This is a genomic window from Paenibacillus sp. DMB20 (assembly GCF_000987955.1).
Lineage (GTDB): Bacteria > Bacillota > Bacilli > Paenibacillales > Paenibacillaceae > Paenibacillus_AQ.
The window spans coordinates 1-115343 of sequence record NZ_LAZU01000053.1; the positions used below are offsets into that span (position 1 = coordinate 1).

The 115343-nt window shown below is 51.1% G+C and carries 106 protein-coding genes, 16 tRNA genes, 1 rRNA gene, 5 pseudogenes and 3 riboswitches (1 of these 131 running past the window's edge); of the genes and pseudogenes, 98 read left to right on the plus strand and 30 right to left on the minus strand.

Features of this window, described 5'->3' with window-relative positions:
• The 27 genes from XI25_RS27850 to XI25_RS27980 form a co-directional block, all read left to right on the plus strand.
• Positions 1-396, plus strand: a 23S ribosomal RNA gene (locus XI25_RS27850); the annotation flags it as partial.
• A 130-nt stretch (positions 397-526) separates the two neighbouring features.
• A tRNA-Asn gene (locus XI25_RS27855) sits at positions 527-602 on the plus strand.
• Between the two features lie 5 nt (positions 603-607).
• Positions 608-699: transfer RNA gene (locus tag XI25_RS27860), tRNA-Ser, on the plus strand.
• Positions 700-715: 16 nt separating this feature from the next.
• Positions 716-790: transfer RNA gene (locus XI25_RS27865), tRNA-Glu, on the plus strand.
• 61 nt (positions 791-851) lie between these two features.
• Positions 852-927: transfer RNA gene (locus XI25_RS27870), tRNA-Val, on the plus strand.
• 18 nt (positions 928-945) lie between these two features.
• Positions 946-1022: transfer RNA gene (locus XI25_RS27875), tRNA-Met, on the plus strand.
• A gap of 34 nt (positions 1023-1056) precedes the next feature.
• Positions 1057-1133 (plus strand) — tRNA-Asp (locus XI25_RS27880).
• A 43-nt stretch (positions 1134-1176) separates the two neighbouring features.
• Positions 1177-1252, plus strand: a tRNA-Phe gene (locus XI25_RS27885).
• 20 nt (positions 1253-1272) lie between these two features.
• A tRNA-Thr gene (locus XI25_RS27890) sits at positions 1273-1348 on the plus strand.
• A 3-nt stretch (positions 1349-1351) separates the two neighbouring features.
• Positions 1352-1437, plus strand: a tRNA-Tyr gene (locus XI25_RS27895).
• 7 nt (positions 1438-1444) lie between these two features.
• A tRNA-Trp gene (locus XI25_RS27900) sits at positions 1445-1518 on the plus strand.
• A 22-nt stretch (positions 1519-1540) separates the two neighbouring features.
• Positions 1541-1616 (plus strand) — tRNA-His (locus XI25_RS27905).
• Between the two features lie 17 nt (positions 1617-1633).
• A tRNA-Gln gene (locus tag XI25_RS27910) sits at positions 1634-1708 on the plus strand.
• A gap of 14 nt (positions 1709-1722) precedes the next feature.
• Positions 1723-1797: transfer RNA gene (locus XI25_RS27915), tRNA-Gly, on the plus strand.
• Between the two features lie 9 nt (positions 1798-1806).
• Positions 1807-1880, plus strand: a tRNA-Cys gene (locus XI25_RS27920).
• A gap of 11 nt (positions 1881-1891) precedes the next feature.
• Positions 1892-1968: transfer RNA gene (locus XI25_RS27925), tRNA-Arg, on the plus strand.
• A 7-nt stretch (positions 1969-1975) separates the two neighbouring features.
• Positions 1976-2055 (plus strand) — tRNA-Leu (locus tag XI25_RS27930).
• 277 nt (positions 2056-2332) lie between these two features.
• Positions 2333-2635 carry a LiaF transmembrane domain-containing protein gene (locus tag XI25_RS27935; RefSeq protein WP_046681132.1) on the plus strand — a complete coding sequence of 101 codons (303 nt, stop codon included), beginning with the start codon at positions 2333-2335 and terminating at the stop codon, positions 2633-2635.
• Positions 2636-2685: 50 nt separating this feature from the next.
• Positions 2686-3360 carry a PspA/IM30 family protein gene (locus tag XI25_RS27940; protein WP_046681133.1) on the plus strand — a complete coding sequence of 225 codons (675 nt, stop codon included), beginning with the start codon at positions 2686-2688 and terminating at the stop codon, positions 3358-3360.
• A gap of 2 nt (positions 3361-3362) precedes the next feature.
• Positions 3363-3851, plus strand: a complete 489-nt coding sequence (locus XI25_RS27945) for a PspC domain-containing protein (protein WP_046681134.1) — start codon at positions 3363-3365, stop codon at positions 3849-3851.
• A 1-nt stretch (position 3852) separates the two neighbouring features.
• Complete coding sequence (locus tag XI25_RS27950) at positions 3853-4536, plus strand: PspA/IM30 family protein (protein WP_046681135.1); 684 nt, start codon at positions 3853-3855, stop codon at positions 4534-4536.
• A 312-nt stretch (positions 4537-4848) separates the two neighbouring features.
• Positions 4849-5493, plus strand: a complete 645-nt coding sequence (gene liaF, locus XI25_RS27955; RefSeq protein WP_046681136.1) for a cell wall-active antibiotics response protein LiaF — start codon at positions 4849-4851, stop codon at positions 5491-5493.
• Positions 5494-5541: 48 nt separating this feature from the next.
• Positions 5542-6636 carry a sensor histidine kinase gene (locus XI25_RS27960; protein WP_046681137.1) on the plus strand — a complete coding sequence of 365 codons (1095 nt, stop codon included), beginning with the start codon at positions 5542-5544 and terminating at the stop codon, positions 6634-6636.
• The gene (locus tag XI25_RS27965; protein ID WP_046681138.1) at positions 6602-7246 is read left to right on the plus strand and encodes a response regulator; all 645 of its coding nucleotides are present in this window, start codon (positions 6602-6604) and stop codon (positions 7244-7246) included. Before XI25_RS27960 ends, XI25_RS27965 begins: the two co-directional genes overlap by 35 nt.
• A 198-nt stretch (positions 7247-7444) precedes the next feature.
• A complete protein-coding gene (locus tag XI25_RS27970; RefSeq protein ID WP_046681139.1) occupies positions 7445-8215 on the plus strand; it encodes a YwmB family TATA-box binding protein in 771 nt (256 codons plus the stop codon).
• A gap of 137 nt (positions 8216-8352) precedes the next feature.
• Entirely contained in the window at positions 8353-9906 is a 1554-nt protein-coding gene (zwf, locus tag XI25_RS27975; RefSeq protein WP_046681140.1) for a glucose-6-phosphate dehydrogenase, read from the plus strand.
• Between the two features lie 103 nt (positions 9907-10009).
• Complete coding sequence (locus XI25_RS27980) at positions 10010-11590, plus strand: peptide chain release factor 3 (RefSeq protein WP_046681141.1); 1581 nt, start codon at positions 10010-10012, stop codon at positions 11588-11590.
• Positions 11591-11705: 115 nt separating this feature from the next.
• Here XI25_RS27980 and sspI read toward each other — a convergent pair whose 3' ends face one another.
• Positions 11706-11939, minus strand: a complete 234-nt coding sequence (gene sspI / locus XI25_RS27985) for a small acid-soluble spore protein SspI (RefSeq protein ID WP_046681142.1) — start codon at positions 11937-11939, stop codon at positions 11706-11708.
• A 128-nt stretch (positions 11940-12067) separates the two neighbouring features.
• On the opposite strand from sspI, the gene XI25_RS27990 reads away from it, so the two are divergent.
• The 3 genes from XI25_RS27990 (at position 12068) to yunB (ending at position 14753) form a co-directional block, all read left to right on the plus strand.
• Positions 12068-12730 (plus strand): potassium channel family protein, encoded by a 663-nt coding sequence (locus XI25_RS27990; RefSeq protein WP_046681143.1) that lies wholly within the window; start codon positions 12068-12070, stop codon positions 12728-12730.
• 59 nt (positions 12731-12789) lie between these two features.
• A complete protein-coding gene (locus XI25_RS27995) occupies positions 12790-13581 on the plus strand; it encodes a TrmH family RNA methyltransferase (RefSeq protein WP_046681144.1) in 792 nt (263 codons plus the stop codon).
• A 188-nt stretch (positions 13582-13769) separates the two neighbouring features.
• Positions 13770-14753, plus strand: a complete 984-nt coding sequence (yunB, locus tag XI25_RS28000) for a sporulation protein YunB (protein ID WP_235440479.1) — start codon at positions 13770-13772, stop codon at positions 14751-14753.
• Positions 14754-14814: 61 nt separating this feature from the next.
• Here yunB and XI25_RS28005 read toward each other — a convergent pair whose 3' ends face one another.
• Complete coding sequence (locus XI25_RS28005) at positions 14815-15912, minus strand: M23 family metallopeptidase (protein ID WP_046681145.1); 1098 nt, start codon at positions 15910-15912, stop codon at positions 14815-14817.
• A 210-nt stretch (positions 15913-16122) separates the two neighbouring features.
• Here XI25_RS28005 and lipA point away from each other — a divergent pair, with 210 nt between their 5' ends.
• A complete protein-coding gene (gene lipA, locus XI25_RS28010) occupies positions 16123-17022 on the plus strand; it encodes a lipoyl synthase (protein ID WP_046681146.1) in 900 nt (299 codons plus the stop codon).
• Positions 17023-17045: 23 nt separating this feature from the next.
• Positions 17046-17645, plus strand: coding sequence for a YutD family protein (locus XI25_RS28015; protein WP_046681147.1), 600 nt, complete (start codon positions 17046-17048; stop codon positions 17643-17645).
• Positions 17646-17772: 127 nt separating this feature from the next.
• Here XI25_RS28015 and XI25_RS28020 read toward each other — a convergent pair whose 3' ends face one another.
• Together XI25_RS28020 and ylbJ are read right to left on the minus strand one after the other, a co-directional pair.
• A complete protein-coding gene (locus tag XI25_RS28020; RefSeq protein WP_046681148.1) occupies positions 17773-18576 on the minus strand; it encodes an NAD kinase in 804 nt (267 codons plus the stop codon).
• 65 nt (positions 18577-18641) lie between these two features.
• Complete coding sequence (ylbJ, locus tag XI25_RS28025; protein ID WP_046681149.1) at positions 18642-19865, minus strand: sporulation integral membrane protein YlbJ; 1224 nt, start codon at positions 19863-19865, stop codon at positions 18642-18644.
• Positions 19866-20331: 466 nt separating this feature from the next.
• Between ylbJ and XI25_RS28030 the strand changes: the two genes are divergently transcribed.
• Both XI25_RS28030 and XI25_RS28035 read left to right on the plus strand, forming a co-directional pair.
• Positions 20332-20709: a globin domain-containing protein gene (locus XI25_RS28030; RefSeq protein WP_046681150.1), complete on the plus strand. Its 378-nt coding sequence runs from the start codon at positions 20332-20334 to the stop codon at positions 20707-20709.
• 49 nt (positions 20710-20758) lie between these two features.
• A complete protein-coding gene (locus tag XI25_RS28035) occupies positions 20759-21460 on the plus strand; it encodes a DUF2225 domain-containing protein (RefSeq protein ID WP_046681441.1) in 702 nt (233 codons plus the stop codon).
• 89 nt (positions 21461-21549) lie between these two features.
• Here XI25_RS28035 and XI25_RS28040 read toward each other — a convergent pair whose 3' ends face one another.
• Both XI25_RS28040 and XI25_RS28045 read right to left on the minus strand, forming a co-directional pair.
• The gene (locus XI25_RS28040) at positions 21550-21780 is read right to left on the minus strand and encodes a hypothetical protein (protein ID WP_046681151.1); all 231 of its coding nucleotides are present in this window, start codon (positions 21778-21780) and stop codon (positions 21550-21552) included.
• Positions 21777-21962 (minus strand): YycC family protein, encoded by a 186-nt coding sequence (locus XI25_RS28045; RefSeq protein WP_046681152.1) that lies wholly within the window; start codon positions 21960-21962, stop codon positions 21777-21779. The genes XI25_RS28040 and XI25_RS28045 overlap by 4 nt, the downstream gene beginning before the upstream one ends.
• A 117-nt stretch (positions 21963-22079) precedes the next feature.
• Between XI25_RS28045 and XI25_RS28050 the strand changes: the two genes are divergently transcribed.
• The gene (locus XI25_RS28050) at positions 22080-23879 is read left to right on the plus strand and encodes a M3 family oligoendopeptidase (RefSeq protein ID WP_046681153.1); all 1800 of its coding nucleotides are present in this window, start codon (positions 22080-22082) and stop codon (positions 23877-23879) included.
• Between the two features lie 236 nt (positions 23880-24115).
• Positions 24116-24520 (plus strand): hypothetical protein, encoded by a 405-nt coding sequence (locus XI25_RS28055; protein ID WP_046681154.1) that lies wholly within the window; start codon positions 24116-24118, stop codon positions 24518-24520.
• A 105-nt stretch (positions 24521-24625) separates the two neighbouring features.
• Here the strand turns inward: XI25_RS28055 and XI25_RS28060 are convergent, their stop codons facing one another.
• From XI25_RS28060 to XI25_RS33825, 3 genes are all read right to left on the minus strand, one after another.
• A complete protein-coding gene (locus XI25_RS28060) occupies positions 24626-24868 on the minus strand; it encodes an alpha/beta-type small acid-soluble spore protein (protein WP_046681442.1) in 243 nt (80 codons plus the stop codon).
• 232 nt (positions 24869-25100) lie between these two features.
• A complete protein-coding gene (locus tag XI25_RS28065; RefSeq protein WP_046681155.1) occupies positions 25101-26078 on the minus strand; it encodes an aldose 1-epimerase in 978 nt (325 codons plus the stop codon).
• Positions 26079-26184: 106 nt separating this feature from the next.
• The gene (locus XI25_RS33825) at positions 26185-26352 is read right to left on the minus strand and encodes a hypothetical protein (RefSeq protein ID WP_200901491.1); all 168 of its coding nucleotides are present in this window, start codon (positions 26350-26352) and stop codon (positions 26185-26187) included.
• 124 nt (positions 26353-26476) lie between these two features.
• Here XI25_RS33825 and XI25_RS28070 point away from each other — a divergent pair, with 124 nt between their 5' ends.
• The 3 genes from XI25_RS28070 to XI25_RS28080 all read left to right on the plus strand — a co-directional run bounded on the left by XI25_RS28070 (position 26477) and on the right by XI25_RS28080 (position 28587).
• On the plus strand, positions 26477-26701 hold the full coding sequence (locus tag XI25_RS28070) for an alpha/beta-type small acid-soluble spore protein (RefSeq protein WP_046681443.1): 225 nt from the start codon (positions 26477-26479) through the stop codon (positions 26699-26701).
• A gap of 269 nt (positions 26702-26970) precedes the next feature.
• Entirely contained in the window at positions 26971-27909 is a 939-nt protein-coding gene (cyoE, locus tag XI25_RS28075) for a heme o synthase (protein WP_046681156.1), read from the plus strand.
• A 60-nt stretch (positions 27910-27969) separates the two neighbouring features.
• A complete protein-coding gene (locus tag XI25_RS28080) occupies positions 27970-28587 on the plus strand; it encodes an SCO family protein (protein ID WP_046681157.1) in 618 nt (205 codons plus the stop codon).
• Positions 28588-28666: 79 nt separating this feature from the next.
• On the opposite strand, the gene XI25_RS28085 is transcribed toward XI25_RS28080, so the two are convergent.
• The gene (locus tag XI25_RS28085; protein WP_046681444.1) at positions 28667-29014 is read right to left on the minus strand and encodes a toprim domain-containing protein; all 348 of its coding nucleotides are present in this window, start codon (positions 29012-29014) and stop codon (positions 28667-28669) included.
• Positions 29015-29411: 397 nt separating this feature from the next.
• A complete protein-coding gene (locus XI25_RS28090; protein WP_046681158.1) occupies positions 29412-30563 on the minus strand; it encodes an MFS transporter in 1152 nt (383 codons plus the stop codon).
• Between the two features lie 196 nt (positions 30564-30759).
• On the opposite strand from XI25_RS28090, the gene XI25_RS28095 reads away from it, so the two are divergent.
• The 6 genes from XI25_RS28095 (at position 30760) to XI25_RS28120 (ending at position 38002) form a co-directional block, all read left to right on the plus strand.
• A complete protein-coding gene (locus XI25_RS28095) occupies positions 30760-31203 on the plus strand; it encodes a hypothetical protein (protein ID WP_046681445.1) in 444 nt (147 codons plus the stop codon).
• A 28-nt stretch (positions 31204-31231) separates the two neighbouring features.
• On the plus strand, positions 31232-32383 hold the full coding sequence (locus tag XI25_RS28100; RefSeq protein ID WP_046681159.1) for a transglutaminase domain-containing protein: 1152 nt from the start codon (positions 31232-31234) through the stop codon (positions 32381-32383).
• A gap of 235 nt (positions 32384-32618) precedes the next feature.
• Entirely contained in the window at positions 32619-34688 is a 2070-nt protein-coding gene (locus XI25_RS28105; RefSeq protein ID WP_046681160.1) for a peptidoglycan D,D-transpeptidase FtsI family protein, read from the plus strand.
• 300 nt (positions 34689-34988) lie between these two features.
• Positions 34989-35741 (plus strand): Cof-type HAD-IIB family hydrolase, encoded by a 753-nt coding sequence (locus tag XI25_RS28110; RefSeq protein WP_046681161.1) that lies wholly within the window; start codon positions 34989-34991, stop codon positions 35739-35741.
• A 7-nt stretch (positions 35742-35748) separates the two neighbouring features.
• Positions 35749-36228 (plus strand): DUF456 domain-containing protein, encoded by a 480-nt coding sequence (locus XI25_RS28115; RefSeq protein ID WP_046681162.1) that lies wholly within the window; start codon positions 35749-35751, stop codon positions 36226-36228.
• Positions 36229-36376: 148 nt separating this feature from the next.
• Positions 36377-38002: a putative polysaccharide biosynthesis protein gene (locus XI25_RS28120; RefSeq protein ID WP_046681163.1), complete on the plus strand. Its 1626-nt coding sequence runs from the start codon at positions 36377-36379 to the stop codon at positions 38000-38002.
• A 217-nt stretch (positions 38003-38219) separates the two neighbouring features.
• Here XI25_RS28120 and XI25_RS28125 read toward each other — a convergent pair whose 3' ends face one another.
• Complete coding sequence (locus tag XI25_RS28125) at positions 38220-39464, minus strand: DUF2515 family protein (protein ID WP_235440480.1); 1245 nt, start codon at positions 39462-39464, stop codon at positions 38220-38222.
• Positions 39465-39584: 120 nt separating this feature from the next.
• On the opposite strand from XI25_RS28125, the gene XI25_RS28130 reads away from it, so the two are divergent.
• From XI25_RS28130 to XI25_RS28180, 11 genes are all read left to right on the plus strand, one after another.
• On the plus strand, positions 39585-39929 hold the full coding sequence (locus XI25_RS28130) for a thioredoxin family protein (RefSeq protein ID WP_046681164.1): 345 nt from the start codon (positions 39585-39587) through the stop codon (positions 39927-39929).
• A 185-nt stretch (positions 39930-40114) separates the two neighbouring features.
• Positions 40115-41089 carry a COX15/CtaA family protein gene (locus XI25_RS28135; protein ID WP_046681446.1) on the plus strand — a complete coding sequence of 325 codons (975 nt, stop codon included), beginning with the start codon at positions 40115-40117 and terminating at the stop codon, positions 41087-41089.
• 82 nt (positions 41090-41171) lie between these two features.
• The gene (locus tag XI25_RS28140; RefSeq protein ID WP_046681165.1) at positions 41172-42953 is read left to right on the plus strand and encodes a UbiD family decarboxylase; all 1782 of its coding nucleotides are present in this window, start codon (positions 41172-41174) and stop codon (positions 42951-42953) included.
• A gap of 23 nt (positions 42954-42976) precedes the next feature.
• Positions 42977-43696, plus strand: a complete 720-nt coding sequence (locus XI25_RS28145) for a Cthe_2314 family HEPN domain-containing protein (protein ID WP_046681166.1) — start codon at positions 42977-42979, stop codon at positions 43694-43696.
• 114 nt (positions 43697-43810) lie between these two features.
• A riboswitch (SAM riboswitch) is annotated at positions 43811-43956 on the plus strand.
• 138 nt (positions 43957-44094) lie between these two features.
• Positions 44095-45111: a methionine ABC transporter ATP-binding protein gene (locus XI25_RS28150; protein ID WP_046681167.1), complete on the plus strand. Its 1017-nt coding sequence runs from the start codon at positions 44095-44097 to the stop codon at positions 45109-45111.
• On the plus strand, positions 45111-45779 hold the full coding sequence (locus XI25_RS28155) for a methionine ABC transporter permease (RefSeq protein ID WP_046681168.1): 669 nt from the start codon (positions 45111-45113) through the stop codon (positions 45777-45779). Before XI25_RS28150 ends, XI25_RS28155 begins: the two co-directional genes overlap by 1 nt.
• Before the next feature lie 97 nt (positions 45780-45876).
• The gene (locus XI25_RS28160; protein ID WP_046681169.1) at positions 45877-46701 is read left to right on the plus strand and encodes a MetQ/NlpA family ABC transporter substrate-binding protein; all 825 of its coding nucleotides are present in this window, start codon (positions 45877-45879) and stop codon (positions 46699-46701) included.
• Between the two features lie 137 nt (positions 46702-46838).
• Positions 46839-47996, plus strand: coding sequence for a type III polyketide synthase (locus XI25_RS28165; protein ID WP_046681170.1), 1158 nt, complete (start codon positions 46839-46841; stop codon positions 47994-47996).
• Positions 47983-48702, plus strand: coding sequence for a methyltransferase domain-containing protein (locus XI25_RS28170; RefSeq protein WP_046681171.1), 720 nt, complete (start codon positions 47983-47985; stop codon positions 48700-48702). The genes XI25_RS28165 and XI25_RS28170 overlap by 14 nt, the downstream gene beginning before the upstream one ends.
• Positions 48703-48816: 114 nt before the next feature.
• Positions 48817-49989: an FAD-dependent oxidoreductase gene (locus XI25_RS28175; protein ID WP_046681172.1), complete on the plus strand. Its 1173-nt coding sequence runs from the start codon at positions 48817-48819 to the stop codon at positions 49987-49989.
• Positions 49990-50082: 93 nt separating this feature from the next.
• Positions 50083-50859, plus strand: coding sequence for an SDR family oxidoreductase (locus tag XI25_RS28180; RefSeq protein WP_046681173.1), 777 nt, complete (start codon positions 50083-50085; stop codon positions 50857-50859).
• 102 nt (positions 50860-50961) lie between these two features.
• Here the strand turns inward: XI25_RS28180 and XI25_RS28185 are convergent, their stop codons facing one another.
• Positions 50962-51207 (minus strand): NifU family protein, encoded by a 246-nt coding sequence (locus tag XI25_RS28185; protein WP_046681174.1) that lies wholly within the window; start codon positions 51205-51207, stop codon positions 50962-50964.
• Positions 51208-51288: 81 nt separating this feature from the next.
• On the opposite strand from XI25_RS28185, the gene XI25_RS28190 reads away from it, so the two are divergent.
• Positions 51289-51525, plus strand: coding sequence for a YuzB family protein (locus XI25_RS28190; RefSeq protein WP_046681175.1), 237 nt, complete (start codon positions 51289-51291; stop codon positions 51523-51525).
• A 7-nt stretch (positions 51526-51532) separates the two neighbouring features.
• On the opposite strand, the gene XI25_RS28195 is transcribed toward XI25_RS28190, so the two are convergent.
• Positions 51533-52591 carry an NAD(P)/FAD-dependent oxidoreductase gene (locus XI25_RS28195; RefSeq protein ID WP_046681176.1) on the minus strand — a complete coding sequence of 353 codons (1059 nt, stop codon included), beginning with the start codon at positions 52589-52591 and terminating at the stop codon, positions 51533-51535.
• 121 nt (positions 52592-52712) lie between these two features.
• Positions 52713-53819 (minus strand): aminofutalosine synthase MqnE, encoded by a 1107-nt coding sequence (mqnE, locus tag XI25_RS28200; RefSeq protein WP_046681447.1) that lies wholly within the window; start codon positions 53817-53819, stop codon positions 52713-52715.
• Positions 53820-54192: 373 nt separating this feature from the next.
• Between mqnE and XI25_RS28205 the strand changes: the two genes are divergently transcribed.
• The 3 genes from XI25_RS28205 to XI25_RS28215 all read left to right on the plus strand — a co-directional run bounded on the left by XI25_RS28205 (position 54193) and on the right by XI25_RS28215 (position 55992).
• Positions 54193-54552, plus strand: coding sequence for a HesB/IscA family protein (locus XI25_RS28205; protein WP_046681177.1), 360 nt, complete (start codon positions 54193-54195; stop codon positions 54550-54552).
• A 256-nt stretch (positions 54553-54808) separates the two neighbouring features.
• A complete protein-coding gene (locus XI25_RS28210; protein WP_046681178.1) occupies positions 54809-55546 on the plus strand; it encodes a tRNA(His) guanylyltransferase Thg1 family protein in 738 nt (245 codons plus the stop codon).
• 2 nt (positions 55547-55548) lie between these two features.
• Positions 55549-55992 carry an AAA family ATPase gene (locus tag XI25_RS28215; protein WP_046681179.1) on the plus strand — a complete coding sequence of 148 codons (444 nt, stop codon included), beginning with the start codon at positions 55549-55551 and terminating at the stop codon, positions 55990-55992.
• Between the two features lie 191 nt (positions 55993-56183).
• Here the strand turns inward: XI25_RS28215 and XI25_RS28220 are convergent, their stop codons facing one another.
• Entirely contained in the window at positions 56184-56393 is a 210-nt protein-coding gene (locus XI25_RS28220; RefSeq protein WP_046681180.1) for a hypothetical protein, read from the minus strand.
• Positions 56394-56623: 230 nt separating this feature from the next.
• Here XI25_RS28220 and XI25_RS28225 point away from each other — a divergent pair, with 230 nt between their 5' ends.
• Both XI25_RS28225 and XI25_RS28230 read left to right on the plus strand, forming a co-directional pair.
• On the plus strand, positions 56624-57286 hold the full coding sequence (locus tag XI25_RS28225; protein ID WP_046681181.1) for a YheC/YheD family protein: 663 nt from the start codon (positions 56624-56626) through the stop codon (positions 57284-57286).
• A gap of 315 nt (positions 57287-57601) precedes the next feature.
• Positions 57602-57745, plus strand: a complete 144-nt coding sequence (locus tag XI25_RS28230; protein WP_152669237.1) for a sporulation histidine kinase inhibitor Sda — start codon at positions 57602-57604, stop codon at positions 57743-57745.
• Between the two features lie 165 nt (positions 57746-57910).
• Here XI25_RS28230 and XI25_RS28235 read toward each other — a convergent pair whose 3' ends face one another.
• Positions 57911-58909, minus strand: coding sequence for an NAD(P)/FAD-dependent oxidoreductase (locus XI25_RS28235; RefSeq protein ID WP_046681182.1), 999 nt, complete (start codon positions 58907-58909; stop codon positions 57911-57913).
• Positions 58910-59378: 469 nt separating this feature from the next.
• On the opposite strand from XI25_RS28235, the gene XI25_RS28240 reads away from it, so the two are divergent.
• The 5 genes from XI25_RS28240 (at position 59379) to XI25_RS28260 (ending at position 63881) form a co-directional block, all read left to right on the plus strand.
• Positions 59379-60569 (plus strand): NAD(P)/FAD-dependent oxidoreductase, encoded by a 1191-nt coding sequence (locus tag XI25_RS28240; RefSeq protein ID WP_046681183.1) that lies wholly within the window; start codon positions 59379-59381, stop codon positions 60567-60569.
• Positions 60570-60824 carry a hypothetical protein gene (locus XI25_RS28245; RefSeq protein WP_046681184.1) on the plus strand — a complete coding sequence of 85 codons (255 nt, stop codon included), beginning with the start codon at positions 60570-60572 and terminating at the stop codon, positions 60822-60824.
• 187 nt (positions 60825-61011) lie between these two features.
• Positions 61012-61848, plus strand: a complete 837-nt coding sequence (locus tag XI25_RS28250) for a TraX family protein (RefSeq protein WP_046681185.1) — start codon at positions 61012-61014, stop codon at positions 61846-61848.
• Positions 61849-61863: 15 nt separating this feature from the next.
• On the plus strand, positions 61864-62535 hold the full coding sequence (locus XI25_RS28255) for a response regulator transcription factor (RefSeq protein WP_046681186.1): 672 nt from the start codon (positions 61864-61866) through the stop codon (positions 62533-62535).
• On the plus strand, positions 62514-63881 hold the full coding sequence (locus tag XI25_RS28260) for a sensor histidine kinase (protein ID WP_046681187.1): 1368 nt from the start codon (positions 62514-62516) through the stop codon (positions 63879-63881). The genes XI25_RS28255 and XI25_RS28260 overlap by 22 nt, the downstream gene beginning before the upstream one ends.
• A gap of 225 nt (positions 63882-64106) precedes the next feature.
• On the opposite strand, the gene hemQ is transcribed toward XI25_RS28260, so the two are convergent.
• Positions 64107-64856, minus strand: coding sequence for a hydrogen peroxide-dependent heme synthase (gene hemQ / locus XI25_RS28265; RefSeq protein ID WP_046681188.1), 750 nt, complete (start codon positions 64854-64856; stop codon positions 64107-64109).
• Between the two features lie 252 nt (positions 64857-65108).
• On the opposite strand from hemQ, the gene XI25_RS28270 reads away from it, so the two are divergent.
• The 3 genes and pseudogenes from XI25_RS28270 to dnaI all read left to right on the plus strand — a co-directional run bounded on the left by XI25_RS28270 (position 65109) and on the right by dnaI (position 68389).
• Positions 65109-65408 (plus strand): YuiB family protein, encoded by a 300-nt coding sequence (locus XI25_RS28270; RefSeq protein ID WP_082112521.1) that lies wholly within the window; start codon positions 65109-65111, stop codon positions 65406-65408.
• Between the two features lie 486 nt (positions 65409-65894).
• A pseudogene (locus XI25_RS28275) lies at positions 65895-67399 on the plus strand (helicase DnaB).
• 36 nt (positions 67400-67435) lie between these two features.
• A complete protein-coding gene (gene dnaI, locus XI25_RS28280) occupies positions 67436-68389 on the plus strand; it encodes a primosomal protein DnaI (RefSeq protein WP_046681190.1) in 954 nt (317 codons plus the stop codon).
• A 124-nt stretch (positions 68390-68513) separates the two neighbouring features.
• Here the strand turns inward: dnaI and XI25_RS33175 are convergent, their stop codons facing one another.
• Complete coding sequence (locus tag XI25_RS33175; RefSeq protein WP_152669238.1) at positions 68514-68669, minus strand: YqzM family protein; 156 nt, start codon at positions 68667-68669, stop codon at positions 68514-68516.
• Positions 68670-68901: 232 nt separating this feature from the next.
• Between XI25_RS33175 and trxA the strand changes: the two genes are divergently transcribed.
• Together trxA and uvrC are read left to right on the plus strand one after the other, a co-directional pair.
• Positions 68902-69219 carry a thioredoxin gene (gene trxA, locus XI25_RS28285; RefSeq protein ID WP_046681191.1) on the plus strand — a complete coding sequence of 106 codons (318 nt, stop codon included), beginning with the start codon at positions 68902-68904 and terminating at the stop codon, positions 69217-69219.
• Between the two features lie 110 nt (positions 69220-69329).
• On the plus strand, positions 69330-71369 hold the full coding sequence (gene uvrC, locus XI25_RS28290) for an excinuclease ABC subunit UvrC (RefSeq protein WP_046681192.1): 2040 nt from the start codon (positions 69330-69332) through the stop codon (positions 71367-71369).
• 31 nt (positions 71370-71400) lie between these two features.
• Here uvrC and XI25_RS28295 read toward each other — a convergent pair whose 3' ends face one another.
• Positions 71401-73083: a CPBP family intramembrane glutamic endopeptidase gene (locus tag XI25_RS28295; RefSeq protein ID WP_046681193.1), complete on the minus strand. Its 1683-nt coding sequence runs from the start codon at positions 73081-73083 to the stop codon at positions 71401-71403.
• Between the two features lie 312 nt (positions 73084-73395).
• Positions 73396-73537: riboswitch (cyclic di-AMP (ydaO/yuaA leader) on the plus strand.
• A 59-nt stretch (positions 73538-73596) separates the two neighbouring features.
• Between XI25_RS28295 and XI25_RS28300 the strand changes: the two are divergent.
• Together XI25_RS28300 and XI25_RS28305 are read left to right on the plus strand one after the other, a co-directional pair.
• A pseudogene (locus tag XI25_RS28300) lies at positions 73597-74938 on the plus strand (TrkH family potassium uptake protein).
• Positions 74939-74955: 17 nt separating this feature from the next.
• Positions 74956-75621: a potassium channel family protein gene (locus tag XI25_RS28305; RefSeq protein WP_046681194.1), complete on the plus strand. Its 666-nt coding sequence runs from the start codon at positions 74956-74958 to the stop codon at positions 75619-75621.
• Positions 75622-75716: 95 nt separating this feature from the next.
• Here XI25_RS28305 and XI25_RS28310 read toward each other — a convergent pair.
• Positions 75717-76633, minus strand: a pseudogene (locus XI25_RS28310) (LysR family transcriptional regulator).
• Between the two features lie 243 nt (positions 76634-76876).
• Between XI25_RS28310 and XI25_RS28315 the strand changes: the two are divergent.
• From XI25_RS28315 to XI25_RS28335, 5 genes are all read left to right on the plus strand, one after another.
• Positions 76877-77545: a succinate dehydrogenase cytochrome b558 subunit gene (locus XI25_RS28315; protein ID WP_046681195.1), complete on the plus strand. Its 669-nt coding sequence runs from the start codon at positions 76877-76879 to the stop codon at positions 77543-77545.
• A gap of 15 nt (positions 77546-77560) precedes the next feature.
• Positions 77561-79303: a succinate dehydrogenase flavoprotein subunit gene (gene sdhA, locus XI25_RS28320; RefSeq protein WP_046681196.1), complete on the plus strand. Its 1743-nt coding sequence runs from the start codon at positions 77561-77563 to the stop codon at positions 79301-79303.
• A 16-nt stretch (positions 79304-79319) separates the two neighbouring features.
• Positions 79320-80084 (plus strand): succinate dehydrogenase iron-sulfur subunit, encoded by a 765-nt coding sequence (gene sdhB, locus XI25_RS28325; protein ID WP_046681197.1) that lies wholly within the window; start codon positions 79320-79322, stop codon positions 80082-80084.
• 115 nt (positions 80085-80199) lie between these two features.
• A complete protein-coding gene (locus tag XI25_RS28330) occupies positions 80200-81006 on the plus strand; it encodes an aminoglycoside N(3)-acetyltransferase (RefSeq protein ID WP_046681198.1) in 807 nt (268 codons plus the stop codon).
• A gap of 92 nt (positions 81007-81098) precedes the next feature.
• A complete protein-coding gene (locus XI25_RS28335; RefSeq protein ID WP_235440481.1) occupies positions 81099-81806 on the plus strand; it encodes a potassium channel family protein in 708 nt (235 codons plus the stop codon).
• A gap of 104 nt (positions 81807-81910) precedes the next feature.
• Here XI25_RS28335 and XI25_RS28340 read toward each other — a convergent pair whose 3' ends face one another.
• Positions 81911-83290 (minus strand): aldehyde dehydrogenase, encoded by a 1380-nt coding sequence (locus tag XI25_RS28340; protein ID WP_046681199.1) that lies wholly within the window; start codon positions 83288-83290, stop codon positions 81911-81913.
• 87 nt (positions 83291-83377) lie between these two features.
• Here XI25_RS28340 and XI25_RS28345 point away from each other — a divergent pair, with 87 nt between their 5' ends.
• The gene (locus XI25_RS28345; RefSeq protein WP_046681200.1) at positions 83378-84304 is read left to right on the plus strand and encodes a metallophosphoesterase; all 927 of its coding nucleotides are present in this window, start codon (positions 83378-83380) and stop codon (positions 84302-84304) included.
• 187 nt (positions 84305-84491) lie between these two features.
• On the opposite strand, the gene XI25_RS28350 is transcribed toward XI25_RS28345, so the two are convergent.
• Entirely contained in the window at positions 84492-85301 is an 810-nt protein-coding gene (locus XI25_RS28350) for a histidinol-phosphatase (RefSeq protein WP_046681201.1), read from the minus strand.
• Positions 85302-85336: 35 nt separating this feature from the next.
• Entirely contained in the window at positions 85337-86239 is a 903-nt protein-coding gene (locus XI25_RS28355) for a LysR family transcriptional regulator (protein ID WP_046681202.1), read from the minus strand.
• Positions 86240-86629: 390 nt separating this feature from the next.
• On the opposite strand from XI25_RS28355, the gene XI25_RS28360 reads away from it, so the two are divergent.
• The 5 genes from XI25_RS28360 (at position 86630) to XI25_RS28380 (ending at position 91656) form a co-directional block, all read left to right on the plus strand.
• A complete protein-coding gene (locus XI25_RS28360; protein ID WP_046681203.1) occupies positions 86630-87088 on the plus strand; it encodes a chemotaxis protein CheX in 459 nt (152 codons plus the stop codon).
• A gap of 75 nt (positions 87089-87163) precedes the next feature.
• Complete coding sequence (locus XI25_RS28365; protein ID WP_152669239.1) at positions 87164-87940, plus strand: SDR family NAD(P)-dependent oxidoreductase; 777 nt, start codon at positions 87164-87166, stop codon at positions 87938-87940.
• Between the two features lie 259 nt (positions 87941-88199).
• The gene (locus XI25_RS28370) at positions 88200-89561 is read left to right on the plus strand and encodes a DEAD/DEAH box helicase (RefSeq protein ID WP_046681205.1); all 1362 of its coding nucleotides are present in this window, start codon (positions 88200-88202) and stop codon (positions 89559-89561) included.
• A gap of 125 nt (positions 89562-89686) precedes the next feature.
• Positions 89687-90439: an ABC transporter ATP-binding protein gene (locus tag XI25_RS28375; RefSeq protein WP_046681206.1), complete on the plus strand. Its 753-nt coding sequence runs from the start codon at positions 89687-89689 to the stop codon at positions 90437-90439.
• A complete protein-coding gene (locus tag XI25_RS28380) occupies positions 90436-91656 on the plus strand; it encodes an ABC transporter permease (RefSeq protein ID WP_046681207.1) in 1221 nt (406 codons plus the stop codon). Before XI25_RS28375 ends, XI25_RS28380 begins: the two co-directional genes overlap by 4 nt.
• An 82-nt stretch (positions 91657-91738) precedes the next feature.
• On the opposite strand, the gene XI25_RS37120 is transcribed toward XI25_RS28380, so the two are convergent.
• From XI25_RS37120 to XI25_RS28395, 3 genes are all read right to left on the minus strand, one after another.
• A complete protein-coding gene (locus XI25_RS37120) occupies positions 91739-91924 on the minus strand; it encodes a hypothetical protein (RefSeq protein ID WP_082112522.1) in 186 nt (61 codons plus the stop codon).
• A gap of 163 nt (positions 91925-92087) precedes the next feature.
• On the minus strand, positions 92088-93386 hold the full coding sequence (locus XI25_RS28390) for an aminotransferase class I/II-fold pyridoxal phosphate-dependent enzyme (protein WP_046681209.1): 1299 nt from the start codon (positions 93384-93386) through the stop codon (positions 92088-92090).
• A 123-nt stretch (positions 93387-93509) separates the two neighbouring features.
• Positions 93510-94124, minus strand: coding sequence for a pyridoxamine 5'-phosphate oxidase family protein (locus tag XI25_RS28395; protein WP_046681210.1), 615 nt, complete (start codon positions 94122-94124; stop codon positions 93510-93512).
• Positions 94125-94242: 118 nt separating this feature from the next.
• Between XI25_RS28395 and pdxR the strand changes: the two genes are divergently transcribed.
• From pdxR to XI25_RS28410, 3 genes are all read left to right on the plus strand, one after another.
• Positions 94243-95715, plus strand: coding sequence for a MocR-like pyridoxine biosynthesis transcription factor PdxR (pdxR, locus tag XI25_RS28400; protein ID WP_327204870.1), 1473 nt, complete (start codon positions 94243-94245; stop codon positions 95713-95715).
• Between the two features lie 63 nt (positions 95716-95778).
• On the plus strand, positions 95779-96564 hold the full coding sequence (locus tag XI25_RS28405; RefSeq protein WP_046681212.1) for a helix-turn-helix domain-containing protein: 786 nt from the start codon (positions 95779-95781) through the stop codon (positions 96562-96564).
• A gap of 113 nt (positions 96565-96677) precedes the next feature.
• Positions 96678-97541, plus strand: a complete 864-nt coding sequence (locus tag XI25_RS28410; RefSeq protein ID WP_046681213.1) for an SDR family oxidoreductase — start codon at positions 96678-96680, stop codon at positions 97539-97541.
• A gap of 5 nt (positions 97542-97546) precedes the next feature.
• On the opposite strand, the gene asd is transcribed toward XI25_RS28410, so the two are convergent.
• Positions 97547-98350, minus strand: coding sequence for an archaetidylserine decarboxylase (gene asd / locus XI25_RS28415; protein ID WP_046681214.1), 804 nt, complete (start codon positions 98348-98350; stop codon positions 97547-97549).
• 212 nt (positions 98351-98562) lie between these two features.
• A riboswitch (TPP riboswitch) is annotated at positions 98563-98677 on the plus strand.
• Positions 98678-98770: 93 nt separating this feature from the next.
• Between asd and XI25_RS28420 the strand changes: the two genes are divergently transcribed.
• From XI25_RS28420 to XI25_RS28440, 5 genes are all read left to right on the plus strand, one after another.
• Positions 98771-99400 (plus strand): ECF transporter S component, encoded by a 630-nt coding sequence (locus tag XI25_RS28420; RefSeq protein WP_046681215.1) that lies wholly within the window; start codon positions 98771-98773, stop codon positions 99398-99400.
• Positions 99393-101141 carry an ABC transporter ATP-binding protein gene (locus XI25_RS28425; RefSeq protein ID WP_082112523.1) on the plus strand — a complete coding sequence of 583 codons (1749 nt, stop codon included), beginning with the start codon at positions 99393-99395 and terminating at the stop codon, positions 101139-101141. Before XI25_RS28420 ends, XI25_RS28425 begins: the two co-directional genes overlap by 8 nt.
• A complete protein-coding gene (locus tag XI25_RS28430) occupies positions 101138-101944 on the plus strand; it encodes an energy-coupling factor transporter transmembrane component T family protein (RefSeq protein WP_046681216.1) in 807 nt (268 codons plus the stop codon). The genes XI25_RS28425 and XI25_RS28430 overlap by 4 nt, the downstream gene beginning before the upstream one ends.
• Positions 101945-102229: 285 nt before the next feature.
• Positions 102230-103486 (plus strand): S-layer homology domain-containing protein, encoded by a 1257-nt coding sequence (locus XI25_RS28435; RefSeq protein WP_235440482.1) that lies wholly within the window; start codon positions 102230-102232, stop codon positions 103484-103486.
• 587 nt (positions 103487-104073) lie between these two features.
• The gene (locus tag XI25_RS28440) at positions 104074-106944 is read left to right on the plus strand and encodes a DUF5704 domain-containing protein (RefSeq protein ID WP_235440483.1); all 2871 of its coding nucleotides are present in this window, start codon (positions 104074-104076) and stop codon (positions 106942-106944) included.
• Between the two features lie 216 nt (positions 106945-107160).
• Here XI25_RS28440 and XI25_RS28445 read toward each other — a convergent pair whose 3' ends face one another.
• Together XI25_RS28445 and XI25_RS28450 are read right to left on the minus strand one after the other, a co-directional pair.
• Positions 107161-108822, minus strand: a complete 1662-nt coding sequence (locus tag XI25_RS28445) for an AraC family transcriptional regulator (RefSeq protein WP_046681217.1) — start codon at positions 108820-108822, stop codon at positions 107161-107163.
• A gap of 109 nt (positions 108823-108931) precedes the next feature.
• Positions 108932-109915, minus strand: a complete 984-nt coding sequence (locus tag XI25_RS28450; RefSeq protein ID WP_052759785.1) for an ABC transporter substrate-binding protein — start codon at positions 109913-109915, stop codon at positions 108932-108934.
• Positions 109916-110177: 262 nt separating this feature from the next.
• Between XI25_RS28450 and XI25_RS28455 the strand changes: the two genes are divergently transcribed.
• From XI25_RS28455 to XI25_RS28475, 5 genes and pseudogenes are all read left to right on the plus strand, one after another.
• Positions 110178-111233: a FecCD family ABC transporter permease gene (locus XI25_RS28455; RefSeq protein WP_046681218.1), complete on the plus strand. Its 1056-nt coding sequence runs from the start codon at positions 110178-110180 to the stop codon at positions 111231-111233.
• Positions 111234-111295: 62 nt separating this feature from the next.
• Positions 111296-112269: pseudogene (locus tag XI25_RS28460) on the plus strand (FecCD family ABC transporter permease).
• Positions 112270-112391: 122 nt separating this feature from the next.
• Positions 112392-114122: an ABC transporter ATP-binding protein gene (locus XI25_RS28465; RefSeq protein WP_046681219.1), complete on the plus strand. Its 1731-nt coding sequence runs from the start codon at positions 112392-112394 to the stop codon at positions 114120-114122.
• Positions 114123-114203: 81 nt separating this feature from the next.
• Positions 114204-115003, plus strand: a pseudogene (locus XI25_RS28470) (ABC transporter ATP-binding protein).
• A gap of 240 nt (positions 115004-115243) precedes the next feature.
• Positions 115244-115343, plus strand: the start of a protein-coding gene (locus XI25_RS28475) for an APC family permease (protein ID WP_046681220.1). Its footprint extends 1220 nt past the window's final position; only the first 100 of its 1320 coding nucleotides appear in the window; its start codon is at positions 115244-115246; the stop codon falls past the right edge of the window.

Consider the following 115343-nt stretch of genomic DNA (forward strand, 5'->3'; position numbering starts at 1 on the left):
CACCTCGATGTCGGCTCATCGCATCCTGGGGCTGAAGTAGGTCCCAAGGGTTGGGCTGTTCGCCCATTAAAGCGGTACGCGAGCTGGGTTCAGAACGTCGTGAGACAGTTCGGTCCCTATCTGTCGTGGGCGTAGGAAATTTGAGAGGAGCTGTCCTTAGTACGAGAGGACCGGGATGGACGTACCGCTGGTGCACCAGTTGTTCCGCCAGGAGCACGGCTGGGTAGCTAAGTACGGAAGGGATAAGCGCTGAAAGCATCTAAGCGTGAAGCCCCCCTCAAGATGAGATTTCCCAATTAGTAAGACCCCTTGAAGACGACGAGGTAGATAGGTTGGAGGTGGAAGTGCAGCAATGCATGGAGCTGACCAATACTAATCGGTCGAGGGCTTATCCTAAAAGTTTTACGGAGTAAAACTCGCTTCGGAAGCGTTACGCTTTGCATCGGAGCAGAACTTCGTAAGACATAAACGCAAAACGTTTCGTATCTAGTTTTCAGGTGATTAAAACACTTGAATCGAATATTGTTCCCTGATAGCTCAGTTGGTAGAGCACTCGACTGTTAATCGAGTTGTCACAGGTTCGAGTCCTGTTCGGGGAGCCATTTATGGAGAGGTGTCCGAGTTGGCCGAAGGAGCACGATTGGAAATCGTGTAGGCGCCAAAAGCGTCTCGAGGGTTCGAATCCCTCTCTCTCCGCCATTATATTTTTAGGCGTGGCCCGTTGGTCAAGGGGTTAAGACACCTCCCTTTCACGGAGGTAACAGGGGTTCGAATCCCCTACGGGTCACCACTGTTTTTATCGCTTGCTAAGTGATCGGGATTCTGGTATGATAAAGGTCGGTTTTATTTATGGAGGCTTAGCTCAGCTGGGAGAGCATCTGCCTTACAAGCAGAGGGTCGGGGGTTCGATCCCCTCAGCCTCCACCATAAATATTTTCTTAACGACGCGGGGTGGAGCAGCCCGGTAGCTCGTCGGGCTCATAACCCGAAGGCCGCAGGTTCAAATCCTGCCCCCGCAACCAATTATATCGCTTATGTCATGCGATAGTGCCTCGTGGAACCGTGGTGTAGAGGCCTAACATGCCTGCCTGTCACGCAGGAGATCGCGGGTTCGAATCCCGTCGGTTCCGCCATTATTTTTAAGCTTCGGCAAATGAATAACCGAAAGAGCTTTATGGCTCGGTAGCTCAGTCGGTAGAGCAGAGGACTGAAAATCCTCGTGTCGGCGGTTCGATTCCGTCCCGAGCCACCATTTAGTTCTAAATTGCATAAGCCGGTGTAGCTCAACTGGTAGAGCAACTGACTTGTAATCAGTAGGTTGGGGGTTCAAGTCCTCTCGCCGGCACCACCTGGAGGATTAGCGAAGTGGCCAAACGCAGCAGACTGTAAATCTGTTCTCGTACGAGTTCGGTGGTTCGAATCCATCATCCTCCACCAGTTTTATAGGGGCATAGTTTAAAGGTAGAACAGCGGTCTCCAAAACCGTTAGTGTGGGTTCAATTCCTGCTGCCCCTGCCAACAGAAACTTTTCATTATTATGGCGGTCGTGGCGAAGGGGTTAACGCACCGGATTGTGGCTCCGGCATTCGTGGGTTCAAGTCCCATCGATCGCCCCATAATTTAAAAATCATATTGGGGATTAGCCAAGCGGTAAGGCAACGGACTTTGACTCCGTCATGCATAGGTTCGAATCCTATATCCCCAGCCATTTGATTTTTTCTTGCGGACGTGGCTCAGCGGTAGAGCATCGCCTTGCCAAGGCGAGGGTCGCGGGTTCGATTCCCGTCGTCCGCTCCATTTTTATTTGGCGCCATAGCCAAGTGGTAAGGCACAGCTCTGCAAAAGCTTTATCCCCAGTTCGAATCTGGGTGGCGCCTCCATTCAAACATTTGTGCCCTTAGCTCAGCTGGATAGAGCGTTTGACTACGAATCAAAAGGTCAGGAGTTCGAATCTCTTAGGGCACGCCATTTGTTAGCCGGTGTGGCGGAATTGGCAGACGCGCGCGACTCAAAATCGTGAGGGAAACCGTGGGGGTTCGAGTCCCTTCACCGGCATCATCTAAAAGGAACGTGGTTATCCACGTTCCTTTTTTGTATAAAATGATAGCAAACAATCAACAGCAAGTGGATGATGGCCTGGCGGCTCATCCGCTTTTTTTGCGTGGAAGGGCTTGTATAGACTGAGGTCTGACGATGTCCCCGACTTAGGTCGAGGATAAAAAACCGTCCGGGGTCCGTTTTAGCTTAACGAGAAATTACCTAGAATAGAGTCATAAGGTTGAACAAAAGATTTTGATACTTTAAAAAGCCGGAACGGAAAGGCGGTGTATACATGAGAAACTCAAAAGGAAACGGGATGGGCATCCTGCTCATCGGTCTTGGCGCTTTGATTCTGTTAGGGGTCTTCGGTCCTCTCCTCGGTTGGCTGTTCAGCTTGCTGATCCCCGTGCTTATGGTCGCACTTGGCTACTACGGCATCCGCCAAGGCAACACGCTCTTCGGTTGGATCGTACTCGGGATTGGGGTCATGGTTTTGATGGGCAAACTTTCCTGGCTGATCGGACCGATACTGGGTATCCTCCTGATCGCTTATGGAGTATCCCGATTAAAAGGCGGGAGAAGCCGTTACTACTAAGACGCCATGCATCAATGTAATATTTGAAAGAATAGGAGGACGAAGCGACAATGAGCGTATTTCGACGCATTCGGGACATAACGGCCGCTACCTTGAACGAAAAGCTTGAACAAAGCCAAGATCCGGTACGGCTAATCGATCAATTTCTACATTCAACCCGCCAGGATATCCTGGAGGCCGAAAAGCTTCAACAGCAATGCGAGTCCCATACACGCCAATTGAAGAGACAGGTGGATCAGGCGGAAACGATGAGGATGAAGCGTGAAGAGCAGGCCCTGCTGGCTTTGAAAGCAGGAGAGGATCATCTCGCCAAGCTGGCTCTTCAAGAGAAACTGATCTACGAGGAGAAAATTGAACAGTATGAGGGTTTGCTGGCTACAAGCCGCGAATCCTTGCGGGAAGTGGAAGAACAGCTTGGAGAGCTGAGGATGGAATACCAGTCGGTTTACAGCAAACGCCAATATTACGTGGCCCGGATGGAAACCCTGCGGCTTCAGCAGAAAATGAATGAACGCACAGGCGCTTACGGCGGCCAGGATGTGCCAAAGATGTTTAATCGCCTTGAGGATCGTATTAGCGACTGGGAGCTTGAAGCCAAAAGTCTGCGCGACCTTCGCAAGATGGGACAGGAATATCTGGGGCAAGCAGGCGATAGCGTCTCCACGATCCTTGATCGGGAATTGGCTCGCTTGAAGCAGAAGCTGGATAACAGCGGAAAGGAGTAAACATGACGAGATTGTACCGTTCCACCCGAGATAAAATGTTCACCGGGCTGATCGGCGGATTGTCGGATACGTTCGGCGTCGAATCAACCCTGCTCCGTATTATTTTTGTCATCAGTATCTTCTTTACTGGCGGTACGACATTGTTGATCTATTTAATCGCTTCGCTCGTGATTCCGAAGGAACCTTATTATCGTGATCCGTATGGGCCGGGAGGTCCGGGTCAAGGTTGCTCCGGTTACGATTACGGCCCAAGAGGATCTTACCAGGGACATAACGGTCGCCGGTATGACGGTTGCCATGACCGCGATCGTTTTGGACCGCGCAATCCGGGACCAGGCTATTATGACGGAGGCTACAATGCCAGAAATGCCGAACCGGCTCCCGATGAAGACTTAGATGCCATGATGAAAGATATCGAGAAGAAGGCCTTGAAAAAGGAAATAGAAGAGCTTAAGCAAAAACTTTCGAAATATGAGAAGGGAGATTTATAAAATGGGAGTATTTAAAAGAATTAAAGACATGACAAAAGCATCGGTGAACGAGCTGCTAGACAAGGTTGAGGATCCGATTGTAATGCTGAATCAATATTTGCGCGACATGGAAGCCGAAATTCATGAGGCTGAAGTGACGGTGGCCAAGCAAATGGCGAATGAACGCCGCATGAAGCAGCGTGTGGATGAAGCCGTTAAAATGGCAGCCCAACGCGAAGCCCAAGCCGAGCTGGCTTTGAAAAACGGCCAGGAAGAAGTTGCCCGTAAACTGCTCGAAGAGAAAATCTATTTTGACCAAAAAGAAACGGAATACCAGGAGCTTCACCTGCAGTCCGAAGCCCAAGCGAAAGAACTGGTCGCTCAGCTTCATCAGATGAAAGATGAGTTCTACAAAATGCGCAATAAGCGCAACGAGTTGGTAGCCCGTGCCCAAATGGCGAAAGCGAAAAAACAAATGTCCCAGGTTAGCAGCCTGCACACGATCGAAAGCGGAAATGCTTCGATGGGATTCCACCGCATGGAGGAAAAAATCATGCAGCTTGAAGCGGAAGCGGACGTTATGCGTGCTCCATATCGCGCAACCCATGCTTACACCAGCCCGGTGGATGCCGAAAAGCAGTTGAAGGTGGAAGAACAGCTTAACGCGCTTAAGAACAAAATGAACGGTGCTTCCAAGGACAAATAAGCCGGGGAGACATTAACAAATTTTATAGCTTCTTACGTATACGAAAAAAACGATAAATGTGATATGCTACTGGAGTGAACTTGAGCATACAAGGATATTGGGGTTCGGTCATCGAGTTGTGATCCCAACGGCTGTCACTATATTGAGCAAGCCAAACGGTGCGGATCTTTCGCACTGTTTTGGCTTTTCCGGAGACATAAGAAAGCAATGACTTCACCAATAGCTTGTCTATTCCCGTAGAAACGCTATCTGTCGGGAAGGATAATGAAGTCTTTTCAACCCGGCATGATTATCATCGGAAGGAGGTGCGTCATGGATAGAAACCGCTGGATTGCTTTTGGATTGATCGGCATCGGCGTGTTTATGCTTTTCGGCAGATGGTTCGGTTTCTTTACCATTGTCGCCCTTTTGCTGATGGTGGCAGGCATTCAGCAGATTCGAGGCGGCCATGTCCGTAAGGGATATATCATCCTTGGCGTGGGAGCTGTCCTGCTTCTGTTGGATCATCTGATGCTTATTATTGGAATCGGCCTGATTTCGCTCGGTATTTTCTATGGAAAAGCCCGGCGTGCCCATGGGACGGATTCCTATGTGCAAAGGCAAAACTTCATGTCCAATTTTGACTGGGACAGCGCTCCATGGGTGATGCGGAGCCAAAGCGTATGGCATGTATTCGGCGAAGCCGACGTCGATTTGTCGCTCGCCCTGCCGGAGGAACGAATTACGGTGCTTATGTTTCACGGGATACTGGGAGACATTGATATCGCCATTCCGGATTATTACGGAGTGGAGATTGAGGCTTTCGTGTTGTTCGGTTCGATCGATGTCGGAAGGCAGAAGGAGACGGGAGTCATGAACCGTCTGAACTGGAAATCGCCAAACTATGATTCCAGCGAATATAAAGTAAAGTTTATTGTGTCTTACCTTGGCGGGGATTTAAGCGTACGGCTTGTTTAAGTCAAGGCTTCCCACAAAGCGCCAGTTAAAAAGCAGGAGGGCTGCCCGATGGATTCGGAAAAGAAAGCGAATATGATTACCCGGAGCATGCGTGAGGGCACCCTTCTGGGCTTTGTGATCATGCTGGTAGTGTTATATGTTTTATATACATACGATTACCTTCAACCCTTTGACTCCTGGAGAAATGCCATTCAGGCGGGGATCACGCTTGCGTTGCTGCCGATCGCACTCGGGGGAGCTTATGGTTTTTTTCAGGGTTACAGGGTTAAACGAAGGCTTGACCATGTAAGGGAAACGCTGATTACCTGGGAAAAGGGGGGCGTTACCTCGGCGGTCATGCCGGATATGGGCGAGGATGAAGTTGGCCGACTCGGCGAGCAGCTGGGGCGTATCAGCAAGCGCTGGGAGGAGCAGGTCACTTCGCTTCAGCGTCTGTCCACAAACAATGCGCAGCTGGCCGAACAGGCTCGCATGACGGCGATCGTGGAGGAAAGACAGCGCCTGGCCCGCGAACTGCATGATGCGGTATCCCAGCAGCTGTTTGCCATCTCCATGACGGCCACGGCGGTAGGCCGTACGCTGGAGAAGGATTTTGGCAAGGCTCAGCGGCAAGTGGCTCTGATTGAGGAAATGGCCGCGGTGGCCCAATCGGAAATGAGGGCGCTGCTGCTTCATCTAAGGCCGGTGTATCTGGAGGGCAAAGCGCTGGAGCAGGGACTTCGTGAGCTTATCCGTGAGCTTCAAATCAAAGTGCCGATGGAGATTACTTTGGAGATGGAGGAAGGGATTCCTCTGGTGAAAGGGGTCGAGAACCACCTGTTCCGAATTATCCAGGAGGCCATGTCCAACACGCTGCGTCATGCCAAAGCGGATCGAATGGACATTCGGATCCAGCGCAAACAGAACACTGTGCGCGTGACCCTCCGTGATGACGGCATCGGCTTTGAGTTGGATGAGAAAAAGCAGACCTCTTACGGCCTGTCTACCATGGAGGAGAGGGTAACCGAGCTGGGAGGTTCCATTCAGATCATCACAGCGTCGGGAAAAGGCACGCGTATTGAAATTTCAGTCCCTCTGATGGACGAAGAACGAAACCGGGGTGAGGTAGATGGAAACACCAATCAAAGTACTGCTGGTCGATGACCATGAAATGGTCCGGATCGGACTTGCCGCCGTTTTGGGGACAGAGGACGGGATTGAAGTGGTCGGCGAGGCTGGCAGCGGAGAAGAAGGAATAAGATTAGCGAAGGAATACCATCCGGACGTCGTGCTGATGGATCTTGTCATGGAAGGGATGGACGGCATCGAAACGACGCGGGAGATGCTCAAGCTGTACCCGGACTGCAAGGTTATCGTCCTTACGAGTTACCTTGACGACGAAAAAATGTATCCGGTCATCGAGGCGGGAGCCTTCAGCTACTTGCTGAAAACATCCAGAGCTTCGGAGATCGCGGATGCCATCCGCGCTGCTGCGCGGGGACAATCGGTTCTGGAATCGCAGGTGGCCTCCAAAATGATGAACCGTTTCCGTCACCCTCAGACCGAAGCACCGGCTCACAGCGAGTTGACGGATCGTGAGATGGAGGTGCTGCGCCTGCTCGCACAGGGGAAGTCGAATCAGGATATTGCGGATGATCTGATTATCGGCATCAAAACGGTAAAGTTCCACGTCACCAATATTTTGGCAAAGCTGGGCGTGGAGGACCGGACTCAAGCTGCGATTTACGCTTATAAAAACGGACTTGCCGAGTAAGAAAAAATATTCGGAAAGCCACTCCGCGGCACTCATTTGAGCCCTCTGCTGCCTTCATTGGCAGTCGGGGGCTTTTTCCAATGAGGCGGAAGCCGCATGCCAAAGAAAACGAATTTAAATCTTTCCCAAGAATAAAATGACAAGAATCGGACATCCTTTTACTAGATTGATAGATTTCATCTAAAGGAGCGGTTATCGATGCGGCGTTTTGGAATCCAGTGGTTGGCACTGATCTTACTGATTAGCGGCATAACGGGCGTGCTAGCGGTTTTTTCCCAAAAAACCCCATTAAAAGAGAAGAACGGGACATCCGCAAAATCGGCGGCCGAGGAGCTGAAACTGCTGTATCATCTGGGGCAAAAGGAGATTTCATCGCCGACGAAGGTAACGGTTAAATTGCAGGGGGAACGGGACCTTTTTTCCGAACAAGAGCTGGATGAGTCCGCACGGCAGCTTGCCCAGGAGATGGGGCTGACAACCGTACGCATGGAAGAAGACCAGGAAGGGAAAACATATCGTGCCCGGGCGACGGTCAAGGGCGTAAGCATCCGGATGGATTGGGTTCTGGCAGGAAACCGGAGTTACGCCAAAATACAGCTCGATGCCAGCGGCGAGGATAGACTGTCGCACATGCTGGAGCTTCAGGAGAAGGGATGGAATTCCATGCTGAACGCCGGGGTGACTCCCGAATGGAATGCAGCCGTACAGGGCAATGTAAGTTATGAAGCTCCCGCGGTGAAAACCGCAGACTTCCTTGAACAGAGCCTTGATGAAACATTGCCGCTTGAGATGGCGGATTCTTATGAAGATACGACGACGGTGAGCCGTTCATATCATGTCCCTTCACTCGCGTTTGACGCTCGAAGCGGTTCCGAGTCTATTCATATGCAGGTTGCCGTGCATGAAGATTCCATGAAGAAAAATAATAGAATCACGATTGGATTTCCCGTCATTACCGTCGAATATTAAGAACACTTTCTGAAATAACGATGAAAAAGTATGAAATGAGATAGCATACTTTTTATGAATATGCTAAAATGTCATCACATCGTGGTAAGTCTCGATGCATAAAAATACACCATATTACATAGAAAGAATGAGGAGCCATGGCTGAAAATCAAAATCTAGACACATTAAAGACGCCGGGAGCGGTATTTTTCATCTTTGGAGCGACCGGTGATTTGGCAAGACGCAAATTGTTCCCGGCGATCTACAGTCTTTATCGCGAAGGAAAGTTGGCAGAGGATTTTGCGGTAATCGGCGTGGCGCGGCGTCCGCGGACCCAAGAGGAGTTCCGGGAGGACGTATACCGTTCGATTCAGGAATTTGGACGGTACCGTTCCGAGCAAAACGAGGATTGGAATACTTTTGCTCAGCATTTTGAATATAAATCGTTGGATATTAACAATAATGACGGGTTCCGAGAGCTTCGCGAGCAAACCGAAGTGCTCGAGGCCAAATTCGGCATTCCGGGCAACCGGCTGTTCTATTTGGCGCTTGCGCCGGAACTGTTCGGCAGCGTATCCTTTAACCTGAAAAAGGGCGGAATGCTGGATGGAGAAGGCTGGAACCGTCTCGTCATTGAAAAACCGTTCGGCTATGATCTGGAATCGGCGGCGAAGCTGAATGAAGAAATCCGCCAGGTGTTCAAGGAAGAGGAAATTTACCGGATCGACCATTATCTCGGCAAGGAAATGGTGCAGAACATTGAGGTTATCCGTTTTGCGAATGCTTTCTTTGAGCCGCTTTGGAACAACAAGCATATCGCTAACGTTCAAATCACATTGGGCGAGACCGTCGGCGTTGAAGAGCGCGGCGGTTATTACGATCACGCAGGTGCCCTGCGCGACATGGGGCAAAACCATATGCTGCAAATGCTCACCATGATTGCCATGGAGCCGCCTAGCCGCCTTTTGCCGGAGGATATCCGGGACGAGAAGGTAAAAGTGCTTCGGTCTCTTCGTCCATATGCCACAAGTCAGGACGTGAAGGAAAACGTCGTTCGCGGCCAGTATGCGAAGGGCGCTGCCGGAGGCAAAGAGCTTCCCGCTTACCGGGAAGAGGACAAGGTGAATCCGGAGTCGAATACGGAAACTTATTTTGCAGCCCGGGTATTTGTGGATAACTTCCGGTGGGCCGGCGTTCCGTTCTATATCCGTACAGGCAAACGGCTTCCCGTCAAAACCACGGAGGTCGTGGTGGAATTCAAACGGATGCCGGGCAATGTTTACCTCGGCCAGAAGCATTCGCTTGAGCCTAACCTGCTCGTCATTCGCGTGAATCCGATGGAAGGCCTGTACGTGAAGATCAATGCGAAGAAACCAGGTTCGGAAAACGAGATCGAACCGGTTGCCATGGATTTCTGTCAGAGCTGCCTGGTAGGTATCAATTCCCCCGAAGCTTATGAGCGCCTCTTGCATGATGCGGCACGCGGCGATTCCACCTACTTTACCCGCTGGGATGAAGTGGCGTCGGCCTGGTCCTTCGTGGACAGCATTGCCCAGGCATGGAGAGAGGATCAAAGCGATCTGGAAACGTACGCTGCCGGCTCCTGGGGACCGCAGAAAGCGGACAAGCTGCTGGAGAAAGACGGTTTCCACTGGTGGCCGGTAAACGGTCAGGATGAAGATAATGTGGTTTGGCTTAAAGGATCCAATTAAATCTTAAAAAAATCATCCTCATGCGCCTGGCGTATGGGGATGATTTGCGTATGGATTGTGGTACAATGATATACATGACTTTAGTAACGAAGGGAACAGTGAAATGGGCAAAACGATAAATGAGCTGCAAAGCGAAGTGGATAAGCGCAGAACTTTTGCGATTATTTCCCACCCGGACGCCGGTAAAACAACGCTTACCGAGAAGCTGCTGCTGTTCGGCGGCGCCATTCGCCTGGCGGGTTCGGTTAAGGCAAGAAAAGCAAGCAAGCATGCGACAAGCGACTGGATGGAAATCGAGAAGCAGCGGGGGATCTCCGTCACGTCCTCGGTTATGCAGTTCGATTACAAAGGCCACCGCATTAACATACTGGATACGCCGGGTCACCAGGATTTCAGTGAAGATACGTACCGGACATTGACGGCTGCGGACAGCGCGCTCATGTTGATCGACGTGGCCAAGGGCGTCGAGGCCCAGACGATTAAATTGTTCCAGGTATGCGCCAAACGGGGCATTCCCATCTTTACGTTTATCAATAAACTCGACCGCGAGGGTCGCAGTCCGTTTGATCTGATGGAAGAGATTGAGCAGGTGCTCGGAATCCGCTCGGTTCCGATGAACTGGCCTATCGGCTCCGGGCGGGAGCTGTGCGGGGTTTATGACCGGATGAAAAATCAGGTCGAGCTTTTCCAGGGGGATGACCATTCCTCCATCGAGGTGCAAAAAGTCAAGGATTATAACGATCCTGTCATCCGCGACATGGCCGGTGAGTTTTTGCATGATCAGCTGTGCCAGGATTTGGAGCTGCTCGACGTGGCCGGCGACCCGTTCGATCTGGAGAAGGTGCTGAAGGGCGAACTGACGCCGGTATTTTTCGGCAGTGCCGTGAACAACTTTGGCGTGCAGACTTTCCTGGATAATTTCCTTCAGCTGGCGCCGAAGCCGGAACCGCGCCGCAGCACGGAAGGTCTTATCGAACCGACCAACGAGAAGTTTACGGGATATGTATTCAAAATCCAGGCGAACATGAATCCCGCTCACCGGGACCGCATTGCGTTCCTTCGCATCGTTTCCGGCAAATTCGAGCGCGGCATGAGCGTAAAGCATGTTCGTGCAGGCAAGGAGATCAAGCTCTCCCAGCCGCAGCAGTTTCTTGCCCAGGATCGGGATATCGTACAGGAAGCATACCCGGGGGATATTATCGGTTTGTTTGACCCGGGCATCTTCCGCATCGGCGATTCGCTCTGTCAGGGCGGGGAGGTCGTGTTCAACGAGCTGCCGACGTTCTCTCCCGAGCTGTTTGCCAAGGTTACGATCAAGAACGCGTTCAAGCATAAACAGTACCAGAAGGGCATTGACCAGCTGACCGAGGAAGGAACGATTCAGGTATTCCGTACGATCAGCTTCGACGACATGATTCTCGGCGTGGTCGGTCAGCTTCAGTTTGAGGTATTCGAATACCGGATGAAGGCGGAATACGGCGTGGAAGTACAGCTTCAGCGCATGCCGTATCAGTTTGCGCGCTGGATCATGGACGAGAAGGTCGATCCTTCGAAATTCCGCATTAACTCCACGCTGGTTCTGGATAAAAAGGACAACCATGTCGTTCTCTTTGAAAATGAGTACGCGATGAGAACGGCCATGGAAAAAAATCCGACAGCCAAGTTTTTGGAAACCGCGCCTTAAAGATACTTGTTCCAAACTTGCTTACGGCCTCAGCATTGGCTGCCATATATGGAAAATCCCCCTGCCGTATCCGGCTGGGGGATTGCTGTTTCTGCTTGACCTACTCCCAGGATCATCAGACGATTTTTCCTGGAGTTACGGTTTTCAGGTGATCATGAAGGGACGAGACAAGGTCAGCCTGAGCCGAGGAATCCATGTCTTTCCACATCATCTCGAACATGACGCCGAGACCGGGAAGCGCGGCTTCGGGCCCGTCGACGGAACCCTCGATCATGGAGCGAAGCTGCTCTTCGTCCTGATTATGGACTTTGTGAATGACGGCCTGCCTTAGATCTAACAATATGGACATCGAAATGTTCCTCCTTGTTATTTAAGGGTCATTGACTAATGTGCCCCCGGAAGGCTCGTTAAATTCAAGATTGCATTTCAATATGGTATACTAACACAGACAGATCTAAGGCTCGGGGAGGATAAAACATGGCAAAAAAGCAGTACGCCGTTATCGGCATGGGACGTTTCGGTACGAGTGTTGCCAAAGAGCTAAGCGGCATGGGCTTTGACGTGCTGGCCGTGGATGCGAGCGAACAGCGCATCCAGGAAATCGCAGGGATGGTGACGCATGCGGTATCATCGGATTCGACGGACGAAGAAGCGCTTCGTGCTCTCGGGATCCGCAATTTTGACGTCGTGGTTGTGGCGATCGGCGAGGATATCCAATCAAGTATTTTGACAACGCTGATCTTAAAAGATCTGGGTGTGCAGGTCATCGTCGTCAAGGCAAAGAATGAGCTCCATGGCAAGGTTTTGCAAAAGATCGGCGCCGACAAAGTAATATTCCCTGAACGTGACATGGGGCTTAGGGTAGCCCATCATCTCGTGTCTCCGAATATTTTGGATTACATTGAATTGTCGGATGACTACAGCATTATGGAGATGAAAGCATCTTCCGACATGATCGGCCGGAATCTGAAAGAGCTGGATATCCGGGCGCGATTCGGCTGCAACGTGATGGGGATACGTACCGGCGGGGAAATGAATATTTCGCCGAATCCGGAAGACCGGCTTGTCGAGGGAGACATTCTGGTCATTGTCGGACAAAAAAACGATTTGACCAAGCTGGAGCTTGCGTATCCGAGATAAGCGGTTGTTCATAACGACGTACGTCTGTAAACGCCAGGAATGAGACGGGTGGAAATGACATGGAAATTTTATCGCTGCAGAATCCAAGGGTGAAGGCTTGGGCTCAGCTGCAGGAGAAAAAACACAGGGATAAGCAAAACAAGTTTGTGGTTGAGGGAATCCATCTTGTTCAGGAGGCCCTCCTGTCCGGAGCCGATGTGGAATGCGTCGCTTTTGACATGGCTAAAGGGATTCCGCGGGAGTTAAGGGAAATACCGGACAACGGCCGCCGGGTGGAATGGATCGGCGTTACGGAAGCGATTATTTCAAAGGTCAGTCACGCTTCTACCCCTCAACCGGTTTTTGCCGTCGTTCGAAAAGAACGCGAAACCTGGGACAAGCTGTTTGCCGATATAGGCAGACCGGTAATCGTATTGGACGGATTGCAGGATCCGGGCAATGTTGGAACGATTATCCGCAGCGCAGACGCCTCAGGAGCGGCTGGAGTGATTTTGGGCAAGGGCTGTGCGGATCTTTACAACCCGAAAACGCTGCGCTCCACCATGGGCTCGGTATTTCATCTGCCGATCATCGAAGGGGAGTTAACCGAGCTGCTGCCTAGAGCCAGGGAGAAGGGGGCCAGGCTTGTTACAACTTCCCTGGAGGGAAAAACTTCAGCTTTTCACTACGACTTCACTGGCTTCTGCTGGATTGTGATCGGCAGCGAAGGGAGCGGCGTTTCACCCGAGGCTGCTGCGCTCGTGGACGATGCCATCATCATTCCGATGCCGGGCAGGGCGGAGTCGCTCAATGCGGCCATGGCCGCTTCGGTGCTTCTGTTCGAGGCATTGCGGCAGCGGGAATATCGGTAAATAACTTGAATTGATGAATACGAAAAAAGACTGAAAACGGGCGAATGAGGTCATCGACCCGGGCTTCAGTCTTTTTTTACGTGGGAGAAGCCCTTCTTTTTCACGCTTTGTCCGCATATTCTCTTCTGAAGGGAACAGCTTGCCAAGAAGAGGCCGCACCTCGGGCGACAAAAGAGGGGAGGGCAAATGTGTTCAGAAGAAAAAAATGGGGGAGCCGAAGGATTTCGCTCCCGTCGTTGCCGTCATGGCCGAGACCGAAAATGCGGCGGGTACACCGAAAGCCCGTCAGGAACGGTTATACACCCGTCAAAGCCTCCTGGAGCCGGACGCGTTCTCAGAATTCCAGGCCGCGCAACCGGAAGAAGTGGTGGCTGATTGCGTCGCTTGTATTTTTGTTTGGCATTCTGCAGCTGTTTTTATATGTCGAGAGGAATCTGAAACCGCCGATCATGCATCTGGCCCAGATACGGGTAAAGCAAATCGCAACGGATGCGATAAACAAAGCCATTACGAGCCAGGTATCGCAGGGAAAGCAGTTTGATAATCTGGTGAACTGGAAAACCGACAGCTCAGGCAAGGTTACCGGATTTATGCTTAACTATGCGGAGCATCTTAAAATTACGTCCTTCACTACGCAGCTCGTGCAGGAGACGCTTGAGACGATCCATAAACGAAAGGAACATATCCCGCTCGGTCAGGTTCTAAAAAGCCCGATTGTCGCTTCATTCGGCCCGCAGATCCCGGTGAAAATCGAGCCGCAGGGCGCGGTCAAGGTCCAGCTGGATACCCGGCAGCAGGAGGCGGGGATCAACATGATCCTGGTTGAGGTATTCGTGCATATCGTCACGGAAGTGGCGGTCGTCGTCCCGTTTGATATGGAACCCCAAGTTGTGGAAACCGATATTCCGATATCCTATTTGCTGGTCGTCGGCGACGTTCCTATGTACTATTACGATAACCAGGGGAATCCGGTTGGCGAGAATAGTGCCCAAGCGCCAAGCATAGCGATTCCTCCTCCGGCCAAGACGGGCGAAAAACCGGTATCTCCCGGAGATAAGCCTGGGCCGGGAGTGTCCGTTCCCGTGCCTCAGGAGGGAGGACATCAAGGCGAAGGGGATGCTGTTACCCCGGAGATGGAAGAACCGCTTCATGACAGCGTGGGGCAGCCGTAATTATGCGATATATGAGTAGCGATGCCCTGCCTTATAAAGCAAAAGCGCGTACTGCTGAAAGTCAGCGACGCGCTTTTTTGCCTTTTCGGAGGGCTTTCCGCTCCTGAAGTTCCCACTGCTTGAGGAGGGGGTAGGGATCAAAAGACCATTCGGACAAACCGGTATCACGATAGATCCCGTAATGAAGATGGGGCGGGAACTTGCCGGATGTGCCCGGTTTACCGTAGCCCGAGCTTCCCACCCAGCCGATCGTTTGGCCCGGAGTGACGACATCGCCGGCTCTAACCCCTTTTTCGAAACCTTGAAGATGGGCGTAATAATGATAATGGTTGTTTAAATCGCGGATTCCAATCCTCCAACCGCCGTACCTATTCCAGCCTTTAAGCTCCACGACCCCGTAGCAGGTGCTGCGGACCGGTACGCCGTATCTTGCGAACAGGTCGGTTCCTTCATGGATCCGGTAGCCGCCCCAGCTGCGCCCCATGCCGTAGGTGCTTCGGTAGGAATAATCGCTCCTGACCGGAAGGGGGAAGGCATGATCGAACAAATCCAGCTTGCCGAAGGTTTCATACAGCTTGGCATATTGCAGCACGCGCTGAACGGCCCTGCTGTTCTGGTAGTATGACCATAATCCGATTCCGAAGTCATCCCGTGAATGACCGAAAGGTTTTAACTTGGAGGCCATGCTATACAACAGGTCGACATTATTGTTCGGATCGGCCAGTCCGTCTCCATCCCCGTCCCGTCCCATCCCCGAGTACAATTCAATCGTCGGCGGATAAGTATCCTCCGGATTGGGATTGAGTGGTCCGGCCCAGGCTGTAGGAGGCACAAATATGCCGATTTCGCGCTGAGGATGCTTCCGGTCCTTTGGATGCACACGGGTCAACGTACGTTCGTACTGATCGATGGCAGCCAGCCGATACCAGGGCACTTGCGTTACGGCTTGAATCCGATCGTAAAGCGCCTTTCTCGTTGAAAAGACATCCTCCTCCTTCGGCTTAGGAGCGGATACCGCCTTTTCCGATCGGAGAGTATGGCCCGCTTCGGCATACCCTCCATTCCATAGACAAGCGGCGGTTGCGGGGACCAAAATGGCGACGGCGGTCCTGCGAATCCAGTCCCGGCTCTGCCTGCATTGTCGCGATGTGTTTTTCATGGTTTTTTCCTCCTGATCCTAATCAAATCATGCTGAGAAAAAACGGACGTGGATGCCTTCCTGTAGGGTGATTCGAAACGACTGTTTTTATCCATGCCGTAGAAAGATGATTTCCATATCGATGAGGATAGGTAAACGTAAGGTTTTCATGATATAATATGGAGCAGTTAATGGACTATCTCCAACTCCAATCGAAAGAGGGTTTTCTTCTTGTCCAAAACTTCCAATAGCCAACCCAAACCGGACTGGATCAAGATCAAGCTCACTACGGGCGATAACTATAAGGAAATCAAAAGCATGATGCGTTCCAAAACGCTCCATACGGTATGCGAGGAAGCGCGCTGCCCAAACATTTATGAATGCTGGGCGAATCGTACCGCAACCTTTATGATTTTGGGGGATATTTGTACCCGGGCATGCCGTTTTTGTGCCGTAAATACGGGACTTCCAACCGAGCTTGACTTGCAGGAGCCGGAACGTGTTGCCGAAGCCGCAGAGCAGATGAACCTGCGCCACTGCGTCGTTACCAGCGTGGCAAGGGATGATTTGAAGGATGGCGGAGCGTACATATTTGCCGAAACCGTCAAATCCATTCGCAAGCGGCTCCCACTCTGCAGCGTTGAGGTTCTGATCCCTGATTTTATGGGCAGCACCGAATCCCTTAAAATCGTGATGGACGCCAAACCGGATATTTTAAATCATAATATCGAGACGGTGGAGCGTTTATCCGACCGCGTTCGCGCGAAAGCAAAATATTCCCGTTCGCTGGAGCTGCTAAGAAACGCAAAACTTATGCAGCCCGATATTCCAACCAAATCCAGCATTATGCTTGGTGTCGGCGAAGAATGGGATGAGATTTTGCAAGCGATGGACGACCTTCGTTCGGTGAACTGCGATATCATGACGATCGGTCAGTATCTGCAGCCTTCGCCCAAACATTTGAAAGTCGAAAGATATTACACCCCCGAGGAGTTTGCTTTATTGAAGGAAGAGGGGCTTAAACGGGGATTCAGCCATGTGGAGTCCGGACCTCTCGTACGCAGTTCTTATCATGCGCATGAACAGGTGAAATCCGCTGAACGCCGCAAGGAACAAATCGTTCAATCTTAGCCGGGAAAGGCAGGGGAACTTGCTTGATCGTTATAGGCAACAAAAGCTACGAGGTCCTCGTGGATCATCGCAGCGGCTGGAATCCCGAAGCTTTCCGCGAGAGGTACAGTGAAGTGCTTGAGCGGTACGATTATATCGTTGGTGATTGGGGATACAATCAGCTGCGTTTAAAAGGCTTTTACCGGGACAACCACCCTAAGGCCACGAAAGACTCAACCTATTCGACGTTGTCCGATTATATCAATGAGTACTGCAATTTCGGATGCGCCTATTTTGTCTTGCATAAGACGAAAGAGATCAAAGATCCGAAAGAGCTTAAGGAACTGAAGGAAGCCCAGGAAGCTTTTGAAGGCCTGGATGAAAGCCGTGCTTTGGATCCTGAAACGAGCGCGGACAAGGGCGACAGCAAGGATAAGGAACCCAAAATCGCCGGCAGGCAGAGCGAACGCGCTCAGGATAAAGAGCTTCCGGATGCCCGAGGGAAACGAGAATCAAGGGAACCACGGGAATCCAAAGACTCCCGCTCAGGAAAACATCCGAAATCATGGAAAGAAGGCAAAGCCCGCGAAAACCGGGATCACCGTGAGCGGCCTCAGCCCAAACCGCGTCATCAGGCGGATTAAGCCTGATCCACAAAAACAGCAGCCCGATTAAGGGCTGCTGTTTTTGTGCAAATATAAGCTTCATGCTGTGGGAAAAAGGGCAAAGCCGCTTCTTGCGTTCATCATAAAGTTTAGATGGATGACTGACCTAACCCAGGAAAGCGTCCCGCACCCGGTTCCAGAACGGAAATGGACGGTAGCGGGCAAAGCTGACCTTTTGTTCGGCAACCTGACAGCGGACGGATATCAGATCGTCGATCGGTATATTATTATGATCTACAGTCAGCAGCAGTCGCTGCTCTTTGCATGAAAAGATGTCGCAATGATGATGTTTCGGAAGCAGCAAAGGAGAGCCGAGGGTCCGGAAGATACGGTTATTGATCGAAGCGATTTCCGCAATTTGCAGGGCGTCAATGGACGGATGGACCATGGCGCCGCCTACGCTCTTATTGTATGCCGTGCTGCCGGATGGCGTAGAGATACAGATGCCGTCCCCCCGGAACATTTCAAAGGTTACGTCATTGATGTCGATTTGAGCGACGACGGTTCCGTCTACGCCTTTTAGCGTGAATTCATTCAGGGCGATATAAGATGCCGTTCCCGATTTCTTGTGGATTTCGAGCTGAACCAGCGGATACTTAACGATTCTCGGTTTCAGAATTTTGGGATCTCCGATGCCGCACATCAAATCGATCAGCTTGGGAATTTCATCCGCTTTCCAATCGGCATAAAATCCAAGATGGCCCGTATGGATTCCGACAAAAGCAAGGTCGGGGATCCGATCGATGAATGTATGGAAAGCGTGCAGCATGGTACCGTCCCCGCCTATGGAAACTACGATTTCCGGGGACTCGGCATCCAGTTCGAAACCCCGCTGTTCCGCCAGCTTGTGAAATTGTTGACTCAATTCGACAGACAATGGGTCCCCGCGGTCCAGAACATAGTATCTCAAGTTGATAAACTCCTTTTATAAGGTTATATATCGATGATAATCAATCTTAGGACAGAAAACAATGTTCACCTCGGGAAATTGCGGGATTTGCGTCTCAGGAGATAAATAGCTTCCGCCAACAGCATCATTCCGATGATCGATCCGAGCAAAATACAGAAGAAAGCCATAACTTGGGTATACCCGGTCGAGGATAAGTAAGAAACAGCCGGAACGGCAAAAGAGGCGGCCGTACCTCCCATAACCGGCTCCCATAGCAGCAGTACGGCTGCTGCGGCTATGAAGCCGTGTACCAGCCGGGCAACCATAAACGGAAGATAGCGAAGATTGGTTGAATTCAAAATGCTGGCGATTTGGGCATGGACCGACAAGCCCCCCCAGGATAATGCAAAAGCGGCGGCTGCGGCTTTATAAGGAAGGGGAATGCCGTCTCCGGCCGTCCCGGCGTAACGGGTACCGAGGGTCACTTCAAAAATACCGCCGACCAGTGCCGTCGTAAGCTGTTCCGGTACGCCCGCAAAAGAAAGCAATGCATTCACGACATGATTTAAAGCAGGAATGGCTCCCGCTTGCGTCCAAAGCTCAAGAAAAACGGAAAAGAATACAACCAGCCCGCCTACGACAATAATAAGATGGAGGGAGGATTCGACCGCCTGCTTCAGCAAAATGCCGAAAGCCCGTCCGTCCGCCTTTCTGGCAGCATGCATCGCATAAATAGCCGCTTTGAAACGGCTGTGCTGTCGGGGGCCCTCATGTTTGATGTTAGCCGTAAATTCCTTCCGGCCATGAAATCGCATCAAAAGACCTACCAGCAGCCCGCCGCCATAATGGGCTAAAGCAAGAATCAACCCGATACGGGGGTTGTGAAAAAAGCCGACGGAAACCGCGCCGATCAAAAAAATAGGATCCGACGAGGTCGTAAAGGCAACCAGACGTTCACCCTCGTCGCGGGTCACCATCTTTTGCTCCCAGAGCTTGGCCGTCAGTTTGGCCCCAACAGGGTAGCCGGAAACATAACCCATCGCCGCCACAAAACCGCCGCTGCCGGGGATACGGAAGAGCGGCTTCATCATGGGATCCAGCAGGGTCCCCACCAGATGCACGACACCAAAACCGAGCAATACCTCGGATATCACAAAAAAGGGAAATAGCGACGGGAACAGCACGTCCCACCAGATGGCCAGCCCTCGAAGGGCCGACTGCAGCGCTGCTTCCGGATACAGTGCCATCAGGAAGATGATGCTGAGCAGTCCCGTCATAAGGAGAATCAACCCGATCTTTTTCATGGTCATGGATATGATTGCGCCCCCTGAACCGAACAAATGATGTCCTCGTAAATTAGACTTAATGCTCAATCTGTATGCAAAAGGTAGGACAAACAGTACAAAAAATGAAGGAAAGCGGTTACAATAATGCTTTATTTTTAAGGACATTGTGCTATAATGAAAGCATCAAAGCACATCTTTCGAATTATGTTTGGATGGAGTGATGATCATGAGCATAGTCGCGGGTATTCTGGTATGCGCCTTCGTTTATGTAATACGTGCCTCTCTCGTCCATCAGGGTGAAGAGGATTGGAGAAGTTACTAATTAAGTACAGGGTGCTAAACTTGGTTTAGCGCCTTTTTTGTTATAGCCCGCCGCTCCCATGAAATCCTTCCGTAAACGCTGACCTTATTGAAGAAGGACGACGGAATCGTTTCTAATTGGTATAATAAACTGACGCGACTAACTAATTAAAGATGGGAGATACGGGAGATGAATCCAAGTCTTAGCATCTATGATAATCTTGGCGGAGCTGAAGGAATCCGCGCTTTAGTGGAGGCTTTTTACCCGAGAGTTCAGCAAAACGCCATGCTTGCCCCCCTTTTTCCGGAGGACATCATGCCGGTGATGGAGAAGCAGTATATGTTCTTAAGCCAATTTTTTGGGGGCCCCGCCCTTTTTTCGGAAGCATACGGGCATCCGATGATGAGAGCCAGGCATCTGAATTTTCCGATCACGGATCGCCATGCGGACGAATGGCTTGGCTGCATGGCAGGGGCCCTTGAAGAGATTGGAGTGGAGGAGACGCTTCGGGAAATCGTGCTTCAGCGATTATCGGGCCCGGCCCGCCACTTTGTGAACACGCCTTAAGCATCGAAAAGACACCAGCATGGGGGAAAGGGATGTCCGTGTCATGGATATGACATTAGAACCACTGTACAAAATTAAAGTGACATGCGCCAACTGCGAAAATGAATTTGAGACCTCAAGGGTTCGGCCGAGTTTAAAAAAGGCATATCGAACGGATACGGATTTTTGCGGTTATTACAAAAATGAAAATCCGGATTTTTATGTAGTACGGGTATGCCCGGAATGCGGTTTTGCTTCAACCGAGAATTCGGTTGAAAGCCTGAACGAGCGGCAGAAGTCTGATTTTCGGACCAAAATCTCAAGCCGCTGGGTTCAGCGGGATTTCGGCGAACATCGTTCGCTTGGGGATGCCCTGGAGACGTACAAATTGGCGCTGCTGTGCGCTCAGACCATCCGGGAGAAGGAACGGATTATCGCAAGTCTTCTGCACCATATTGCCTGGCTGTACAGGTATCAAGGAAATGAGAAGCAAGAGAAGCGCTTCCTCGCTCACTGTCTTGATTCCTACATCCGCGTCTACGAAGTGGAGGGAGTGGGGGCTAATGATGCCCGGCTGTTATACCTGATCGGAGAAATAAACCGCCGGTTGGGACGCTATAACGAAGCGGTTCAATGGTTCTCCCGGGTCATACAGGATAAGAAAATAGTGGATTCCGCCATGATCCGTGCGTCACGCGAGCAGTGGACAGCCGTTCGCGAGCAGATGAAAGCCGAAAAAATGGCTCTTCCCGAAGAGACGGGATCAATGTAGACCGAAGAATTCCGTACGCTAAACAGGCCCCTCGCAAGAGAAGCCTTAAGCGTCTATGGCCAAAAATCCGTATCATGGAAAGATGGCTCTCATCGAAGCCGTTGGTCGGTTAAAAGATAATCAGCGTCGCTGTCCAGCACCATTACCTTATTATGGCAGCAGGGGAAGACAAGCAGCTTTTTCTTCCCCTCCCGCACACTGACAAGCTCCTTGGGCTTCATGGGAAGCAGCACGTTGTCCCTTCCGCAGAAGGGGCAGCTTTGTACATATACATCGCCGGAAATAATGTCATAAGGCCAGGCATTGGAAAAGGGAATCATGGCTTCTCCGTGGAACCTTGCGGGTCCTTCGCAACGTCTGACGGCGAATCGCCCGTTTGGGCAAGTTCCGCGATTTTTTGCATTAATATGTGCTGCGGCATATGCATAAGGTGTTCCAGCGGAACTCCGAGTTTTTTTGAGAGTATGAGGGCCGTTTCCGGCGATATTTGCAAAGGTCTCATTTGAAATCCCTCCAAATTTTATTTTGACGTGCTGTAATAATAGTTATACACTTTTCCGGGTAACCGTACAAATGTAAAACTACAAAACTTTATGATGTGAAGAAAGGTTGATAATCCATGAATAAGCCGCTTCGTCAAACATGGGATCTGGAATCGATTTTCCCGGGAGGCTCCTCTTCCCCCGAATTGAAAGCGTTCCTGGAATCGCTTGAAGCAGAAGCCAAACAGCTTCGTGAGGCCGTACAGTCCGCGAAGGTTCCGACAAATCTGCAGGAAATTTCTCCGCTTGAAGAGATTTTGTCGCTTTTTGAAAAATGCGTCGCAAAAGCCAGCGAGGCAGGAGCTTTCGTCGGTTGCCTCGCCGCGCAGGATCAAAACGACAAAAAAGCCATCCAATTGTCAGGCCGCGTAACAACGCTTTATGCCGAGCTTCAAAGCATAAAAGCGAAGTTCGACAATTTGCTGCGCGAAATCGACGATTCCCTTTGGGCATCATGGCTTACCACGGAAAAAGCTGCACCTTTACAGTTCATTCTCAATGAAAGCCGTGACCTGGCACGCGAAAAAATGAATCCCGAAATGGAAAGCCTTGCGCTCGAGCTTGCCATTGACGGTTACCACGGCTGGGGAGAATTTTACGATACGATTGTAAGCAAAATTCAAATCCCGCATGAAGAGAACGGCAAGACCGAACTGTTGTCCGCCGGTCAGGCGTTCAATAAGCTGCATAACCCGAACCGTGAAGTGCGGCAGGAAATGTTCGAAAAATGGGAACAGGCCTGGACTGCGGCAGAGGACTATTGCGCGGATACGTTAAACCATCTTGCGGGATTCCGGCTTAAGCTTTACGGCAACCGGGGATGGGAAGACGTGCTGAAGGAGCCGCTTGCGATCAACCGGATGTCCCGGGAGACGCTGGAGACAATGTGGGCGGTAATCCAGGATGCAAAGCCCGTGCTCGTTGAATATTTGAACCGCAAAGCCAAGCTCCTTGGGCTTGAAGGCTTGGCCTGGACCGATGTTGAGGCGCCGATTCGCACGGCCGTATCCAAAGTAACCTATGACGAAGCCGCTCAAACCATCGTGGAGCAGTTCCGTAAGTTCAGTCCGAAACTGGCCGATTTCTCCCAAATGGCCTTTGACAAGAGCTGGATTGAAGCCGAGGACCGCCCGGGTAAACGGCCGGGAGGCTTCTGCACTTCCTTTCAGTGGAGCAATCAAACCCGGATCTTCATGACTTTTGGGGGAACGTCATCCAATGTATCCACATTGGCGCATGAGCTGGGCCATGCTTACCACCAATATCTGATGAGCGGGCTGCCCGTCTTGAATCAGGATTATGCCATGAACGTGGCGGAGACCGCTTCCACCTTCGCGGAAATGATCGTGGCTGATGCTCTGGTCAAAGCAGCCAAGAGCGAAGAAGAGAAACTTGCCCTGCTGGAAGAGAAGATTCAGAACAGCGTAGCGTTCTTTATGAACATTCATGCCCGCTTCCTTTTTGAAACCCGGTTTTATGACAAGCGAAAAGAAGGTCTGTTAAATGCGGCGGAAATTTCGGAACTGATGGAAGAGGCTCAGAAAGAGGCTTACTGCAATGCCCTTTCATCCTACCATCCTCATTTCTGGGCTTCCAAGCTTCATTTTTACAGCACGGGTGTGCCGTTTTATAATTTCCCGTACACGTTCGGATATATGTTCAGTACCGGCCTTTACGTTCGGGCGCTGGAGGAAGGCAGCTCGTTTGCCGATAAATACGATGCCCTTCTTCGCGATACAGGCGTAATGACCGTTGAAGCCCTCGCTAAGAAGCATCTGGGTGTCGATTTGACCGAGCGCGATTTCTGGCAAGGCGCAGCCGACATGTGCATCGCCGACATTCAACAATTTCTTCGGATGACGGATCATTTGGCGTAACTTGCTGAACATTGAAAAATCATGTATTTTGCGAAGTCCCTTCGGGGCTTCTTTTTTTGTCGCAAAAGCAAGAATTATGCCGTAAAACCAAAAAAAATCAGCTGATCTATTATGCAATAATAGTAATTATTACCCATTTATGTTGTATATTGTTGATGAAATCTATCAGCTGGCCTATAATGAGTCATAAGCCCTATTATTTAGTGGGTTTATAGTAAATTTGGAGGGGGTTTGAAATGATTAAATTGGAGCAATTATCGCTTGCAAGACAACTGGATTTGGTATTTAAAGAGTTAGAAGAAGAGTTGGCAGGACTTAATTCCGGAACCGTATTTGTGCAAATACGAAATAATGTCATCGGCAAGTTTGGGATCCGGCACAATCCTCTGGCTGGACGAAATGGCGTCATAGCCCCGGCCGAAGGGGGATTGAACCCTGTTCAGCAGTCATCTTTCCGTACCATGGCGCTCGAAAGCCTCAAACATAAGCGTCACTGGACACACGGAGAGATCAGCTATGAGTTCACGGTAAGGCAAGGGATTGTAATGGTGGATGCCGTGCTGGAGTCAAACTACAATATGGCCAATATGATGATTCGATACCCTAGAACTGCTTATTCCGAGGCTGCTTCGGAATCTTGAAATCATTTCTTTTTTTATCCGTTATATTTGAATACATATATGACGAAAGAGGCGATCTTTGGGGAGAAGACCGCCTCTTTCTTAATCTGGAGGGAAGAGAATCAATTACAGGTTGGAACGACCCGACAATTGCTGCTCAGCCATTTGAACCAGACGCTTAGTGATGTATCCTCCCAAAGAACCAGTCTCACGGGAAGTGTAGTTGCCCATGTAACCGTCTTGCGGAATCGTTACGCCCAATTCTTGAGCAGCTTCATACTTCATTTGTTGAAGAGCCGCGTTAGCTTGGGGAACGACCAGGTTGTTAGAACGGCTTCCGCTTCTACGGCTTTGTCCAGCTTGACCCATACCCATGTTTGTCACCTCCTTCGACGTTGTATGAAGTTATTATGGTTGAAAAAAGAGAATCTCATGCGTGAAGCGTAATCAATCATTCCTGGTAATATTAGCCGACGAAGCAGGGGAACGGCAGGGAAATGACACGTGAATAGGGAGGGGATTTTTCGTTCCAAACAAAAAGAGCCTGAAACAGGGGTTCCAGGCTCTTCGGTCATAATGAAGAGGGTAAAGCAACCTTTATTCATGAGTCTTTCGGGTAACGGATCTCCAATTTTGTGTGCAGATCGACGGATTGACCTGAGCCAAGATGAATCAGGCCGGTAACGTCTGCCGGAAGATCCAAATTCGGAGCGTTGGGAAGCCAAGTGTAAGGCTCGATGCAGAGGAACTGGTCGGCCGTCCCTTTAGTATAGAGGACCCAATGTTTAAAGTAAGAGCGGTCCGCCGTGTAATGGATACCATATCCATCCTTGCGGATTAACCGTGCTTCAGCCGGCTGTCCATCCGGAATTTTGAAAATAGTATCGAAATCGGTGCCTTCTAAATTTAACCCCGTATTAAGGGAGGCCCATTGATTCAACGGCGCGATTTTGCCCGAGGGTAGTAACTCTTCGTCGAGCGTGTAAATGCCATCGACCGGCAGCTGAAGCGTCCATTGATCCGGACGGCCGTCAAGCAGGAACCACGTATGGTAACCCATTCCGAAAGGAACGGCTCGCTCGCCCTCGTTGGTGATTCGCAGCGTCTGGTGAAATTCGGAGCCCTGCAAACGGAAATTCATTTCAAGTTTTAGCGGCTCCGGCATTTGCGACATCCAGCGGGAATCGTCCGCCGTAGAGAATTCCGTGCTGACCGTGCAGCCGTCCTCATCTTCTTCGATATCACTAACACACCATGCCTGGGTTCTGTGCAGGCCGTGGATATGGTTTTCGTTTGCAGTATTTTGGTCAAACTGGAAGCGGGTTCCTTCGTATTCGAAACGGCCTTTGGATATCCGCCCTGGAGGAATGAGCATCGGCATGCCGAAGTGGTAAGGTTTTTGCAAATAAAAAGCCAACTCACTTTCGTCCGGCCGCCTCAAAATCTGGCGTTGTTCCTGCAGGTCCTTGATTTCAATGACATTGTTGCCAAGACGCGGAAGAAGGGTTACTTCCAGCCGGCCGCTGTTCAGGATATAAGTATCGTAACCATTCCATTGTCCTTTGGTCACTTGATTCATATCGTTGCTCCTTTACCACAGTAATCTTCCGAGATAACTAATCACATCATAACAGATTTATCGGCTTTACGTAAAAAAATGCTTGGGTTGACGTAAGGTAACCGAATCAGGATCTTCTTTTTTTCGCTTTAACGATGAAACCCCATCCGATATTTAAAACGGTCAGGACGCCGAGCCCTAAGGCAGTCCAAATATTATGGCTGATAAAGATGGCTGCCGCGCTGAGCAATACGATGGAAGAAACTGCAAACCATAGAGACAAGCCTTTGCTCATGGGGAAAAACCTCCATTAATTATATTTTTAATATTGCGGTATAACACTTCGTGAAGGAGACATAATAAGCTTGCAAGCTTGCAATGGAACATTAGACTTGAAGTTGAAGGGAGATATGAATAACATGGCACGAAGAGGTTCCCGCAGCAATAATCTGGTTGTACCACAAGCAAACGCAGCTTTGCAGCAACTTAAATTGGAAGCTGCTCAAGAATTGGGCGTAACCATGCCTCAAGACGGCTACATGGGTAATTATACTTCCCGTGAAACCGGATCGCTTGGCGGATACATCACAAAACGCCTTGTGCAATTGGCAGAACAATCCCTTTCCGGACGCAGCAGCTTGTAATTATTACTTGCAATCTAACCCGAAGTGCATAGCGCTTCGGGTTTTTCGCCTGCCCATTATCCTCGGCAAACGGTGATTCTTAGACAAATTGTGCCCTAACGGCCGGCGCAGCGTCAAGATGGAATCACAATGGCAAATGTCACTGAATTGTCATAGAGATGGAACGAATTCCGGATGATTGCCAAACACTTTTTACCGATGATATGATAAACTTTATAGCGGAGGCAGTCTTCCTCCATAACGACAGATACAAGGAGGAACGTTAAGACGTGGAAAATCATATGAGTTACCAGGCTCCTTCGGATTCCGCAACACTGGCATCCGCAAGATCCACGCCTCCCGAAAAAGAGGGAACATGGAAAGATTTTATAACTGTGACGAAACCCGGAATCATCCGGTCTAATTTAATAGCGGCTTTTGCCGGATTCTGGCTGGCGTCCCGATGGGACATTCAATTTGGCTTAATGATCATGACGCTCCTCGGAACCGTGCTTGTCATGGCTTCGTCCTGCGTTTTTAATAACTATTTCGACCGCGATCTGGATATGAAAATGGAACGTACGCGCAACCGTTCGCTTCCGACCGGGCGTTTAACCCCAAAAGTAGTTCTGTGGTACGCCGTTATCCTGGGAGCTGTCGGACTAGCCGTATTGTTTATTTTCTCAGGGGTGCTGGCCGGCGTATTCGGTCTGGTGGGCATGTTTGTATATGTCGTAATATACACCCTGTGGTTGAAACGCACTTCGACCTGGAGCACATCCGTCGGAGCCATATCCGGTGCCATGCCGCCGGTCATCGGTTACGTAGCGGTTTCGGGAACCGTGGATATGGGCGCGATACTTCTGTTTGCGATGCTGTTTTTGTGGCAGCCTCCGCACTTCTGGGCGCTCGGGATTCGCCGTGTAGAAGATTACCGGGCGGCTGGCTTTCCTCTGCTACCCGTTGTCAAGGGCATTAAGCGGACCAAGTACCAAATGATTCCTTACCTTGTTTTGCTTGTTCCATTGCCTGTACTCATGTATAAATACGGGTATGCGGGCATGTTCTTTCTTGTCATTTCGCTGCTGCTATCGCTGGTTTGGCTATACCTTGCGCTTAAAGGTTTCCGTGCAAAGGATGATGCGGCCTGGTCCAAAAAAGTATTTTTATTCTCCATCAATTACCTGACCCTAAGCTTGTTCGTCCTTGTTTTGAATACCGTCCATTAAAGTAAGATGTTTTTTCTATAAGATGAAATAACGATCGATGGATAAGGGGAGAGGGACGTAATGAACACGCTGAAACGGTACAAATGGACGTGGCTTCTGCTGGCTGTCTGCGTCATTGCCGCAGGTTTTCTGGTTTCAAACGCTTTGGGTTTAGGAAAAAGCAAGCTGCCTGTCATGGGGCAGGTCGCCGATTTCACGATGGAGAATGTGGATGGCAAAACGGTGTCGAGAGACGATACCAAGGGTAAAGCACGGCTCATGTATTTTTACTTTACGAGTTGTCCGGATGTGTGCCCCGTTACAACTTTCTTACTGTCCCAGATTCAGAACGAGTTGAAGAAGGACGACCTTTTCGGCAAGGATGCGAAGTTCGTCTCCATTTCCTTTGACCCGAAAACGGACACCAGGGATAAAATCAAAAAATTCGGGGACCGTTTTTTCGCGGATTACAACGGCTGGTACTTCCTTCGGGGAGATCAGGAAGAAACCCGAAAACTGATGGTGGAATCTTTTAAAATCCCGCTGCTCGGCAATGACTCCACGAATTTCACCCATGGCAATCGAATCGCTTTGGTCGACCAAGACAACAATATCCGTAGAATGTACGATGCGGGAAATCCGGACGACGTAAAGATCGAAGAAGTCGTAAAGGATATTAAAAACTTGATTAACGAATAGACGCTAAAGCGCCGGCATCTGCTGCAGATGGCCAAGGCGCTTTTTTTGCGTTGAACGGCTGCTCTGATAAAGAGGGAAATTAATATTTCGAGGCGGGAGGATACATGATAAACTCCTCCAGGCCGGCCTTTTCAAGCTGGGAAATCAGGTATTCATCGGGTGTGCCTTCCACTCCAGCATACCCTCTGCGCGTGTAAATATGCCCTGCATCGGGAAAAACGTCCCGCAGAACCCCGCGGATTTTTTTGCCGGAGCTGTCATTATCCATAAACAGATACACTTCCTCATCCTTGATCTGGAGGCGAAGCGATTCCAGCTTGACGGTGTTCAGCGTTCCGAAAGTGCATAATATGGTAACATCCGGAGTCAGCAGCCGACGAAGGCGGCTGCGGTCATTTTTGCCTTCAACGATAATGTAAATCGACAAGTCAGTCACCTCTGTCATTTTCCGGCGTTTCTCTCCGAGATTCCCCGGGAAATGTTCCGACAGGGATATCGGCCTATTATGTATAGTGTAACTTGTCGGTACGGATTCATGCAAAACGAAAAAGCGGCCCCTCCTGGGAAAGGCCGCTTTACATATTCATTTATTAGATGCAGCTGAGAACGATGACCAACAGAATATATAATACCAGAATTAAACCGACCGAAGTATCAACCGGGTAACAATGTTTATGGACTTTACTCAACAGGATTCACCCCTCGTTTATTTTGTATCTTGGCGGTTCATTTGCCACACTGTATCATATGTGAAAACACCCATGCCGTTTGTGCATTGGCCTAATGCTACAGTTTTTGGCTTCGAAAGGAATTGCGTTTTCTCGTCAGGGATTGACTCCCGCAGGAAGCTCCAATGGAGAAGCTGCTTTCCGCTGCGGAAGTAAGAGCAAAACGATCATCAACAATACAAAGGCAACAAAATAGGGAGATATGCTGCCTCTCAGCTGCCCTGCGGCTATGGGACCCACAAACGAGCCTATGGACATGGCAATCGATTGATAGGAGAATACCCTGCCCAATTTTCCGCCTCCGCTCAGTTCAATGAACAGGGACGATAAAGCAGGAAACAGCAGACCTTTTGCAAGCCCCAGCACAAACAAAACGCCTACGAGCGGCAGGGATCCGGCCGCAGCCAACGCGTAAAAACAGAGGGCCAGGCCGAGAACGGCGACAGCCACTCTTTTTCCGGGCGCGAATCGGTTCAGAAAAAGCATGCTCAAGGTAACAAGCGCCCCCAGGCTTACCGCGGAGAACAGCAGGCCGGTAGACATGATGCTGGCTTGGCCTCCTGCCCGAAGCGGCAGCTCGAAGAACAGAATGCCCTGTGAGCAGGCAATCGCAAAAGGAATCAAATATAACCGCAGACTGAAAGGAAGTTTGCCGGACGTGTCGCCCTGAGCCGCGCTTGACGGATTCTTTGCGGAGTGAGCAGAGGGTTTGGGGACGGTCAAAAAAGCCATGATGCCGGTGAAAATGAGCAGCCAGCCCAGACTCTGGAAAGTTCCGGAAAATCCGGTTTTGGCAACGATAAACGCGCCGGCGGCCGGAGACAAAACGGAAGCCAGCGTATGGATGACTCCGTGCCCGGACATATATTTCCCCTGCGTGACTGGATCCTTGGACAGGGAAGCAAGCAGCGCAAGGCATGCCGGAGATAGAAATGCAAGCACGAATCCGCTGATGGAGCGGAGAATCAGAAGCTGCCAGGGCATCTGGACATGGGCCTGCATCAGGAGAATGATGCCGGCCGCAGTCAGGCTGAAAATAATGTAGCGCCGGCTGCCATGCTTATCGATCAGGCCGCCTGCAAGCAGGTTCCCCGGCAAGTGGGTAAGAGCATAGATGCCCATCATCCATCCGATGAAAGCCGGGGCGGCACCCAGCGAGATCGCGAACGGCGTAAGAACGGGATATTGAGCGTGCAGATCAAAAAATGCCAAAAACAAAAACATGTAAAGCCAAACCGCTGTTTTCACAAAAGCACCTCCTACCCGCACAAGAGACAGGTTATGTTCTACTTGTACGCCCCAAAGGTCAAGCTTATACCTTTAATTCCTAGACCAGGGTCTGGCTGACACCCATATGGGGAATCATGTATAATCAATAAGAACGGCTGTCCGTATCAGCCGTTATAGGCATGTCGATAGGAGTGAGATTTTTTTGGATACAGTGTTGGATACGCAGGTATGGTTGGAATTTCTGAAACAAAACTGGCTGGTCATCGCCGTTGCCTTGATTGTTCTTTTTATCGTGGTCAATCTGGTCAAGACGGTAATTAAATGGCTTCTGGTTGTATTGATTGTCGGGGGGCTGCTGATCTACAGCGGAGTAACCCTGGACCAGATTGGCGAAGTGGTCACCACCGTCAAGAATGAGACGGTCGATACCGTTAAAGCCGAAGTAATGAACCTGATGGTCAAGGAAGCAAAAGAAGCAAAATATACATCGAACGGTGACGGGACATTTACGATAAAGGCACCGAATCTGGAGCTGAAAGGGGAGAAGGGCTCTAAGGAAGTGGAAATAACCTTCAGGGGCGTCCCTATCGGCAAGTGGGACATGAACGAGACGATTCAGGAATACATCGATCAGGCCAAAAACAATACAGGCAGCTAACAGAGTCAGTCAGAAAGGGGGGGGTTCCATGTTTGCGGCTTGGAGCGACAGTTTGCGGGAGGGAAATGCGATTACCATCTTGCTGCTGTTCATCGTAGCCTTTTCTTTGATTCAGGGTTGGAGTCGGGGAGCTTCCCGCTCAGCCGGGCGGCTCGCTTTTTTTCTTGGTGACGCCCTGCTTCGCCTGATGGGGCTTGCCATATCCGTTCCGTTTACGCTGTGGCTTTCGCCCATAGCATCCTCCTGGCTGGAATCGCTGGGCAGCAGGATTCCCGAGCGGGAGCTTTCGTTCTGGGAGCAGCTTTATTATACGGCAGTCAACTCCCTGGCTAATTTCCCGCTGCTCCGTTTTGCGGTTTTGTTTATGATCAGCTACAGTTTGATTGTTTTTATTCTGCGGCTGTTGATATCTTTAACCATCGGGGGACGAATCGGATTGTTCGGGACGGGGCAGGAACGGCCGGCGACGATCGTCAGCCGGTTTGCGGGAGCAGGCATAGGCGTGCTGATGGGAGCCGCGCGCGGCATCATCGTCATTGCGGCGCTGTTCATTTGGGTCAGCCTGAATCCGAATAGCCCCTTCAGCCGTTATGTGGAGGCATCGCCCGTTTATCGTCAGGGCGCCCAGGCCGTTATTGAGCCGTTGTCCGGCTCGCTGGTAAGGGAGAAGCTGCCGGTCTTTACCCAATCGGTGCAAAAAGAGCTCAACGGAATCATGCAAAAGAAATACGAGGTCATTGACCACGCGATTCCGGAGGGCATCGAACAGACGGCGGCCCATGTCGTGAAGGGAGCCGAAACGGACGAGGAAAAGGCCCGCAAGCTTTATGATTGGGTAGGCACCCGCGTATCTTACGATTACGATAAAGTAAAGGTATACGAGGAACAGCGGATATGGAAAGAGCAGACGCCTCAGGATACTTACGATACCCGTACCGGGGTATGTATCGATTACGCCAGGTTGTACGCCATGATGGCCCGTTCCCAGGATTTAAAGGTTCGGGTCGTGACGGGAAGAGGTTATAACGGCCAAGGCGGATACGGTCCCCATGCCTGGAACGAGGTTTATCTCCGGGAGAAAAAACAATGGATTCCCCTCGACCCGACCTGGGCGCAGAGCGGAGACTGGTTTAATCCTCCCCGTTTCAACGAAACCCATATCAAAGAACAGGTATTTTAGGATGACTAGCAAACGGCAGTTTTTAACGAATGACCATAGCTGTTTATAGCAGCCCCAATAGGCATTTTATCGACTTCTTAAGGCAGTCTTTCTTTAGAGAAAGGCTGTTTTTTTGAGAATTCATACAACTTGGAAAAAATGCTATCTTTATTCGAGAAAGGTCGAGATGAACCTGGCATATCGTTTGTGGTAAGATGATCTTATGTGAAAGCAGTTAAAAGGGGAGAAGCTTAAGGTGAAAGGTTTTAAGCCGGGCAAAAGGAAACCGGATGAAGGAGACGCCGGTAGTCAATTTAATCTGAGGATTAATTTGTTCTTTTTCAGTACGTTTATTATATTTTGCGTCATTATTATCCGGCTTGCGATCTTGCAATTTGTGGAAGGGCCGGAGCTTACGGAACAGGAAACCGGGGGCCAGACCAAGAATTTCCCGCTGGAACCGATCCGGGGCACCATCTTTGATGCTGCCGGAACGCCGATCGCGTATTCCAAGCCTTCCAATGCGCTGTACGTGACTTTGCTGAAGAACTACAACAGCAAGGACGAGAAGGGATTAAAAAACCGCCCGGAAATCGAGAAAATAGCCAAGGATATTGTTGCCGTCTTTGACAAATACGGCGATGGCAATCCCGATAACAAGAAGACATATGACGATGTCATTAAAGAGCTCGATCTGGACTCGCAGAAGCAGCACGGATATGAGCCAAGGCGGATCAAAGGGGATTTGACCGACAAAGAGGTTGCGTATTTCATCGAAAACAAGGATTTGTTTCCGGGCATCGAAATTGTTGAGGAAAACATCCGATATTACGACAAGGATACGGTAGCGGTTCAAACCATCGGATACTTGAAGAAATTCCAAGGCGTTAAAAGTATCGATAAGTATGCCAATATTGATCGGAAAAACAAAGATCAGAAAGATCCCGGCCTGAGATACACCGAAACGGAACGGGTCGGCGTGGACGGTATGGAAATGCTGTTCCAGAACGAGCTTCGGGGCAAAAGCGGATATATGAGCATACCGATCAATCCGCAAAACATGATTGACGGCGTGCCGATGATGGTTCCGCCGGAGAAAGGCCATAATGTCTACAGCACGATCCATAAGGAAATCCAGCTGAAGACGGAGCAGGCGATCGTGGATCATCTCAAGTGGCTGCATACGACCCCGTTTTCGGGTAGAACCCATCCCGAAGCCAAGACCGGTTATGCGGTCGCGATGGAGGTGGATACCGGAAACGTGGTTGCGATGGCAAGTATTCCGGATTACGACCCCAATGTGTGGAAGGACGGCACGGATGATTGGAAAAGTGTAGAAGCGTATATGGGCAACGGTACGATCTCTCCATTCAACAGCGGCCGTTCAGCAAGAGGTCTGGATTCCATTCCGTGGCTGGGCTCGACCATCAAACCGCTGAGCGTGCTGATCGGGCTTAATGAAAATTTGTTCGGGACGAACGATTATTATTTTGACCAAGGCTACGCTCAGATAGGGAGAGATACCCGCAAGATAAGAAACTCGGGTAGTAAAGTTCTAGGTCAGATTGATCCGGCAAAAGCGATCGAAAAATCCTCGAACGCCTTCATGATTGACATGGTTGGTGAAAGACTGTTTAAAAAGTACGGTGCTAAAGGTATAGAGGTATGGGACAAATATATGAAGCAATTTGGATTGGGAGTCGATACGGGGGCGGGACTACCCAGGGAATTTAAAGGGAAAATTGACTATACGAATGTTAAAGCGGCAGGGAGTCCTATGGCGGCCCTTTCCTTTGCTTCATTCGGACAATCCGGAGGTTACTCCACGCTTCAGCTTGCCCAATATACGGTTATGCTCGCTAATCGGGGCGAACGGATCAAGCCTCAGTTGGCTAGCAAAATTGAGAGCCAGGACGGCAAGGTGGTCAAAACCTTTAAGCGCCAGGTTCTGAATAAAGTGGATATTCCTGACCGGTATTGGGACGAGGTTATACAAGGGATGAACACCCAGGGACTTCTTTCCTTCGATGGATTCGGTTATGACTTCGCGCGGAAAACGGGGACATCCCAGATGACCATTTATGACAAGGGTAGAAAAATCGACACGGATAATGGTGTCTTTATCGCCTTCGCGCCGCGCAAGAATCCTAAATTGGCGGTGGCCGTCATCATCCCCGAAGGCGGTTATGGCGCCTACAGTGCTGCTCCAATTGCCCGTAAAATCTTCGATGCCTACGACGAGGTGTACGGATTGGACGGAACCCCGCATCCTAAAAAGGCCGAGACCACCGAAGACGGCGAGGCAAATACGGTGAACACACCTTAATCGGGTTAGAGCAGCATCGAAATAGCAGGCGGGACATCCCCGCCTGTTTTTTTATTTCTCGCAATAACGTTGACGTCTCTCGAGGAAGGACGACGGAATCGGTTTTGCTTGCCTACCAAAACACGGCCAAAACTTTCGAGAAGGTGCCGCTGTTTCAATTTGCCGCATTATACGAGTTAAGCTGCCTTTCCGGAGTGATTGTGTCTTTTCTTCCAAATCGCGGCATTTGGCTTCTTTTTCATTTGTGGTAAAATGGCGTTATGTCTAATCAAGAGAGCGAAACAAAGAGGGGGATCACCAATGAATCGTAAATACGGGCTGTTGGCACTGGATATGGACGGAACGCTGCTTCGGGACGATCAAACCATCTCGGAGGAAACGGTAAAATGGATCAAGGAAGCGGTTCGTCAAGGCGTCCACGTCTGCTTGTCCACCGGCAGAGCCTTCAAAAACGCTTATCCGTACGCACAGCAGCTGGAGCTGACGACGCCGATGGTTACCGTGAACGGCAGCGAGGTCTGGCGTGCGCCATACGATTTATACCGTCGTGCCCTGCTTGACGTGAAGCTTGTGCGGCAAATGCATGATTTAGCGGTTGAAACCGGCTCCTGGTTTTGGGCGTATACAGTAGAGCAGGTGTACAACAAGAATACCTGGGATGAACATATCGATATCGAAAGCAACGAGTGGTTGAAGTTCGGCTATCATACCGAGGATGACGAAATCCGCCATCATATTTTGATGTCGCTTCAAAACATGGGCGGGCTGGAAATTACCAATTCGTCCCCGCATAACCTGGAGATTAATCCGCTGGGCGTAAACAAGGCGGTGGGCATCGGGCAAGTATGCGAGCTGCTTGGCCTTGAAATGTCCCAGGTGGTTGCCTGCGGAGACAGCCTGAATGATCTGGCCGTTATTCAGGCCGCCGGATTAGGGGTTGCGATGGGCAACGCCCAGCAGACCGTCAAGGATGAAGCGGACATCGTCGTTGCGGGAAATAACGATGACGGAATCGTCGAGGTTATACGCGATTATATTTTGCGCGGGGAGTGATTCATAGGTGGATGTACTCGGCTGGATTATCGTTATTGCCCTTTTCGTGGTGGGCATGGCCGGAGCCATATACCCGATCTTGCCGGGAGTGGTTGCCATATATCTGGGGCTGTTCGTGTACGGCTGGTTCTTTACGTTCGGGCATTACAACGTATGGTTCTGGATTATCCAGACTCTGATTCTTATCGTTTTGTTTATAGCGGATTATGCGGTCAACGCCTGGGGCGTCAAAAAACTTGGCGGCTCCAAAGCATCCGTGTGGGGAAGCACCATCGGATTGATCATCGGTCCTTTTGCGCTTCCTCCTTTCGGGTTGATCATCGGCCCGTTTATCGGGGCATTGATCGGGGAGATGATGGCCGGCTCGCCTCCGGGGAAGTCGGTGAAGGTCGGACTGGGCTCGGTTTTGGGCTTGTTCAGCAGCATTGTGGTAAAAATCATTTTACAGCTTGCGATGATTATCATATTCTTTATATGGATTTTTTAAAAATTTCAGAAACCATGAAATTCATTTATGTTTCCGATATTTCTCGCAGAAACACGGCCGTCTTTTGAGATAGGACGGCGGAGTTGTTTCTACTTGGGCCGAAACAGCTGCGAATACGGCGCCTTTCGGAAGAAAGAAGGGTAAGGATTTGTCAAAGAAAGAATCATTCATCAAAGGTACGATCATCTTGGCGGCGGCTGCCTTGGTAGCGCGGGTACTGGGCCTTGTTCAACGGATTCCGCTTGAGCACATGCTCAATGACATAGGGGATTCCTCCTTTACGATTGCAAATAACGTCTATTTGATGCTGCTCGCCTTGGCGACGGCAGGCATTCCGAGCACGCTGAGCAAAATGGTATCCGAAAGATATGCGCTGAACAAACCGGCGGAAGCCAAACGGGTGTACCAGGCGGCGCTTATATTCTCGGCAGGGGCCGGCATCGTAATGACGCTGCTCCTTTACTTCGCGGCACCTTATTATGCGACGCATGTCACCAAAGTGCCGGAATCGGCCGCGGCGATACAGGCGCTTGCGCCCGCGCTGCTGCTGTTCCCGACCATTGCGATGATGCGGGGCTATTTCCAGGGAAGAAACTTTATGACGGCCGGCGGGGTCTCGCAGATCGTCGAACAGATCGCCCGGGTGGTAACCGGCATTGGCCTTGCCTATGTTCTGGTTCGTCTCGGGTATGACGATACATGGGTAGCGGCCGGGGCTTCCTTTGGCGGCGTGCTTGGAAGCTTGGCAGCATTTGGCGTCATGATCTTTTTTGCGATTAAGCTGCGCCGCCAGGACCGCAAACTTCAGCTTCCTGGGCCGGATACATCGATTCCGCTCGGCGGCATCTATAAAGCGATTTTTACGCTGTCGATTCCGATCGTCTTGTCGTCGCTGACGGTTCCGGCGGTCAACTTTATCGACGGTTCCATCGTAAAGCCGCTGCTGAACGGCGTGGTTGGTTCCGATGAGGCGACAGCCGCCCTTGCGGTGCTGGGCACCCGTGCGCAGAGCATCGCGGGAATCCCGCCGATCCTCGCGATCGCGCTCAGTCAATCGCTTATCCCGATTATTTCGGCGGCTTACGCGAGGAAGGATCAGGAGCATCTGCAAAATCAGGTGACGATGGCGCTCCGCATTTCGATATTGACGGGCATGCCGATCGTGATTGCGCTGGTGGCGGCCTCTTACTCCGTGAACGGCCTGTTATTCAGCTCCCTGAACGGCAGCGGAATTATCGCGATGCTTACGTTCGGCACCATTTTCCAAATCACGATGATGACGTCGGGTTCCATCCTGCTCGGCATCGGGAAAGCCAAAGTTTCGATGGTGCATGTCATGATCGGGATTATCGTTAAATTGGGTGCGAGCGTCCTGCTTGCCCCGCTGTTCGGCATTTACGGGATCATCGGGGCTACGTCGCTATGTTTCCTTTTGATCACGGTGTTGAATATCCGGGCCATTAAAATGATCGTTCCGTTCTCCATTCTGGGCACCCGGTGGACAGGCTTTTCCATTACGGTTCTCGCCGGCTTGGCGGCGGGTTACGGAATGAATGAGCTGGGCAATCAGTTGGTGGGCCTTATGCCTGCCCGCCTTGCCTTCCTTATCACCTGCCTGTTGGTGGGGGCCGTCACCTCGGTTATTTACGTGCTGCTTCTGGTCGTGTTCGGCGTTCTTCGCCAATCGGAGCTGTCAAGCTATCCGCGGGTACTGCAAAAGCTGTTCCGTCCGCTCATGCGTCTCCAGCCATCCCGGTTGAGGGAACGGGGTTAAAACGAAACGATTACACAAAAAAGGCTTCTCTCCGGGTCTGATCGGACTTCGGGGAGGAGCTTTTTTTGGTTTATCGCGGCTAATGCTTTCCAACAAAAACGCCGTCATCTTTACCATCATTCCAGCCATTCGCGTCCATCATGGGCCATAGAAGTTCTCTCCAGCGCAGAGCGGTGGGCATGCGTCATATCGAAAAGAAAAGGCCGAACGGGTTTGGTCAGATGCCTGAGCATGGTCGGTTCTTGAAACCAGTCGTAACGGGGAATCGGCTCGTATTCGGTGTCGCGCCATACCTGTTCCACCTTGGACTGTACATCCGGTTCCCTTCCGGAAGCCATTCCCATTGAAGGAGCTCCGAGCTTTCATTCGGAGTGTCCAAGGCATTTTTTCGGCGGAAGGTAAACAGGGCCGGCCAGTATTCCTCCCGAGATCCAAGGTGTGGGGAACAGTGCACGAATTGAAGGACGCCCTGAAAAACGGCGTCGTACCCGAACAGCATGGCATATAGCGTTTTTCCCGCCTTGATTCGCGCGGAGGGATCGGCAAAATGGTTCATCGTGATCCCGGTCAGAGGCCGAAGTGGAAGGATCGACTCCTTGAATAGGTCATGTCGGCAGTTGCTGGACCCCAACGGAAAAATAACCTGGTTCAGGCGGCTCATCTCATACAACCGGAGCGAAGGGTGCCTCAAGACATTTTGCCGGAAATAAGGATGCCGTACGACGCGTCCCTCGATATAGTTCTGTTCATTAATGATCAATGCGACGGTCAAAAGCGAGCTGCTTCGGTCCATCCAAAACCGTTCCCAGAAAGGCGTCATAAAAGCGGACACATGAAAATGAGGCAGAAGATGAAAACAGCTGCGCTTCAGTTCCCTGCTGTGTTTATAGAGAAGAAGCTGAGGGTAGGCGTCCTGAAAAATAAGGGCATTGCATCGTTCAAGGAACCGGTACATATGCTCTTTGAATCGGCTGTCGGTCAGATCGGACATCAGGCCGCTTTTCAGGTCGGTCATATTCCATCCGGCGTTGCGGGAAACCATATGGGCAAGCAAAGCCCAGTGAATCTCCGGGTACTCTTCGTAAAATGCAATATAAGCCCGCGTCCTTGTAATATTGCTTTTATTCGCTTCGGTTACGGCTTCATGAATCCGCTGGATCAGCAGGTGATCGGAAACGGGAAGCTCGTCCGGACTTCTCCCGGAAATTGCAGTCCCATCCGGCTTCGCGGAAATTCCTATTCGTTCCCGGCGGCATCCTTCCGCCGTTTTATAAAGCTGGCATGTAATGCTTCTGACGGCGCCCTCATTCCAGGCCAGAACCCGCTGACGGCGGCGAAGCTCGCCGGATGACAGCCATGCTGCGGCCAAACCGCTGAAAACTTCGCCTGCGGCCCGGGGGAGCGACCTTAGCAGAGACCAGAGAGAACCGCGGCGGATCCTGTGCTCCCGGGAATATCTCATGAAGGCACCTTCTTTCCGTTCGTCTATGATTTCAATCTAAGTATGGCTCTAAAATTTGACTTCCACTCAACATTTTGCTTCACTTAGGGAGAAGGAATTCAGAGGAAAGGAGAGATTCCCATGGAAAAGATTGCTTCAGAAGCTGAATTTCAGGTTTCGATTCAGTCGCCGAGATTGACGGTAGCCGTATTTAAAGCGGACTGGTGCGGCGACTGCAAGTTTATCGACCCGTTTATGCCGGAAGTGGAAACCAAATATGCCGACCGGTTGACGTTAGTTGAAGTGGATGTCGACAAAGTGGGAGACGTCAGCCAAGAGCAGAACATTTTGGGCATTCCAAGCTTTGTGGCCTACACCGACGGACGCGAACTGGTACGTTTCGTCAATAAGCTGCGCAAATCCAGAGAAGAAATCGAGTCTTTCCTGGATCGGGCATTAGAGGTTTACCAAGCGATTCACAAGTAAAATTGTCACACCGCCAACCGCTTTTTGCGGGCGGCGGTGTTTTATTTTTGAACATTTTGTCACAATCGGTCTATGATCAAAGGCTGTCCATCAGTTATAATATATGTTGGACTTTATTCTAATCTTATCAAGAAACCGCGAATGCTATGTTTTGATATTACGAATACGGGCAGCAGGTGAAAATGTTGAATAATAAGCAATTAAAATGGCTCAGCTACATCACATGTCTGGTCATGTTCCTGGCTACCTTTGGAGGCATGGTTGTGACAAAAACAGATTCCGGCATGGGCTGCGGACAGGAGTGGCCGCTCTGCAACGGGAAGTTTGTTCCCGCTTACACGGTGTCCTCGATGATCGAGTACTCCCACCGGGCCGTTAGCGGCATGGCCGGATTGTCGGCACTGGCTTCCCTTATCGCTTTTTGGGCATATAAGCGGGACCGACGCGATCTGGTGACGTATTCGGTTTTGACCTCGATTTTTGTCGTTCTCCAGGCGATCATGGGCGCAATGGCGGTGATGGCCCCGCAATCGGCGGCTGTCATGGCGCTCCATTTCGGTTTTTCCCTGATTGCCTTCGCAAGTTCCGTTATGCTCGCTCTGGGGATGCGCAGATTGGAAAGGGCCAGGGAACCGAAAGATCTTGAACAGCTGCCGAGAGTCGGCAAAGGGTTTCGGAATCTGGTATGGGGGACGACCCTCTATTCCTATATCGTCGTATACATCGGAGCCTTTGTCAGCCATACGGATTCAAGGGAAGGCTGCTCTGGGTGGCCGCTGTGCAACGGCGAGGTTATTCCGGAGCTGACCGGCGGCGTGGGCATCGCTTTCATGCACCGGGTGGCTGCAGCCCTGCTGCTGCTGGTCGTCGCCATCATGGCTCATTTTGCTTTCTGGCGTCACCGCGAGAACCGCGAGGTTCAAATGCTGGGAGTTTCGGCTGTGCTGCTCTGCTTGATGCAGGTATTGAGCGGCCCGCTGCTGATGGCGACGCTTCATAACGACGAGATATATATTTTTGCAGCCTTGGGGCACACGCTGTTGATATCCGCGCTCTTCGGGGTACTAAGCTACTTAAGCGTACGGGTATGGCAGCTTAGCCGGCCTTTTAAGGCGATGCCTCACGATGAAAGGGCTGTTCCGTACCGGAAGAGCGTATAGATCCCGAAAAACAAAACCATCATCTTGCAAAGTCCGCGACATTTCCCGTTCGGGGACTTTGTTTTATAGGGGGAGTAATGCTGTGAATTATACCAATTTGCGCCAATGGCTCGAAACGCTTCGAAAGGAGAAGGATCTGGCTGTCATCGATGCGCCGGTCGATCCTTACCTGGAGCTTGCCGAAATTCATCGCCGTGTAATCGAAGAGGGGGGACCCGCGCTATTATTTACCAACGTAAAAGGAACTCCTTTCCCGGTAGCGACCAATCTATTCGGAACGCCGCGGCGTGTGGACATGGCCTTCGGGCCGCGCCCCGAACAGCTCATGAAATCGCTCATCGGCGCAACGGAAACGCTGCTTCCCCCGACCTTTACGGCTCTGTGGAATGAACGCGGGTTGATCAAGGATATTTTAAAGGTAGGCCTAAAGACGGTACCGCAGCAGGATGCGCCGATTATGGGCGTTCAGGTTACCGATCGGCCATTAAAGGATTTGCCCAAAATCACAAGCTGGCAGGAGGACGGAGGCCCTTTCATTACGCTGCCGCTCGTTTATACGGAGAGTCCGTCCAAGCCTAAAGACCATAATTTAGGCATGTACCGGATCCAGATCTATGACGATCAGACGACGGGAATCCATTGGCAAATCCATAAGGGCGGAGGTTTTCATTACTACGAAGCCGAGCAGCAGAACCAGGCGCTGCCCGTATCCGTTTTTGTCGGAGGGCCGCCTGCCCTGATCGCATCGGCGATCGCTCCGGTTCCGGAGCATCTGCCCGAGCTGCTTCTGACGTCGCTCATTATGGGAGAAAAGCTGCCGCTCACGGATAATCCGCTCGGCGGCCATCGCATTCCGGCGGAGGCCGAGTTTGCCATACACGGGCTGGTGCCTCCTCACGAACGTCGCTTAGAAGGCCCGTTCGGCGATCACTATGGCTATTACTCCCTTGCGCACGATTTCCCGGTAATGCACGTCAAACATATGTGGCGGCGGAAAGACGCCATTTTCCCCGCGACGATTGTCGGCAAGCCGCGCCAGGAGGATTACTACCTTGGGGATTTCCTGCAGCGCCTGCTGTCGCCGGCTTTTCCGATGGTCATGCCTGCGGTACGTTCGCTCTGGACCTATGCGGAGACCGGGTTCCATGCCCTCACCGCCGCGGTCGTTCGCGAAAGTTACTCCAGGGAGGCGCTTGTTTCGGCTTTCCGGATTTTAGGCGAAGGACAGCTGTCCTTGACCAAGTTCCTTATGCTGACGAACCGTCCGCTGGATTTGTCGGATTTCAACGAAACGCTGGAAGCGGTGCTGGAACGGTTTAACCCATCAACCGATTTGTTTATATTTAATAACACATCCCATGATACGCTCGACTATACCGGGAAAAAGCTGAACCACGGCAGCAAGGCCGTCATGCTGGGCATCGGGCAGCCGGTCCGTGAGCTCCCCCGCGTATACGAGGAAGGGAATATCCCGGGCATCGATCAGGTCAAGGCCTACTGCGGCGGCTGCCTTGTCGTTTCGGGCGCCTCCTACGAACAGGATCCGGGACTTGCCGAACGAACCATGAAGCACATGGGGGAACGGGACACGGCATGGCCGATGGTCATTCTGGTCGACGATGCGGCCCAAACCTCTGCTACGCAGACCTCCTTCCTGTGGACCGTGTTCACGCGCTTTAACCCGGCAACCGACATGTTTGCGGCAGCGGAAGTGCGAGATCATCATCTGTCGTACAAGCTTCCGATCGTGATTGATGCCCGGATGAAACCCGGTTATCCGGATGAGCTGTTCCCGCGCGAGGACATCGTGAAGACGGTGGATAAGCGTTGGCACGAGTATTTTAATAAACCATCGACGCTGTGAACTTGACTCGAGGGGGAACCGCCATGCTTCGACTTTTGCTCGGGGAAGAGCCCCGACACAACAACGGTCTGATGGAAGACGCCATCGAGGCCATGGTAAAGACTACTCGGCTGCTGGAGAAAGAAATAGAGAAGAATCAGGACCCGACCCATAATTTCCGCAAAATGGAAGTATGGACTCGGGGACTGATCGTTTCTTTGGACGAGCTGGAGCAAAGCTGGTTTGCAGCTTCCCATTTCCGCAAATCGGTAAGGGCTGGTTATGTGGATGACATGTCCATGGAGGAGCAGGGAGAATATGCCCGGTACGTTTATTTTTATAAAAACGGATTTATCAGGGTTTTCTCCATTCTTGATAAACTCGGGACGGTGCTGAATGAGATGTATGATCTCCATACCTCCAAGGTGAAGGCTCACTTTTCCTATTTTACGGTATTGCGCCAGTTCAGGTATTTGAAGATGCATGATAAATTGGCCAACCGGTTGGAGGACATCAAGAACAGTTATAAGGTTCCGATGTCTGTCCTGCGGAAGCGGCGCAACGCGGAGATTCATTACATGAATTCCGAAATGCAAGATGATCTGTGGCAGCGCCACAAAGGACTGAACGATAAGGTGGAGCTGGAGGATCTGGACCAACATCTGGACGATCTGAAGCAGGGACTCGACATGGTGTGCAAAACGCTTGCCGTTTCTTACCATTACACGAATAATCTTTGGGCGAAAAAAGGCATTCGTGCTTAGGATGAGACTCCTATAAATTCCTTTTGACAAACGCTTGAAAAGAAACTATACTTACAATTGCATTCGTTGCAATGCTTTTGAAAATAAATCAATTAAAAATTTCATATCGATGTTTTCTTATCGAGAGAGGCGGAGGGACAGGCCCGATGAAGCCCGGCAACCGATTCCTGACGGATCATGCAGTCATATGCTGACGTCAAGAGTGTCATGGTGCTAATTCCTTCAAGACTGCGCTTGGGCGCGGTTTTGACAGATGAGAAAAGGCATTCGTCTTTACGTAAAGAGAGCCCTTTTTGATTCTGCGAAGAATAGGGCTCTTTTATTTTTGCTCTGCTCAAGGGATACGGAAACGAATTGATGGAAAATAGATGTGGAAATTTGGAAGGGGAGGAACGGGATTGATCGAACTTAAACGATTGACAAAGCAGTACGGAAAAGCCGGAACGCTCATGACAGCCTTGTCCGAATTGGATTTGTCGATTGAAAAAGGCGAAATATTCGGGGTGATCGGTCACTCCGGAGCGGGAAAAAGCACGCTGATCCGCTGCATTAATTTGCTGGAGCGCCCGACTTCGGGCGAGGTATGGGTTAACGGCGTCAACCTGACGGCTCTCGGCAAAAAGCAGCTTCAGGCGGAACGCCGGAAAATCGGCATGATATTCCAGCATTTTAATCTGCTGTCATCGGCCACCGTATTTGACAATATCGCCTTTCCGCTGCGATTGATCAAGACGCCTAAGGCGGAAGTGGAACGGAAGGTGAGCGAACTGCTTGCACTCGTCGGATTGGAAGCCCATCGGGACAAGTTCCCAGCGCAGCTGTCCGGCGGACAGAAGCAGCGCGTGGGCATCGCAAGGGCATTGGCGAGCGATCCGGAAGTGCTGCTCTGCGATGAGGCCACTTCGGCTCTGGATCCGCAGACGACGGATTCGATTCTGAGATTGCTGTTGGACATTAACCGGCGCTTCAATCTGACGATTGTGCTGATTACCCACGAAATGCATGTCATCCATAGCATTTGCGACCGGGTAGCGGTCATTCATCAGGGGGGCATCGTTGAACAGGGGCCGGTGACGGAGGTGTTTCTTAAACCGCAGCATGAAGTTACCCGCGAGTTTGTCCGCAACGAAACGGATAGCGGAGAAGCGCTGCGTCTGGCGATTCAGGGCTCCGAGACGGAAAACTCCCGCGCGGCGAAAATCACGTTCTTGGGTGCCAAGACGTATGAGTCCGCCTTGTCGCATACGGTCCAGGAGACGGGCGTGAATTTTGCGATACTGCAAGGGACGATTTCCACGATAAAAGATACCCCGTACGGCCAATTGATCGTACGCTTTGAAGGGGATCAAGCGGCGATCGAGCGGACGATTCAAAAATTGAGGGAACAAGGACTCGATGTGGAGGTGATGAACTGATGTTCGGATTGGATTTTTCCGAAGTGAATTGGGAAGAGATTGTTACGGCAACCCTGGATACGCTTCGAATGCTGGGATCCTCGGCACTGTTTACCTTTCTTATCGGGCTTCCGCTAGGGGTACTGCTGTACATGTCGGCTCGATCGACCTCCGTTTGGGTGCGCTTCGGATATTCGATACTGTCGTTCGTGGTGAATATCCTGCGTTCGGTTCCGTTCATTATCCTTATTGTGGCCATGATTCCGATTACGAAATCGATCGTCGGCGTATCCTACGGGGTACTGGGCACGATACCGCCGCTTGTGGTCGGTGCGGCACCTTTCTTTGCAAGGCTTGTTGAAACCTCGCTGAACGAGGTGGATAAGGGCGTTATTGAAGCGGCTCACGCCATGGGTTCGTCCACGCGCCAAGTCGTCATGAGGGTGATGCTGCCTGAAGCTCGACCGGGTCTGCTCGCCGGGATGACGATCACGATCGTAACGCTGGTCTCTTACACGGCGATGTCGGGACTGGTTGGCGGCGGCGGACTTGGTGACCTGGCCATCAAGTACGGTTACAACCGTTATGAAACCGAGGTTATGATTGTCGCCGTTGTACTCATGGTGCTTCTCGTGCAGCTGCTCCAAATGGCTGGCGACCGGCTTGTAAGGCATTTTACGCGTAAATAAAACGAGATGCCGGCATAAGCAAGAAGCACGCATAAATCAGTGCGTAAAAACTTTTTATAGATATCATTTCATTATTATTTGGAGGGAGAGTCACAAAATGAAAAAATGGACTTTGGGATTTTTAAGCCTGGCACTGGTAGCGGTATTGGGCGCTTGCGGAGATAAGCCGGCTGATCAAGGAGCAAACGACAAAGGCAGCGATAGCATCGTCTTGCGCGTCGGCGCTTCGCCTTCGCCGCATGCGAAAATTCTGGAGCATATCAAACCGGCTCTGGAAAAAGAGGGCGTTAAGCTAGAAATCGTGGAGTTTACGGACTACGTGCAGCCGAACCAACAGGTGGATCAGAAGGAGATCGACGCGAACTTCTTCCAGCACAAGCCTTACCTGGACAGCGAAGTGAAGCAGCGCGGCATGGACCTGGTTCCTGTGACCGCCGTTCACGTCGAGCCGCTGGGCGCTTATTCCAAAAAGATCAAGTCCGCCGATGAGCTGAAGGACGGAGCCGTCATTGCTATTCCGAACGATCCTTCCAACGGGGGCCGTGCTCTTTCCTTGCTGTCGAAAAACGGGCTCATCAAGCTTCAGGACGAGAACAAACTTGAAGCCACGGCGAAAGATATTACGGAAAATCCGAAAAATCTGGTAATCAAAGAAGTGGAAGCGCCAATGCTGCCGCGCATGCTGGACGAAATGGACATGGCGATCATCAACACGAACTATGCCCTTGAGGCGGGTCTGGATCCGCTTAAGGATTCCCTCTTCATCGAAGACAAAGATAATCCGTACGCGAACCTGCTTGTCGCCCGTTCGGACAATAAGGACTCCGACGCTATCCAGAAGCTTGCGAAGGCTTTAACTACCGAAGATGTCAAGAAATTTATCGAAGAAGAATATAAAGGTGCCGTTATTCCGGCATTTTAAGTAAGAAACAGCAGGCCATCCAAGGGCTGATCCTTGGATGGCTGCTTTGGTTTTGGAATTGTGGATTTCAAATCGTAAGTTAAGGGTAAATAGGGTAGAATAACCGAATAAAATGAAGCATTGCGGGAGGTAACCAAATGAAACCTGTCCTCAACCGTTCCCGGGTCTCCATTTTGGGCATCGGGACAGCTTTGCCGGTCCATTCTATTCCACAGTCCGATGTTGCCGAACTCTTGGTTTCTTCCTTGAAGGATCAACCGGACTTGGCCCGATTTGCCAGAAGGATTTTCAGATCCTGCGGAGTGGAGACGCGTTATACATGCGAGCCGAGTTATCTCGGCACAAGCGAAGAATGCAGGTACTTGCCTTCCGGAGATCCGTCGAATATTCCAACGACAGAAGAACGCATGTCTACATATAAAAGGGAAGCTCTGCCTTTAGGAATCGAGGCTGCCGAAAAAGCGATGAAGGATGCCGGGATTTCGCCCGAAAATATTACTCATCTGATCACGGTCAGCTGTACGGGGCAGTATCTGCCGGGTCTTGATGTTATGTTGATCAGACATCTGGGCCTCTCTCCCCGCATGAATCGCATCCCGCTGATTTTTCAGGGCTGTGCCGCGGGACTTAAAGCGATACAGATGGCCAGGGATATGGTTCTGGGCTCACCGGGAGCGAATGTCCTTGTCGTTTGCGTTGAGCTGTGTTCTTTGCATTTTCAGCCCGCGAAGGAGAAAGAGGCGCTGTTCGCTTCGTCCTTCTTCGGGGACGGGGCTTCTTCGTGCGTGATCGGTAACGCCGGTGAACATCACGCCGATATTTTGCAGCTTGGGACAGGGTGCTCGGTTCTGCTGCCTGACTCTGCGGAAGACATGACCTGGGAGGTGGGCAATACCGGGTTTGACCTTTATCTTTCACCGCGCATACCAAAACTGCTGGGAACCCATCTTGGGCCGGAGCTGGAGTTGTTGCTTGCGGGGGACGATCTGCCTGAACTTTGGGCGATTCATCCCGGAGGCCGGGGAATCGTTGATTCCGTGCAGAATGTCTTGAACTTGCGCGATGAGCAGACCAAATACAGCAGGGAGATCCTTAAAAATGCGGGCAACTTGTCCTCCGTCACGATTATGTTTGTTCTAAACGCCATGCGTTGCGAACTCCGATCCATGGACAGCGCGTCCAAAGAAGGAGTGGCGATGGCTTTTGGGCCGGGGTTGACGGCAGAGCTTATGCGTTTTCGGTATGTCCCCGCCCATGTGCCTTCCCCCAAGGAGCCGAACCATGCCAACCTTTAGAAATTTGTCCAACAGGGCACAGGAAGCCGAATTGATGGATGATTTTTCGACCGGAGGCGAAGAGTTGAGCCAAGCCCTTAAGCATTTAAGGCGTCTCAACAAACTATTCGCCGCTCCGGGACCGACCAAATACGGGGTCCAAAAATTGTGGAAGGACATGGGGAGCCCAAAATCCCTAAACATCCTGGATGTAGGCGCAGGCTCAGGAGACGTCAACCGCAAACTGCTCCAATGGGCGGCTGATTTGGGAATCGATATCCGGATTACGCTGGTTGACCTGACGGAAGAAGCATGCGACGAAGCCAAAAACCTTTTTTGGCGCGAACCGCGTGTACAGGTTAAACAAGCCGATGTCCGGGAATTGCCTGAAGCCTGCGCGGATATCGTAACGGGCTCCCAGTTTGTTCATCATTTCGACGGCGAAGAATTGATCGATATCGTTTCCCATATGCTGAGAGCTTCCAGGCACGGCGTCGTGATCAATGATATCCATCGCCATGCGGTTCCATATGCGGCGGTATGGCTTGCAACACGGATCATATCCCGCAACCGTTATATCCGGCACGATGGCCCCCTGTCCGTGGCCAAAGGTTTTACCGGGGCTGATTGGAGGGAGCTTAAGAGAGCATTAAACCATCCTTCGATGACGTATACCTGGAAACCTCTGTTTCGCTATGCTGTCGTGATCCCTCGAAACCGGACATAAAGCGGCCCAATTCAATTTTGCGTGTTCAAATGGTTGGATATTCCACAACGGAAAGGATAACGAGACAGCGGGAAGGACTCTTAAAACAACTTCTGGAAGGATGGTGCCCTCTCATTGGATAAACAATTCGATGTCATTGTAATTGGAGCCGGGATTGCGGGCGGGAGTACGGCGCTGCAGCTTGCACGGATGGGGCATCGCACGCTTCTGCTCGATCGTCAGCCATTTCCGAGGCATAAAACATGCGGCGAATTTATGTCCCCTGAAACCAAAGAAATGCTGGAGTTCCTTGGCGTGGATTTGCTGAACCATCAGGTGCAACCGAGCAGAATGACAAAGGCTCGGATCTTTATGTCTCGCGGCGGCGAAATAGAGGCTCCGCTTCCCGGAAGCGCATGGGGAATAAGCCGGTATGAACTTGATCGTTTGCTTCATGAGAAAGCCATGTCTTTTGGAGCCCGAATCATGACCAAGACAACCGTTACCGGTATTCACCATTTGGATAACAGTCGGTACCAAGTTGAAGTCAGAGAAGGAAAAGACGCCGTTCATTATGAAGCCAAGGCGGTCGTGGGAGCTTATGGGACGCGCAAACCCAAAACAGTTGCGGATGAAGCAGTTGCGGATGCAGATGAAGGCTATCGGGATGCAACGATCTATGTTGGCGTAAAATCGCATTATACGGGTATTCACGCTGAATCAGAGATTGAGCTTTATTTCTGTGAAGGCGGTTACGCAGGAATCTCCCCCCTACAAAACGGAACGGTTAATATCGCGGCTTTGCTTACCCTTGATGCCGTTCAATCGAGCGGTAAATCCGTCCGGGACATATTGAAAGCGGCCTCCCGTACCAATCCGAGGCTGGCTGCAAGACTGGAGCGGGCTGTACCCGTTGAAGGAACGCAGGCATCCATTGCCCCCGTCCGGCTGTCCAATGCACCCGAACCGTGGTCCGTCTTTCCTCATGTGGGGGATGCTCTACTGATGATTCCTCCTTTATGCGGGGACGGCATGTCCATCGCTCTGCGCTCTTCGCTGCTTTGTTCGAATCTGACGAACCGCTATTTACGGAATGAATTGACGTACAATGAATGGCAAAGCGAATATATTAAGGAGGCCAACCGCGAGTTTGCCCAGCTGTTGAGGAGAGCGCGTTGGGTCCAGAAGATGGCTTTAGCGAAAACGAATCGTGTATATCCGGGCATCGCGCGTTTGTTTCCAGGATTGGTCTCTTATGCGGTGAAGGCTACACGTCTATCGGAGTCAGGATTGTGGAAGGAGCGATGAAGACGTTTGCTTCCTAAAAAAGTGTCAAGTTGTGGGGAGGAGGCAAATATTTTATACTGATGGAAGAGGATTTGAACGGAGGAGGGAAGGCCCTTGAAGGGGAAAGTGGCGCTGATTACGGGCAGTGCGACCGGTTTGGGGAAAATGACTGCTTTGACGCTGGCCCGCCAGGGATGCGATATCGCGCTAAATTACGTGAACAGCAGAGAACAGGCGCAGGCTCTGCGGAAAGACATTGAAGCCATGGGTGTCCGTGCGATTGCGGTTAAAGCGGACATCGCGGTTGAAGCGGAATTGTACCATCTTGTTGAGGAAACCGAGCAACAGCTGGGCGAAGTCGATATCCTTGTGAATAACGCCGGCCCCTTTATTCGGGAACGCCGTTTGTTTTCACAATATGAACGGGACGAGATCGTGCATTTGGTCAATGGCAATCTCACCGGCGTCATGCTGCTGGACCATCGGGTGCTGCCTTCCATGCGGAAGAAGAAATGGGGGAGAATTATCCATTTCGGCTTTGGCCACGCGGGGGAAGCCAGGTCCTGGCCGCATCGCTCCGTTTATGCCGCAGCCAAGGTGGGCTTGGTCTCATTCACCAAAACGCTCGCGGTAGAGGAAGCTCCTTACGGAATCACTGTAAATATGGTATGCCCGGGCGACATTCGGGGGGCCAACAAGGAGAAGATGATCGAGGAAGTATCCGGGATCATGGATGAGAACACGCCCCGTGGACGCTCCGGAAGCGGGGAGGATATCGCCCGTGTCATTGAATATCTTTGCCAGGAGAAATCCGATTTCATAACCGGCAATATCATGGATATTTCCGGCGGACTGGACCCGATCCGTCCGCGCATCGTACCGGAGTTTTAATTCGGCGAAAAAAATACGAGCGCCGCTCTTTCTTCAGCAGCGCCGATATCAAAAAAGAGCCTTGGCTCCCGACGGAACCAAGGCTCTTTTGCTCTATATAGTTTAGAATACTTGTACTACTTCCTGAATGCCTTCGACTTCTTCAACCAAGGCGCGTTCAATACCGGCTTTCAACGTAATGGTGGAGCTTGGGCAGCTGCCGCAGGCACCTACCAATTTCAGCTTTACGATGCCGTCTTCAACGTCGACCAACTCCACGTCACCGCCGTCGCGCTGCAGGAACGGACGAAGCTTATCCAGCACTTCAGCCACTTCATCATACATGGTTGCTTGTGCGTTATCGCTCATCTTGTTCAACTCCTTTCCACTTTATATTATAGTACATAAAACGGCAAATTAAAATGCCAATTCAAAGGCAGGTTCAAGAACATGCGACCCATCATCGAATTTTGTGCGGGCAATGCACATTTCGGAACGGACAAAGCTTTAAAACCGCTTGAGGAACATTCCGATTGCGAGATCATTGAATACGGCTGCCTCACGAACTGCGGACAGTGCTATCTGGCGCCGTTCGCTCTCGTGAACGACGAGATGGTCGAGGCCCCGACGGCGGAGGAGCTTTATGCAGCGGTACTACGCAAAATAAAAGAACTGGAGCAGCTATGAGGCCTTTCTAGAAATGGCGCTTGGACTTCCATAGCACGCCGCTCTTCAGCAATCTCGGCACGCGCCCGATAACGGAGGTATTGCCCATAAGACCGAAGCCGGCCCGTTTGCCGAGCGATCCGAGCGTTCCCTTAAGCTTGAGCGGATGCACTTTAGGGGTTTCTTCTTTCCACAGCGCTTTGAGCACATGGCCGATCTGTTCGGCCTGTGCTCCGGCCGCCTGCGCGCTCGGCACGAACGGAAGGCTTGCACAGTCGCCGATGACGTAGACCTCCGGATACGATGGCACCTGATACAGCTCGTTGAGGAGAACGCGTCCGCTGCGGTCTTTGGGAAGATCCAAATTTTGCACAACGGAAACCGGCTGAATGCCGGCTGTCCATACGGTCATATCCGTCGGAATGGCTTGTTCCATATTGTATACGGCATCCCGTTCCACTCTTGCAACCGATACTCCGCTCAGAATGTCGACGTTATTTTCTTCAAACCACCGCTGAATGTAGGCCGACAGCCGGTTCGGAAAGGAAGAAAGGACGCGCGCTCCCCGGTCGAGGATGGCAATGTTCAGGTCTGGCCGGCTTTCCCGCAAATCCGCAGCGAGCTCGATGCCGCTCAACCCGCCCCCGACAATATGAACCCGACCGTAAGGTTTTAGATTGTTCAGACGCAAATAAGTTTCTCTTGCCCCGGAAAAGGACTGCAAGCTGCAGGTGAATTCTTCAGCACCCGGAACGCCGTGGTACCTGTCGGTGCAGCCGAGTGCGATGGCCAACTGATCGTACGCAATGGGGTCATCATTCTCCAGATGCACGAGCTTTGACTCCAGATCCACGGAGGTCACTTCCCCGTAATGGATGCTCAACTTATCGTATTCCGGGAATTTCACGCGGAGCTCGGTATCGGCAACCGTTCCGGCAGCCAAAGCGTAATATTCCGTTTTTAACCCTTGGTAAGGCATGCGATCAATGAGCACCACTTCCAAATCATGGGGAAGATAACTGCTGAATAATTCCTGAATTAAGGCAAGACCGCCGTAGCCTCCGCCGAGAATGACGAGCTTTTTCATATACGTCTTCCTTTCTTGAAGAGATAAGAAAGTGGAGTAGTTCAGATGATGTTCAAAGAGTTACACAAACTTATATTATCTCTTTAACCGTTATCCTTTAATTGGAACTTTCCGTCTGCTGTTATTCGTACACTTTGATTTCGTTATAGAACGTATCCCGCTCCACCGGTATCCGGCCGGCGCCCTGAATGAGCCATACGAGTTCTTTCCGGGTCAAGCCTTCCGGCGTCAAGGCTCCAGCAGCATGGCTGATCCGTTCCTTGAGAATGGTACCGTGGACGTCCGATGCCCCGAAGCTGAGGGCCACTTGGGTCAACTGAGGACCGATATTAATGAAATACGCTTTCACGTGATCAATGTTATCGAGCATAAGTCGGCTGATGGCAATCGTTTTTAAGTCCTCGTAAGCCGAATTGCGCCGCATGATGCCCGCATTTTTGTTCTTCGGCTGCATGGACAGCGGAATGAATACCATAAAGCCTTTCGTTTCATCCTGAAGATCCCGGATTTGGATCATATGTCGGATCCGGTCCTCGTGGCTCTCGATGGAACCGTACAGCATGGTTGTGTGGGTTCTCATCCCGAGCTGGTGGGCGGTGCGGTGTACCTCCAGGTACTGGTCGACATTCGCTTTATCCACCTTCATTTTCTGGCGGTATTGATCGGACAGAATTTCCGCGCCGCCGCCGGTCAGCGATTTCAATCCGGCTTTTTGAAGCTCTTGGAGCACTTCCTTTATGCTCAGTCCGCTGATTCGCGTGAAAAATTCGATTTCCGCCGCAGTATAAGCTTTCAGGGTCACATCAGGAAAACGCTCGTTGAGCGCCTTCAGGGAATCGACATAGTATTGAAACGGAACATGGTTGTTATGTCCGCCGACGATATGAAATTCCCGGATTCCCGGATGAAAGTGCTGTTCCACGTATTCAATCATTTCCTGACCGGATAGGGTGTACGAGCCTTCCTCCCCCTGGTCTTTGCGGAAATTGCAAAAGGCACAGCGGGATTCGCACACGTTCGTAAAATATAAACTCATGTTTTCAATAAAATAAACCTTGTTCCCGTTCTTGCGCAGGTTGGCTTCATTGGCAAGCTGCCCAAGGGTTAGAAGGTCGTCGGTTTGGTATAAATATACACCGTCTTCCAAGTCCAGCCGAATACCGTTCCGGACTTTCTCTACAATCTCAGCCATCTTCTTGTCGAGTGAAGGGCTTACAAGGGTGGGCATAAATCTTCCTCCTTCAAGCACATCCCCTCCACGGATCACGTAAAGGGCAGTGCATAAAATGTCCGTTCGGCGCATAAGCGCCTCCCAAAACTTATATTGATTGAGGCAAGCGGTTATATTTAACTGATTTTGTGAAAAAATATACAACTATGGACTCGGTCACATCCAGAGGCGGTTTAGGTTGCAGGATGTGACGGAAATCCAACACTTGACCTCTTCAGTTCCTTCCCTATTATAAACCTGACCTACCGGGGTAGCAACACAAACAGACGGAAAAGGAAAAGCTCCGGGAGAGACGGTTGGGGATTCAGGCCGCTTGAGGGTTGAAACCATGTAGAGTATACTAAGAATTGAACGAAAAGGAGGGTGACCTATGATTACAATCAGTGAAACAGCAGCGGAGCGTTTGAAGGATATGCTGGCTGAACAGGAAACACCGGATATGTTCCTTCGTTTGGGTGTCACAGCCGGCGGATGCAGCGGCTTTTCTTATGCCATGGGCTTTGATGACGACGAAACGGAAAATGACGTATATATGAACGTTGCCGATCTGAAGGTGGTTGTCGATAAAGACAGCATGAAATATCTGAATGGCCTGGAGATCGATTTTGAAGAGTCCGGCATGACCGGAGGGTTCACCATCCATAACCCGAACGCCACGGTAACGTGCGGCTGCGGATCATCTTTCCGCACGGCGAAGGATGCGGGCAAGCCTAGCGAAGAGCCTTGCTGATAATGGGATATGGATATTAATTGAAAAGGTAGTATGAACAATCCCCAACTATCGTTTGATACTAAACACCCCTAAAAACGGTGATTGTGGGTTGCGGATTATAACCTTCTAAACGAGTGTGTTGTTAAATACGCATGTTTAGAAGGTTTTTTTATGCTTAATAATAAGCAACGGGGAGTTTCTGTGGGGAATCAACCGTGCAGAGGGTGCAATCTACAAAATTAATAATTGTCAAAGAAAATCAAAGGAGAAAAAAATGAAGAAAGACGATTTTGGAAATCGAATGAAGGGTTATGAGAATGTTTTTAGACAAACGCTTCCTCAAAGGCTTCCAGTCATTATCCGAATAGACGGCTCTCATTTTCACACCTATACTCGTGGAATGAAAAAACCGTTTGATGAATCATTAACCCAAGCGTTTTGGGAGACGTGCAAGTATTTGGCACAGAATATTATGGGCTGTAAGTTGATATACCACCAAAGTGACGAAATATCTATTCTGCTTACCAATTATGATAAGTTAACAACACAGTCCTGGTTTGAAAATAATCTCCAAAAGATGGTTTCAGTGTCTGCTTCAATGGCCACTGCTAAGTTCAATGAAATGATGAGAGAAACCTATCCCGATAAACCACTTGCTACATTTGATAGTAGAGCCTGGGTATTGCCTCATGATGAAGCAACGAATTATTTTCTTTGGAGACAGCAGGATGCAACCAAAAACAGCATTTCGATGGTTGCTCAGGCAAACTTTCCGCATAAAGAACTTCAGGGTTTGAATGGGAAAAAGCTTCAGGACAAGTTATTCATGGAGAAAGGCATAAACTGGAATGACCTGCCTATTTGGCAAAAACGCGGAGTATGTATCACCAAGCAATATTATGCAAAAGGAGAAGCGATAAGGAGTAAGTGGGAAGTTGACCTTAATACACCGATCTTTAGTCAGGATAGAGAGTACATAAACCAATACGTTTATTTATCAAAGGATGAATAATTATGGAATGCGTCATTTTCGTTGGGATTCAAGCATCCGGAAAGTCGACTTTCTACAAGGAAAAGTTTTTCCAAAGCCACGTTAGAATCAATCTTGATATGCTAAGGACTAGGAATCGCGAGAATGTTTTTATTGAAGCATCGATTAAGACTAGACAGGCATTTGTAATTGACAATACGAATCCAACGATTGTGGACCGACAAAAATATATCGATATTGCAAAGAAACATAAATTTAAAGTTGTTGGTTACTACTTTAAGCCAGATTATGATTTATCCCATAAAAGAAATGAAAAAAGAATAGGAAAAGAAAAGGTTGCCGAAGTGGGAATCAAAAGTACGTTGAAAAAATTACAGACTCCTTCATACAGTGAAGGGTTTGATGAGCTGTATCTGGTCAGATCACATCATGGGGGATTTGAAGTCGAGGAAATGACGGGGATATGAGTTGAAGTGTGTTCCGGCTGTAATCATTGAAGTTTAAAGAGGTGATAGTTCTGATCAAAATGCCTTTGATTGCGACGGCTTTGAAAGTGAGGTTGAGCAATCCCTATATAAGCCCAAAAAGGGTACCCCGGATCTTTGCGGATCTTAAGGCGCCCTTTTTTGGTCCGCTCGGATGGGCCGTGCAGCCCCGCTTAAGAAGGGAAGAAAAACTTTTGATTCAGCATAAATACGACCATGCATCCGGCGACGATGGAAAAAGCGATGCAACCGGCGCCTAGACCCCGGCGTTTGTCTTTAATGAATTTAAATCCGATCGCAAAAATGAAAACCGTGATGGCTGCCAGCGACGCGGACATCCCGATCATGCCAATCCAATACAATGCCTTAAATAGAGCTTCCAAGACAAAAAAAGCCTCCTTATTTTAAACACGCAATCACCAATTGCGGCGGGTTGATGAACTAATTCCTACTATACGACAGATCGAAAACTTTGGAAAGGGACAACCTGGGCGCCTATATATGGCGGCATTTTGCTCGTGAATAGGCGAGCTTATACGGACAATCATACAAGAGGAATCGGCCGGCATGGAGTACTATAACATATGTCACGAGTTAAAGGAGGCGTAGCAGCATGGCGGGAAGACAGCTGGCCAGCAAGTGGCTGAAAACGGAAGCGCTGCTGACCGATCCTCAGATTACCCCCTATATTCCGGCGACGGGAGCTTACGGAGGGGACGATCTGATGTCGATGCTCTCGGAACACGGCATGGTCGTCATCAAACCGGTTGTTGGTACCGGCGGGAGTGGCGTGATCCGCATTGAAACGGTCGATACCGGCTACCAGGTGAGTCATAAAGGACGAACAAAACATGTCGAAACATTCCCGGCCTTGCTTCGGGTTTTGGCAGGCCTGAAGCTGAGACGGAGATATTTGATTCAGCAAGGAATCCATCTGGCAAGGATTAACGGCCGCCCTTTGGATTACCGCGTAAAGGTTGTCAAAGAACGGGGAGTCTGGCAGTTCCGGGCTATGGTTGGAAGGCTTGCCAGACCGGGCCTGTTCGTAACCAATCTTTGCAAAGGCGGAACGCTGCTCCGTTGCAGGCCGGCCTTACGGATGTCGCTGCCGCACATCGATTCCGTGGAGAAGCGTAAAGAAATGAGGCAGCTGACCCGGAACTGCATTGCCGTGCTTGAATCCAAATTTCCGGGAATCGGCCAATTGGGGTTTGATTACGGATTGGACCGGGAAGGGAATATATGGATTTTAGAGGTGAATACCCGTCCGAGTTAACATCCTTAAGCCTCCATTATCGGTGTTTGTATGAATTAGTGGAAGGGTAATGAAAAATAAAATGAGATTAGCCGATATATATCATAGTTTCTATTCCTACCAATGGTGATTAATTTTTTTTATAATAGATTTGCCCAATATCCTGTGTATAACATTTATCCCCATAATCCACGTTGATAGAGCAATATTTTTGACACTTACCAACAAATTATACACAGGATTTCCACATGTGCTTGTGGATAAGGGAACAGTTGTTCTGACATTTGATGTTTGCTATGATGAAATCAGGAAAAATGAGGAAGGGGTGTGAGCGTGATGGCTATGTTGACGGATGAGATGCTACTGGATTCCTATCATATGGCGGTTGAATTAAAACTGGAACGAGAGTTTATCACTCTGCTGCTGGCCGAAATTCATAAGCGGAACCTGGACACCGATTCCATCAGTATCCTGCACTAGCTCCACTTGCATATAAAGATATCAGCAAAACGACATGATCATAAACCTGGAGCTTACATATGAATGTCGTGCAACCAATAGAAAAGGTATCTTCCATCCGCAGTATGATCCTGCTGCGGAAATGGAAGATACCTTTTTTGTGGATAGCGATCAACAAACCTTGGATTAAAGCTTCATATTGCTGCTGTGTCCCGGAGCCAGGCGGGCTTCCGGATCAAAATAAACCTTGGCATTGTTTACGGCTGTCGGCGCTTCGCCGAATCCGACGGCAATAAGTTTGACCTTGCCCGGGTATGTCGTAATGTCGCCTGCGGCAAAAATGCCCGGAATGCTTGTTTCCATTCGGGAGTCGACCACGATGGAGTTGTTCTCGATCGCGATGCCCCATTCGTTAATCGGACCAAGTGACGAGATAAAGCCAAAGTTTACGATCACATCGTCCACTTCAATCTCCTGCTCTTCTTTTGTCTTGATATGGGTGAGCGTTACCTTGCCGATTCGTTCCTCTCCTTGCAGCGCAGTGATTTCGGTCGGGGTAACGATATGAACCTTCGACGCGAACAGTTTCTCGACACTATGCTCATGCGCACGGAACTTGTCGCGGCGGTGAACAAGCGTAACCTGCTCCGCGATCGGCTCCAGCATGAGAGCCCAGTCAACCGCGGAATCCCCGCCGCCGCTGATCAGCACCTTTTTGCCTTGAAAACGGCTAAGGTCGTTGACGAAATAATGAAGGTTTGTTCCTTCGAACTTATCGGCATTTTCGACTTCCAAGCGGCGCGGCTCAAAGGCTCCGACACCCGCTGTAATAATAACGGCCTTGGCATGGTGCTCATCCTTGTCCGTTTTTACCACGAAGTGCCTTTCGTCCAGCTTCTCGACGGATTGAACCTTCTCATCCAGCCGGATGTCAGTATCGAACAGATCCATCTGCTTGGACAGATTGTTGACGAGTTCCTGGGCGGTCACTTTCGGAAACCCGGCTACGTCATATATATATTTTTCCGGATACAGCGCGGCTAATTGTCCTCCGAGCTGAGGCATGCTCTCGATCAGCTTGACCGAGGCCTGGCGCATGCCGCCGTAAAAAGCGGCGAACATGCCCGCGGGGCCGCCACCGATAATGAGCAAATCGGTCATTTGTTCCTGCGGCAAAGATGTCATAGGGTAAGCACCTCCGTCTTCAAATAATATATCGAATCGGACTACCTAAGTCCTATCCTGATTCAATGAATCCTTTACTATTATAATCTTCTAAACTTGGGAAGGAAAGCCGCGGATTCCTTCAAAATACCCATGTTCGCAATGGTTGCGCTTTCTTGTCTTGACGCTGCCGGAATCAGGATAAATGGGTATGTTCGTCAAGCAAAATTACCCCTTGATCTTTGCTCCATTTATGCATATGATTAACGTGATAACTTGCGCTTAGACTGCATTTATCGACATTTTTACGCATCGGACGGCAGCATGTTCATCCATCTGGCGTCTTTGATTTTACAGGGAAGCAAGCATCAGGTACCAACCTTAGCGGGCTCTTGAAAAGGGCTCTTCTCTTTTTTTGGGGTCATATTCACAAAAATTTAACATTTTAAACCATACAATAGATAGAGAGAACGCCGGGAGGAGCAGGAGAATGAGCAGCATACCCAAAATCGTAATCCTTGGAGCGGGTTACGGTGGCATACTGACAGCGCAGCGGCTGCAGAAAGAATTGAATTATAACGAAGCTGACGTTACGCTGGTAAACCGACACGACTATCATTACATTACGACCCATCTGCATATGCCTGCAGCGGGAACGGATAGTATCGAAAATACGAGGGTGTCCATATCCAAGCTGATCGACGAGTTCAAAATCGATCTGGTAAAGTCTTCCGTGCAGGAGATCCGTCTCCACGACAAAAAGGTTATTCTGGAGGACGGAACCTTGTCTTACGATTACCTGGTGATCGGCCTGGGCGGCGAACCTGAAACCTTCGGCATTCCGGGGCTTGCCGAATACGCCATGTCGATCCGCAGCATTAACTCGGTCCGGCTGATCCGTTCGCATATCGAGTACCAGTTCGCATTGTACAAGAACGAACGCAGACCTCAAGAACGGATTAATTTCGTGGTAGGCGGCGCCGGATTCAGCGGAATCGAGTTTGTGGCCGAGCTAGCCGACCGTATTCCGAAGCTCTGCAAGGAATACGACGTCGATCCGACCCTCGTCAATATTTATAATATCGAAGCGGCGCCGTCTGCCCTTCCGGGATTTGCCCCTGAACTTGTGGACTATGCGATGGAAGTGCTGAAAAAGAAAGGCGTTACTTTCAAATTGGGCACCGCAATCAAGGAATGCACGCCAAACGGGGTTGTTCTCAGCACGGGCGAGGAAATCCGTTCGGCTACGGTCGTATGGACCGGGGGCATCCGCGGCAACCGGCTGATCGAAGCCGCCGGCTTCGAAACGATGCGGGGCCGAGTCAAGGTGGATGAGTACCTCCGTGCTCCAGGTTATGAGAACATTTATATTATCGGCGACAACTCGCTGATTTTTAATGGAGAGCGTCCGTATCCGCCTACGGCACAGATTGCCATGCAGCAGGGCGTCTGCTGTGCGCAGAATATCGTTTCCGCCATCCGCGGGAAAGAATTGAAAGCATTCGAGTTCCATAATAAGGGGACCGTTGCCTCCCTCGGCAAAGGCGAAGGCATCGCGGTTGTCGGCGATAAGAAGTATCAGGGCTGGAAAGCGGCGCAGCTAAAAAAACTGGTCGACCTGCGATACCTCTTTATTATCGGGGGAATTCCGCTCGTCCTGAAAAAGGGAAGGTTTCTGTAAATGAGACACTGCAGTGTTCAAGTGCGAGGTTTGCTGACGCGTCATGAATTGGACCGGTATAACGCCCTAATGGATGTGGGCTCCTATCTGGAATCCCAGGAACGGTATGATCTGGCCTATACCATCCAGCAAGAGGTGGATCTGTTGATTTTACCCGCGATTGAGCGGTTAAAGGAGAAGAGCAGAGCCCGCGACAGGGCCACTGCAGAGTATTTGGAATCCCTCCGCCCGGATGAGGAAGAAGACGACAATTAAACGATAGAGGAGAGGTATGTTCCTGCGGGGGAGCATACCTTTTTTTGAAGAGATAAGAAGGTATAAGCTTCGAAAGATGCGGCTTCCTAATATCGCCTGTGCGTGGATGTTTTTTGCGAACCCCTTATAAAATCCTTATATTCTCTTGCTACGCTCAAGACAAGCATATAAAAGGAGTGTATCAAGAATGGAAACGACAATAGAAAAAAAGGGGCTCAGCGGCTTTGACCTGAAGCGCATAGCACTCGTGCTCATGGTACTGGACCACATTCATTATTTCTTTGGATTTACAGGGAGCATCCCTATATGGTTTTCCATGCTGGGCCGGCTTCCGGCGCCGCTGTTTTTGTTCTGTTTGGTAGAAGGCTTTATCCATACACGGAACCGCAAAAAATATTTTCTGCGCATCTATGCTATTACAATCGCAATGGGTCTTGTGCAATATAGCATGATGATCTTTGGATTGGCGCGTCCTGACGGCTTTTTTCCGCAAAATCAGATTTTTGCAAACTTCAGCATTCTTATTGTTATTCTGCAGGGGATTCATTGGCTCAGCCAAAAGGATTGGTTAAAAGGGCTCGCCGCTGTGGTTATTCCGCTGGCGTGGCCTTTCATCGTTATGCAGCTCGTGGGGGTTATCCCGTCACTTGGCCAGTGGGCAGGGCTTGTGCACTACACGGTGTTGCCGATGCATACGGCTATTCTTGACGGCGGCACCATCTACATCCTGCTTGGCATCCTGCTGTATCTGCTGCGAAACAACCGCAAGCTGCAGGCTGTTGGATATTTTGCTGCCGCTATCTTGTTACATGTCGGATTCGTGAGCCTGGCAGTACCTGATATTAAGCTGTCCCAGTTCTTCACTGAAGCGTTTGAGTGGATGGGGGCATTTGCGGGAATTTTTATGCTGTTGTATAACGGCAAGCGAGGCAAAGGCTCCAAACATTTCTTTTACTGGTTTTACCCGGCGCACGTGTATGTGCTGTTTGCCCTGTCGTGGGGATTGTATCATTTATTACATTAAGAGAGGTGTGAACCTTTGGCGCACATTATAGTCGTTGATGATACCGAAGATATTTGCAGTTTATTGAAAATGGCGCTGGAAAAGGACCATCACAAGGTTACGATCGCACGCAGTGCTTCCGATCTGAGCATTCCGTTATGCCAAAGCGCGGATCTCATACTTCTCGACATTATGCTTCCGCACGAAGACGGGTTTTCCATTTGCAGCCGCATTCGTTCGCAAACGGATTGTCCCATCTTATTTCTGACGGCCAAGAACGGGAATGACGATGTTTTAAACGGGTTATCCATCGGCGGAGACGATTACATCACCAAGCCGTTCAACCTTGCCCAGCTGCGGGCGCGCATTGCTGCCCATTTACGGCGGGAGCAGCGCGCACCCGTTCGGCGAATGTATCGCGGGGCGTTCAGCTTTGATTTGGCGGGTAAAATGCTTTTTTGCGGCAACGAGCAAGTCCCCTTAACCAAAAGCGAATATGCGATTTGCGAAACGCTTGCGCGTCACGCCGGATTTGTATACTCCCGGGAACAGCTGTTGGAGGCCGTTTTCGGATGCGGCAGCGATTCGGATACCGCCGCGATCACGGAGCATGTCAAAAATTTGCGCAGCAAGCTGGCCGTGTTTGACGGGGTACCGATAGAAACCGTTTGGGGAATCGGATATAAATGGAAAAGCGAAAAGGAATAGGCCTGTTATCCTTACTGTTGCGGTATGTGCTGATCTGCGGAGGGCTTTCCGCGGTATTTGTGGGTTTATGGTGGGGCGCGATAACCGTCTCCATAAAGAACGGATTTGTTTTACCCGCTAACACGGCTGAACGCCAAGCCCAGCAAGCCCTTGTACGGCTGCAGGAAAAGGGCGTATTTGATAAGACGCTGGTGCCGCCGTTATCCGATTACGCGTTGTTTGCAAGCGATGGGACATTGATCGAAACTTCCCTTGCCGGTAACAGTGGCGGCCTGGAAGATGCAAAGCATTATGCATTGACCGGTGAGAATGGAATCTTCCGCTATCATGCAGCGACAAAGCTGGACGGCAAAACTTGCGTCCTGCAGTATCGGTTTCAGATGCCATACGCGTCCGAGACGCTGAGAAAAATACTGCCGGAGTTCCAAACGCTCAATACGCTCAGCCTTATTTTACTCATTCTGATTGTATTCATTGTCGTTACCCGGCATTATGTCCGTGTATTTAAACGTTGCATTGCGCCGCTGGAGGAAGCTGCCAAGCAGATGGCTGCCGGCGATCTTGAAAGCTCGTTCATGACCTCCGGTATCCGGGAATATGACGCGGTATTGAGTTCCATGGACCATCTCAGGTCCACGCTAAAGCAGTCATTGCTGGACCAATGGAACATGGAGCACAGCCGTGCCGCGCAAATCACTGCGCTTGCGCATGATCTAAAGACCCCGCTCACCGTCATTGACGGCAATGCGCAGCTGCTTGAAGAATCCAATCTTACCCGAGAACAACAGCATTGCCTGAACGCTATTTTGCGCAATGTGCAATCGGCACAGAACTACGTAAATGCACTCAAACAGTTATCGCACCCCGAGGGCAGCGTTTTGAATGAAAAAGAAGGGGTGGACGGAAACCGTTTTGTGGACGGGGTTCGGAAGAATGCGGAAGAGATTTGTCATGTTTGCGGAGTGGCGCTGGACTTTGGTGCGGATAGCGATATCCCATCGCTTTATATCTTGGTGCAGGAAGTACAGCGCGCAATTAGCAACATTATTGATAATGCCGTGGAACGTACCCCCGAAAATGGAACCGTACGCATCATTTGCCGATGGGAGGAACCTTACCTTACCATTGCCGTGGAGGATGAGGGGCCGGGATTTACGGACAAGTCTTTAAAGCATGCAACGGAGCTGTTTTATACCGATAATGAGAGCCGCACGTTGAACGGGCATGTGGGGATTGGCCTTACCTTTGCCAGCAGCGTGGCGCGTCATCATCGCGGAGAATTGACGCTGGGCAACACCGCAAAAGGGCACGGATGGGTATGCTTGAAGCTGCTCTGTTCAGTTTAGGGTTTGGATGGAAATGCAATTACATAATTATTTGCCCCTTCAGCAAATTCAAATGATGCATGGGGAGAGATACTGTCGTTCAAATTATCATTTATTCGTAACATATCCAATAATTTCATTTTGGGATACTCTAATACAAGCCACACAAAAAAGCACCTTGAGCAGAAAAAAATATATCTGTTCGGAGGTGCTTTATCGTTTTGCACTTATAGCAGGATACGGATTTTATACTTTCATCAGCAACGTGAAAGCCTCAGGCTCCAGCAGGTTGCCGACATAGAAAGGCCCGAACTCGCCGAAGCGCGCGCTGACTTCGTCAAACCGCATTTCGTACACGAGCTTTTTGAAATGAAGCGCATCATCCGAGAAGAGCGTGACGCCCCATTCCCAATCGTCAAAGCCGACCGAGCCCGTAATGATCTGCTTGACCTTGCCCGCGTAACCGCGTCCGATCATGCCATGGCTGTGCATCATGGTACGGCGGTCTTCCATGCTGAGCATGTACCAGTTGTCCGTGAGATCGCGCTTTTTGTTCATCGGATAGAAGCAGATGTGCTTGGATTTCGGCAGCTGCGGCTTCAGACGCGCGATCACATGCGGGTTCTCCATCGGGTCGCCGCCGGAGGAGCCGGCCAAATAATTGCTCAATTCAACGATGCTGACATAGGAATACGCTTTGGTTGTATACTTGGCAAACGTCGTTTTGTTAAAGGCGTTTTCGATGGCGTTCAACTCTTCAAGGGTTTCCCGCAGATGCATGAATACAATATCCGCTTTTTGACCCACGATGGTGTAGATCGCCGTGCTTCCTTGTTTGGATTCCTCCACCCGGTTCCACTCTTCGAGGAACTCGTTCAGCTCGTCCAACGCGACGGCGCGCTCTTCGTCATCCGCAGCTTTCCAGGCCGGCCAGTTGATCGAACGGAAATCATGCAGTGCATACCAGCCTTCCAGCGTCATGGCGGCTTCGTTCATATGATCACTCCCAAATCAATTGTATTATGCGCTAATTTCAAACGGATGAACCGCTTGCTTATATCTACCCTTCATTGTAGCGAACCGGGGGGCTTAGGGCAAACGCCGACACAATCTATTCACGGAATGTTCGTTGATATGTGACATTTTTTTTAGTAAACTATCTACTAGCCCGTTCGCATGTGCTCTTCTTCATAGTCATAGAGGAAGCTGCCGGCAGCGGCGGTGATGAAGAAGAGGTGAATGGCTACAATGCTGCAGTTTATTCCCGTGGTTGTGCTGATGATATTATTTTTTGTTATGATGTTCGGCATCGGATTTATATTGAACATGCTGATGAAAACGACTTGGTTTCCCTGCTACCTGTTCGTCATCGTGATTTTGCCGGTTGTCGTCTACAGCTTGTGGAACCGCGATCAAATGACGCTTTTGGCGCACTTGGGTTCATTCCAGCTGGTGGATTATCTGACAGGTTTGGCCGGCCTTGCAGGGGCGTTCTTGAGCGGGTGGACCATCAAAACGCTGCGCATCAAAGGCTTTAAAATGTTTTAAAGGTTGTTGAAAAAGTCATCTTTTGATCACGAAGAAAATCCAGGCAAGTGGAATCGACATCGAATCTTGAATTCAGCCGGGCCTTTCGATGCTCACGTAGGGTTACCCTACGCTCCGCTTCTCAGTCCCTAGCTTTATTCAACCTTCTTGGTGCTGAAAACCTGACTTTTTGAACTTTTATTATGAAGAGGTTGTTCAAAAAGTGCTTCATGCATGATGTAAAACATCGGCGGCTCTCCCTGAACGGGCGAGTCGTTTTTGTTGCTTTTTTGAAAAAAATTCATCGCCCGTTTCCATAAAAATAGAGGGATTTAACAGATTTGCGGTCTTCTTTTTATGATAGAATAGAGGCAGTCTATTTTTTAGAATATATAAAAGTGTAAGTTTTTAATTACACTGGCTTGTATTTGTCGCAGAAACGCCATCGTCCGCTTCAAAGGACGACGGAGCCGTTTCTGCTCGGACGACAGGGAAGGAGCTATCAACATGCGCATGACTAATTTTTTGCATTTTACCGAAAACCACCGTTACTGCGTATACCGCGACTTCTGCCTGAGCGGCTTGGACGAAAAAATGCTCATTTCCATATATCAACCGATGGTTGGCGCTTTTGCGGTCAGTTTGTACCGGCTTCTCGCCATGCATGTGCCGGGTGAGAAGGTCGGCTACTCGAATATCGACCAGCAGCGCCGATTGTTCTTAACGCTGGGGCTTGAACCCAGTGAAAAAGGGCGCCGATACCTGATCGAACAGACCTCGAAGCTGGAGGCCGTCGGGCTGCTTCAAACGAGCCGCATGTATGTCCTGGAGACGGATGACTATGTGTATGAATATGAGCTTCAGCCTCCGCTTTCTCCATCGGATTTTTTCAATACCCAGCATCTCACGCTCCTGCTCCGCGACAAGGTCGGCAAATTCGCCGTACTGGCTCTTCGTGAGCAATTGTGGAGCAAGGAGCCCCAGGAATGGTCGGGAATATCGCTCAACAAAGAGAATATATCGGTTCCGTTCTACGATATTTTTGAGCTGAATACCCACGTGATCGATTATGAGCTGGAGCAGGCGCTGACCGAAGTGGAAACCCCGCGGAAACAGGCCGTACCGGTTATGCCTCAGGGGGATGGGCTGAATTATGCCGACATTATTTTGAGATTTCCGCGCGAGTCCAAAAACCGGGTGTTCGTGGAGCGCTTGAGGTATGACCATGAACAGATGGGAATTGTGAATTACGTGGTGCGCAAGTACGATCTGAGCGTCCAGGATATATGCCGCCTGCTTGATGAGGACGGTATTTTCTCCGGTCAGGGCGAGGTGATGCTGGATGATCTCCAGCATAAGGCGAGCCTTCATTTCCGGCAGGGCATGAAGCTTCAGGAGAAGAGGCAGATTACGGCCGGGAAAGTGGTGGCCCTTCATCAGGAACTAAACGGAGAGTCCGCCGAGCCTGCCGAGGAACATGCCGTTCAGATGGAGTATTACGTGGAGGTCCCTGCCCAGTTCCAGTCCAAGTGCGATATTCACCAATATAATATGATGCTCCGGAACGAGCCGTATACGAAGCTGCTTCAGACGTTCTTTCCCGGCACGGTGCCCGCGCACTTCATGGATATGTTTGAAAAAATCGATCTAAGCTACAAGCTTCCGGGCGAAGTGATCAATGTGTTGATTCATTACCTGATGTCGTTAATCGCATCGGGAGGAGATCAGCGGATCAACCGCAATTTTGTAGAGGCCATTGCTTCCAATATGCTGCTGAAGCAGGTTGACAGTTACGAGAAAGCCGTCCAGTATATCCGCGATCAGGCCAAAACGAAAGGCAGGCAGGCCACAGCCGCTTCGCGCACGCGTACATACGCCAAGGGCGGAAAGGTGAAGCCGGACATTCCGGTGGCGCAGGAGTCCGCCCAAGGCGAGACCGTTACGGAAGAGGAGTTCGAAGAATGATGAGGCTGGCTGCCGAGATGCAGGCAAGCAAAAAGAGAGGCGTGTAAGGAGACGAGACGCTCTTAAGAAAGGAAGGTGGGCCCATGGAATCTCTTGGTGAAGTGCTGGAAAACATGAAAAGTCCGGCCTTCCGCCGTCGTTCGGATGAGATTGCGGAGAATTTGCTGCAGCATCCTTTAATCCGCAGCTTAAGGGCGGAGCATCCGGAGCTGGATGAACGGGTACTGAAGACGAACTTGAGCCGTCTTTACCAATACGTCGGCGATCATTCGAACTGTGAACACTGTCCCGGACTTGAGCGGTGCCCGAATGATTTTCAAGGCCATTACAGCAAGCTGGAAGTGCAGCGCGTGAACGGCTCTCCGGAAATATACGAGCGCAAAGCGCCTTGTTCCCTCCAAATCGCCAAAATCAACGAAGACCAAATACGGAAGCGGGTTCGCAGCTTTTACGTGGATGAACGGGCGTTGAATGAAGGTTATGACGAAGTGGAGATTATGGCTAAAGACCTGCGCCGCGCCCCGGCCGTGCACCAGGTTTTCCGATACATCCGGGATACGAAGGAGAACGGTTTGTCCCCGCGGGGGCTGTATTTGACGGGATCATTCGGGACGGGGAAAACCTTCCTGATGTGCTACCTCCTGCATGAGCTTGCGAAAGACGGCTACACCGGCGTCATCGTGTATATGCCGGACTTTGTGGAGGATTTGAAGGTGATGATGCAGGACGGTGCCAAGCTGAAGGATACGGTAGAAACCATGAAGCAGTGCGACCTGCTCATTTTTGACGATATCGGGGCGGAAAATCTGAATCCGTGGGTACGCGACCATGTGCTTGGCTCTATTCTCAATTACCGCATGAACCGGAAGCCGACGTTTTACACATCTAACTATCATCTTGACCATTTGGAGAAACATTTGAGCTTTACGAGCAAGGATGGCGAGGAAAACCACAAAGGGCAGCGCCTGATGAACCGGATATCTCCGTTCGTGGACGTTGTCCAGCTGTTTGGCGAAAATCAGCGCGGAAAAGTATAGGGATTTCGATTCGCAATAAAATAATAAAAAACAACCGGCCGCAGGCCGGTTGCTCAAAATAAAGAAGCGGTGCCGTCCTTTGAACAGGATAGGCACCGCTTCTTTCTGCGTGCTCATAGGAGCATTAGCTTATGATGAACTTAACAATGACCAATGCGAAGAAGATGACGAACATGAAGCCGAACATGCCCAGAAAGCCAAACGTCGTATCGAAAAAGTCATTGCGCGGTTCTTCATTGATATGCTCCCGAGGATCTGCCGCGTGCACGTTAACATCCATGATGCTGCCTCCTCAAACTTCCGTGTGATCCTGTTCATTGACAAGATCGCCCGGTTTGTTACTTGTAGTATACCCAATAGGCAATTCATTTGTAAAGAATGGTTGGGAGGGCCAAACCAAAGGCATGTACTATTTCACTTTAAGCTTACGGATGTGGTATACTATGGTGGTCAGCTTAGACATAATAGTTTAGGCACATATATGTGACATTCCTGTAAGGAGGAGAAAACTCATGGCTATCGTGAATGTATCCGATCAAACCTTTTCCACCGAAGTGGAAGGTCAAGGAACGGTTTTAGTTGACTTCTGGGCGCCTTGGTGCGGTCCTTGTAAAATGCTTGCTCCGATTTTGGATGAATTGTCCCAAGAGCTCGGCGATGACGTGAAAATCGCAAAGGTAAACGTGGATGAGAATCCCGAATCCGCATCCCGCTTTGGCGTGATGAGCATCCCGACGATGATCTTCTTTAAAGACGGCCAGCCTGTCGATAAAGTTGTGGGCCTCAACTCCAAAGAAGCCCTGAAAGGCATTATCGCAAAACATCAGTAAGCATCTTTATTATAGGATGTCGTGTCCCATACAGCGCCTTCGGTTTTCGTGCCGGAGGCGCTTTGTGCGGTTGCGTCGGTAACCAGTTCCCCCGAGAGAGGAGGAGAAGGATGGAAGATTTCGCGCAGAAGCTGCAGGAACAGGAGAAGGCGATGGAAAATATCCGCAACAAGCTTGCCCTGCTGCCCGATTTGCCGGGTTGTTACCTGATGAAGAACGGGGAAGGCAAAATCATTTATGTAGGCAAGGCCAAGGTTCTTAAGAACCGGGTGCGTTCCTATTTCACGGGAAGCCATGACGGCAAAACCCAGCGTCTCGTTTCTGAAATCCGCGATTTTGAATACATCGTCACAGGGAGCAACATGGAAGCGCTCATTTTGGAGTGCAACCTGATCAAAACGCATCAACCGCGTTACAATGTATTGCTCAAGGACGATAAAACGTATCCATATTTGAAAATTACGAATGAAGCGCATCCCCGTCTTGAAGTGACACGGAAGGTGCTTAAAGATAAAGCCAAATATTTCGGTCCTTATCCGAACGCGTACGCCGCCCATCAGACGAAGAAGCTTCTGGACCGCATGTATCCGCTTCGCAAGTGCGATGTCATGCCTAAGGATGTATGCCTCTATTATCATATGGGCCAGTGCATGGCTCCCTGCGTGAAGGAAATTCCGCAGACGGCTTACGAGGAAATTACTAAGGAAATCCAATCGTTTCTAAGCGGCGGCCATGAAGAGGTCAAAAAAGAACTCCACCGCAAAATGGAAGAAGCTGCTGAAGATTTGTACTTTGAGCGGGCAAAGGAACTTCGCGACCAGATTAGGCATATCGATGCCATCATGGAAAAGCAGAAAATTACGACGGCTGATTCCAGGGATCGGGACGTATTCGGTTATGCGGTCGATAAGGGCTGGATGTGCGTGCAGATTTTGTATATGCGCCAAGGGAAAATGGTCCAGCGCAATGCTTCCGTGTTTCCGTATTACGGAGATGCCTACAGCGATTTTATGTCGTTTGTCACCCAGTATTACAGCGACAATCCGGCACTGCCTCAAGAGATCCTGCTGCCGGCGCCAGCCGTTGACGATGAAGCACAAGAGCAAACGGCGTCCGCAGCGGATTCGGCAAGCGGTTCAGAACCTGCCCAAGTGGCCGGAGCCGTTGATGAAGCCGACGAGATCAGGATGACGGAAGCGGACGAGGCTGACGCTGCGGAGACCAAGCAAGCGGCGGCGGCTGACGAAGTTTCCACCGAGCAGGAACACGGCGTGAGGGCAGGGGCGGTCGATGCGGCCGGCGGAGCGGAAGCCCTGCAGGAATGGATCGGCGTGAAGGTCCATGTACCCCAGCGCGGCCTGAAGCGTCAGATGGTCGGTATGGCCTCGCAAAACGCGAAGGTTTCGCTGGACGAGAAATTTCGGCTGATCGAACGGGACGAGGAGCGGACAACGATCGCTGCGGCCAACTTGGGCGAAGTGATCGGACTTGACGTGCTGCACCGGATCGAGGCATTCGATAACTCGAACATTCAGGGAACGAACCCGGTATCGGCGATGGTCGTGTTTATCGATGGCAAACCTGCCAAGAAGGAGTACCGCAAGTACAAAATCCGTTCCGTTCAGGGCCCGGACGATTACGAGACGATGCGGGAGGTTGTGCGCCGCCGGTATGAGCGCGTGCTGAAGGAAAACCTGCCGATGCCCGACCTGATCGTGGTCGATGGCGGAAAAGGGCAGATATCCGCGGCAGTGGACGTATTGGAGAACGAGCTCGGCTTATTTATTCCGGTTTGCGGATTGGTGAAGGATGCCAAGCACAAAACGGCCCAGCTCATGGTGGGGGATCCGCCGGAGCCGGTGTCGCTGCCGCGCGACAGCCAGGAGTTCTACCTGCTGCAGCGGATACAGGACGAGGTCCACCGCTTTGCGATATCGTTCCATCGCGAACAGCGCGGGAAATCGATGGTAACCTCCAAGCTGGATTCGATTCCGGGCATCGGGGAGAAGCGGCGGAAGCTGCTGCTCAAGCATTTTGGTTCGGTAAAGAAAATAAAGGAAGCGAGCGTCGAAGATTTTCGGGCCCTGTCCATCGGCGAAAAACTTGCGAATGAAATATTGAGAGCTTTGAATGATCCTGAACAATCATAACGTGTAACCAAAAGAAAAACGGCTTACCGTCCTAAATGGACGGATAAGCCGTTTCTTTTGTCGGCGGGCCCGGATTGAATTTATATATGGCATACCCTACGATCGCCGGCAGAATGATGTAGAAGATGCCGAACAGCAGGTTGGCCGTGTCGTTCATCATCATAAGGCTGAAGCCCATCAGGATGCTGTTGAACACCACATGGGCAAACACCGCGGAAAGATAACCGTACCGCAAAAAAACAAAGCTGAACAGCAGGCCGATGATGACAAGCTCAATCGGTCTTGAGATGACGGGATAAATCGGATAAAGCGTATGCCCCAGCGCCCAGATGATCGAGGTGATCAGGCTGGCGGCAAACGTGTTGCGGACGATTTTTTTGACCATTTTAATCCCGAATAACCGGTACACGGCTTCTTCCGAAATGCCCGCAAACCAGGCCATAAGCGGGAACAGCCAAGGATAAAGCATATTATACGGAGACTGGCTGGCATCCGTTGTGGACCAGGTGTGCAGCGTAAGGCTTAGTCCGACAAAGATGATCGACTGTACCCCAAGCAGGATAAGAGCCCATACATAACCGACCTTCATGCTTTGCAGCACATACGGTCCATAACCCGGATCTTTGGCCTGCGGCCATGGATTAAGACCGTTTTCCTTCCGCCATAGCCCGTTTCCTCCAACGAGGGAGAAATAGAGCAGGGCCGAAAAGATAAGGGAGTACCCGGCATAAAATATCATGATTCCACTGATGCCCGACGCGGACATGCCTTCCGCTTTGAAAAATGGGATTAGGTTGTAAGTGTTCAGCATCTGGATCACGAACAGAAGACTTGCAAGAAAAATGCCGCGTTTGAAGGATGTATGTGCTTTGGTCTTCACGCTGTATATGATCGCCAGGACACCAAGCACGAGCGTAAACAGTCCGTAGCCCAAAATGGTAAGCAGCGTGGCGTTCAGCGTCTGCTTCTCTACGTATGCGCTGTGGGTTTTCGGGACAGAGAAAGCCGGTTCGTAAGAACGAAGCTGGCCGTTCTCGAAAGTAAAACCGAGCTGAAGAACCGCATCGCCAACCTTTGCCGCAGGGTCACGGTATTGCAGCCCGGGTTCTCCTTCCCGGGTCAACAGCTCCAACCTGGAGGAATCGTACCCCGCTCTTTGTACCCAAGGCTCGGCCAAAGCCTGCTTCTCCGCAAGCGACAAATCGCCCTCGATGATCAGGAGCATTTCCCTGCGTACTCCTTCACCCTGCAGCATGGCCCCCTTGTAACGGGATCCTTCCAGGTCGTAAGAGAAGCCGGCAATGCCGCCGTTTTGCATATGGACGTCCACGTTAAGCGCTGTGCCGTCCGGCTCCTCGAATCGTACCCTGTAAACATCGTAAGGGTATTTGCTTTCATATTTTTTATTATATTCGTCGAGCTTGTTTTCTTTGGATAAATACCCGTACACGTCGGAACGGGATTGATATGTAACAAGCGGCGGCGTTTCTTCCGGAGCCGGAGCCATCTGCATTTGCTCCCGTACGAAGCGTTCCGCAGCCTTTGCCGCTTCCGGTTTGCTGATCATTTCAGGCGTTTTTCCCGTTTCCAGCGTCCTTGAAGATGTGCTGGGGAAGACTTGGAAGATCAGAAACAGTACCAGCCCGATGACTGCCAGTATGACCAAAGGTTTGAAGTTGGGCTCGAGTTTGAGGGGCTGTCCCGTTTTATTCATGTCAATCCTCCTTAATCATTTATTTTTCGTAGCCGTTTCGAAGGACCATAACATATTGCCGGTTGATTGGGTAAGTCATAACTACAAGACATAAAGCCAATATAACACAATATGATATCGTCAATCTTCTTATCCCGTTCAAAATCATGAAAAATACGATGAAAATGAAGGAAAGCTTTCGAAAAGCTCAGAAAAGCCCATGCTGCTCTTCTCGAATATACCCAATTTGGTTCTTTTTTAAAGATTTTGAAGCTAAAAACGGTTTTGGGTTCGTCGAGCGATTGCGTTATAATCACATCATGTTTAATGAATTGAATAAACAGGCCGAATTTCGTAATGAAAACGGGGGAACCATTTAATTGGGGTGAATTTCGCTTATGCAAGGCAGCGAATAGGGCAACCTGTGATATGCCCGAATCCGTCAGCTAACCTCGTAGGCTGTAACACAGGAACCCAACCGTCAGGCATTGGATTTCCAGTGCTTTTTTCTTTTGACTTTTTAAAGAGGTGAAGATGTTGATTTCCAAATTAAAATGGCTTCGCTTTTCGCCGCCACAGATTCTTGTGATGGGGTTCGGAACGATTATTATGATCGGCACGATGCTGCTGATGCTCCCCATTGCGAACACGACAGGAGAGCCGCTGAACTTTATGGACGCTCTGTTTACGGCCACCTCCGCAACCTGCGTAACCGGGTTGGTTGTCGTGGACACGGGAACCTTCTTCACCACCTTTGGTCAGGTCGTCATCATTTGCCTGATACAGATTGGCGGATTGGGTTTTATGACCATGGCTACGCTGTTTGCACTCGTTCTTAAGCGCCGTATTTCGTTGAAAGACCGTTTGGTCCTGCAGGAAGCCATGAACCAGTCATCAATGGAAGGCATCGTCCGGCTGATAAGGAGAGTCCTGCTGTATTCCTTGATTATCGAAGCGAGCGCGATGGTCCTCCTAACATTACGCTGGGCGTTTGAAATGCCATTTGGAAAAGCTATGTATTTTGGCGTTTTTCATTCGGTATCCATGTTTAACAATGCGGGATTCGACCTGTTTGGCGAGTTCAGCAGTTTAACCAGGTTCGTAGACGATCCGCTTGTAAACTTCGTGGCGATGTTTCTGATCATCTCCGGCGGGATCGGCTTCATCGTCATGGCGGACATCGTGGACTACAAGAAAAACCGCAAGCTGTCGCTGCATTCGAAAGTCGTTCTTTCCATGACATGCGCGCTTATACTGATCGGCGCCATCGTTATTTTTATATTTGAATTCACGAATCCCAAGACTCTTGGTTCTTTGAACTGGGGCGGAAAAATATTGGCTCCTTCTTCCAGTCGGTTACGCCGAGAACGGCAGGCGCCAATACGCTCGACATTGGAGCCTGCGGCAGGCGACCCAGTTTTTCATCGTCATCCTGATGTTTATCGGCGCTTCGCCGGGATCGACCGGGGGCGGAATCAAAACAACGACGTTTACGATCATGATCGGTGCGGTTATTGCGATGATCCGCGGCCGGGACGACATCGTATTGTTCCGTTACCGTTTGGCCATGGAACGGATTTTCAAGGCGCTGACCATTACGCTGCTTGCGCTGTTCCTGGTTATTGCCGTGTCGATGATACTTTCCACGACGGAGGACAGCAGTTTCCTGTCGATCTTATTCGAAACGACGTCGGCGTTCGGTACGGTGGGGCTGTCGATGGGACTCACCCCGGAGTTGTCGCTCTTCGGCAAGCTGCTGATCTCTCTTACCATGTTCGCGGGGCGGCTCGGCCCGCTGACGTTGGCATACGCACTGGGGCCTAAAAAGGGTAAGGAATTGTATCGTCACCCTGAAGGTAAAATGATTATTGGATAAGGAGATTGACTTAGAACATGAAACCAAAGCAGTTTGCGGTAATCGGACTGGGGCGCTTCGGCGCAAGCCTTGCCCTGGAACTGATGGAACTGGGTTACGAGGTTCTCGGCATTGACCGGGATGAAGAAGTAGTAGAGGATATGAGCGATTTCCTTACGCATACCGTCGTGGCGGATGCGACGGATGAAGAGGTGCTGAAATCGCTTGGCATTCGTAACTTTGATTGCGGGATCGTCGCGATTGGGGACGAGATACAGACGAGTATTTTGGCTGCGATCCAGCTTAAGGAACTGGGCGTGGGCACGGTCGTGGCCAAAGCGATTTCGGTGCTGCACGGACGGGCGTTGGAAAAATTGGGCGTGGACCGGGTTATTTTTCCGGAGAGGGATATGGGAGTCCGCGTGGCTCATCAACTCGTGACGCCTAACCTGCTCGATTATATCGAGCTGTCGAAAGATTACCGGATCGTGGAGATGACCGTAACGGACTGCATGGACGGAAAAACGTTGAGCGAGCTGAACACGCGTGTGCGGTACGGCATCAGCGTAGTGGCGCTGAACCAGCGCCAGGGCATCATCGTTGCTCCGACAGCCATGGACGTGCTGAGGGCGGGAGATATCATGGTGGTTATCGGATCGAAAGAAAACATCGACCGTTTTGAGGGCGAGGTCGTCAATTCATAAACTTGGGCTGCTCCAAGACCGGCTTCATTGGAATATTTCGATATACGTTCATTAAAATAGTCATTGAAAGCAAACAGCCTGACGCCGGCATGGGGTCAGGTTGTCTGCTTTTTTTCTTCCTGCCGGCGCCGGAACAGTCCTTCGGTCTCGTCGATCCAGCGGCTGGCCGCACTGCTGAGCTCGGAGGTTTTGCCATAGATGAGGCTGGTCGTCCGCCGGGTTTCAATCAGCGCCGGGATATGAACATCCACAAGGCCGTTATCCGAGAGAAGCTGCGGCCGGAGATAGGATTTCGGTAACAGGGAGGCGGCTTTGCACGTCGGAATGAGCCTTACGATGGCTTCGAAGGAGTCGATCTCCATCCGGATATCCGGCATGATGCCCCAGCGGTGGAACAAATCGTCCGTCAGCTTCCGGTACCACGTTCCCGTGGAAAAATAATCATGGGCAATCCTTGAAGGTGCTCGATTCCGACCTCCTGGAGCTCCGAGAGCGGATGTCCCGCCGGAAGCACAAGCTCCAGATGATCGTCAAACAGCGGAATGCAGTTTAAGCCGGGCTGGTTAATGGATGAAGCGACGATGCCGACATCCGCGCGTTTATCCCGGACGGAGGATACGATTTCATGGGTCTTCCCCGTGATCAGCTTGATTTCGGCCGAAGGGTGTCTTTCCATGAAGGCGTTGACCAGCGGGGGGAGGGTGGTTTGGAGCGTGGTCAGGCTGGCTCCCAGCGTGATGGTGATTTGCTCCTCCTCCCGGTAATGAGCCAGCGTTTGCATGAACCGCAGCTGGTTTTGCCGCTGTTCCAGGGCATAGGTATAGGCAAGCTGGCCGATGGAAGTCAGCTCCAACCGTTTTCCGCGGCGGTTGAACAACTGAACGCCAAGCTCGTCTTCCAGTTTGGCGATTTTGCGGGAGAGGGCTGGCTGCGAAAGGTTCAAGAGCTTGGAAGCTTTATTCAGGCTGGACTGCTCCACAACGACAGCGAAAACGTCCAATTCTTCAAACAACGGGATCATCTCCTTTATGATGAATTTGTTATGCGTATAAATTATAACGATTAATAATTATATTGCAATTCCCTTATAAGAAAAAAAGGAGTAACATGAAATGTGACACAGGATGTTCACACAATGCGCGAAATCAGAGGCATTTTGTCGTTGTGTGCGGTTTTAGTCCTAGATGGTTTAAGTGTAATGATTTAAGATGAAACTTAATGAAAACGCTGTACATTGGAAAGGGGAACGTCACTGATGAAAGGGTACTATTCCAGAAAGCTGCATTCTTTGCTCGGCGTCATACCGCTTGGATTTTTCCTGATCGAGCACATGCTGACGAACTACACAGCTTTCGAGAGTGGCAAGGAAGGTTTTACCGATGCCGTCCTGTTTATCAACAAATTGCCGCTCGTATTTTTTCTGGAGCTGTTCTTTATTTGGCTGCCGCTGTTGTACCACGGCGTATACGGCCTGTACATTGCCTACCAAGCAAATTCGAACATCGGCAACTACAATTATCCCCGCAATATCCGGTTTACGCTCCAGCGGGTTACCGGCGTGATTACGTTTGTGTTCGTGATCTGGCATGTTTATGAAACGCGGTTTCAAATTGCCCTCGGCCGTGTGTCGCATGAGGAAGTAGCCAGCGTAATGCATGATATCGTCAGCAACCCGGTTATTTTCGTACTATATGTTATCGGGGTCATTTCGGCTTCCTTCCATTTTGCCAACGGCCTGTGGGCGTTCCTGGTAAGCTGGGGGATTACAGTGGGACCGCGTGCGCAGCGCGTTTCGTCCTATATTTGCATGGGCTTGTTCGTAATCATGGGCGTCATGTTCGTGCTGGCGCTGACCGCTTTCCGGAATTCCGAATTCCAGGCGGCTGCGGCGGTTGTTGATATGTGCAAATCAGTCTTTGTCTAAGGAGAGTGAAACGAAATGGCATCTAACATTATTGTTGTGGGCGGCGGCCTGGCCGGCTTGATGGCGACCATCAAAGCGGCCGAAGCCGGAGCTCACGTTCATTTATTCTCGCTGGTACCGGTAAAACGTTCCCACTCGGTGTGCGCGCAGGGCGGCATTAACGGAGCCGTTAATACAAAGGGCGAAGGTGACTCTCCTTGGGAGCATTTCGACGATACCGTTTACGGCGGCGACTTTCTGGCGAACCAGCCACCTGTTAAAGCGATGTGCGAAGCCGCTCCGGGCATTATTCATTTGATGGACCGGATGGGCGTTATGTTTAACCGGACTCCGGAAGGACTGCTGGACTTCCGGCGGTTCGGGGGCACGAAGCATCACCGTACCGCTTATGCGGGTGCCACGACGGGCCAGCAGCTGCTGTATGCGCTTGACGAGCAGGTGCGCCGCTGGGAAACCGCGGGTCTCGTTACGAAATACGAAAACTGGGAGTTTCTGAATGCGGTCATCGACGACGAGGGGGTATGCCGCGGCATCAATGCGCAGGACCTTCGTTCGATGGAAATCCGGGCATTCCGGGGCGACGCGGTCATTCTGGCTAGCGGAGGCCCTGGCATTATTTTCGGCAAAACGACGAACTCCGTCATCAACACCGGTACGGCGGCCAGCGCCGTATACCAGCAAGGCGTGCATTATGCCAACGGCGAATTTATCCAGATTCACCCGACGGCCATTCCGGGGGATGACAAGCTGCGCCTGATGTCCGAATCCGCGCGCGGCGAGGGCGGCCGGATCTGGACGTACAAAGACGGCAAGCCTTGGTACTTCCTTGAGGAGAAGTATCCGGCCTACGGTAATCTGGTGCCGCGGGATATCGCTACCCGTGAAATTTTCCATGTCTGCGTGGATATGGGACTGGGCATCAACGGCGAGAACATGGTTTATCTCGACCTTTCGCATAAAGATCCGAAAGAGCTTGACGTCAAGCTCGGCGGCATTATCGAAATTTACGAGAAGTTCATGGGCGACGATCCTCGTAAAATTCCAATGAAAATCTTCCCGGCTGTCCACTATTCGATGGGCGGCATGTGGGTGGACTACAACCAGATGACCAACATTCCCGGCCTGTTTGCGGCAGGGGAATGCGAATACCAATATCACGGCGCCAACCGTCTGGGAGCAAACTCGCTCGTATCCGCCATCTACGGCGGAATGGTGGCCGGCCCGAAAGCGATTGAATATGTGAAGGGCTTGAAAAAGTCGTCGCAGGACGTTTCCTCTACGGTATTCGACCGTTCGGTGAAAGAGCATCAAACGAAGTTTGATAACCTGTTGAACATGCAGGGCACCGAGAATGCCTATGTGATTCATAAAGAGCTGGGCGAATGGATGACCAACAACATGACGGTGGTCCGCTACAACGACAAGTTGGAAGCGACCATCGGCAAGATCAAAGAACTGAAACAGCGCTACAAGAAAATCAACATGACGGACACCTCCCGCTGGAGCAACCAGGGCGCGGCGTTTACGAGGCAGTTGTGGAACATGCTGGAACTGGCCGAGGCCATGACGCTAGGGGCGCTGCTGCGCAACGAAAGCCGCGGAGCCCACTATAAGCCGGACTTCCCGGAACGTAACGACGAGGAATTCCTGAAGACAACGAAGGCGGCCTGGACACCGGACGGACCTCAAATTTCGTACGAAGAAGTGGACGTATCCTTGATTAAGCCGCGTATTCGCGACTATTCGAAAGATAAGTAAGGAAGGGGGATTTGACATGGCTCAAACTACAGCGTCCTCAAAAAACGTAAAATTTATCATCACCCGCCAGGACAGTCCGGAGTCGAAATCCTACACCGAGGAATTCGAGGTTCCGTACCGCCCCGGCATGAACGTGATCAGTGCGCTGATGGAGATTCAGCGCAATCCGAAAAACGTCCAAGGCCAAACGACGGCTCCGGTCTGCTGGGACTCCAACTGTCTGGAAGAAGTGTGCGGCGCCTGCTCCATGGTCATCAACGGCAAGCCGCGCCAGGCCTGTGCCGCCCTGATCGATAAGCTGGAACAGCCGATCCGGATTCAGCCGATGAAGACCTTCCCGGTTGTGAGGGACCTGATTATCGACCGCAGCCGGATGTTTAACGCCCTGAAACGGGTGAAGGCATGGATTCCGATCGACGGTACGTACGATCTCGGTCCGGGTCCGCGCATGCCTGAGAAGAAACGCCAATGGGCTTACGAGCTGTCCAAGTGCATGACCTGCGGCGTCTGTCTTGAAGCGTGCCCGAACGTTAACGAAAAAACCGATTTTATCGGACCGGCCGCTATCTCCCAGGTACGTCTCTTTAATGCTCACCCTACGGGCGAGATGAACAAGGAAGAGCGTTTGGAAGCACTGATGGAGGATGGAGGCATCGAGGGATGCGGCAACTCGCAAAACTGCGTCCGCTCTTGTCCAAAAGGCATTCCGCTTACCACGTCCATTGCGGAGATGAACAAAGATACGACCAAACATTTGTTTAAGCGATGGCTGGGGGTTTAAGCAAAACCTTGCATAGAGGCACTTGTCCGTTGGAATAACGGACAGGTGCCCTTTTTTACTTCGGCAAGGCAAGTTCGAAACATTCAATAAGAGCAACGGAAATGGAGTGAACGGCATGATTACCGAAAAACCGGTTACCATAAATGATTTAATTGAGGATTTGACACGGCTTGGTTTAAAGCCGGGTACGACGCTTCTCGTCCATTCTTCCTTAAAAAGCTTAGGCGGATGGATTGTGGGCGGCGCTGAATCTGTGATTCTCGCACTGGAAGAATTGTTGGGGGTGGACGGCACGTTGGTAATGCCAACGCAATCCCCGGATTTGACGGATCCTTCCACCTGGATGAATCCGCCGGCCGATTCCAAATGGTGGCAAACCATCCGTGACTGCATGCCCCCCTACAGCCCGGATTCGACGGTGACGACCGGAATGGGGGCCATTCCGGAAGCGTTTCGCAAAGGGGAGGGAGTTGTCCGCAGCCGCCATCCGCACGTATCTTTTGCCGCAAAAGGCAGGAATGCTAAATTCATAACGGGCTCACATCCTCTTTCCGACAGCTTGGGAGATCCTTCGCCGCTCGGCAGGATGTATGAGCTGGAAACTTGGGTTCTGATGCTTGGAACGACGCATGCAACGAACACTTCATTTCATCTGGCGGAATACCGTGCCGACTGGAAGGGAAAACAAAAAAGATCGGCTGCTGCACCGGTTCGGAGGGAAGGCGGCATTACCGTCTGGGAATCATACAACGACATTAATATCGATTCGGATGATTTCGAACGGATGGGAGCCGATTTTGAACGCGATTGTCCATCGGCATATAACCGAGGTTTCGTCAGGAACAGCCGATGCATCCTGGCAAGGCAGAGGCTGATGGTGGACTATGCCGTAAAATGGCTGGAAAAGAACCGTAGAGCTTAGGGAGGATTAACCTGTGGCTTTAAGGGGCTAAAGGGGTAATAAAGGAGTAAGATCTTCGAACATCTTATAATAGGAGGGATGATCTTGTCCTGGTGGATGTGGGCCATCAATATAACCGGATTGATCTTGCTTATTGTTTTTTCTATAACGCGGAGAAAAAATGGTCAAGCAAGCCTGTGCTTCTTGCCCCCTTGATCATCTACGTCCTTGTATCGGTCGAGGATCTGCTGGGATGGATCGATTTGAAACGTATCGTGCCGGGCGAAGGCGGGATGAGGGCGCTTATTTTGCTGTTTGTTTTGGGCTCGGTCATATTTTACATCCTATACATATTCAATAAAATTGCCGAGTCCGTCAGCAAGGAGGTCCGTTTAAAAACCACCCTGGTCCGAATCAGTCTGGCCGCTCTTGCCTGTATTCTGTTTTTTACGATTGTGTACATGTCCATTTATAAGCTGTTCGGCGGCGGGTCTTTTGAGGGGACGAACATCGGAGAGGATCTGGTGAGCCAGTTTATTACGTTTCTGTATTTCAGCGTAGCTACCTTTGTGACGGTGGGATACGGCGATGTGTCCGCCGTGGACAATACGGCACGCTTGACCGTGGTAATGGAGATTGCCTTCAGTTTTATTACGGTTGCTTACGCCTTGTCCATGCTGGGCACCTTAAGGCAGATTTTCAGCCCGGGGCCCGACGATCAGGGTTTGCCGCTCGAGGATGGCGAGCCATTTCATGAGTCGGCTAGGGACCTGGAGGGGCGAAAATCGCCTTCCGAAAATGATTCCCGCTCACGGGCTTAGGACTGGGGGCGGCTCAATTTTTTGCCGAAAATATTAAAAGGGCGTGCGGAGCAAAGGCTTCGCGCGCCCTTTTTGCAAGAGAATACATAAGGGCGAAATTTAGGCTATGGTTTCATCAGCTTGCGAAGCAGCTTAAGACCGCCCTTGCCGGGATAGCGGAAGCTGAAATCGAACCGGTTGGTCTGGCGCAGGACGCTTTTCATATGCGAAAAAGTCTGGAAGCTGTATTCTCCGTGGTAGGAGCCCATCCCACTTTCGCCTACGCCTCCGAATGGAAGGTGGGGGGTAGCCAGATGCATTAAGGTGTCATTGACACAACCGCCGCCAAAGGATATATTATTCAAAATTTGATCCTGTGCGGCTGTACTTTGCGTAAACAAATAGAGGGCAAGCGGTTTGGGTTTGTCATTAACCGCGGAAACCACTTCTTCCAGACGGTCATAAGTCAATATAGGCAAAACCGGGCCGAATATTTCCTCCTCCATAACCGGCATATCCCAGGTAACCTGGTCGAGCAGCGTCGGTTCAATCAAAAGCTTTCCGGGGTCGTTTTGCCCTCCATGCCGTAAATTCCCGTTACCTAAAAAAGCGGATAAACGGTTGAAGTGCTTTTCGGAAACAATCCGGCCGTAATCCGGGTTGGAGAGGGGATGGGGACCGTAAAATTCAGCGATGGCTTCGACCATGTAAGAGACCAGCTTATCTTTAACGTTCCGTTGAACAAACAGGTAATCCGGGGCTATGCATGTCTGGCCCGCGTTGGTGAATTTTCCGAATACGATCCGTTTGGCGGCAAGGCGGAGCGATGCGTCATCATGCACGATGCACGGGCTTTTTCCGCCCAGCTCAAGCGTAACGGGGATGAGGCGTTTGGCGGCAGCCTGCATGACGATTTTCCCGACCCGGACGCTGCCCGTGAAGAAGATATAGTCCAATGGCTGCTCCATCAGGCGCGTGCTGATTTCGGGCCCTCCTTCAATAACGGCTGCAAGCTCTTGCTCAAAGGTTTCCTTGACCAGTTCGGAGATCACTCGAGAGACGGCAGGCGTCAATTCCGAGGGTTTGATAATCACCGTATTGCCTGCGGCCAGCGCCCCGATAAGCGGTGACATGGCAAGCTGCCAGGGATAGTTCCAGGGGGCGATAACGAGAACGGTTCCGTAAGGCTCGGGATGGATTTCTCCCCGGCTGCCGATATGGGTGATCGCCGTCTTTACGCGTTTTGGCCTGGCCCATCGACGGATATGTTTAATCACATAGGCCAGTTCTTTATAAACGATACCGATTTCGGTCGAAAAAGCTTCCTGTTCGCTTTTGTTCAAATCCTTGCGCAGGGCATCGATGATTTCCTTTTCCTTCGCCAATAGAGCGTCGCGCAGTTTATAAAGCGCGCGGACACGGAAGGAAACGTCCTTTGTGGCACCCGTTTCATAAAAACGGCGCTGCCCCGAAACTATAGCCTCTACGGAATCGTTAACAATCATAGCGAACTCCTCTCTGTACTTGCTTGCCTATCATGCGGCAGCAGTACAACACTCACTTTCATATATTATAAAGGAGGCCGTTCCAAAATGAAAAATGATTCCTTCCTGACGGACGGCCCGAAGGAAGAGGTTCGCCAAGGAGAGGCAAACCGCATGACCCGCCGCCGTTTTTTAAAGCTCGGTGTTTCAACCTTGGTCGGAACCGGCCTCGCCTGTGCGGGATACGGAGCCTTTCTGGAGCCGAGGCAGCTGGAGATTACAAGAACTACGCTTTGGCAAGACCGCCTGCCTAAAGCCTTTGACGGAATGAAAATCGCCCATTTCAGCGATCTTCATTTGGGTTTTCATACCGGAGCGGAGGATGCCAAACGGATAACGGGTATCATTAATGCCGAGCGTCCCGATTTGATTGCGTTTACGGGTGACATGGTGGATGGCCCGGCAGCGGACATGGAATCGGCGGTCGAGCCGTTATCGGCTTTGGAGGCCCCGTTAGGCGCCGTTTCTATCGTAGGCAACCACGATTTCGACGATGTATCCCGTCTGATATCGCTTCAGGAGAAAGCCGGATTTACCGTATTAAGGAACGAAAATATCATACTAAGTCGGAAGGGGCACACGATCGCGGTCGCAGGCTTGGATGATTGGCTGCTTGGGATGCCTGATCCGGACAAGGCTTTGAAGGGAATCCCGGAGCATATGTACACCGTGCTGCTGGTGCATGAGCCGGATTATGCCGACATCGCCGTAAATTACCCGTTTGACCTGCAGTTGTCCGGCCATAGTCACGGAGGCCAGATCCGGCTGCCGGGAATCGGGGAAGTCATCACTCCGCCGGGCTCAAAAACATATATTCAGGGACTTTATGAAGTCGGACGATCCGGCATGCCTTTGTACGTGAACCGGGGGATCGGCATGACCCGTCTGCCGTTTCGTTTTTTATGCAAACCTGAACTGAGTATCATAACCTTAAAGCAACGCGATTATAACGGGCAAAGAGGAAATGGAAGCTAGAGTTCCGAAAGTAAACTGCATAATTTGTACTTTTGTTACACAATTGAAATATACCTGTTATCAAACTCTAACAGCGGCGGGTTAAACTTATTGCATGACCCCCTTTTGAGAATATATATACTGCGTTTGGGACCCGATTGCCGGGTCCTCTTTTTTTGCTTTAAGCCAAAAAAAGGCTCCGATCCTCTTAGAGAGGAACGGATACCTTCTGTTTTTGTTTGAAATATACCCACTCTTTAAAACCGATTTCCTTCAAAACCGCGGAAACCTCTTCAAATTCGTCTCCCACCCTCGACGGTTTATGCGCATCCGAACCGAACGTCACTTCAACTCCATGGAAAAGGGCACGCTCAAGAATTTCATTGGAGGGATACCAGCCTCCGGACAATTTGGTTTTACCGGAAGTGTTGATCTCGATGGCGATGCCGCATTCCGAGATGGTTTTAAGCGTCTCCTCCAGCGCCTCTTCCGTCAAAATATCCGTGAAGGACGGATAGTTTCCCTTCATGGCGTCGATGTGTCCCAAGATCTGAAACATGCCGCTTTTTGCGGATTGGCGGATCAAAGAGAAGTATTCTTCCTTTTGAGCGACTTTTTCTTTTTCGGATAAACCTTTCCAGCGGTTTTTATTAAAGATGCTTACGCCGTTTACCTCGTGGACCGAGCCGATGATATAGTCAAAAGGGTATTGCGCCAGGGCGTCCCGGTAAATGTCCGCGTACTTCGGGAAGAAGTCCGACTCGATGCCGAGGAGCACGTCGATTTTCCCCTCGTATTCCTTTTTCAGTTGAAGAACCTCTTCCACATAGTTGACGATTTCGCTTTTACCCATGTAGATATAAGGGAACGGCTGCTCCTCCGGGCTTCCAAAGTAAGGAGTATGGTCCGAGATCCCGATGACCTGCAGCCCGGCGCTGATCGCGGCCTCCACATAATCCCGGATGTTTCCGTCCGCATGGCCGCAGCGGAAATGATGAGTGTGCAAATCAAATTTCATGGTGTCCTCCTTTATCTCCATAAACGCGTTTTTGATTATTCGCTGCTAATAAACTGGGTTTCCGGCATCCCCTTCAAATCGCTCAGAAACTGGCGCATGGCTGAGCTCACATAACGGCCGCTCTTATAGATCACGCCGACAGGGTGGCTGACCTCAAGCTCGGCAAGAGGGACGATTTTCAGCGTACCGTTTCGAAGTTCCTTGGAAACCGATTGTTTCGAAATGATGCCCGCCCCGAGGTTGATCTCCACCATCCGCTTGATTTCCTCGCTGCTGGAAAGCTCCATGACGACCTGAGGTTCAATACCGTGCGCTTTCATGACTTCATCGGCAAATCTCCGCCCGAACGTATCCTGCGTCAGAAGGATCAGCGGGGTTTGGCCCAGTACCTCAATGTCGGCTTTGTTTACCTTCGCCAGCGGGTGCTCCGGAGAGACGACCAGTTCAAAGGAGTCATAAAATAAAATGGAAGAGTTAACGTTCGGGTTGCGCTCGATGAGGTATCCGATTCCGATGTCCATCAAGCTGTTCTCCACGCCGTGATAGATTTGGGAGGAAGCCATGGATTGAATCGTTGTTTTGATATGGGGAAACTGGTCCTGAAAGTAAGACAGTACGCGGGGCAATATTTGAATCGCGATGGACGTGGTAGTTCCGAGCCGAATGTGTCCCTGGGGAGTCTGATCCAGATCCGACAGGCGCTGCTTCAATTCATCGACGATCCGCAATATTTGTTCGGCATGCTCGACGAATACCTGCCCCCTGTCTGTCAGCGTTACTGGCTGGCTGCGGTCCACGAGCACGGTCTTGAATTCATCTTCAAGGCTCTTGATCTGGGCCGAAACGGCCGGCTGGGTCAAATTGAGAAGTTCCCCCGCTTTGCGAAAGCTCATCGTTTTGGAAATGGTGATGAGGGTTTCCAGTTGGCTGATGTTCATGGCCGTCCTCCTTGTCATGATTTCATTTTTCCGTGCCGTTTAAACGTGATTGCCTAATGATTAAATTATAGGTGATTATCCAAAACGGGGCAATGCGGTGGCTCTTGGTCCCGGTTTGCAGACGAACAGGATAAGGTCATCAATTTTCATTTCATTATTAAATGTGGGGGATAAAATCCGATAATAGTAAAGACCGCTAAATTAGAACTACGACTAAAGGCCTGTGAACGTGAAGCAGAATGTTCGGTGAAAATTAATGCCCGGCTTATAAACAGAGCTTCTTTCGTTAATTTATGATGATTTATTACAGGGTATCCATTATAATGTTTTTAATTGATATCGGGACTTTGGGACCCTGACCAAAAACCTAGTGAAAGGGGGCAATCCGGAATGAAAGCGGAGGTTATCAATCCTTTTTTAGAGTCCGCGCGGCATGTCATCGAGCAGGTGATGCAGGTATCGCCTTCCACGGGAAATCTCGGGGTTAGGGAGATTACGCGCATTGATGACCATATATGGATTTTGATCGGCATGACAGGCCAAATGAGCGGAGACATTGTTTTTGGTCTTCATGAGCAGGTTGCCCTGCGGATGGTATCCGTCATGATGGGGGGATACGTATTGACCGAAATGGACGAGATGGGCCAGAGCGCGATATCGGAGCTTGGCAATATGATTAGCGGCAACGCAAGCATGATCTTGTCCAACCAAGGGGTTCATGTGGATATTACACCGCCAAAAGTGATCAGATCCGTGAACGTCACCCATTTTTCAACGAAAAAAGCGCTGAGCATCCCGCTGCTGATGGATGGAATCGGGGAACTGGATATTCAGGTCATGATTTCATAAAATAAAGGAAACACGGCGGTCCGTCCTTCAAGGGAGCCATCAAGCTTCCCGGCAGACTGCGGGGAGGAAGAAGAAATCGTGCTTGATCAGAAAGTGATTGTCGTTACGGGAGCATCCAGCGGAATAGGGGCATTGACGGCGGAGATGCTGTCGGAGCAGGGCGCCTACGTTGTACTTGCCGGCCGGTCGGAGCAGCGGCTGAACGAGGTCGGCGGCAGGCTTAAAGGCGCCCATGAGCTTGCGCTATTGGACGTTCGGGAGCCGGAGCAGGTCAAGGGCTTTTTTCACCGTATCCTCGAAACGCACGGCAAAGTAGACGTGCTGCTGAACAACGCGGGGTATGGCATATTCGAATCGTTTCTGAATACGCGGGAAGAGCAGTTTGAGGACATGATGGACGTGAACTACATGGGGATTGTCCGCTGTACCCAGGCGGTTCTTCCGGGAATGCTGGAGCGAGGCAGCGGTCAAATCGTCAATATCGCTTCCATGGCCGGGAAAATTGGCTCGGCTAAGTCAACCGCTTACTCCGCCTCCAAGCATGCCGTTCTTGGGCTGACCAACTCGCTGCGCCAGGAGCTCAGAGGAACAGGAATCACGGTGTCGGCGGTTAATCCCGGTCCGATCGATACCCCTTTTTTCAATTTGGCTGACCCGTCGGGGGGCTACGTCAAAAACGTCAGCTGGTTCATGATGAAGCCGGAGTATGTGGCCCGGCGCATTGTAAAGCTGATCGACAAGCGGAAGGAAGAAATCGATCTGCCTCGCCTGGCCGCTGCGGGCATCAGGCTGTATCAGCTATTTCCGCGCTTGGCCGACCGGATTTCTCACCGGTGGATGAACCAGAAATAAATCGTTTCGTGCAGTCTGATGGATGGCCGGCTCTTAAGAGGAGCCGGCTTTTTCGTCTAAGAGATAAGAAGGTATAAACTTCTATCTCGCAAGAAAAACTTCGGCAATATGCGGTCTGTCCTCTGAGAAAGTTCATCGATTTCTTATCCACGAAGCATCGCACGGACTTTTCACCTGGTTGATTTGGTGGGAACTTCCGTTTTAGCATATAATGAGACGAGAGTGATCAAGACTCGATGAAAAAAGGGTGGACAAACGAATGACTTTTACTGCATTTAATCAACTCGGCATTGCCGAGGACTTGACGGCCCGTTTGGCCGAATTCGGAATAGAGACGCCGTCGCCGGTACAAGCCGAGGCGATCCCCCATGTGTTGGAGGGCAGCGACGTGCTGGCCACCTCCCAGACAGGGACCGGCAAAACGCTCGCCTATCTTTTGCCTGTGCTTCAGGGCATTGATCCCGCAAGCAAAAACGTTCAGAAGCTGATACTCGCACCGACTCAGGAACTGGCGATTCAAATTGTGCGGGAGAGCGAGCGATACGGCGAAGCTCGGGGAATAGGCGTGCTTGGTCTTATAGGCGGCGCCGCCGTGAAGCGGCAGCTGGAAAAGCTGAAGCTTCATCCGCAGCTGATTGTGGGAACGCCGGGACGCGTCCGTGAACTGATCGAAATCAAAAAGCTGAAGATGCACGAAGTCAGCACCATCGTGGTGGACGAGGTCGATCAGGTATTTAACCTGGGCGGAGCAGGGGACGTGGACCGAATTTTAAAAAGCGCGAAACGCGACCGGCAGCTTGTTTTTCTGTCGGCCACCGTCAGTCGGGAAACGGCGGAGCTCGTGAAGCGGGAAATGGATCGTCCGATCGAGATCGGCATTGATCCCGAGCGCAGAACTCCATCCGCGCTGGAGCATTATTATTTTGTGGTCGAGGAGCGTGACCGGATCGACATGCTCCGGCGGGTCATCCGCCACTATAATCCCGACCGGGCCATCATTTTCGTGAATCAGACCGAGGATTTGGCGGAAGTGGAGGCGAAGCTGAACTTCTTGGGACTGAGCGCCGCTGCCCTCTACGGCGACGCGGACAAAATGACACGCAGCCGCGTTTTGAACGCTTTCCGGGAAGGCCGCACCCGGCTGCTCGTGGCGAGCGACGTGGCGGCTAGAGGCCTGGATATCGAAGGCCTCGGAATGGTTATCAATCATGACCCGCCGATCGATGCAGAGCATTACACCCACCGTGCCGGACGGACCGGACGCATGGGCAAAAGGGGGATGGTTGTTTCCCTCGTGACGGACCGGCAGACCTTTATTATGCGTAAATTCAACCGCGAGCTTGGAATAAGCATTGAAGAGCGCGCGATGTATGGAGGCAAGGTTCGCGTACCGCGGCCGGCCGCTTCCATTTCAGGCCGCTTTCAGGGAGGCGCTTCGGATAAGTCCACCGGCAATGGGGCAGGTCGCAACGGGGCGCGAAAGCAAGGCAAGCAAGGAAAAGGAGAGGCAAGCAAGCCTTCCGGCAAGGCTCCGCAGCCTCGCCAGAGCGAACGGCATCGGGACCGGAAGAACAAGGGAGCGCCGAAATGGCTGAAGAACAAGCCGGCCAAAGATGAATAGCCCCGGACCATCCGGGACTATGGGTCAAGGAACTGCGGGACAACCGCAGATTTATGATCATCTGGATTTAATTAACGGGCAGTTTTACCGTGCGTAAGGCTGCCGTAGTGTGGGGTGAACAGGAAATGAACGAATTTCCGGTATTGTCCGTTCAGGATCTGAGCGGAGGCTATAGTTTGAACCGTCCCGTTCTGCATGATGTATCCTTCCATGTTCAGCCGGGCGAGATGGTTGGTCTGATCGGGTTGAACGGGGCGGGTAAAAGCACCACGATGAAGCATATTCTGGGACTGATGAATCCGCAGAAGGGCGAAGTCCGGGTTCAGGGGAAAAGCCGGAACGAGGATGCGGAGGCTTATCATGGGGCTCTGGCATTCGTCCCGGAGTCGCCGCTTTTGTATGAAGAGATGACGGTAAGAGAGCATCTGGAATTTACAGCCAGGTCCTATGACGTTCCGCGCGGAGAGTACGAGACCCGTGCAGCGCAGCTGTCCAAGATGTTTCGTATGGAAGACAAGATGGACAGTCTTTCGGCTCACCTGTCCAAAGGGATGAGGCAAAAGGTCATGATTATGTGCGCGTTTGTCGCAAGGCCTTCGCTGTATATCATCGACGAGCCTTTTCTGGGCCTCGACCCGCTCGGAATCCGCTCTTTGCTAGACTTTATGCTGGAACTGAAAGCGTCGGGCTCCTCCGTCCTGCTCAGTTCCCATATCCTTTCCACGATTGAAAACTACTGCGACCGGTTCATTGTGCTGCATCAAGGCAAAATCGTGGCTCAGGGGACGCTTCTTGAGATTGCCGAACAGGCAGGCCAGCGGGATAAATCTCTTGAGGAGCTGTTTTATGCCCTGATTCAAGGCGGGAACGGCGGATGAACCTGAAGGAGCTGTTTGCCAAAAGAAGGGGGCAATTCTGGGGAGAGATCCTTCCCTATCTCGGTTATGTCATTCAAAGCGGCGTTGCCTTCGTATTTTTATTCGTCCTGATCGCTTTTTCCGCATGGTACACGTCCATTGTTCAAAATGTGCCGCAAGGACTGCCGATCCGTTGGATTATGCTTGCCGTCCTATTTCCGCTTGCCGTCAACAGCAGCGTTCGGACTTATCTGCGTTCTGCCGATACGGTGTTTTTGTTGCCGCAGGAATCAAGAATGAAGCAGTATTTCGTTAAAGGCTGGGTCAGCGGGGTTGTATATAAAACAGCACTGCTTCTCGTTGTCCTGCTCATCCTGTGGCCGTTGTACATACGAAGCGATTCCGAACCCAAGCTGCTGCTGCCTACGGTTCTGGTCCTGATTGTGCTAAAGCTCGCGTCCAGCTACGGCAGCTGGAAGGAGCAGTTGATGGTTTCCAGGTCAGCCGCCGGAGCTTTCCGCGCCCTGCGTTGGGCGGTTACCGCGCTGTCGCTGGCTTCTTGGCTGTGGTCCCCGGTCTTCGGCAGTCTCCTATTTATCGCTCTCATCCATCTGACTTATTGGGCGGCCCTAAGGGTGCCGGTCAAACATTTCGTCGCTTGGGAGCGCTTGATTCAGGTTGAAAAAAGACAGGCCGCAAGGGTGATGATGGTGCTGAGCTGGTTCGTCGACGTGCCTCAGCGGGAACAGCGGGTATATGCCCGCAAATGGCTGTCACGCTGGGGCAGCGGAATTCCGTGGCGGAAGGAGACGGCATATCGCTTTCTGTTGGCGAAGAGCCTGGCCCGAAGCGATATCTTCGGCATTTTGTTCAGGGTGGGCGTTCTGGGGGCGCTTCTTGTCTGGCTGACCCGGGACAGCCTTGCATCCGCTGCGGTTTACCTCGTATGCCTAATGATTGCGGGGCTGCAGCTGTCGTCTTTAAGAAAGCTGCATCGGGAATCGTTTTGGCTTCATGTTTATCCCCTTCCGGAAGGAACGCGACGACAGAATGAAGTGAAACTGGTCTTCCAAGTCCAGCTGCTGTGGGCAGTTCTCCTGTGGATTCCGCTGTTGTTCTCGATTTCAACAAAGCCGGGGTTGGTGCTCGGCACCGGATGTGCAGGGCTTCTGCTTGTATTTCTGTTCCGTATGGCGGCTCTTCGCCGGGGGAAAAGGGAAGACGAGGACGATCTTTAAATGAAAATGCAAAAGAGGCCGGGGCATGCTGCTTCGGCCTTTTAAAATACGAGAAATGTTCGTTTTGAAATCGCAGCCTTCATTACACCCAGAAAGCACGAGTGATGATAACGAGCAGAATAAAGAGTACCAGAATGGCTTCTACGCTTCCGTAACGACCATATCCCCCGTAATTGCCATAACCGCCATAACCACCATACCCGCCATAACCGCGGTACTCGCCATAACCGCGATACTCGCTACATCTTGGTTCTTCAACTGCTTCCATGATCCATTCCCCTTTCGGTTCGCTGTGCGTTAAGAGTATTTTATATGGCTGAATAACCAAGGATATGGGCCAACGTATATTCCCATAAACAAAAAAAGGCGGGAAGACTCCCTGCCTTTTTTAGCATTCATTCGGCAAAACAAGAAAACGGCATTTTTTCGAATCAGTTCTTTTTCAGATCCTGAACGGCTTTGTACACCAGGTCAAATAAATCTTCCAAATACGCCTCTTCGATGCAGGAGAAGGCAATCCGCAGATCATGCTCTCCCAGCGCGATGGTACCGACGCCGTATTCGTGGATCAGATGGGTCCGAAGCGCCTCGGCTGAAACGCCGTTCAGCTTAAGGCACATGAAATAGCCGGAGTTGAAAGGATAGTATTCCCATGCGTCGGCGTATTTTCCGCTGTCCAGCAGAGCTTTGACCTTGTTGGCCCGGCCCTTCATAATGTTGAATTTTTCCAACTTCTGCTGCTCGAACTCGGGAGATTTCAACGCATCCAGCACAAACGTCTGGGAAGGATGGGAGCCGCTTGAAATCGTGGCCCGAATGATACCCAATGTTTTCTGCTCCAAAGCGGCCAGCAGCTCTTTGTTCTCGGAAGCATAGGTAATAAAGCCGACGCGGAAGCCCCATACGAATTCCTCTTTGGTCGCGCCGTCGATTTTAACGGCAAGCACGCGCGGATGGAGATCGGCCAGACGCCCGAACAGGGATTCCTTGAGCGAGTCTTCGAAGAACAGGCCGAAGTAGGCGTCATCCGTGACGGCAACCACGTTGATGCCGGCTTCTGCGGCTTCCTTGATGGCGGCAACGATGGCTTCGCCTTCTTCGGCTCCCGGCGTATATCCCGTTGGGTTGTTCGGAAAATTGAGCAGCACGACGGCCTTGCCCTTGTCTTTCTGGCTCAACAGCGCTTCGCGCAAGCCGGCGGCGTTAAATTTCATATCGTCCGTAAAGAGCGGGTAATTGACCGTCACGCCATGGCGGCGGATACCGAAAGTGAGCTCGTAGTTTTCCCAGTTTTTATCCGGGTAAACGACGGCGTCGCCTTCATCGACAAACAGGTCCGCAACAATGCTGAGGCCATGGGTCAGGGCATTCGTCGCCACGGGATTGCTGAAGCTTTTGCCTTCCAGGGAAGGGTTTTCCTGCAGCATTTTGCTGCGCCAGGCGGAGCGGAGTTCAGGCTTTCCTGCAGGCGGCGCATAGCTGTACAGATCCTTCGGCTGGTAGGCCGACAATTTGTCTTGGATGACGTCCAGATGCATCGGGATGCCGCCTTCCGTGGCGATGCCGATCGTGGCGTTATATTTCTTCGCGTGGCTCGCGGCTTCGGCGGACTGGCTCAGGATGCCTTCCTTGGGGAAATAAATCTCCCTGCCGAGGTTTGACAGCATGTCATACACGTGCGGGTTTCCAGTCTTGATGTCTTCGTTCAATTGAGAAGCCAAAGGGTTCATGTGTGGATTCCATCCTTCCGAATGCTTTTGGTTAAGGTTAGGTGCCTACATCTCTCATCTGCGTTTTCATTGCCTAACATTATACCATTTCACCGTGAAAGCGTCACGGAAAATGCACTTCGGTTAAGAAGAGGATGGATGGTATTTGCAAATATGTTCAAGGGTTTGGGAATCCCTGTCATGGTTGCGTTTTTCGAGACCGTTCAGAACGCCGTCCAGCCGTTTCTTTTTTAAGTTTTGGCCGAATTTGAACTTGGCTGTCATTCGGGAAGGAATGAGTTTGATAATCGACACGCCCTTCAACTGAGGGATATAACGCGGATCGTCGGCATCAATCGGGTCATATCCTCCCTCCGGCTGCAGTTTGGACATAAAACCGCTGAGCGCAAGCGCTTTTTCCTGCAGATCTTGGACGATTTCAGCTTTGCCCCGTGTCATGACGCTTTTAAAAAAAGCGGTTGCCGGGCAGGCCATGGAGGGATCGCTGAAGTAGGAAGGAATGATCGCGTATTCGTCCGCTACCGTAAAGCAGACCTGAGGCTGGTGCTGCAAATGCTCCATTTTTTCGCCTGCACGGCTGCCATGAAAATAAAAAGCACCATCCATATACACAAAATTAATCGGCGTAACTCTCGGGAAGCCTTCTTCATCCACGGTACCGAGAAAGCCGAAACTCATTTCCCCCAAAAATCGTCCGATCTCCTGTTCGTCTTCCACACTGAATTCACTTCTGCGCATACGTTTTCGCCCCTTTTCAAGATTGCTGAGTTGCCATCCATCATAAGCGGAATATTGACAAGGAAAAAGGGCCAATTTACATTATTTTAAATGGTCCATTTTTGCGAAGGGGGAGGATATGATGGAGTTCGGGCTCCCGATGGAATCTTATCTCGAGCGGTATGCCTATAAATATTTGGCATTGTATCACGCTTTGCGGGATGCTATCCTTGACGGCCGCCTGCAGGAAGGGGAACGCCTTCCGGCTACAAGGGAACTGGCAAGGCTGTACGGCATGTCGCGCGGTTCGGCGGCGCAAAGCTACGACATGCTTCTAGCGGAAGGATACGTGCAGGCCCTGGTCGGCAGCGGAACCTTTGTGGCACGGGGGGCTGCCCGCGTACGGGGAGAAAGTCCATGCTCGACCCCCGATCCTGTGCTGTCGACATGGGGACGGCGGCTGATCGAGGGAATCTCTACCGCGGATCACCGAAGCGGCATTCTTCAGCCCGTTGAGGATGGACAAGGGATATCCTTTATCGGCGACCGCATCGCTTCCGATTTCTTTCCGTACCCCGAATGGAGAAGCTGCCTGAATTATGCCGGAAGCTTCTCAAAGGAGCCAAAGCCTGAGAAGCTGTCCGCGGCAGGATATCTAGAACTCCGCCGCGCCATAGCGGGGCACCTGAGATTTACGCGCGGCATCCAGGCTGAAGCGGAGCATATTATCATGTTCAGCGGCTCGATGCAGGGGATCCTGCTCCTCTCGCAGCTGCTGATCGATCCGGGAGATTCAGTCGTGCTTGAGAACCCTTGCTATCACGGGATTCGAAAGGCCGTATTGTCCTGTGCCGGAAAAATAGTTCCTGCAGAGGTAGACCGTGAAGGGATTGTACCGGACCATTGGAATGCCAAGCTCCTGTTCGTGACCCCAAGCCGCCAATATCCGACCGGCTCCGTCCTGACGCTTGAGCGCAGAAGGCAGCTGCTGGAATGGGCTCGGGTCCGGCAAGCGGTCATCATCGAGGATGATTATGACAGCGAGTTCCGGTGGGGCGGGCGCCCGATGGAACCGCTAAAAACGCTTGATGACGAAGGCCGGGTCGTCTATGTCGGCTCCTTCTCCAAAACGATGCTGCCGGGACTTCGCCTCGGTTATGCCGTTCTTCCGGAAGCGCTGGTGAAGCCGGCTGCAGCCGCCAAGGCGCTGTATGAGCCGGTATCGCCGGGGCTGCTTGAGCAGCGGGCCTTGGCCCGATTTATTTCGAAAGGCGGCTATGGACGCCATCTTCGCCGGATGACCCGTTTGTACGGGGAGAGGCATCGGACCTTTTGCAGGGAAATGGAGGCCAAAGCTTCCCATCTGTTTAACCTCCAGCCCGGCGATGCGGGGCTTCACGTGTATGCGGAATGGATCCATGGGACGGAGGAATATGAAAGGTTCAAGACGGCAGCCGGTAAAAAAGGCGTCAGTTTCCGCGATGCGGCCCTTTACCGGCTGTCTCCGGGGCCGCCGGCGGCATGTTTCGGATTTGCGCATTTGGACGAAACGGATATCATAGAAGGTATCGACCGGATGGTACGGGCATGGAAGGATATGCAAAACATATGAAAAAAGAGTATGATGGGATAGTATGATACAGATTACTATGGAGAGACAAGGGGGAATGACGTGATGCTGAACGCATCGCCGTCTTCTTTTGTGATTTTGCCCGCTTTAGCCAAAATCGCCTGCGAGCCGGGATGGAAGTGGCAAAAACGGGAGAAACCGATGCAAAATTATGACCTGTTTTATGTATGGAGCGGTGAAGGGACCGTGGTGCTGAACGATCAGCCCTTTGAGGTCGAAAAAGGCAGCTGTTTTCTGTTCTACCCTGGCGATTATACAAGCGCGACGCACAACCCGCAGAAGCCGCTTGTTCTGACCTACATACATTTTGATGTTACCGATCCCGTCAGCGAAGTGCCGGCTCCTTACCGGAAGCTGACCGAGACGATCGATTTCGAATATTTGCTTGCGAGATACGTTCGCCTCTACCTGGACCGTCCTTACGGCGCGGAGGAGGAAGGTCGGTTGATCCTGAAGCAGCTCATGATTTATCTGCTCCGGGACGATAAGGACACGCCTGCGGTCAGGAAGGCGAGCAACCATTTGACGGAGGCGATTCACGAAATCGCCAACTACGTCCGCCTGCATCCGGGCATCCCGCACCGAGTCGAGGACCTGGCGGCCAGAGCGGGGCTATCTCCGCGTTATTTTTCAATCAAGTTCAAGGAACTGATCGGCATGCCGGTGCAGTCATACATCATCAAAATGAGGATCGAGCGCGCCCAGCATCTGCTTCTGCATCAGGGCATGAACGTGACGGAAGTGGCGGATGCGCTGGGTTACCGCGATATCTTCTTTTTTAGCCGCCAGTTCAAGCAATATACGGGCAAAAGCCCGTCCGAGGTTCGTTAAAGGCAGCACCCCGGCTTCATGCTCCGATAGGCCCAGCCTTTTCGGTGGATGCCGCGGGTGCTTTTTTTGATGATTCCGTTAAAGCGTAAGTAAAAGGGAAGGGAGGGAAAGAAATGGGCAGAAAGGAAACGGAAGATAAAACGGCGCTCGTCACGGGGGCATCCGGCGGGTTCGGTCAATTCATATGTCTGGAGCTTGCCGCTCAAGGATATAGGGTGGCTGCGGGAGTGCGGAGGCCGGAAGGCCTGACGCAGCTTCTGGAGATGGCCCGAGAAGCCGGCGTGGAGTCCGGGATCCATGGGGTAGCCCTTGATATATGCCGGCCGGAGCAGATTCAGCAGGCGATGCTGGAAATCGGGAAGCGGTGGGGGCGTCTGGACCTGCTTGTCAACAATGCGGGCGAGGCAGTCGGCGGCTTCGTGGAGGAAGTGCCGATGGAGGCATGGCGCAAGCAGTTTGACGTGAACTTTTTCGGCACGGTAGAGGTAACCCAAGCTGCGCTTCCGCTGATGCGGAAAACCGGGAACGGCAAAATCATTCTGATCAGCAGCGTCAGCGGCGTGATCGGGTTTCCCGGGTATGGTCCCTATGCCGCTTCCAAGTTCGCGCTGGAAGGGTTTGGGGAAAGCCTCTCGCTGGAGCTGAAGCCGTTTGGCATCGACGTGGTGATTGTAGAGCCCGGTGCTTACGGAACCCCGATTTGGGGAAAAGGCTTCGGCGAAATGAAGGTTCGTGAAGGTTCCCCTTATCGGCAGCCGCTGGAAAACGTCCTGAAATTTTCTCGAAGAACGGCTGAAAGCAGCGGGAATCCGCGCGAAGTTGCTGCTCTGGTAGGGAAAATCGCGAATATGGGCATGCCGAAATTCAGGTACCGGCTGCCGCGCGGTACCCGATGGACGATTGCGGCCAAACAGTTTCTGCCTTATCGGATATTTCAGCGTATGGTGTTACATGCCATAAGCCGCGGGAAAAGCTGACTTGTCTACGTAGAGCTTTTGACCGGATGATGTAGAAGCCCAAGCAGCTCTCCCATCTTGACCTTGTCGCCGACTTTCAAGTCTCCGCGTGAAGTAAACGTTCCCTGTTCCGTCAGCAGGACGACGGTAGACCCGAACTCAAAATACGCAAGCTCGTCGCCATTCCGCCATTCGTTGACGGAGGCGTCGGCATAGTGGATGCTGCTGACATTCATGGCTCCCACTTTCACGACCGCCACCTCGCCAAACTCGTGAGTGATGTATGTAATCAGGCGTTCATTGCGGCTTAATACGCTGCGGATATTCGTCAGCGCAAAATCATTCACGGGGTACACTTTTCCGCGGATATGTTCGCTCTCCGCTTTTTTGCCCGTAACCGGCGAATGAATGCGGTGATAGTCCGTCGGGCTCAAATACAGCACATACGCAAAGCCGTTCACGTAGTTCTCCATCCTGGGAGAATGTCCGAGCAGTTCGTCAATCGTGTAATCCTGGCCTTTGACGTTCAGGATCGTTCTGGCATTGATCGCTCCCATGCCCGTAATGACGCCGTCAACCGGGCTTGTCATGGCGCTTGCCGTATCGTTGACCGTCCGCATCCCCATCTTGAGCCGGCGGGAAAAGAATTCATTCAGCGAACGGTATTCATGTATTTCCTTTTCTGCCTCATGGGCAGGAATCTGATAAGCTTTAATAAACGTGGGTATTAGGCGACGGCTTAATCTGCTATGGGAAAAACGCCCCATCAGGCGGGAAACCCACTTGCGGGAAGATAGCTCCGTCATCAGCCTCAGTAATTGTTTAGCCATGTGATTCTCCTTTATCCTTGCGTTGCCGACAGCCGGCATGAGGCGGTATACGCACTCTGAATTATATTGACATAGAATAAGGGCTAAATCAATAAAAGAGGCGGTTCAAGGTTCGAAAACCCGACTTTTTGAACATGGAATGAACGGTGTCCCGAAAAAAGGGTCTTGCAAATCCTGGGGATCCTGTGTATTTTAGAGTCAGCTTAAAACCGAATACGGAATACGGGTGCTTGAGTGAATCAGGCTGAGATAGCAGATGCGGATCCCGCTGCTGACCGTCAATCTGAACTGGGTAATGCCAGCGTAGAGAATATCCCGACCCTGAACAAGGGCCTATTTTCCGTCTGCGCATATCCAGACGGTTTTTTGTCGTGTGTTGTAGGCATATGGAATTCAAAATAGGAGAGGGGAAAGCTGTAAATGCAAACAAGTATGCAAGGAAACGTGAACGGTCGGCTCAAAAAAGGACTGAGGCTCAGCGATATTCTGGTGACCGTATTGGTGTCGCTGGTGCTTGGCGTGGTGTATCATTTCTGGGGGTCGGTATACAGCCTGTTCAAACCGCTGTTTTTGGAGGCCGACGAGCTGCTGTACGGCATGTGGTTCGCGGCAGCGACGCTTGCGTTTCTGCTGATCCGGAAACCCGGCGTTGCGCTGATCGCCGAGCTGGCCGCCGCCCATGTGGAGGTTCTGTTCGGCAGCGGCTGGGGCATCAATCTTCTGCTTTACGGCGTGATTCAAGGACTGGGCGCCGAATTGGTGTTTGCGGCTTTCCGGTACAGGAAGTTTACCGCCTGGGCGGCTGCGCTGGCCGGTGCCGCATCTGCGGCCGGATCCATGTTTATGGACTTTTACTTAAGTTATACGGAAGATTACGCATTATGGATGTTCGCTGCGAAATACGGCATGCGTTTGCTCAGCGGCGCCCTGATCGCAGGATGGTTGATGTACGCCTTGGCAAAAGCTCTGGAGCGTACGGGCGTGACTTCCCTGTTGAGTCCGGCATCGGCCAAGGATTACGAAGCGCTGGACGATCCGCGTCATGTCTAAGACGGCTTCGGACAGGCTCATCTTAGCCAGGGATGGGTTAAGAGAGGAGGCAGGAGGCGCAGCTATCGCGGATTCGGCTTCGATCAGCTGGGGAGCCTCCGTAGGAGTGAAGGAGCACAGCCCGGCGGGATTGGTTCAACGTGCAAGGGAAGACAAGGTCGAACCGGCGTTTTTTGTGGAAGGGCTTCGGCTAAAGTTTCCGGGTGAACAGTCGCTGATGTTTCAGGATTTGTCGTTTGCGGCGGATCCGGGGGAAAAAGTGCTTCTTCTCGGGCCCAGCGGCTGCGGGAAGTCCACTCTGCTGCAGGTGCTCAGCGGCATGATACCTCGTGCTGTAGAGGTGCCGATGAAATGTGCCGCTCAGCGGATCCCGGATTCCTGGGCTTATGTGTTTCAGGATCCGGATACGCAGTTTTGCATGCCTTTCGTGGACGAAGAGCTGGCTTTCGTGCTTGAGAATCTTTCCGTTCCGCGCGAGGAGATGAAGGAGCGTATGCAGGGGGCTTTGAAGTCCGTGGGGCTTTGCCTCCCCGATTTACACACGCCGATCGCCCATTTGTCCCAAGGGATGAAACAGCGTTTGGCCCTGGCATCGGCGCTGCTGCTTCAGCCGGAAGTGCTGTTTCTGGATGAGCCTTCCGCGCTGCTCGATCCCGAGGGGCGACGTCAGATTTGGGAGGCGATAAAGGCGGTATCGGCAGGCCGGACGCTGATTATCGTGGAGCACCGCATTGAAGAGATGTCCGATTACGTGGACCGTGTGGTGCTGTTTGGCCCGGGCGGCGCCATCCTGGGCAATGGCAGTCCCGAACATATTTTTTCGTCTTATCAAAGGGAATTGAAGGGATACGGCATTTGGTATCCGGGCGTATGGGATGATTACGCGGTTTCTTCGGCTGGCGCCAAGATCTTGCGGGAGCATGAAGGAGGCCAGGATAGAGGGAATGCAGCTGGAGGTAACAAGCCTGTTCTGGAATTGACCCGGTTCGGGGTCTATCGCAAACAGCAGCCCGTTACATGGGTTGAAGAGGCCAAACTCTATCCGGGAGACTTTACGGCCGTTATCGGTCCCAACGGTGCCGGCAAGAGCTCGCTGCTCCTTGGCTTGAGGGGGCTGCTGCCTTTTGAGGGCGAATACCGGTTGGCAGGAGAAACGGTCTCGTCCGGAAAGAAACGGGGGGAGCGAAAACGGAGGGAATCGGCGCTAAGCCGGATCGGCTTCGTGTTTCAAAACCCCGAGCTGCAGTTTGTTACGGAGCGTGTGCTGGATGAAGTCGCTTACTCCCTGCTCGTAAATGGCGCGACTGCTGCCGAAGCGGAAGAGCGGGCCCGGGAGATGCTCGCGCGATTTGGACTGACCGGCTTGGAATCGCGGCATCCTTATCAACTGTCAACCGGCCAGAAACGCAGGTTGAGCGTGGCAACCGCCATGGCTGTGCAGCCGGAGGTGCTGCTGCTGGATGAGCCGACCTTCGGTCAGGATGCGCGGAATACGTTTGCCATACTGGAGTTGTGCGAGGAATTGCGCCGAGCGGGGACCGCGATTTTGATGGTTACCCATGAAATGACCATCGCGGAAAAGGCAGCCCGTTCGATATGGGAAATCCGGAATGGACGGCTGCTTCGGCAGGAGGATATTGGAAGCGTGGAAGGTTTGGTTGAGGTTACGAAAGTGATAAAGGACGGAATTTTTGAAGGCGAGACGGAGGACCGTCAAGTCCTGGTAGGGGGGAGACGATGAACGTATGGAATCCGGAACGGCGGACGTGGCTGCACCGGGCCAATCCGGTCATCAAACTCGGCGTTCTGCTGGGATTGTTCTTGATGACCGTGCTGACGCACGATATCGATTTTGTTTTGTATCAGGCGGTTATTTTTACCTTGTGTCTGCTGGTTTTAAGCGGAGTGGCGCCGTGGAAGATGCTTCTGTTCTGCCTTCCTTTTCTGATCGCCTTCATCTCTTCCTCCTCGTCCATGATGCTGTTTGGCCGCGGGGAAAACGTATGGTGGGAATGGGGACTGTTCCGAATCTCCGAGGAAAGCTTTTACCGTGGGCTCCATTTGGGGTTCAAAGGGATGGCTTTCGCGGCCGAAGGGCTTTTATTCGTGACCACGACGTCCTCGGTCGATTTGTTTTACGGGCTGATGCAGAAGCTGAGGCTGGCTCCTAAATATGCTTACAGCTTCATGGCCTCCATCCGGCTGTTGCCCATGGTGTGGGAGGAGTATGTGGTCCGACGCCAAGCGCTAAAAGTTCGCGGGCTTCGTCCTGCGAAAGGGGTAAAGGGAGCAATCCGCCGGGCAGGCTTGTACGCCGTCCCGCTTCTTGCGCAGAGCATTCGAAGAGCCCACCGGGTGGCCGCTGCCATGGAAGCGAAGCAGTTTAACGGCGAGGAAGGAAGGAGCCGCACGTACTACTATGAGTCCCGTTTCACGGCGTATGATCTGCTGATCGTCGCTCTTTTGGGGGCTGCGGCTTGCGCGGCCTACACGCTCGCGGTGCGCTTTCCGTGGTTCGGAGTCGGGGACGTGCGATTTGATTGATTTTGCTCGTGAATGATGCTACATTAATTAGTATGTAAATACTTTCCTGCTGCCGTATAAAGCGGAGCTTGCCGAGATTCTCGGTGGGCTCCGCTTTTTTGTTAGGCGCGGTGAAGACTGAAATCTATGAAATACGTCTTTTTTACTAAAGGAGGGATAGGAATATAATACCAAAATATTATAATATATGATAATATAGTTACAATTTTACTATGTGAATTTGCACGGGAAAGCAGGATAGCAGAGAGCATTGTCCTCAAAAATATTTGAAGGAGAGTGGGCGAGTTGAGATTAATAGGTAAAGGAATTTTAACGTTTGTCATTGCTGCAGGTGCTTTTTTCGGTACGGCGGGTTTGAACTCGGCGTCAGCCGGGGCGAAGTTTAAGGATGTCCCGACGGATCACTGGGCTAAAAAGGCGATTGAGTCCGCCGTAAGCAAGGGTTATTTCAAGGGGTATTCGGACGGGACTTTTCGTCCCCATGCGAACATTACCCGGGCTGAATTTGCTGCGTTGATGGCCCGGGTGTCCAATAATCCTGTCGCGGATGGACAAGACAGCTTTAAAGATATTCATGGACATTGGTCTGAGGCGGATGTCCTGAAAGCGATTGGCATGGGTTTTATCTCAACCGCAGATTACCCTAAAGGCTTTAAGCCGGGCACTGCACTCACAAGAAGTGAAATGGCGAAGTGGATGGCTTCCGGGCTGGCTGCCAAGAACGGGGATTTCAAGCAGGCTCTTTCGGACACGAAGGATACCTTGGTGCCGGTGGCGGAGTATTACAAAGGCGGATTGGACAAGGCTGACTATCCGTATGTTTCAGTGGCGTTGGGTACCGGGTTAATGGCGGGATATCCTGACGGTACGTTTGGCCCAGGTAAGACGACAACCCGAGCCGAAGTGGCCGTCATTTTGGAGCGATACGAGAAGACGCAGGACAAGGAAGCGAATTCGTATCAGGATTTGAACGAGATGAGGGAAGTAGGGTTAACGGGTACGAATCTGTTGTCGGCGACACCGCATGAATATGGTAAGATCGCCGGTACTGATAAGATTACGAGCTTCGATCGCTTCGCTAATAAGCCGTATACGATGATGTACAATCGAGGAACGATGACGGTTCATCGGATGATTGTGGTGGATGCTAGTTCCCCAGATAAGCCAAAGAACTTGTATGGGAAGATGTTTTTGGATAAGGATTTTAGTTGGTCTGTAAGAGAAGACATGTATAATGTTTTTCTTGAAGCAACCGTTGTTCCTAACGACAATACTTCTCTGACGAATGCAGCATTCCCGTCTTCTACACTCTATAATTTCACTACTGGATTTGGTTTCAAAAGCGGTACCTTATCTAAATACAATCTTACTGTGATACCAGAATCAGATGATTTTTTAAAAACAGGTTTTTTCAAAAAAGATGTTCCTCGGCACTTTTGGATGCATAGATACCTGAATAGAGAATGGAAAGTAAGTCAGAATGGGGGGACCATGGGGAGATATGGAACTTTAGCATCTTTTCAGATTCCTAGACCTGAATAGAGGTGTAAGTAGTAACTATGAAGAGAAAAACAATTGTTACTTTACTTGCATTAGTATTTATCACAATGTTATTTTTTGGTCGGCATCCAGTTTTAGCTCAAAAAGTTGTTGAGGTTAGTCCAGATAAGGAAGATGCGGAAGAATTGAAACCTCCGAAATTTTTACCGGACGCTAAAGAGGGGCCGACAGCTCACCAAAAAAAGATTGTAAGAGTAGAAGGCGTCCGCGATTCTGAACCAGGGGTGTATTGGTATCAAATCGATGATGGGAGTTTTCGTGCTGAAAGCTACAGAGCTACTGGTGGATTCGTCTATATCAACAACATTGGGACCAATCATGATCCATGGCCAGCTGTAGCAGAAGTAGTAGACAAAATTGAAATGAAGAGCAGCCCTTTATACAAGCCACATGAATGGACAGACTATACTGGGATAGCAAAATATCATCCAAGCAAAATATCAAAAGAAATCATTACAAAAGTTGAAACGATAGATGGAAGACAAGATGAACAGTCTGAAATAACTAAACTCGAAATAACAGATCAAAAAACCGCAGTAATGATTACCTCGAAAACTGGTCGGGAGTCAATGAGTTCCAACAAATATAAACAATTTTTAAGAAAAGACACCGGAAACAAAGCTTGGAGCGATGCATGCGGATGCTACTTGGATTGGACCAAATATCAGTTTGGCTACTACACCCCCATTAACATTTTTTGGCGCGGCGATGTCATTGAGCAAAAGAAAATAACGCTGACCGGTAAAACCACGCTGAAGATTGGGGAAGAAACAAACCTGAAAGCGGTCGTAGCCACGATGGCGCCTGGCGAAACGGATTACGGCACACCGGTGGATATAACAGCACGGCCGGCTCCGGAAACGACATGGACCAGTCATAGCAAAAATATCGTCAGCTTGGTTGGAAGCAGCGGAAAAATCAAAGGAGTAAGCAAAGGCAGCTCTAAAGTCACTGTAGTTTGGGTTAAGGATGGCTATGAGCTAACAGCGACCATAAATGTGACCGTCGGAGATGGACCCGTTCCATGCAAACCTGGACAACCGGGATGCGGTGAAGAACCGCCACCTACAGGGGTTTCTTGCACCACGCCAGCTCCGGGGCGAACAATCCCCGGGAAATATATGGACCCCGTTGCTACCGCATCTATCAAAGCGGACCGGCGCGGCAGCGAGCAGTTTGATGTACTGCAGGGCATCCCGACATCCGAAAGCTTGTACGGAAATGTTCTGGCCAGAAATTATCTTTTCCAAAATAAATTCGTAAATATGACCGGCAAATGCACGTTCACGGTGAATGTCGAAAAAACATGGACGTTGACTTGGGACCCTGGAAAAACAACAACGGGCCCGGATGGAAAGCCGATCACCGTACCCGATCCGCAAACAGCGGAAGAAACGGTGACCCAAACCCATACCATTGAGCGGCCTTATTCTTTTTGGGTGATCGATAATCTGGAAGTTTATAAAATTGATAAGGCAACGCTCCGGAACTACGCTTTGCCTGGCGGAGAAATCAGTCTTAGTCCGGAAGGCTATCAAGAGCCTCAATTTAAAGCGGAGCAAACCGGCAAATATTATCCTCCTCCGGCACCGGGTACGGTTACGGCTCCGGGAGCCAGCAAAAACGGTGGAAAGACAAAGCCGTCTCCGGACAATGAAGATCTTAAAAGTTTTGCCGAAAAAGAAGTGAAGAAAGTTCAGGTGACGAATGATTCCCTCCTATTCAATAATCAGAAGATTATGGATGGAACCAAGGTTGAAGAAACTGGACCTTCCCCGGGAAGCATTCCGGCACCGACACAAATCGAACAGAACGTATTATACAGTCCCAACCACATGATCAGCAGCGACAAGGTCAATCGAGCGAACACCACAAGCGCGGGTACGATCTATTACGGATTGCTGCCGGGGAACATCAACGGTGGCGGCAACCAGGAGTTTTCTATCCACGGCATCAACACCGTTACCGTGCATACTCCGGTCGTGAACTACTCTTCCGTGACGGACGACCAGGCCCATAACCAAAAAACAAAGCCGAATCCAAACCGTGCGGCCTTTATTATGGATCGTCCGTTTACGGTCCGCATTCCAACCTCCGGCCAGCATACGAATTATCCCGGGTACGGAAACCGGGATTACGCTAAATATGTACGCACGAAGCAGGTCTATTTTCCGTTTGATGTCTATAGCGGCGATAAAACAACCTTTTACCCCAAAGATACGTGGATCAGCATACCTGTGAATCAAACGGATACGGAGTTTTTCCTTCCGGTTTGGGTCGACGAGGGCGATTACACGGTGTATTTTCGAACGATCGCCGAGAACGCGCCGGCCGATTTTACAACCCAATCTAATGCAAATCTGGATTTAAGCCACCATGTGGCCACCGACATGGAACAGGTGGAGGTCATCGGACGGTTGTATGACTTCCGGGTTACGGACATCGCGGATTATAACTGGGAGACCGTTTTTCGAACGGAAAAAGGGGGAGCGGCACCGCGAGGAGTCTCTTACTGGGTAGGGCAAAAGGATATCGATGGAGGTCCAAGAGGCAATTCGTTGCCGTATACTTTTCCGATTGCACCGGGCAAGCATCCGCATACGGGGTACAAAAACGTCGCCGTCAAGACAGGATACCATTTTAAGTTCGACCTCAAAACGAAAGGCAACATGTTCGGTTCCAAAGACGGCATATCCATCACTCCCAGCTTTTATTTCGTGAATAAAGACGGCTCGGGACGGCAGCCGGTCGATCTGTACTACCACAGCGGCAGCCGGCACTTTATTCGCATCGGCTCGGCTCAGGATACGGAAAAACGGTATGTCATCCTGAACGAACGCCTCCGCAATGTACCGCAGAGCGAGCTGACGGATACGGCGGCCTTCCTTTACCGGCATGGAGCGGCGGGCCCAGGAGGGCAGACAGGCCAAGACTTTGCCCGGAACTACATCAACAAAATAAGCAAAACGAAAACCTGGGTGGGCCGATTCGACTGGATGCTTCTTCCTTCCGGCGTCCGTACGTTACTGGGCCCCAAAACCGGGCTGCCAAGCTCGGTTGATGCCGGTCGGGCCAATGCAGCCGTCCAAAGATGGTATGGCGAGTACAGCATCCCATCCGAGGTGTACGTCGTCAAAAAGGGAACCGACCTGGCTACATACGGACGCGGGAAACGCCTGGACGAGAAGTCGGATATTTTTCTGAAAAAGGGCTACATCGTGGTAAACTTCAATATTGTGACCATTCAGAACGGCCGTTTGGACAGCCCGCATCTTCAATATATTCATGCTCCGTTAATGAACCAGTGGAAGCTGGAGGGCTTTGCGAGCCGATATACCAATCCGTACGGAAGCACCTTTTCACTCATGGATGGGGACACGGTATTTTACCATGCCGATTTGTCCAGCAAAGGCGATTTCAGTTCCCAGGTACCGCATTAAGCTGGAGCCTAGGGATGGCATAACGGTGCAAAACCATCTAAACTGCCGTCAGGTCTCCAACTGATTTAAGCGTTTGGCGTGAAGGAAGAGGAGTGACAACGGAATCCGGCAAACGAATTAACGCTTATCAAAGAAGAAGACAGCGGATGAACGCTGTCTTCTTTGGCATGCAGCCCAGGCGGGTTTCTTTCTTCCCAGGAAGTCTTCTTGCGTGAACTAGAAGGTTCTGCCTAACAGTTTAGGGAGCGCTTCAAGCAGAAGCTCTCGCGTTATGGCGTCCGCGTAGTTCCATTGGGCAGCTTCCAAGAGATATACTTGCCCTTTCCGTACGGCGGGGAGGCTATGCCAGAGCGAACTGTTCATCAGTTCCTCCATCGCGAATCTCGACTCCCCATTTTCGGGAAGCAGCATGAATATGCGGTCCCCGGCATAGGCGGGCAGGCTGGCTTCCTCGATTTCCGCAAAGCCTTGTCCATCATGCAAAAGCTTCTGCACTTCCGTAACCGGAAGAAAGCCGTTGGGGTGGTACAACCCGGAGGAGAGTCCGGCAGAACCCATGACGAACAGTCGACGGCCATGCTCATAGGTAAATACCGAGGCCGTCTCGCCAAGGCAGATGGATGGACTCATTCGTTGCCAGGCTATAGCCGCTTTGGCGTTATACCTTTTCAGCCACTTTTCCGCTTCACGCCTGCGGCCGAGCATGTCGCCCAGCGTATATAGCCGTTGTTCGAGCGGCGCAAAGGAATTGAACGTAACCGTTGGCGCGATTTTCGCGATCTGGTTATATTTTCGCTCATCGGGATTGGAAAAAATGATCAAATCGGGCCGAAGCTCGGCGAGTATCTCGGGTTCTACAGGATGGCCGATATCCGTTACGTGCTTCAGCCGCTCTTGGAATTCACCCAAGTGGGGAGGGATCGTTCCTCCGCCTATGGGATCTACTCCAAGAGCGAACAAATCTCCAAACGTCTCTCCGTAATAAATAATGCGCTCGGGCCGGGCGGGAATATCGACGATATGACCAGTCCAATCCCTAATCTTCTTGTTATTGCGCATCAAACGGGCATACTGCTTTGGAGCAATGCCCGTGGTTTGGCGAAATCGGCGATTGAAATAGTATTCGTCCGAAAAACCCACCCGCCGGGCAATTTCGCGAAGCGGATCATCGCTCTGAATGAGCAGCTGTTTGGAGCGATTGATGCGCAATTCCGTCACATAGTCCAGCGGACGCTTTCCGGTTAACTCCTGAAAGATGGGAGTGTACTGCCAATAAGGCACTTGGGCCGATTTTGCAAGCTCCTTCACGGTAATGTTTTCCGTGTAATGGTTCTCGATGTATTGAATAGTTCGTTCTACCGCTTGGATCGGATGGGTTGGCTGTTCCGAATGGCAGTTGTGTTCGATGACAAAGTGTATCAACTCGTGGAAATCCAGCTGCAACTTGCATGCTTCCAACGGATCTGAAAGGGTGCTTCTGTGATATAACTCCTCTGTTATGCGAATCAGGCGGGAAATCGGGTAGGCCGTCAGTTCGATGCGCTCGGGCAGGAGATAGCCGTTATAGTTCTTGGGTGGATGGTTTCCGGCCTGGATTACGGAGAAGGTTATAAGGTAGAAGCGGATCGCATGATCATATCCGTTATCGATTCGAAAAGCTTGCCCGGGCGAAAAAAGGTAGCCTTTTTCCGCTGTATAATAGAATTCGCTGTCGTTCACATGCATGCAGCCTGTCCCATTCGCTATGACAAGAAGAGTATGCGCGTCCGTGGTGAAGGTATCTGATTTCCACCCAACAGGCTGGACGGTCAACTCTATATCCTTCATATAAAAAAGCAAAGAATGAAGCGGAGCGAGCGGCAGCGAATGATCAGTCATATTTCATATACTCCCATCCAAATGATAATGATTATCAATGATATTGTATAAAAAACAAAGAAGCTTTTCAATGACAGCTTGAAAAGCTTCTTTGCCAAAAAGAAAGTTTCTATTTAATTAGAAGATTCGGCAGCTGCTCAAGCAGCGACTGTCTCGTAAGTGCGTCACTGCCGGATTTCAGTAGATCAATCGTATACACATGCCCTTTTTTCACTGCCGGCAAGTTTCTCCATACCGAACTCTTCATCATCTCTTCCGTGGATTTTTTCGGTTCCTCATCGACAGGGGTCAGGACGAAGATATGGTCTCCCGCATATTCCGGCAGCAGTTCCATCGATATTTCCTTAAATCCCGTGTTTTCATCGAGCAGTTCTTGAATTTTGTCCACAGGCGCAAATCCGTTCTGCTGATACAGAACTTGAGACAGCCCCGTGCGTGCCATGATGAACAAGCGATCTCCGGGGTAAAAGGTTAAGACGGTGGCGGTTTCTCCCGGCTTCATGCCTGTCTCTTTCAGCTTTTCCCACATCGCTTGATTGCTGGCATCATACTGCGCAAGCCACTGCTCGGCCTCTTTTTTCTTTCCGACCAGATCGCCGATGAGCAGCATCCGGTTCTCCAAGGAATCAAACGTATCGAACATGAGGGTAGGGGCGATTTTGGACAGTTGTTCATATTCCTTTTCGTCCATGCCTCCCGTAATGATCATATCCGGCTTCAAATCAAGAACCTTCTCCACATTGATCGGGAAGCCAAGATCTTCTACATTTTTGACTTTATCTTCATAAACGAAACCTTTAACCCAGTTCAATCCGGTTCCGACCACATCAACGTCGAGCGCCAGCAGGTCGCCGTACGTCTCTCCCCAAAAAATGATTCGCTCCGGAGACGCGGGGATGTCCACTTCATGACCTTTATAATCGGTAAATTTACGCGTAGCGGAAGCAGAATCTTCTTTATTTTCCTCACTTTTCGCTGTATTCGCGGGATCAGCCTTCTGCTGTACTTCGGATGGAGCGCTGCAGGCGAACAGCAGCACGCTCATGCATAATATTGCGAGTAATAAGGCGTAGTTTTTTATTGCCAATTTCATGGAACCCCTCCAAGATCGTGTGGTATTACAGATAATGATAATCATTATCAAATGTATGCTCCCATCGTAAAACCTCGTTTGCCGATTCACAATAGACAAAAGGAAATCGTTCATTTGATTTGTACAAACAAGGGGGGCGTTCATTTTGTACAAAAAAACAGTCGATTTTGTCCATTGTCATGTTGAAGTAAACTGGCCTACAATCTAAATGAAAATGAGAATCAATATCATAATATATTGTAGATCAACAAGGGTGGCATGTATGGGACAAGTTGCAAAATCTAATTCCAACCAATCCGCTTCCGGAGGCGTCGAATTTCGATCGCGTCCGCTCGTGGCAACGCTCATTCTCATCGGAGGGGTGGTCGCATTAGCGTTCGGTATTGCGATCTCGGTATCCTTCGGTGCAGCGGATATTCAATTATCCACGGTATGGGAAGCTGTCTTTCGCTTCAATCCGGATCTTACGCAGCATCAAATCATTCAAGAAATTCGGCTTCCGCGCGTCCTTGGCGGAGCCATGGTGGGAGCGTGCTTCGCCGTGGCGGGTGCCATTATGCAGGGAATGACCCGCAACCCGCTGGCCGATTCGGGCTTGCTCGGACTGAATGCCGGCGCCGGCTTTATGCTTGCCGTATGCTTCGCATTCTTTCCGGGTTTGCCTTATATGTACTTGATTTTGTTTTCATTCCTCGGTGCCGGATTAGGGGCCGGGCTTGTATACGGCATCGGTTCGCTTGCCAAAGGCGGGCTCACCCCGGTTCGGCTTGTTCTGGCAGGTGCGGCGTTAAGCGCGCTTTTGTCGGCCTTAAGCGAGGGCATTGCGCTATATTTCAACATTGGCCAGGACTTGGCTTTCTGGTATGCCGGAGGCGTAGCCGGGACGAAATGGCCGCAGCTGGCGATCATGTTCCCGTGGATTGCAGCCGCGATTCTCGGAGCGATCGCCTTGTCGCGTTCCATCACCATGCTCAGCTTGGGAGAGGACATCGCAAAGGGGCTGGGTCAACGTACCGGCTTGGTAAGACTTGCGGGCTTGATCATCGTGTTAATTCTTGCCGGCGCAGCGGTATCCGTGGTAGGGGCCGTGGGCTTCGTTGGACTGATCATTCCTCACGTAACGCGCTACCTCGTAGGCGTCGATTACCGCTGGATTATTCCATGCTCGGCACTGCTGGGGAGCTTGCTCGTCGTATTCGCCGATTTGGCTGCCAGGATGGTCAATCCGCCTTACGAGACGCCCGTCGGGGCACTTATTGCCCTTATCGGGGTTCCATTCTTCCTGTTCTTGGCTCGCAAGGAAAGGAGGGAGTTGTAAGCCATGGGTCATTTATCCGCAAGCCTTGCGCTGCAGCGTAAAAGAAACGCAATATTGCAGTCATGATCACGCTCTCCGTCCTTATTGTCATCATGTTTATCGTCAGCATGAATACGGGTTATATTCGATTATCGCCAATGGATTTGCTGCGAACGTTGTTCGGTGCAGGCACGAATAAGCAGGAGTTGATTCTGTTTGAATTCAGATTGCCGCGCATTGTCATTTCCGTGCTTATAGGCGCCGGATTGGCGGTGTCCGGCTGCGTCATGCAGGCTATATCCCGGAATGCTTTGGCCGATCCCGGCATTCTCGGCATCAATGCGGGAGCGGGTTTGGCTGTCATGCTGTTCATTTCGTTCTATCCGTCAACAGCTCAGGCGCCCGTCTTCCTGATGCCGATATTGGCCTGGCTTGGAGCCGGACTTACAGCCGCGCTTATTTGCTTGCTGGCATACAAACGCCATGAAAATATATCGCCGACGCGCCTGGTATTGACGGGGGTGGCTGTAGCAGCCGGAATCAGCGCGGCGATGATCGTGCTGACGCTGAAGCTCAGCCCCGAAAAATATCAAATGGTTGCGACATGGATGGCAGGAAGCATCTGGGGAACCAATTGGAAGTATGTGCTTGCGTTATTGCCGTTCATCGCCGTTCTGCTGCCGTATGTATTTTATAAAGCTCGCGTGATGAATGTATTGAATCTGGGCGAAACGAAAGCCACAGGTTTAGGGGCGCATGTATCCCGCGAGCAGATCGCGCTGCTGGCTGCCGCCGTGGGTCTGGCCGGTTCCTGTGTTGCCGTCAGCGGAGGCATTGGGTTCGTTGGGCTTATTGGACCGCATCTGGCCAGACGGCTTGTCGGTCCGAAGCACGAGCTGCTCCTTCCACGTCCGCGTTGGCAGGCGCTTTGCTCGTCATTACGTCAGACACGATCGGCCGCTGGATTCTGCAGCCATCCGAAGTGCCTACGGGAATCGTGGTTGCTGTTATCGGCGCTCCTTATTTCTTGTACCTGTTGGCACGTTCAAAAGCGTAAATTCAAGAAATTCAGCTAACAACTTCGGAAAGTATGAAGATTCATGCCGAATGACTCCCTGTACCGAATTGGGATCTAAACGAATTTTTGGAGCATCCTCAAGGAAAGAGAGGTACAACGTTTTGATGCGTCGTTTCTTCGAATACTATAAGCCCTACAAGTGGCTGTTCGTTTTGGACTTCTCCTGCGCCATCATTGCTGCGCTGCTTGAATTGGCCTTTCCGGTAGCCGTGAATCAGGTGGTCGACAAGCTGCTTCCCAGCGGCAATTGGCAGTGGATCCTCTACGCCTGCCTTGGACTGCTAGGAATCTATGTCATTAGTGCGGCACTGCATTTTGTCGTAACTTATTGGGGACATAAGCTTGGCATCAATATTGAATCCGATATGCGCAAAAAGCTATTCGACCATGTGCAGAAGCTGTCATTCCGCTTTTTCGACAATAATAAGACCGGACATCTTGTTTCCCGAATGACGAACGACCTGATGGACATCGGCGAAATTGCGCATCATGGACCCGAGGATTTGTTTATCGCAATCATGACGCTGGGCGGGGCTTTCGGCATCATGCTGGGGATCAATTGGGAGCTTGCCGTTCTTACCTTTATCATCGTACCGCTGATGATCTATCTATCTCTCTACTTCAGCCGCAAAATGTCGGCCGCATTTAAACGAATGTTTGCGGATATAGCCGACTACAATGCGCGGGTTGAAAATAATGTGAGCGGCATCCGCGTTGTTCAAGCGTTCTCCAACGAAAAGTTTGAGATGAAGCGCTTCGCTGAAAATAACGAGCGTTTCCGCATGATCAAGCTGCTGACTTACCGCATCATGGCGTGGAACTCTTCGATCAGTTTTATTTTGATGAAGCTGATTACGCTGTTTGTGCTCGTATGCGGCACCTGGTACGTCATTCAGCAGAAGATGACTTACGGGGAATTCATTGCATTTGTCATGTTGTCCAATGTATTTCTGGGACCGATAAAACAAATCAATGGCGTTATTGAGATGTATCCGAAGGGAATTGCCGGATTCAAGCGTTATCTGGAGCTATTGGAAACGGCGCCGGATGTAGCGGACGCACCCGATGCCATCCCCGCAGCCAATCTGAAGGGAAACATTGAATTCCAGGGAGTATCCTTCAGTTATGGAAATGCGGACAAGGTGCTTAGCGATATTCATCTCGCCATTCATGCCGGCGAAACGGTGGCATTGGTCGGTCCGTCCGGCGCAGGGAAGACGACGCTGTGCAGTCTGCTGCCCCGTTTCTATGATGCGGATGAAGGGACCATTACGATAGACGGCATGGATATCCGCAAGATTACATTGGAATCGTTACGCGCTCATATTGGGATCGTGCAGCAGGACGTATTTTTATTCGATGGCACGATTCGGGAAAATATCGCTTACGGCAGGCTCGAAGCAAGTGAGGAGGAGATTTGGGAAGCCGCCCGCCGGGCACAGTTGGAAGAAATGATTCAATCGCAGCCTGAGGGAATGGATACGCTCATTGGCGAACGGGGAGTGAAGCTGTCCGGCGGCCAGAAACAGCGGTTGTCGATCGCCCGCATGTTTTTGAAAAACCCAAGCATCCTCATACTCGACGAGGCAACCTCGGCCCTTGATACAGAGACGGAGGCAGCCATTCAACAATCGCTGTCTGAGCTGTCGAAAGGCCGGACCACGATCGTGATCGCCCACCGTCTGGCTACCATCCGAAATGCGGATCGTATCGTGGTCGTGGATCAGGGCATAGCCGAGCAGGGGAATCATGAGGAGCTTCTGGCAGCACGCGGCACTTACAGCCGTCTGCATCAGGCCCAATTCGGGGAACAGGTGGCATCTTGGTCTTGAATGCTTTGAATAAGGAAACGAAAAACGTGGAATGAACAAAGCAGGGGAGGGTGTTTATCCGTGCAAACCTTGAAAGAACGAATGAGTACGTCCGGGCTGGACATTGCTTATGGCGAAACAGCCATCGTGAATAATTTGAATTTGACCATTCCGAATGGAAAAATAACGGCTCTGGTTGGCGCAAACGGCTCAGGAAAATCCACCATTTTGAAGACAATGGCCCGCATCATGCACCCCAAGGCCGGCGGCGTCCTGTTGGATGGACAGTCTATTCACTCGATGTCAACCAAAGATGTAGCCAAGCAGCTAGCCATTTTGCCGCAGAATCCGTCCGCTCCGGATGGATTGACGGTATCCGAACTGGTCGGATATGGGCGTTTTCCGCATCAAAAAGGCTTCGGTAACTTATCGGCAGAGGATAAGCGGATCGTTCATTGGGCAATCGAGGTAACGGGCTTGCTGGACTTTCAAGATCGTCCGGTCGATAATCTGTCGGGGGGACAGAGGCAGCGCGCATGGATTGCCATGGCCCTTGCCCAGCAGACGGACATCGTATTTCTTGATGAACCTACCACTTTCCTGGATATGGCGCATCAGCTCGAGGTGCTGCAACTGCTGCAGAAGTTGAACCGGGAAGAGGGCCGGACCATTGTCATGGTCGTGCATGATCTCAACCATGCATCCCGTTACGCTCAGCATATGGTTGCGATCAAGTCGGGTACCGTTGTGCGGGAAGCTCGCCTGCGGAAGTCATGACGAAGAAGGTGCTGCGGGAGGTGTTTTCCATCGAGGCTGACATCGTTCCCGATCCGCGAACCGGCGTGCCGCTCTGCATGCCGTACGAGCTTACTGCTGTTTCCGCTGCAGGCGCCAGCGCCTGACATTTTGAATCATATCGAGATATCGAAATCGAAAAAACAGTCCTTGGATCGTAGGTGTCCGTCTGAATCCTCAGATGCCTGCAGCCGAGGGCTGTTTTCTTGTCGTTCCAAATAGATCATGCAGATTAAGGGAATTATATAGGAAAGGTGAAAAATGGGATTGAATCCCCCGTTTGAGGGGAAATGAAAGATGATATAAGGGTTTCGCAAGACAACTTGTTTAAAGCAGGAGGGACGAAGGTGGCATCAGAAGGACAGCTTAAGAAAGAAATCGGACTTTCGGTAGCCTTGTCGATCGTAATCGGAACCGTTATCGGTTCGGGGATTTTCATGAAGCCCG

Coding starts and splice junctions, on each gene's coding strand:
- XI25_RS28195 (WP_046681176.1), bottom strand. CDS start 52,591: ATGAAAAAGCTCGTCATTCTCGGCGGAGGCTACGGCGGTCTTGCCTTA.
- XI25_RS28170 (WP_046681171.1), top strand. CDS start 47,983: ATGCCAACCTTTAGAAATTTGTCCAACAGGGCACAGGAAGCCGAATTG.
- XI25_RS27940 (WP_046681133.1), top strand. CDS start 2,686: ATGAGCGTATTTCGACGCATTCGGGACATAACGGCCGCTACCTTGAAC.
- XI25_RS28230 (WP_152669237.1), top strand. CDS start 57,602: ATGGCTATGTTGACGGATGAGATGCTACTGGATTCCTATCATATGGCG.
- uvrC (WP_046681192.1), top strand. CDS start 69,330: ATGGAAGATTTCGCGCAGAAGCTGCAGGAACAGGAGAAGGCGATGGAA.
- XI25_RS28155 (WP_046681168.1), top strand. CDS start 45,111: ATGTTCGGATTGGATTTTTCCGAAGTGAATTGGGAAGAGATTGTTACG.
- XI25_RS28375 (WP_046681206.1), top strand. CDS start 89,687: ATGAACGAATTTCCGGTATTGTCCGTTCAGGATCTGAGCGGAGGCTAT.
- XI25_RS28050 (WP_046681153.1), top strand. CDS start 22,080: ATGAATAAGCCGCTTCGTCAAACATGGGATCTGGAATCGATTTTCCCG.
- XI25_RS28125 (WP_235440480.1), bottom strand. CDS start 39,464: ATGAGATATTCCCGGGAGCACAGGATCCGCCGCGGTTCTCTCTGGTCT.
- XI25_RS28215 (WP_046681179.1), top strand. CDS start 55,549: ATGGAATGCGTCATTTTCGTTGGGATTCAAGCATCCGGAAAGTCGACT.
- XI25_RS28425 (WP_082112523.1), top strand. CDS start 99,393: ATGTCTAAGACGGCTTCGGACAGGCTCATCTTAGCCAGGGATGGGTTA.
- XI25_RS28455 (WP_046681218.1), top strand. CDS start 110,178: ATGGGACAAGTTGCAAAATCTAATTCCAACCAATCCGCTTCCGGAGGC.
- XI25_RS28445 (WP_046681217.1), bottom strand. CDS start 108,822: ATGACTGATCATTCGCTGCCGCTCGCTCCGCTTCATTCTTTGCTTTTT.
- XI25_RS28130 (WP_046681164.1), top strand. CDS start 39,585: ATGGAAAAGATTGCTTCAGAAGCTGAATTTCAGGTTTCGATTCAGTCG.
- ylbJ (WP_046681149.1), bottom strand. CDS start 19,865: ATGACCATGAAAAAGATCGGGTTGATTCTCCTTATGACGGGACTGCTC.
- XI25_RS28055 (WP_046681154.1), top strand. CDS start 24,116: ATGATTAAATTGGAGCAATTATCGCTTGCAAGACAACTGGATTTGGTA.
- XI25_RS28405 (WP_046681212.1), top strand. CDS start 95,779: ATGCTGAACGCATCGCCGTCTTCTTTTGTGATTTTGCCCGCTTTAGCC.
- XI25_RS27950 (WP_046681135.1), top strand. CDS start 3,853: ATGGGAGTATTTAAAAGAATTAAAGACATGACAAAAGCATCGGTGAAC.
- sdhB (WP_046681197.1), top strand. CDS start 79,320: ATGGCTCAAACTACAGCGTCCTCAAAAAACGTAAAATTTATCATCACC.
- hemQ (WP_046681188.1), bottom strand. CDS start 64,856: ATGAACGAAGCCGCCATGACGCTGGAAGGCTGGTATGCACTGCATGAT.
- XI25_RS33825 (WP_200901491.1), bottom strand. CDS start 26,352: ATGAGCAAAGGCTTGTCTCTATGGTTTGCAGTTTCTTCCATCGTATTG.
- XI25_RS28030 (WP_046681150.1), top strand. CDS start 20,332: ATGAATCCAAGTCTTAGCATCTATGATAATCTTGGCGGAGCTGAAGGA.
- XI25_RS28205 (WP_046681177.1), top strand. CDS start 54,193: ATGATTACAATCAGTGAAACAGCAGCGGAGCGTTTGAAGGATATGCTG.
- dnaI (WP_046681190.1), top strand. CDS start 67,436: ATGGAATCTCTTGGTGAAGTGCTGGAAAACATGAAAAGTCCGGCCTTC.
- XI25_RS28270 (WP_082112521.1), top strand. CDS start 65,109: ATGCTGCAGTTTATTCCCGTGGTTGTGCTGATGATATTATTTTTTGTT.
- trxA (WP_046681191.1), top strand. CDS start 68,902: ATGGCTATCGTGAATGTATCCGATCAAACCTTTTCCACCGAAGTGGAA.
- XI25_RS28225 (WP_046681181.1), top strand. CDS start 56,624: ATGGCGGGAAGACAGCTGGCCAGCAAGTGGCTGAAAACGGAAGCGCTG.
- XI25_RS27960 (WP_046681137.1), top strand. CDS start 5,542: ATGGATTCGGAAAAGAAAGCGAATATGATTACCCGGAGCATGCGTGAG.
- XI25_RS28390 (WP_046681209.1), bottom strand. CDS start 93,386: ATGAACCCTTTGGCTTCTCAATTGAACGAAGACATCAAGACTGGAAAC.
- XI25_RS28165 (WP_046681170.1), top strand. CDS start 46,839: ATGAAACCTGTCCTCAACCGTTCCCGGGTCTCCATTTTGGGCATCGGG.
- XI25_RS28410 (WP_046681213.1), top strand. CDS start 96,678: ATGGGCAGAAAGGAAACGGAAGATAAAACGGCGCTCGTCACGGGGGCA.
- XI25_RS28350 (WP_046681201.1), bottom strand. CDS start 85,301: ATGAAATTTGATTTGCACACTCATCATTTCCGCTGCGGCCATGCGGAC.
- XI25_RS27990 (WP_046681143.1), top strand. CDS start 12,068: ATGGCAAAAAAGCAGTACGCCGTTATCGGCATGGGACGTTTCGGTACG.
- XI25_RS28035 (WP_046681441.1), top strand. CDS start 20,759: ATGACATTAGAACCACTGTACAAAATTAAAGTGACATGCGCCAACTGC.
- sdhA (WP_046681196.1), top strand. CDS start 77,561: ATGGCATCTAACATTATTGTTGTGGGCGGCGGCCTGGCCGGCTTGATG.
- XI25_RS28380 (WP_046681207.1), top strand. CDS start 90,436: ATGAACCTGAAGGAGCTGTTTGCCAAAAGAAGGGGGCAATTCTGGGGA.
- asd (WP_046681214.1), bottom strand. CDS start 98,350: ATGGCTAAACAATTACTGAGGCTGATGACGGAGCTATCTTCCCGCAAG.
- XI25_RS27945 (WP_046681134.1), top strand. CDS start 3,363: ATGACGAGATTGTACCGTTCCACCCGAGATAAAATGTTCACCGGGCTG.
- XI25_RS28330 (WP_046681198.1), top strand. CDS start 80,200: ATGATTACCGAAAAACCGGTTACCATAAATGATTTAATTGAGGATTTG.
- XI25_RS28240 (WP_046681183.1), top strand. CDS start 59,379: ATGAGCAGCATACCCAAAATCGTAATCCTTGGAGCGGGTTACGGTGGC.
- XI25_RS28210 (WP_046681178.1), top strand. CDS start 54,809: ATGAAGAAAGACGATTTTGGAAATCGAATGAAGGGTTATGAGAATGTT.
- XI25_RS28430 (WP_046681216.1), top strand. CDS start 101,138: ATGAACGTATGGAATCCGGAACGGCGGACGTGGCTGCACCGGGCCAAT.
- XI25_RS28260 (WP_046681187.1), top strand. CDS start 62,514: ATGGAAAAGCGAAAAGGAATAGGCCTGTTATCCTTACTGTTGCGGTAT.
- sspI (WP_046681142.1), bottom strand. CDS start 11,939: ATGTCCATATTGTTAGATCTAAGGCAGGCCGTCATTCACAAAGTCCAT.
- XI25_RS27970 (WP_046681139.1), top strand. CDS start 7,445: ATGCGGCGTTTTGGAATCCAGTGGTTGGCACTGATCTTACTGATTAGC.
- XI25_RS27980 (WP_046681141.1), top strand. CDS start 10,010: ATGGGCAAAACGATAAATGAGCTGCAAAGCGAAGTGGATAAGCGCAGA.
- XI25_RS27995 (WP_046681144.1), top strand. CDS start 12,790: ATGGAAATTTTATCGCTGCAGAATCCAAGGGTGAAGGCTTGGGCTCAG.
- XI25_RS28190 (WP_046681175.1), top strand. CDS start 51,289: ATGCGACCCATCATCGAATTTTGTGCGGGCAATGCACATTTCGGAACG.
- liaF (WP_046681136.1), top strand. CDS start 4,849: ATGGATAGAAACCGCTGGATTGCTTTTGGATTGATCGGCATCGGCGTG.
- XI25_RS28420 (WP_046681215.1), top strand. CDS start 98,771: ATGCAAACAAGTATGCAAGGAAACGTGAACGGTCGGCTCAAAAAAGGA.
- XI25_RS28250 (WP_046681185.1), top strand. CDS start 61,012: ATGGAAACGACAATAGAAAAAAAGGGGCTCAGCGGCTTTGACCTGAAG.
- XI25_RS28040 (WP_046681151.1), bottom strand. CDS start 21,780: ATGATTCCCTTTTCCAATGCCTGGCCTTATGACATTATTTCCGGCGAT.
- XI25_RS28305 (WP_046681194.1), top strand. CDS start 74,956: ATGAAACCAAAGCAGTTTGCGGTAATCGGACTGGGGCGCTTCGGCGCA.
- XI25_RS28360 (WP_046681203.1), top strand. CDS start 86,630: ATGAAAGCGGAGGTTATCAATCCTTTTTTAGAGTCCGCGCGGCATGTC.
- XI25_RS28080 (WP_046681157.1), top strand. CDS start 27,970: ATGAACACGCTGAAACGGTACAAATGGACGTGGCTTCTGCTGGCTGTC.
- zwf (WP_046681140.1), top strand. CDS start 8,353: ATGGCTGAAAATCAAAATCTAGACACATTAAAGACGCCGGGAGCGGTA.
- XI25_RS28145 (WP_046681166.1), top strand. CDS start 42,977: ATGCTTCGACTTTTGCTCGGGGAAGAGCCCCGACACAACAACGGTCTG.
- XI25_RS28355 (WP_046681202.1), bottom strand. CDS start 86,239: ATGAACATCAGCCAACTGGAAACCCTCATCACCATTTCCAAAACGATG.
- XI25_RS28060 (WP_046681442.1), bottom strand. CDS start 24,868: ATGGGTCAAGCTGGACAAAGCCGTAGAAGCGGAAGCCGTTCTAACAAC.
- XI25_RS28340 (WP_046681199.1), bottom strand. CDS start 83,290: ATGATTGTTAACGATTCCGTAGAGGCTATAGTTTCGGGGCAGCGCCGT.
- XI25_RS28295 (WP_046681193.1), bottom strand. CDS start 73,083: ATGAATAAAACGGGACAGCCCCTCAAACTCGAGCCCAACTTCAAACCT.
- XI25_RS28070 (WP_046681443.1), top strand. CDS start 26,477: ATGGCACGAAGAGGTTCCCGCAGCAATAATCTGGTTGTACCACAAGCA.
- XI25_RS28315 (WP_046681195.1), top strand. CDS start 76,877: ATGAAAGGGTACTATTCCAGAAAGCTGCATTCTTTGCTCGGCGTCATA.
- XI25_RS37120 (WP_082112522.1), bottom strand. CDS start 91,924: ATGGAAGCAGTTGAAGAACCAAGATGTAGCGAGTATCGCGGTTATGGC.
- XI25_RS28100 (WP_046681159.1), top strand. CDS start 31,232: ATGTTTGCGGCTTGGAGCGACAGTTTGCGGGAGGGAAATGCGATTACC.
- XI25_RS28370 (WP_046681205.1), top strand. CDS start 88,200: ATGACTTTTACTGCATTTAATCAACTCGGCATTGCCGAGGACTTGACG.
- XI25_RS28450 (WP_052759785.1), bottom strand. CDS start 109,915: ATGAAATTGGCAATAAAAAACTACGCCTTATTACTCGCAATATTATGC.
- XI25_RS27965 (WP_046681138.1), top strand. CDS start 6,602: ATGGAAACACCAATCAAAGTACTGCTGGTCGATGACCATGAAATGGTC.
- XI25_RS28065 (WP_046681155.1), bottom strand. CDS start 26,078: ATGAATCAAGTGACCAAAGGACAATGGAATGGTTACGATACTTATATC.
- XI25_RS28235 (WP_046681182.1), bottom strand. CDS start 58,909: ATGACATCTTTGCCGCAGGAACAAATGACCGATTTGCTCATTATCGGT.
- pdxR (WP_327204870.1), top strand. CDS start 94,243: ATGATGGAGTTCGGGCTCCCGATGGAATCTTATCTCGAGCGGTATGCC.
- XI25_RS28005 (WP_046681145.1), bottom strand. CDS start 15,912: ATGAAAAACACATCGCGACAATGCAGGCAGAGCCGGGACTGGATTCGC.
- XI25_RS27935 (WP_046681132.1), top strand. CDS start 2,333: ATGAGAAACTCAAAAGGAAACGGGATGGGCATCCTGCTCATCGGTCTT.
- XI25_RS33175 (WP_152669238.1), bottom strand. CDS start 68,669: ATGGATGTTAACGTGCACGCGGCAGATCCTCGGGAGCATATCAATGAA.
- XI25_RS28395 (WP_046681210.1), bottom strand. CDS start 94,124: ATGCGCAGAAGTGAATTCAGTGTGGAAGACGAACAGGAGATCGGACGA.
- XI25_RS28440 (WP_235440483.1), top strand. CDS start 104,074: ATGAGTTCCAACAAATATAAACAATTTTTAAGAAAAGACACCGGAAAC.
- XI25_RS28185 (WP_046681174.1), bottom strand. CDS start 51,207: ATGAGCGATAACGCACAAGCAACCATGTATGATGAAGTGGCTGAAGTG.
- XI25_RS28160 (WP_046681169.1), top strand. CDS start 45,877: ATGAAAAAATGGACTTTGGGATTTTTAAGCCTGGCACTGGTAGCGGTA.
- mqnE (WP_046681447.1), bottom strand. CDS start 53,819: ATGCCCACCCTTGTAAGCCCTTCACTCGACAAGAAGATGGCTGAGATT.
- XI25_RS28245 (WP_046681184.1), top strand. CDS start 60,570: ATGAGACACTGCAGTGTTCAAGTGCGAGGTTTGCTGACGCGTCATGAA.
- XI25_RS28110 (WP_046681161.1), top strand. CDS start 34,989: ATGAATCGTAAATACGGGCTGTTGGCACTGGATATGGACGGAACGCTG.
- XI25_RS28045 (WP_046681152.1), bottom strand. CDS start 21,962: ATGAGACCTTTGCAAATATCGCCGGAAACGGCCCTCATACTCTCAAAA.
- XI25_RS28345 (WP_046681200.1), top strand. CDS start 83,378: ATGAAAAATGATTCCTTCCTGACGGACGGCCCGAAGGAAGAGGTTCGC.